Consider the following 112136-nt stretch of genomic DNA (forward strand, 5'->3'; position numbering starts at 1 on the left):
CCAACTGATCGCACACGCGGCGAAGACGCGCAATCTGCGCGCGGGCGCGATCGTCGGTTCGGGCACGATCTCCAACAAGGACGCGAAGCGCGGCTACTGCTGCATCGCCGAGAAGCGGTGTCTGGAAACCATCGAGCATGGCGCGCCGCAGACGGAATTCATGAAGTTCGGCGACAGCGTGAAGATCGAAATGTTCGACGAAGACGGCAAGTCGATCTTCAGCGCGATCGATCAGGCGGTCGTGCAGCCGGAGCACTGAACGGGTTTCGCCCGATGCGGTGTGCGCAAGCCACGCCTTACACTTTGCCGGGCTGCTTGCGTGCAGCAATAGAACGATCAAAAAAAGGAGACGTCGATGGCGGCAGGCAAGTGGAAAATTCTGGCGAGCGCGATGTTCACGCTCGCCGCGACGACAGCGGCGTTCGCGCAGCAGGCGCAACACGTGAAGATCGGCCTCGTGCTGTCGCTCACGGGCCCGGCCGCGTCGCTCGGCATTCCCGCGCGTGATACCGTCGCGCTCCTGCCGAAGGAAATGGGCGGCAAGCCGGTCGACTATATCGTGCTCGACGACGCGTCCGACACCACGCAAGCCGTGCAGACCACGAAGAAGCTCATCAGCGAGGATCAGGTCGATGCGATCATCGGCTCGTCGATCACGCCGAACTCGCTCGCGATGATCGATGTCGTAGCGCAAGGCCAGACGCCGATGATCTCGCTCGCGTCGTCGTCGAAGATCATCGAGCCGGTGGACGACAAGCGCCGCTGGGTCTTCAAGACGCCGCAAACCGACGCGATGATGGCTTCCGCCATCGCAGAGCACGCGAGCAATCACGGCGTGAAGACGCTCGCGTACATCGGTCAGGCGGACGCGCTCGGCGAGACGTTCTACGCCGAAGTCGCGAAGTTCGCGCGACTGCACAAGATCGAAGTGGTGGCCAACGAACGCTTCAACCGCACCGATCCGAGCGTGACCGGGCAGATCCTCAAGATTCTCGCGGCGAAGCCGGACGCGGTCGTGGTCGGCGCGGCCGGCACGCCCGCCGCCTTGCCGCCGAAAACGCTCGCGCAGCGCGGCTACAAGGGCAAGGTCTATCACAATCACGGCGTCGGCAATCGCGACTTCCTGCGCGTGTGCGGCGCGGATTGCAACGGCACGTTCCTGCCCGCGAGCCCGGTGCTCGTCGCCGCGCAGTTGCCCGACGATCATCCGGCCAAGCGCCTCGCGCTCGAATACATCAAACTGTACGAGGCGAAGCAGGGCGCGGGCACGGTGTCGGCGTTCGGCTCGTATGCCTGGGACGCGGGCATGCTGCTCAACCGCGCGGTGCCGATCGCAACGAAGGCGGGCGCGCCCGGCACGCCTGCGTTTCGCAGCGCGTTGCGCGATGCGCTCGAAGGCACGAAGAATTTCGCCGACACCAACGGGCAGGTCAACATGACGCCCAACGATCACATCGGCCTCGATCAGCGCGCGCGCGTGATGGTCGAGATCCGCGACGGCAAATGGATCTACCAGCCGCGCTAATCCTTCATCGACAAGATCATGAGCGATCTCTCCCTGTATGCGGGCTACAAGTCGCTGGCGTTGCGCCGCCATCCGCACGGCGTGCTCGAAGTGGTGATGCCGGGCGCGGGCGCGAACAAAAGCGGCCTGTCCACCGCCGACGCCAACATGCATCGCGAGCTCGCGGACATCTGGCGCGACATCGACCGCGACCCCGAGACGCGCGTCGCGCTGATCCGCGGCGAAGGCAAGGGCTTCTCGGCGGGCGGCGATCTCGCGCTCGTCGAGGAGATGGCGACCGACTTCGACGTGCGTGCGCGCGTGTGGCGCGAGGCGCGCGATCTCGTCTATAACGTGATCAACTGCGGCAAGCCGATCGTCTCCGCAATGCACGGCCCGGCCGTCGGCGCGGGGCTGGTCGCGGGTTTGCTGGCCGATATCTCGATCGCGTCGAAGTCGGCGCGCATCATCGACGGACATACGCGCCTAGGCGTCGCGGCGGGCGATCACGCGGCGATCGTCTGGCCGCTGCTGTGCGGCATGGCGAAGGCCAAGTACTATCTGCTGCTGTGCGAGCCGGTGAGCGGCGAGGAAGCTGAGCGCATCGGGCTGGTGTCGCTCGCCGTCGACGAGAGCGAGCTGATGCCCAAGGCGATCGAAGTGGCGAATCGCCTGGCGCAAGGCTCGCAGACCGCGATCCGCTGGACCAAGTACGCGCTCAACAACTGGCTGCGCTCGGCGGGGCCGACCTTCGATACGTCGCTCGCGCTGGAATTCATGGGTTTCGCGGGCCCGGATGTGCACGAGGGCGTGCGCTCGTTGCGCGAACGGCGCGCGCCGGATTTCCCGGGCGGTGCGCCGTTCTAGGCGACGCCGATCTCATACGCAAGAAAACAAGGAGAATCGAATGACCGATAACGCTGGCGGCACGCCGCCCTACACGATTCCCGGTTTTTCCGGATTCGGCCAGGCCGACATGATGGGCAAGATGTGGGAACTGATGCGCCTGAATCCGTTCGCCGCCGCGATGCCGGGGGGCGGGCAGGGCGTGGGTCCCTCCCTCACGATGATGTCCGACATGCTCGCTCCGCTCACGAACATCGAAGAGCTCGACAAGCGCGTGACCGACATGCGCGCTGTCGAACAGTGGCTCAAGCTCAATCTCAACATGCTGCAATCGGCAATTCAGGCGCTCGAAGTGCAGCGCGCGACGCTCGCGACGCTGCGCGCGTTCGGCGCGTACGCACAGACGTCGGTGGAAAGCGCGCATCAGGCGGCGACCGACAAGACGAAGGGCGCGTCCACGGGATGGCCGATGGGCGGCACCGCGAAGCAGGAAGCGCCCAAGGAGGAAGCGAGCGCCGCGGCGTCCACGGAAAGCGACGAAGCATCGGACAAACCGTCCGCGCCGCCGCCTGGTTTCGATCCGGCCGGCTGGTGGAACGTATTGCAATCGCAGTTCAATCAGCTTGCTCATCTTGCGATGCTGCAACCCGGCATGACCGGCCCGCTCGGCGCGACGGAGGATCAACCGTCTGGCGCTCCCGGCAACGCCCCCGAACAACCGGAGAACGGTGGCGAAGACAAGACCGAGGCTGCGGCGGCAAAGAAGGCGCCTGCCCGCAAGTCAGCGCCGCGCAAGAAAGCCGTCTGATTCACCGCCTCTGGATTTTCCGTCCTGAATCCTGCGCTCGGCGGCGCGTAACGTCTCGCCGAGCCTGCCAATTCCTTCGATGCGCACCGCGCCGTCGAACCGCGTCGTCTCCGCTTATTTGCCACCGCTGAAACGAATCTCAGCACCGATGCACGTTTCCATTCTGTCTATGATGAAACGTCGACGGTGCAATGAGCTTGTCCATAGTCCGGGCGGGCACGTAGCGTGCGCCAGCATTGACGGGTATATCGGGATAGATCTGTCCATGACAAACTCATCACAACAAGACTTTGACGTCGAACCGTCCGCCGATGACCCCGACGCGTCGGACCCCGCGCCACGTGGGGTTGCGGCATCAGGCGTCACGGGAATCGGCATCGGGGCGATTGCTCAGGAAATTGGTCTGACGAAGGACACGTTGCGTGTCTGGGAGCGTCGCTACGGCTTTCCGCAGCCGATGCGCTCGCCCGGCGGCGAGCGGCTATATCCGCAGGAACAGGTGACGAAGCTGCGGCTCGTCAAGCGTCTGCTCGACGCGGGCCATCGCCCGAGCAAGGTGCTCGCGCAGCCGGTCGATACGCTGCAGCATCTGGCCGAGAGCTCCGGCGTCGGACAGGATGCGCCCGACGCCGAGCTCGATCATCTGATTTCGCTGCTGCGCAAGGGCGCATACGAAGAGTTTCGCTTCTGGGTGCTGAAGCGCGCCACGCGCGACGGCCTTGAGCGCTTCGTGCTCGACGTCGCGGCGCCGCTGGCTGCGCGCGTCGGGAATGCCTGGGCGGCGGGCAGCTTGCAGGTCTACCACGAACATCTGTTCAGCGAGGCAATCCAGTCCACGATGCGCACGCTGATGCGTCCGCTCGGTGACGCATTGCGCGGCCGCGGCGGGCGTCCGCGCGTGCTGCTCACGACGCTTTCCGGCGAAGGCCACGGCCTCGGCATTCTGATGGCCGAGGCCATGTTCACGCTCTCCGAATGCGAGTGCATCCAGTTGGGGCTGCAAACGCCGCTGCACGATATCGTCGAAGCGGTGTCGGCGCATAACATCGACATCGTCGCACTGTCGTTCACGGCGGTGTTGCCGGCGCAGGCGATTGCGAACGGGTTGACCGACCTGCGCAATCTGCTCCCGTCGCACGTGCGCATCTGGGTCGGCGGCAGCAGTCCGGCGCTGCGCCGCAAGTGGAACGAAGGCGTGGTTCACGTCGCAGGGTTGGCCCCGATCGATGAAACCGTCGCGGAATGGCGTCAATCCGCCGTGCTATGATCGAAAACGCTCGCTACGGCGGGTTTCGGCGCGGAAGTTCGTAGTGGTGCGCATCGCATCACTGTCACGCGAACACGCCATACTGCGCGGCCGGCGCCGTCCGGCGGCAGGCTCGGGCGCCACTTGAACATACCTCAGGCACGGGTTTGGCTTCTCACCCACGGTAGAACAAGACGCACAACAGGCAACATTTGCACAGGAAGTGCAGTGTTTTCGCGGGACGCGACGCGTTGCCGCGGCGCCAAATTCGAGCCCTCGTTGTCGCAATTCGCCTTTGGCCGACCGAATCCCGCGTAAAATTGAAAGCTTGGTTGCTCGCATGCAAGGTATTCCCGCACGCGTGAGCCGAAGGTCAAATAGATATAACGTCGCATAAGTGGCATCAGGGGTGGACAATGAACACCATGCTTTATCCGGAACTTTATAAATCGCTGGAATCCGTCCGCTGGGACATGGAGAAGGACATTCCCTGGGACAAGTTCGATGCGTCCTTGCTCACCGATGAGCAGGCCAGGACCATCAAGATGAACGCGATTACCGAATGGTCCGCTCTTCCCGCAACCGAGATGTTTCTGCGTGACAACCACCATGACAGCGATTTCTCCGCTTTCATGAGCGTGTGGTTCTTCGAGGAGCAGAAGCATTCGCTCGTGCTGATGGAGTACCTGCGCCGCTTCAAGCCCGACATGGTGCCGACGGAAGAAGAACTGCACGCGGTGCGCTTCGAGTTCGATCCGGCGCCGCCGCTCGAAACGCTAATGCTTCACTTCTGCGGCGAAATTCGCCTGAACCACTGGTATCGCCGTGCCGCCGAGTGGCACACGGAGCCGGTCATCAAGCACATCTACGAAACCATTTCGCGCGACGAAGCCCGTCACGGCGGCGCGTATCTGCGCTATATGAAGAAGGCGCTCGCCAATGCGGGCGACACCGCGCGCGCGGCGTTCGCGAAGATCGGCGTGCTGATGGCGTCGGCGCGCCGCACCGAGAAGCCGCTGCATCCGACCAATCTGCACGTCAATCAGGCGCTTTTCCCGCGCGATACCGTGCAGTCGCGCCTGCCCGATCCGGAGTGGCTCGAGCGCTGGTTGGACGATCAGATCCGCTTCGACGACAGTTGGGAGAAAAAGGTCGTCGAACGCATCCTGCATAACCTGTCGATTCTTTTCGAGCGTTCGTTCGCGACCGCGCAGGAATTGAACCGCTATCGCAAGGAAGTGACGCAGCGTCTGCAATCCGCGCCGGGCGGAGCGGCCGAACAGCCGGCTTGACGCGTTCGGGCATCACGGACTAACGGCCCGCCGGGTTTGAACCGGCGGGCCGTTTCGCTTTCTTCGACACTTTCGAAGGAAAGCGCCGTGGCACAATGCGCGCTTTCAGCACATCGCAACGAGCGTCGCCATGCCCGCCATTTTCGAACGCAAGATCACCACGCGCGAAGCGCTCGCCGCGCACCGTCCCGCGTTGCTCGGCCCCGTCGTTTTTACCAACGGTGTTTTCGACATTCTTCATCGCGGGCACGTCACCTATCTCGCCGATGCAAAGGCGCTCGGCGCGACGCTGATCGTCGGCGTGAACAGCGATGCGTCCGTGCGTATGCTCGGCAAGGGCGACGATCGCCCGATCAATCGCGAAGACGATCGCATGGCGCTGCTCGCGTCGCTCGAGAGCGTCGACTGGGTCGTGAAGTTCGAAGAACCGACGCCGCTGCAACTGATCGACGCGCTACACCCCGACGTGCTTGTGAAGGGCGGCGACTACGACATGGACAAGCTGGCCGAATCCGCGCTCGTGCGCGGCTGGGGCGGCAAGGCGCTCGCCATCCCGTTCGAGCACGATCGATCGACGACGGCGCTACTCAAGAAGGTCCGCGAGCAGTCCTGATTCGCGCGCCGGATCATTGTCCGATCGGCGTGGATTGCACGTTCGCGGCCGGCGCCGGTCCCCCGACGCGTGGCTGTTCGAAGGCTTCATCGGGGCCGAGCGGACGCGTCGCGAGCGCTTCCGGATGCACCTGCTGCAACAGATGATGCGGCTCGCGCGCGCCCGCGGCGGGCAGCGGTCCGAACATGCCGCGCATGACGATGAACATCAGCAGGTTGGCGAGAATTAAGAGGGCGATCAGCCAGCGCAGCATTCCTGGGCTCCGTCCGTCAATCAAATGAGTGAATCAGGGTGAATGGCGCGCTGTCGCGTCGCGCGCGATGAGCGCGAGGCCGGACAGCACGAGAGAATCGTGTCGAGTATGGGGCACGTCGAGCGCGCCCGCGATTTCATTGGCCGCGCCGCCGCCGAGCACGAGACGGACCTCCGCTTGCCAGTCCGCTTTCAGGTCGCGCCACGCGCGTTCGATCAGGCTCGCCTGCGCAAGCAGGCACCCGGCCGAAAGGGCCGCAGCCGTGTCGATCGCGAAGTGACTGCGCGTCTGGTTCAACGCTTCACGCGCGGATGCGGGGTCGAGCGTTGGCAGTTGCGCGGTGTGGCTGCCAAGCGATTCCATCATCAGCGACCATCCGGGCGCGATCAGGCCGCCGGTGAACACACCGTCGGCGCGCAGCGCTTCGAGCGTGGTCGCGGTGCCGAAGGTCGCGACGAGCAGATGCTCGCCCGGATACGCAGCGCGCGCGGCGATCATGCCGGCCCAGCGATCACTGCCGAGGCGCGTCGGATCGGCGTAGTTGTTGATCACGCCACACTGCGCGGCACGCGCGCGTACGACGGTGCGCGTCAGCGTCGGCCAGCGGGCGTCGATCAGACGCTGGATGCGGTTGTGCACCGGCATGCCCGCGACGTTCGAGATCCACGCGCTTGCCGGCTCGGGCAGCGCGCCCCAGGCGTCGAGCGCGGTGTCGTCGGCGATGGTCGAATGATGGGCGTGCTCGAAGGCGCCGTTCGCGAGCGGCGCGCCGTCTTCATCGACGAGCGACCATTTGATGCGGCTGTTGCCCGCGTCGATGAGCAGATACCGCGCCGCATTTCCCGACGCTGTCACGGACGTTCCTTCGCGAGGCGCAGCGTCAGTTCGCCGGTCGCGACGGCGCGCGGGCCTTCGGGCGCGTCGATCAGCAACTGGCCGCTGTCGTCGACACCCGATGCGATTCCGCGCGTCACTTCCATGCCCTGATCGATGAGCGCCACTTCGCGGCCTGCCCAGGCGTGCGCGTCGATCCAGCGTTGGCGGAAAGGCCTGAAGCCTTCGGCCTCGAAACGCGGCAGTGCGGCGTCGAGCGCGTTGAGAAGCGCGGCGAGGGTATCGGTGAGATTGGCGTCGGGCCACGCGCGCGCGAGCGTGGCGGGCGTGGCCCCTTGCGCGGGTGACGCGGAGAGACGGTTCGCGTCGTCGACCTGTGCGGCGAGTTGCTCCGCGCCGTGCAGATTCATGCCGATGCCGATCACGACCGCCGTCGCGTCCGGCGTGTTCCACGCGGTTTCGATCAGAATGCCGGCGAGCTTGCCGTCGTCAAGCAGGACGTCATTCGGCCACTTCAACGCCGGACGCGCGGACGGCGAGAGCGGGAGGCGCGCGAGCGCATCGAGCACCGCCGTGCCGATGGCGAGACTCAGTCCCGACAGCCCTTCGATCGGCCGCTTCAGCACGCATCCGACCGACATCAGCAGCGCGTTGCCCGGCTCGGCGAGCCACGCACGGCCGCGCCGGCCCCGTCCGGCGGTTTGCGAATACGCGATGCGGACCACGGGCGTGCCGTCGCGCCGCGACGCGCGCAATTGCTCCATCAGGTCCGCGTTGGTCGACCCGGTTCCATCGACGATGTCGATGGTCCAGTCGCGAGCAGGCCGCTCGGCGAGTGCCGCGAGCCGGGAGCGGTCGATGCGCCAGGGCGCGTCGGGGGCGAAGGGAGTGGAGTTCATGGCGGGTATTGTAGCGGCGCGATGGGTGTTCTTTGCGCGTGAGCGGTGGTGGCGCTACGCCCGTGAAAACTTCGCTTCAATAGCCCTTGTCGCTCGGATATCGCCTCCGTGCATGCAGCACGTCGAGTACCGTGACACGGTCCGTCACGCGATATACCACCAAGTAGTTCGGGTGAACGACCATCTCCCTGGTGTTCGACACTCGGCCGCGGCGATAGATGTACGGAACGTCCGCCAATGCCCTCACCGCTTCCCTGACTAGCGAAAGTATATTTTCCGCTGCTTGCGGGTCACGCTCTTCGATGTATTCGTAGATTTCGCTGAGTTGCCTTCGTGCGCGCGGCCGCCAATCAACGAGCATTCCGTGCCTTTCGTTTTGCCGCCACTAGCGCATCCATTTCCGCGAACACCTGATCGTGCGGTATGGACGGAGCCGGATCTGCGAGTGAAGCTTCGACCTCGGCGCGGAACCAGGCGTTGTATTGTTCGGCTTCTTCGAGCGTATCAAACTCGGAAATGAGCGGATCGAGTCGTTTATCCATTGCAGTTGCACCAGAGTTGTTGAAACCATGATAGCGCAGCGACTTGACGGCGATGCAACCCGGAAATTCCGATCTTGCGCTGCCCTACCGTCCTCAGAGCACCATCCCCGCTCCCCGCAACGCACTTCGCTACAATGTCCTCTCCCCTTTAACCGCGTCTCATCGCGCCATCGCTCCTTGGACTTCGACACCCCGCCGCGCCTAAGAGTGGAAGCCGGTCAGCAGGGCAAGGTGGTCCGGCTCTCAGGCCAGTGGACCGCGCTGGCGCTCGCCCGCGACCGCGCGAAAAGCGGCGTGACGCGGCGGCTGCGCGCCATCGGGCGGGAGGCGATCGGTCAGTGGGATCTGCTGTCCGTCGAGCGGCTCGATCACGTCGGCGGACAGGCGCTCTGGCGCGTCTGGGGCCGCAGGATGCCCGCGACCATCGCGTTGTCCGACACGCAGCGCGAAATCTTCGAGCGCGTCGCGCTGCTCGATGCCGAGCGCGAAGAGCCCGAACCCGTCGATCGCGTCGATCCGGTCACGAGGCTCGGGTCGCTGATCTTCGCGTTCTTCGACCATCTCTATGACGGCCTCGCGATGTTCGGCGCGTTCATCCTCGATCTCATCGGGCTTGTCCGGCGTCCACAACGCATACCGTGGACGGAAATCTCCGCCAATATCTACAGCGCCGGCGCGCAGGCGCTCGCGATCACCGCGCTCGTCGCGTTCCTGATCGGCATCGTGCTCAGCTACCTGTCCGCGCAGCAGTTGCGCGTGTTCGGCGCGAATCAATACATCGTCAATATTCTCGGGCTCTCGGTGATTCGCGAGCTCGGGCCCGTGCTCTCCGCAATTCTGGTCGCAGGGCGTTCGGGTTCGGCGATCACCGCGCAGATCGGCGTGATGCGCGTCACCGAAGAACTCGACGCGATGCAGGTCATGGGCATTCCCCACAGCTTGCGGCTCGTGCTGCCGCGCGTGATCGCGCTCGGCATCGCGATGCCGCTGCTCGTCATGTGGACCAACATCATCGCGCTCTCGGGCGGCGCGCTCGCCGCGAAGCTCGTGCTGTCCATCGACATCAATTTCTTCATCCGTTCGCTGCCGTCCGTCGTGCCGATCGCGAATCTGTGGATCGGGCTCGGCAAGGGCGTCGTGTTCGGCATGCTGATCGCGCTCGCCGCCTGTCATTTCGGTTTCCGTATCAAGGCAAATTCGCAGAGTCTCGGCGAGGGCACGACGACTTCGGTCGTGACGTCGATCACCATCGTGATTCTCGCGGACGCAGTGTTCGCGATCCTGTTTCAAAACTCGGGGCTATGACCGACATGTCGACCACGCTCGCCACCGCCGTGCGTCACCAGCCGCCGCCCGTCATCGCGGAGCCGGTGATCGAAGTGCGCGATCTGACGAAGCGTTACGGCCGCACGGTCATCCACGAACATCTGAATCTGGACGTGCGGCGCGGCGAGATCGTCGCGTTGCTCGGCGGTTCCGGTTCCGGCAAGACCACGCTCGTGCGGCAGATTCTCGGGCTCGAGTTTCCGACGTCGGGCACCATTCGCGTGCTCGGCGAGGAATGGGCGCAGATGGACGAGGAAACCGCGAAGATGCTGCGCACGCGCTCCGGCATGATGTTCCAGCAGGGCGCGCTGTTCTCGTCGCTGACGGTGTACGACAACATCGCGCAGCCGTTTCGCGAACTCGGCAAGATTCCCGAGGATCTGATCCGCGAGTTCGTGATGCTGAAGCTCGAAATGGTCGGCCTGTCGTGCAAGCACGCGACCAAGATGCCGTCGGCGTTGTCGGGCGGCATGGTGAAGCGCGTGGGCATCGCGCGGGCGATCGCGCTCGAACCCGAACTGCTGTTTCTCGACGAACCCACCGCCGGCCTCGATCCGAAGGCGTCGGACGAGTTCGTCGATCTGATCGCCACATTGCATCGCGCGCTCGGGCTGACCGTCGTCATGGTCACGCACGATCTCGATACGATGGTCGCGCTCTCGACGCGCGTCGCGGTGCTCGCGGAGCGGCGCGTGCTCGTCGCGGCGCCGGTGGAGGAAGCGTGCGCGGTGGACCATCCGTTCATCCGCGAGTATTTTCTCGGGCGTCGCGGGCGCCGAGCGCTGCAGGCGCTGCCCGCCGAGCGTCGCGCAAAGCTGCCGCCAGCCGCGCTCGAAGACGCGCCGATCAGCGTCAACAAATAGCCGCATCGGGCGAAGCGCAAGCACGCGAAAGTCAAAGGAACCTGCCGATGGAAAACAAATCACATGCGTTCTGGACCGGGCTCTTCACGATCGTCCTCGTGCTGGCCATCGCGTTCGCCGTGTTCTTCTTCAATGTGGATCGCACCGTGCGCGTGCCTTACGATCTCATCGCGCGCACCAACGTCACCGGACTCTTCACGGACGCGGCCGTGCGTTATCGGGGCTTGGGCGTCGGCAAGGTGCAGTCGATCAGTTTCGACAGGTCCCATCCTGGGCAGATCCGCATCCGCATTCTCGTCGACAAGAACGCGCCGATGACGCATTCGACCTTCGCGACGCTCGGCTTTCAGGGCGTGACGGGCATCGCGTTCGTGCAGCTCGACGACACGGGCGCCGACACCGCGCCGCTTGCCTCATCGCCGCAGCACGTGGCCGAAGTGCCGATGCGCCCCGGTCTTTTCGAGCAGTTGCAGCAGCGCGGCGACGTGATCCTGAAGAAGTTCGAGCGCCTTTCGGAGGACGCCGACAAGTTCCTCTCCGACGACATGCGCAACCAGATCATGGACACGACGAAGAGCCTGCAAGGCGCGGCCGACGGCATCGCGACGCTCGCGAGCCAGGTTCAGCCCACAACCGCGCAGTTGCCGCAGACGCTGAAGCAGATCAACACCACGCTCGCCTCGACCAATCAGCTGATGCAGAACCTGAATCGTCCGGACGGCCCGCTCGTCGCCAATCTGAACGAGGCGGGCAAGGCCGCCGAGGAAGCGGGCGCGGCGCTTTCGGACATGAACGAATCGCTGCGGTTCATCACGGCGCGCGTCGGCTTCGAGGCGCTGCCGCGCTTCTATTCGTTTTCCGACGACGTGAGCGCAGCCGCGCGGTCGGTCGATCGCGCCGCCGACGCATTCAGCACCAATCCGCGCAGCGTGCTTTTCGGCGCGCCAAAACGGGAACCCGGGCCGGGCGAGCCGGGTTTCACGTGGCCCGCGAAATCAGCACACTGAGCCGCGCACTGAACGAGAAGAAGACATGGCAAAGATCGACTTGAGAGCAGCAACGGCGATGTTCGCGCTCGCCTTTATCACGATGCTCGCGGCGTGCGGATCGACGCCGACCGCGATGCCGAACGCGCGCTACGACCTCGGCACGCCGCCCGCCGCGAACGCATCGGCGAACGTCGCGCCGATGCCACCGGTGAAAGTGCTCGCGGTCGGCGCGCCGCGCAATCTCGAAACCGATTCGTTCGCATATCGGCTGAGTTATGTCGATGCGCAACGCACCGGCAGCTATTCGGACAGTCACTGGACGATGCCGCCCGCGCAACTGCTGACGCAGCGTCTCCGTGAGGCGCTCGCGGCGCGCGGCCCGATTCTCTCGGGCGCGGACCCGGTGCGCGCCGTGCCGCTGCTCGAAGTCGAGCTGACGAGCTTCGAGCAGGTCTTCGACGCGCCCGAAGAGAGCCACGGACTCGTCTCGGTGCGCGCGACGCTCACGCAGCAAGGCCGTGTCATCGGCCAGCGGAGTTTCGCCGCGAGCGCGAGCGCGCCGAGCGCCGACGCATCGGGCGGCGCGCGGGCGCTCGCGGCCGCATCGGACGATGTAATCGCGCAACTTTCCGCGTGGCTCGCCGCGCAACCGCTTTCCGCTTCGCGATGACCGTCCGCAGCTTCACCTTCCGCCGAGCACGGAGGCGCCCGCGCGGCTCATGACGATCAAGCAATGGCAGCGCCGCCCGTCGGCGTTTTCCCGGCAGGCGCTCGCCGCATACGCGGCGCTCGTCGTCTATGGATCGCTGTATCCGTTCTCGGGCTGGCGCTCGCTGGGCCTGAGCCCGCTCGCGTATCTCGCCGATCCGCTGCCGCAATACCTGACCGCCTTCGACGTCGTCACGAACGTGCTCGGCTACATGCCGCTCGGCGCGCTGATCGTGCTGGCGCTGTATCCGCGCGTTCGCGGCACGCTCGCCGTGTGCGCGGCGCTCGCTGGCGGCGCGTTGCTTTCCGGCACGATGGAAGCGATCCAGACGTATCTGCCGACGCGCGTCGCTTCGAATCTCGATCTCGCCGCCAATGCGCTCGGCGCGCTCGTCGGCGGCGTGCTGGTCGCGCCCGCGACGAGCGCGCTGCTCGATCGCGGCTTGCTGCGGCGCATTCGCTTCACCTGGTTCGAGCGCGATGCGGCGTATGTGATCGGCCTCACGGCGCTATGGCCGTTCGCGGCGATGTTCCCCGCGCCGTTTCTCTTCGGCGGCGGCGACCTGCCGCGCGTGCTGTGGGACGAACTCGACCCGGCGATGCAGGACGCGATTCTCGCGTGGACGCCCGCTTCATGGGACGTCGAAAGCTGGCCCGACCGGCTCGGCGCGCTTTTGCCGGACGACGCATGGGAAGCGCTCATCACGTCGACGAGTTTATTTGCCGCGCTCGTGCTCGCGACGCTCCTGACGCGCGCCCGCGCGCCGCGCCTCCGCCTGATGCTCGGCCTGATCGCGCTGACGCTCTTCGCGAAGGCAGGCGCGACATTCCTGCAGTCGCGCGCGGGCCTCACGTTCGATTGGGCGACGGACGGCGCGCTCGAAGGCATCGCGATCGCGACGCTGGCGGGCGCGCTGTCGGTGTCGCTGCCGCGGGGCTTGAGGGCGGCGCTCGCGGGCGGGGCGCTCGTCGTGTCGCTCGCGCTCGTCAATCTGCTGCCGGTGAATCCGTACTTCGACATCGTGCTCGCCGACTGGCGGCAAGGGCGCTATCTGCATTTCAACGGCCTCGCGCATTGGCTCACATGGGTGTGGCCGTATGCGGCGCTCGGCTGGCTCGCGTCGTCGGCGGAACGTGCGTTGCTGGCGCGGCGGCGCGCGCGCAGGGCGTCGGAGCGCTAGTTTTCGGCACCAAAGGGCGGGCACGAACATCGCTCGCTATAATCGACCGACACTCTCATCGCACCCGCTCATGGATTCCTTCTACAAGTACCACGTGTTCTTCTGCCTGAATCAGCGCGATGCCGACGCGCCGCGCCCGAGCTGCGCAAACTGCAACGCGCAGGCCATGCAGGAGCACGCGAAAAAACGCGTGAAGCAATTGGGACTCGCGGGGGAAGGCAAGGTGCGCATCAACAAGGCGGGCTGTCTGGACCGCTGCGAACTGGGGCCGGTCGTCGTGGTGTATCCGGAAGGCACGTGGTACACGTATGTCGATGAAACCGACATCGACGAAATCGTGGACTCGCATCTGGCCAACGGCAAAGTCGTCGAACGTCTTCTGATCGATCAACCCGCATAGAAGCACGCACAAGAGCAGGCATGAACGCGCAAACCGAAAAATTCCTCATCGACGGGCCGGTCGGCAAGATCGAATGCGCGCTCGATCGCACTGATTCCAATGGTCAGCCTGCGCGCGGCATCGCGCTCGTCGCGCATCCGCATCCGCTCTTCGGCGGCACGATGGACAACAAGGTTGCGCAGACGCTCGCGCGCACTTTCGTGCAACTGGGCTACACGACGTACCGCTCGAACTTTCGCGGCGTCGGGCAAACCTCCGGCGAACATGACAATGGCATCGGCGAGCAGGACGACCTGCTCGCGCTGATCGACCACATGCGCGCGCAGCCGGGTCAGGCCGATGCGCCGATCGTGCTCGCGGGCTTTTCGTTCGGCACGTTCGTGCTGTCGCACGTCTCGAAGCGCATGCTGGAAGCGGGCAAGGAAATCGAGCGCATGGTGCTGGTCGGCACGGCGGCGAGTCGCTGGGACGTCGCGCCGGTGCCCGACACCACGCTCGTGATTCACGGCGAAGTGGACGATACCGTGCCCATCCAATCCGTCTACGACTGGGCGCGGCCGCAGGAATTGCCGGTGGTCGTGATTCCGGGCGGCGAGCACTTCTTTCATCGCAAGCTGCATATCCTGAAGCGCGTGATCGTCGATGCGTGGCGTTGAGCGCCGCAAGGTGTTCGAAGGCCTTCGCGCGTGCATCGATTGCGATCGGTAAAAGCGGCTAAGCGCAACCTGAAAAACGTTAAAACGCGCTGTAAAGGCGCAGATTCAAGGGAAACCGCAAGCGGCCCGCGCGTATAATGGCGCAGATTTTTTACGCTGTTTCCGGCCGCGCGGTGCGCTCGTCCAAGCGTCTCGCGGTCTTCGGAACTCCGGCTTTCGAGAACCGTTTTCGCGTCCGTCTGTCGAACGAGCGCTTTTCTCCGCGGCGCCGCGCGTGCCGCTGTCCTGGCGAAAAGCCCGACCAACAGCGACGGTCTGCCTGTTCAACCCGTGCTTCGCCGATCTTCCGATCCTTATCGGCATCGTCGCAGCCTGCTTTTTCCGCCGATCGATCCTATGCGCTTTGTCCCTTCCGGCTTGTCTCTTCCGTCTGTTTCCGCTTCTGTTTCCGTTCGCGCAAAAACCGCTTTCGTTCTGCCCGCCCTGCTGGTGGCCGCGAGCGCGTTCGCGCAAGTGCCGCCGCCCGACGTGACCGCGCGATCGTGGGTGCTCGTCGATGCAACCAGCAATCAGGTGCTCGCGTCCGGCAATCCCGACGAGCGCGTCGAGCCGGCGTCGCTCACCAAGCTGATGACCGCGTATCTCGTCTTCGACGCGCTGAAGTCGAAGAAGATCAACATGGATCAGACCGTCATGCCGAGCGAAGCCGTGCGCCGCGTGCGCACGGACGAGTCGCGCATGTTCATCGAGGCGAACAAGCCGGTCACGGTGCACGATCTCGTGTACGGCATGATCGTGCAGTCGGGCAACGACGCGGCCATCGCGCTGGCGGAACTCGTCGGCGGCAGCGAAGGCAACTTCGTGCAACTGATGAACGCGGCGGCGAAGCGCATCGGCATGACGCATACCAATTTCGCCGATGTGAACGGCATGCCCGATCCGCAGCACTACACGACCGCGGGCGACCTCGCCGTGCTGTCGACGCGCCTCATCCGCGACTTCCCCGAGTACTACAGCATCTTCTCGGTGAAGGATTTCACGTACAACAAGATCAAGCAGCCGAACCGCAATCGCCTGCTGTGGCTCGATCCGACCGTCGATGGTCTCAAGACCGGCCACACGAAGGCCGCCGGCTATTGCCTGATCGCGACCGCGAAGCGTTCGCTCAACGGCGTGCCGGATGCGAGCCGCCGTCTCGTCGCCGTGATGATGGGCGAGCCGAAAGAGCACAACCGCGTGCAGGACAGCCTGAAGATGCTGAACTACGGCTACACGGCGTATGACGCGCTGCGCCTGTACAAGGCGAATCAGGTGATCGAATCGCCGCGCGTGTACAAGGGCGCGAGCGACAACGTGCAGGCCGGCGTCGCGACGGATCAGTACATCACCGTGCCGAAGGGTCTCGGCGACAAGGTCAAGCCGACCGTGACGCACAACGACCTGATCACCGCGCCGATCAAGAAGGGCCAGCAGATCGGCACCGTCAAGATGATTGCGGACGGCAAGGAAGTCGCGCAGTTCCCGCTCGTCGCGCTGCAGGACGTGCCGGAAGCGGGCATCTTCGGCCGCCTGTGGGATTCGGCGCTGCTGTGGTGGCAAAAGCGCAAGTAAGGAGCGAGCGATGAATCACGCCGAAGCATTCGATCCGGTCGTCTACCTGAACGGCGAGTGGGGGCCGCTTTCCGAAGCGCGCATTCCCGTGCTCGACCGCGGGTTCATTTTCGGTGACGGCGTGTATGAAGTCGTGCCGCTGTACGCGCAAGCCGATGGCGCGCGCCTGCCGTTTCGCCTCAGGCAGCATCTCGCGCGCCTGAATCGCAGTCTCGGCAAGATCCGCATCGACAATCCGTTCGATGATTCCGGTTGGCGCGGGCTGATCGATCGCGTGATCGAAGCGAACGCCGGCTCGGGCGATGCGCTCGTCTACATTCAGGTGACGCGCGGCGTCGCGAAGCGGCGCGGCCACGCGTTCCCGGCGGGCATCACGCCGACCGTGTTCGTCATGCTCGGCCAGCTCGTGTTTCCGAGCGCGGCGGATCGCGCGCGCGGCGCGGTCGCCGTGACCGCCGAAGACAAGCGCTGGCTGCATTGCGATATCAAATCCGTGTCGCTGCTCGGCAACGTTTTGATGGCGCAGCACGCCGCCGAAAACGACGCGCTCGAAACCATCCAGTTGCGCGACGGCTTGCTGACCGAAGGGTCGTCGTCGAACGTGTGGGTCGTGAAGGGCGGCACGCTGCTGGGCGCGCCGCGCGGACCGCGCATTCTGGAAGGCATCCGCTACGGATTGATCGAGGAGCTGGCGCACGAAGCGGGCATTGTCTTCGAGGAGCGCGATATCACCGAAGCCGAATTGCGTTCCGCCGATGAAATCATGATCAGCTCGGCGACCAAGGAAGTCATGCCGATCACGACGCTCGACGGCAAAAGCGTCGGCGACGGCAAACCCGGCCCGGTCTATGCTGCACTGTACGACGCCTATCAGCGGGCCAAAGCGCGCGAGTTCGCGGAGGAAGCCGCGCGTGCCAAATCAGGCACGAAGTGAAGGAGAAAGCCATGACCGACAAGCCACAATCCACCGATCCCACCGACAGCGCGAAGCACAGCGCCGACGAACTTTTCGACTTTCCCTGCGATTTCCCGATCAAGGTGATGGGCAAGTCGCATCCGGAATTTCACGACACGATCGTCAGCGTGCTCAAGGCGTTCGACCAGGATTTCGACGCGTCGCGCGTCGAGTCGCGGCCGTCGTCCGGCGGCAACTACACGGGACTCACGTGCACGGTGCGCGCGCAGAATCGCGCCCATCTCGACGATATCTATCGCGCGCTCACCGGCCATCCGATGGTCAAGGTAGTGCTTTGAGCTTGCCCGCGAGCGCATCGCACACCGCCGGCGTGCGCTCGTAGAGCAGCCTGAACTGCTCGGCTTCATCGAAAATCCAGTCCCTGAATGCCTGCACGCGCTTCGTCTGAAGAAGCGCCGTCGGGCACACGAAGTAGTATTTCCACGGGCTCGGGCCGTCGACATTGAAAAGCCGCACGAGCCGCCCGGCGCCGATTTCCTGCATCGCGAGCGAGCGCCGTACGAGCGCGATGCCTTGGCCGTCGATGGCCGCCTGCAGCAGATTCGACGAATCTTCATACAAGACGCCGCGTTTCGGCTCGGGCACATCCGTGAGACCGGCCGCGTCGAACCACGGGCGCCAGAGCTCGTCGTCGGAGCGCAAGAGCGGCAGCGTCGCGAGGTCACGCGGCGCGCGCGGCAACTCGCCGCCACGGAAATTCGGCGCACAGGCAGGAAAGAACACTTCGTCCATTAACTCCTCCGCGTGCAGGCCGGCGTACTTGCCGAAGCCGAAGCGGATCGCCACGTCCGCGTCGTCGCGATGGAAGTCGATCAGCGCGCTTGTCGTCAGCAATTCCAGATCGATGTCCGGATGCTGCTCGATGAACCTGCCGACGCGCGGCGTCAGCCAGCGTGCCGAAAACGACGGAATCGTCGACACGATCAGCCGCCGGTCGCGGTCGCCCGAACGGATGCGGCGCGTCGCTTCCGCCAGTGCGACAAGCGCCGCGCGCACTTCGCCGGCGTATTGCCTGCCGCGATCGGTCAGGCGCACGCGCTTGCCGTCGCGCGCGAACAGCGACACGCCGAGCTCTGCTTCCAGCGCGCGAATCTGATGACTGACCGCGCCGTGCGTGACGAAAAGCTCGTCGGCGGCGCGGGAGAAGCTCTCGTGACGGGCGGCGGCTTCGAAGGCGCGCAGCGCGTTCAGGGCGGGAAGCTGGCGGAGGTCCATGTGGATTGTCGGCGTTGTCGTTGTCAATACGGCTCACATAGCAGTGAAAATTGATCGTTTTGCCTGATGCCTTGCCACGCCTAGGATTGTAGTCATCGAAACGTTCCCAGGCGGAGTGGATCATGCGAGAAATATCAACAAGCGTCACCTTTGAAATCAAGCCCGGCGAAACCGTGCCGATGCGCATCGCACGCGGCACGAAGCTTTCGGTGAACGGCGGCCCCGTGTGGGCGACGCGCAGCAACGACATCGAGGATTACTGGCTCGTTCCCGGTGACACCCTCAAACTGCGCGAGCGCGAGCGGCTCTGGCTGTCCGTCGAGGGCGACCGTCCGGCGTATGTCGTCTTCACGATCCTGCCCCGTTGCGACGAACGCGCGATGCACTGGCTTTCGACGCGCATCGAGCGCCTCGCGCGGCGCTTCGGTTCGGGCTGGAGGACGGTCTGAGCGGGTTTGACGCCAACTATTCGAAATTGCCATCGAAGGCATGCGAATTCACCATCGGCGGGCATGGGGCTATTTCGGTAAACTACCGGCACCATGTCCGCCACACCGCTCGCAGCCCCACAAGAAATTCACGACGCGCCCGACACCGTGCTCAGTTCCGGTGACTATCCGGTCGCGTTGCGCTGGCGCGGCCTCGAGCCGTATGGCCAGAGTTTCGACGCGATGCGCGCTTTTACCGACGCCCGCACGCCCGACACGCCCGACGAAATCTGGCTCGTCGAGCATCCTCCCGTCTTCACGCTCGGCCTCGCCGGCGATCCGGCGCACCTTCTTCTCGCCGGAAGCGGCATTCCGCTCGTCAAAGTGGATCGCGGCGGACAGATCACGTATCACGGACCGGGGCAGATCGTCGCTTATCTGCTGATTGATTTGCGCCGTCGGAAGCTGATGGTGCGCGAGCTGGTGCGCCGCATCGAAGAGGCCGTGATCGAAACCCTCGCCGCGTATAATCTGGCGACCGATCGCAAGCCCGGCGCGCCTGGCATTTACGTGGCGCGGCATCCTCATGGCGCGAACGATCGTATGCAAGCGCATGAAGGCGCGAAGATCGCCGCGCTCGGACTCAAGATTCGCAACGGCTGCAGTTATCACGGCGTGAGCCTGAACGTGGACATGGACTTGCAGCCGTTCCTCGCTATCAACCCGTGCGGCTACGCGGGACTCGAAACGGTCGACATGGCGACGCTCGGCGTCGCGGCCGACTGGCGCGACGTAGCTCTCGTGCTGGCCGAACGGCTGGCACTTCAAATCGGCGGCCTTCCCGCAACTGCCGCTGCAACAACCGGATCGACCGAATGACTGACGCAACCGCAAACCTGGCCGGCGACGCCGCTGCTTCTTCCTCGTCGCCTTCTGCTTACGACGCCACTGCCAAGCAGAAGGCGCAAGCGAAGACGTCGCGCATTCCGATCAAGGTCATTCCGATCGAAAAGCTGAAAAAGCCGGAGTGGATTCGCGTGCGCACCGCGACGGGCAATTCGCGCTTCAACGAGATCAAGAAGATTCTGCGCGAGCACAGCCTGCATACGGTGTGCGAGGAGGCGAGCTGCCCGAACATCGGCGAATGTTTCGGCAAGGGCACCGCGACGTTCATGATCATGGGCGACAAGTGCACGCGCCGCTGCCCGTTCTGCGACGTCGGCCACGGCCGCCCCGATCCGCTCGATCCGGAAGAACCGATCAATCTCGCGCGCACCATCGGCGCGCTGAAGCTGAAGTACGTGGTGATCACGTCCGTCGATCGCGACGATCTGCGCGATGGCGGCGCGGCGCATTTCGTCGAATGTATCAAGCATGTGCGCGAGCATTCGCCGGAGACGCGCATCGAGATTCTGACGCCGGATTTCCGCGGCCGGCTGGATCGCGCGATCAATATCCTGACCGCCGCTCCGCCCGATGTGATGAACCACAACCTCGAAACGGTGCCGCGTCTTTACAAGGAAGCGCGACCGGGTTCGGATTATCACCATTCGCTGAAGCTGCTGAAGGACTTCAAGGCACTGCATCCGGAAGTCGCGACGAAGTCGGGCCTGATGGTCGGCCTTGGCGAGACAGAAGAGGAAATTCTTCAGGTGATGCGCGACCTGCGCGCCCACGACGTTGACATGCTGACGATCGGTCAGTATTTGCAGCCGTCGGAGCACCATTTGCCGGTGCGGGCTTATGTGCATCCGGATACGTTCAAGATGTACGAGGAAGAGGCGTACAAAATGGGCTTCACGCATGCGGCCGTCGGCGCGATGGTGCGGTCGAGCTATCACGCGGATGAGCAGGCGCATGGGGCGGGGGTGGTTTGATCTGCCGCTGGCGGTGGATTCGAGCAAAACCCACGGGCGACCGTGGGTTTTTTGTTGGCCGGATGCTATCGACCATTCGGGTAAGTCGTCCAAGTCGTGTTGCTTTCGAGGTGGTCTCGAGGAGAAGAGGGCAGTACTTTTTCATAGGGTCCCACCATGAGTGAGCAAGAGATGCGGTCCGAGTTGGTGCTATACGCAACCGAGGCAATGGTCGAATGAGCCAGGCGTCCATGAGCACAATGGTGGCGGAGTTGTACGAGAAATTCGACGCGACTCGACGCAAGCTAGAAGCACGCGACGCCGACGATGCAGATCTGCGTGAGCTCGAAGCAATCGATAAGCAACTGAGAAATCGGAACAAAGATTCGGTCTGACCGCTCACGTCCGTCCAGATCGCCAGACGCCACCATTCCGGATTTCCAGAAACTCAGATTCCACCTAATAGTTCACTCGTAGAATTTCAATCAAATCAACGACTTACAAATATCGAAACCTGGCATCGCCCTTGCGATAAAAGCGGCACGGCCACCGAGCCGCCCATAAAAGTTTAGGAGACAAGCCGATGACCCCTCTCGCATCCCAACGTCCCTGAATCCCGTCGACGAAGCGGCTATCGCTTACGCGGCGCGATTCTCTCGTGCGCCTCCCACAGAAGCATCGCGCACTGAAAAAGCGTCCACGCTCGCCGCTGGCACCCTTCCGCCAACTGCCTGTCATTGCCTGGAACCATCGTGAAAAAACCTCTCCATAAAGTCCTGTACGTGCAGGTGATCGTCGCCATCATCATCGGCATCGCGCTCGGGCACTTCTATCCGGCACTCGCCACCGACATGAAGCCGCTCGGCGACGCATTCATCAAACTCATCAAAATGGTGATCGGGCCGATCATCTTCTGTACCGTCGTGACCGGCATCGCGGGCATGGAGGACATGAAGAAGGTCGGGCGCGTCGGTGGCAAGGCGCTGCTCTACTTCGAAATCGTGTCGACGTTCGCGCTGGTCCTCGGCCTCGCCGCGACGCACATCCTGAAGCCCGGCGTCGGCTTCAACGTCGATCCGGCCACGCTCGATCACAAGGCCATCGATTCCTTCGCGACGAAGGCGCACGGTCAGAGCACGGTCGATTTCCTGATGCACCTCATCCCGGACACGCTCGTGTCGGCGTTCGCGCAAGGTGAAATCCTCCAGATCCTGCTGATCGCGCTGCTGTTCGGCTCGGTGCTCGCGCATATCGGCGAGCGCGGCAAGGTCGTGACGAACTTCATCGAAGGTCTGTCGAGCATCCTGTTCGGCATGGTCGGCATCATCACGAAGCTCGCCCCGATCGGCGCGTTCGGCGCGATGGCGTTCACCATCGGCAAGTACGGCATCGGCTCGCTCCTGCCGATGCTCAAGCTCATCGGCACGTTCTATCTGACGTCGATCGTGTTCGTCGTGTTCGTGCTCGGCGCGATCGCGCGCATGGTCGGGTTCTCGATCCTGAAGTTCGTCGCGTACATCAAGGAAGAGATGCTGATCGTGCTCGGCACGTCGTCGTCGGAAGCCGCGCTGCCGCAACTGATGCTCAAGCTCGAAAAGCTCGGCTGCTCGCGCTCCGTCGTGGGTCTCGTCGTGCCGACCGGCTATTCGTTCAACCTCGACGGCACCAACATCTACATGACGATGGCCGTGCTGTTCATCGCGCAGGCGACCAACACGGACCTCACGTGGGGCCAGCAGTTGACGCTGCTCGCTGTGACGATGCTCACGTCGAAGGGCGCGAGCGGCGTGACCGGCGCGGGCTTCATCACGCTCGCGGCGACGCTCGCCGTCGTGCCGACGATTCCGCTCGCGGGCATGGTGCTGATTCTCGGCATCGACCGATTCATGAGCGAGTGCCGCGCGCTGACGAACATCGTCGGCAACGGCGTGGCGACGGTCGTCGTGTCGGCGTGGGAAAAAGAGCTCGACCGCAGCAAGCTGAAAGCGGCGTTGTCCCGCGATGTCGACGTGACCGACCCCGAAGAAGCGAAGTCGGCCTAAGCACGTCCGGCAATCGGACGACGCGATCATGCAAGCGGCGAAGCCTCAGTCTGCGAGTGCTTCGCCGCAGCCGTCTGCGGCGTCCTCGAAGTCTTATCCCGAAGGCGCGTATGACACAATGACAGATCCTCATCTGCGGGAATCTGCTCACGTGACGCGCCGCATCCTCGTGTTCTTCGCGCTCTTCGCCGCGCTCGTGGCGTGCTGCGCGCTCACGTGGCAAATCGCCTGGCGAAGCGGCATCGACGAGCTCAGGCTCAATGCCGCCGCGCGCGTGGATCGCACGACGAACACGCTCAAGAGCACGCTGGACCGTTACGAATATCTGCCGTATCTGCTGTCGCGGCATCCGGTCGTGCAGGACGCGCTCGATCATCCCGATCCGGCCAACGTCGAACGCGCGAATCGCTATCTCGAAGACCTCAACGCGCGCGCGCATGCGACCGTCACGTATCTGATCCGCGCGAACGGCCTCTGCGTGGCCGCGAGCAACTGGAACGGCGCGGACAGTTTCGTCGGCGTCGACTATAACTTCAGGCCATATTTCGTCGATGCGATGAAAGGCGGCGTCGGCCGCTTCTTCGGCATCGGCACGATCTCGACGGAACCGGGCTATTACATCTCGCAGCCGGTGCATCGGGAAAATGAGCGCGACGGCACGAAAGAGATCATCGGCGTCGCGGTCGTCAAGCTCAATCTCGAATGGCTGCAAGGCGCCGATGCATCCGAGCCGCTCATCGTCACCGACGATCACGGCGTGATTTTTCTGTCGTCGGTGCCGGCGTGGAAATATCACACGGTGCGGCCGCTGCCGCAGAACATCGAAGCGTCCGTCTACGCGACGCGCCAGTACGCGCAGCAGGCGATCACGCCGCTGCCGATGACCATCGTGAAAACGCTCGAAGGCGGCGCGCAGATCGTGCGCGTCGGTGGCGGGCGGGACGGACGCCATGCGCCGGCCTATCTCGCGACGCATCGCTCGATCGGGGAACCCGAGTGGCAGCTGATCACGATGGCCGCGCTCGATCCCGTCGAAAGCGCCGCGCAGAACGCGGTCATCGTCACGGCGCTCGTGTTCGTTTCGCTGTGCCTGCTCGCGTTCTACTGGCGTATGCGGCGCACGCGCGTGCGCGACATGATCCGCAGCCGCGAATTGCTGCAGACCGCCTATGCGGAACTGAATCAGCGCGTCGCCGAGCGCACGGCGGACCTGTCGGAAGCGAACGCGCAACTCATCAGGGAAGTGAACGAGCGCACGCGCGCCGAACAGGATTTGCGCGCCGCGCACGACGAACTCATTCAGGCGAGCAAGCTCGCCGCGCTCGGCCAGATGGCGGCCGGCATCACCCACGAGCTGAATCAGCCGCTCGCCGCGCTGCGCAGTTTCTCCGACAACACGCGCGTGCTGATCGAGCGCGGCGATCAGGCGGCGGCGCGCGAGAATCTGGAAGCCATCGCGTCGCTGACCGAGCGCATGGGCAACATCACGAATCAGTTGAAGCTCTTCGTCACGAAGGCGCGGCCGAAGAACGCGCGCGCGGACATTGGGCGCGCGCTGCGCAACGTGTTCTCGATGCTGCGTCCGCGCATGAAGAACGTCGCGATCGATGTCGCGCCGGCACTCGCCGAGGGCGCCGCGCCGATCTTCGCGCGCTGCGAGGATCTGCGGCTGGAGCAGGTGTTCATCAATCTGATCGGCAATGCGCTCGATGCGGTCGCGTCGTGCGACAGGCCGCGTATCGTCGTCGAACTGGACGCGCGCGATGACGCGGTCGAGATCGTCGTGCGCGACAACGGTCCCGGCATTCCCGCCGACGCGCTGCCGCGCCTTTTCGAGCCGTTCTTCACGACGAAGGAAATGGGGCACGGCCTCGGTCTCGGGCTCGCGATTTCATCGGCGATCGCGCGCGATTATGGCGGCTCGCTCGTCGCGCGCAATCGCGTCGCACCGATCGTCGCGGACGGTCCCGAAGGCGGCACGCAAGCCGACGCCGACGGCTCGTACGGCGCAGAATTCATATTGACGCTGCGCCGCGCGTAACCCATCGCTGGAGTAACACATGAGCACCGGTTTGCAGGTGATCTTCATCGAAGACGACGAACTCGTGCGTCGCGCGAGCGTGCAGAGCCTTCAGCTCGCGGGCTTCGACGTGACGGGGCACGGAAGCGTCGAATCCGCCGCGCGCGCGATCGACCCGGGTTTCCCGGGCGTGATCGTGAGCGATATCCGCCTGCCCGGCGCGAGCGGCCTCGATCTGCTCGCGCAATGCCGCGAGCGCGCGCCTGAAGTGCCGGTCATTCTCGTCACCGGCCACGGCGATATCTCGATGGCCGTGCAGGCCATGCGGGACGGCGCGTACGACTTCATCGAAAAGCCGTTTGCCTCCGAGCGATTGATCGAAGCGGTGCGCCGCGCGCTGGAGCGCCGCTCGCTCGTGCTCGAAAATCAGGCGCTGCGGCGCGAACTCGCGGGGGCGGGACGCAGCCGCATCATCGGACGCAGCTCGGCGATCGAGCAGGTGCGGCGGCTGATCGCGAACGTCGCGCCGACGGACGCCTCCGTGCTCATCAACGGCGATACCGGCGCGGGCAAGGAACTGATCGCGCGCAGCTTGCACGAGATGTCGCCACGCCGCGACAAGCCGTTCATCGCGGTGAATTGCGGCGCGTTGCCCGAGCAGATGTTCGAATCGGAGATGTTCGGCTACGAGGCGGGCGCGTTCACTGGCGCGCAGAAAAAGCGCGTCGGCAGGCTGGAGGCGGCGTCGGGCGGCACGCTCTTTCTCGATGAAATCGAGAGCATGCCGCTGTCCTTGCAGGTGAAGCTGCTGCGCGTGCTGCAGGACGGCGTGCTGGAGCGGCTCGGCTCGAATCAGCCGGTGCGCGCGAATCTGCGCGTCGTCGCGGCCGCGAAGGGCGACATGAACGAGCACGTCGCCGACGGCACGTTCCGTCGCGACCTGCTGTATCGGCTGAACGTCGTGACGATCACGCTGCCGCCGCTCAACGAGCGTCGCGAGGATATCGTCCCGCTCTTCGAACACTTTCTGCTCGATGCCGCCGTGCGCTACGAGCGGCCCGCGCCGCTCATCACCGATCGTCAGCGCGCGGAACTGATGCAGCGCGACTGGCCCGGCAACGTGCGCGAGCTACGCAACGCGGCGGATCGCATGGTGCTCGGCATTCTGGATGACGGCGGCGCGGCGTTGCTCGATACCTCGACGCAATCGCTCAAGGAACGCGCCGAGCAGTTCGAGCGCGTGGTGATCGCGCAGGCGCTGGAGCAGTGCGGCGGCGCGGTCGCGGTGGCGGCGGACCGGTTGCAGCTCGGCAAGGCGACGCTGTACGAGAAGATCAAACGATATGGAATCGTCGTGAAGGGCGATTCCGACCGCTCATGAAAAACGCCCGCTGACGCGGGCGTTTCGTTTGTGCCGTGTCGGGCTCAGGCGGCCGAACCGAGCGCCTTGTCGAGCAGTTGATCCAGCTCCGCGAAGGTCGGCTCGCCGACATAGCGCTTCAGAATCTTGCCGTTCTTGTCGATGACGAAGGTCGTCGGCGTCAGTTGCACATTGCCGAACTGCTTCGCGGCGCTGCCGTCGTCCATCGCGACCTTGAACGGCAGGTTGCGCGTCTGCGCGTAGTTGCTCACGTACATCGGCGCGTCGTAGTTCATCGCGACCGCAACGAACTCAAGGCCGCGGCCCTTGAACTTGTTGTACGTGTCGATCATCTGCGGCATTTCCTTCATGCAGGTCTCGCAGCTCGTCGCCCAGAAGTTGACGAGATAGACCTTGCCCTTGAGATCGCCCGACGTCGAAATCTTTTGTCCCGAAAGCAGCGTGAACGTGGCGTCGGGCGCTTTCTGCTGGCCGCCGAAGGCGAAATACCCCGTACAGGCGATCACGCCCGCGACGAGTGCCATGACGATATAGCGCAGCGGGCTCTTGGCGCGCGGGGATGTGTCTTGCGTGGCTTGGGACATGTCGAACCTCGGAATGCTCTCCGGCTGAACGGAGACTGCCGCATATTTTAGCGCCAATTTCAGGATGGGTTCGTGACGCGCCGATAAGCCCGGCATCGCGGCGCGATAATGATGGTTTTCACGCATCCGCCTGTCATGAAACGAGCTTTCACCCTTTTTCGTCTGAAAAATATCGCGCGCGCCATGCTGTGTGCATCGGTCGCGTGCGGCGCGCTGCTCGCGTGCACGCCGTCATACGACTGGCGCACCGTAATGAATAACGACGATGGTTACGAAGTCACGCTGCCGGCCAAGCCGCGTTCGGACGAAAGGAAGATCGACATAGCCGGCCAGTCGATGACGATGCGCATGCAAACCGCCGAAGCCGGCGATGCCGTGTTCGCGGTCGGCACCGTCGTGCTCCCGAGCGCCGATCCGGCCTTGCAGCGCGCGACGCTCGACTATCTGCAGCAAGGCCTGGCGCGCAACGTCAACGCAAAGCCCGAAGCACGCGCGACGCAGTTCGACCTGGCGGCGGGCGGCCGTGTGGCGGGCAGCGAGATGAGCCTGAAAGGAGAGAGCGGCGCGAAACGCGAAGCCCGAACGATCCAGGCGCGCTTCGTCGCGCGGGGCACGCATGTCTATCAACTCGCGATCGTGTCAGACAAAGCGCCCCCTCAAGAGCAGGCGGATCAGTTCTTTACGTCCTTCAAACTCTTTTAGAGGAAGGCCTCGAATTCAGCGATTACTGACTTAAGAAACGCCTTAGGCCATTCTGAAGAAGCAAAGTTTCTTCGTAAGTTAACGCGCTAATTCACGGATTCGTATGGACTTTTTCCACTATCCACAATGTCTGTGGATAACTATGTGGAAAACAGTGTGCGGTAGCGTCCAAAAGCCCGTTTCATACGGTTTACGTTACTTTGCCTTCGTTCGCGGCAAGTTAAATAATTCAATAAAATCAATAATCTGTGAAATGAGTGCAAATCAGGGCGTTGGCTGGACGGAAAAGCGGCGCGGATCGCTTCAGTGTGCATAAGTCAAGTCTTGACAAGCTCGTTTCGCACAAGCAGGCCGCGGACCGGCCATCTGCTCAGGCTTCACGCGGTCGCGAGCGCTCTGCGGTACTGCACCGCTTCGGCAACGTGAGAGACGTCGGGCATCTCCGAGCCGGCGAGGTCCGCGATCGTGCGCACGACCTTCAGCACACGGTAGTACGCCCGGGCCGACCAGCCGAAGCGCTCGCCCGCCGCACGCAACAAAGCCTCGCCGGTCGGGTCGGGTCGGCAGACGTCGTCGGCTTCGCGGCCATTCAACTCGCGATTGATTTTGCCCTGACGTTGCGCCTGTATGTCGCGGGCGGCCGCGACGCGCGCCGCGACCACGGCGCTCGATTCGCCGCGCTCCGCGCCGCGCGCCGACAGTTCCGCGGGCGATAGCGCCGGCAGTTCGATCTGAATATCGATGCGGTCCATCAACGGCCCCGACAACTTGCGCAGATAACGGGCGGCGACGTCGGGCGAGCAACGACAGCGCCCGCCCGGATCGCCGCGCCAGCCGCACGGGCACGGATTCATCGCTGCAACGAGCTGGCACGCGGCGGGAAAGTCCGCCTGCTGCGCGGCGCGTGAAATCGTGATCTGCCCGACTTCGAGCGGCTCACGGAGGGTTTCGAGCACTTTGCGATCGAATTCCGGGAGCTCGTCCAGGAAGAGGACCCCGAGATGCGCGAGCGTGATCTCGCCGGGCTGCGGCGGATTACGCCCGCCGACGAGCGCCGCCGCGCTCGACGAATGATGCGGCGCGCGAAACGGCCTGCGCCGCCACTGCTCGGGCGTGAAGCCGACCGCGCTAGCGGAGAGGATCGCGGCGGAGGTGAGCGCTTCGTCGTCGTTCATCGGCGGAAGCAGTCCCGGCAGACGCGCGGCAAGCATCGACTTGCCTGCGCCGGGCGGGCCGACCATCAGCAAATGATGACCGCCGGCCGCCGCGACTTCGAGCGCGCGCCGCGCCGCCGGATGACCGATGACGTCCGCGAGATCGGCGGACGACGCGGCCATCGGCGGAAGTGTCACGGCTTCGATCGGCCGCAGGCGCGCATCGGGCACGCCGTTGAGATGAGCGCAAAGCGTCGGCAAGTCCGCCGCGCCGAAAACGTCGATGCCGGGCACGAGCGCCGCCTCCGCCGCGCTCGCAAGCGGCACGTAGATTTCCGGGACGCGTGCGCTGGCCTCACGCATCGATGCGTAGTGGCGCGCCGCGCCGCAGACCATCGCGAAGGCGCCGCGCATCGGGCGCAGCGCGCCGGTCAGCGACAGTTCTCCCGCAAACTCGCGATGCTCGAGCGATTCGGCCGGAATCTGCCCGCTCGCGGCCAGAATGCCGAGCGCGATCGGCAGATCGAAACGGCCGGATTCTTTCGGCAGATCGGCGGGCGCGAGATTGACGGTGATTCGGCGCACGGGAAAGTCGAAGCCGCAATTCTGCAGCGCGGCGCGCACGCGCTCGCGGCTTTCGCGAACTTCGAGATCGGGCAAACCGACGATGGAAAACGACGGCAACCCGTTGGCGAGATGGACTTCGACGACGACTTCGGGCGCGCGCCCAGGAGCGGGCGCGCGGCTGCGTACCACGGCAAGCGACATGATTTCACCTGAAACGGCGCTCCGATTGCGCCGGCAATAAAACTAGAAACTCACGGCTCGCTAGCCGAGGTGTGCGAAAGGGCGCTTCTGGCGCCTTCAGTCTTGCGCGGCGGAGCCTCCGCCAGCCGCGAGACGCTGCTCCAGTTGCGCGACGCGTTTTTCGAGTTCTTCAAGACGGGCGCGGGTGCGCACGAGCACCTGCGTCTGCGTGTCGAATTCCTCGCGCGTGACGAGATCGAGCTTCGAGAAGCCTTGCGACAGCATCGCCTTCATGTTCCGTTCGACATCTTTCGCGGGCGAGTTCTTGAACAGTTCGCTCATCTTCTGCTGCAAGTCGTTGAACACGTCGTTGGGCTGCTTCATCGTTTCTCCCTTCTTGCACAAATAAAGTGCATTCATTGTTAGGTCAGTGCCCCGAAATATCGAATGTTCGAAATTGGTGCGCGCCGCCTGGCGACAGCCGCGCACATCGAAGCACCTTTGAGGCGCCGCATTTTAGCGCTGCCGCGCCTTCGCGCTGTCCGCCCATGCCCTTTTTACGGGACCTCCAGACCACTCTAGCAACGAACCTACCCCGACGCCAGCACACGAGACGCACGTTGGCCGTTCGGCCGACCCTTCGAACGAAGGTTTGTGAAAAACGCGCAAACCCGCATGAATGCTCGCTTGGCATACGAGTTGCATAAATGGCGCGCGGCTTTTCAGCACGCTTCTCTGAGCGGCCCGGCAGGGCGGACGTGGCGGTAACACCCAGCGCATCCCGCTTTAGAAGGCATCGAAGGACCACACCATAGCGAGAGGGATATATGAAGCTCATTACCGCAATCATCAAGCCGTTCAAGCTGGACGAAGCGCGTGAAGCGCTGTCGGCCATCGGCGTCTCGGGCATCACGGTGACCGAGGTGAAAGGCTTCGGCCGGCAGAAAGGGCACACCGAGCTTTATCGGGGCGCGGAGTATGTCGTCGACTTCCTGCCGAAAGTGAAGATCGAAGCGGCCGTGTCGGACGACATCGTCGATCAGGCGATCGAAGCCGTCGAACGCGCCGCACGCACCGGGAAGATCGGCGACGGCAAGATTTTCGTCACCGCGATCGAGCAGGTCATCCGCATCCGCACCGGCGAGACCGGCGCCGACGCGCTCTAAGAAGAAACAGGCGACGAATTTTAGCGATAAGAGGAACCAGAAGAATGCGTAACTTTTTGATGTCACTGTGCATGGCGGGCGCGTTGATCGGCGCGAGTGCCGGCACCGCGCTCGCCCAGGATGCGTCCGCGCCAGCCGCGGCCTCGGCGCCTGCATCGTCGGAAACCGCCGCAAGCGCGCCCGCAAGCGCCAACACGGCGATGGCGTCGTCGGCGGAAGCCGCCGCGGCCGCTTCCGGTGCTTCGGACGCCGCGCCCGCCGCGCCGACCGAGCCGTTCATGGTCGATTCGTCGAAGATCAACTCCGGCGACACCGCGTGGATGCTGACCTCCGTCGCACTCGTGCTGTTCATGACGATTCCCGGTCTCGCGCTCTTCTACGCCGGCATGGTCCGCAAGAAGAACGTGCTCGCCACCGCGATGCAGAGCTTCGCGATCTGCTGCCTGATCACGATTCTCTGGACCGTCGTGGGCTACAGCATCTCGTTCACGCCGGGCGGCTCGTTCATCGGCGGCTTCTCGCGCGTGTTCCTGCACGGTGTGGCCTACATCAAGGGCGACAAGGCGACGACGCTCAGCGTGAGCCATCTCGCGTCGACGATTCCGGAGTCGGTCTACTTCGCGTTCCAGCTGACCTTCGCGATCATCACGCCGGCGCTGATCACCGGCGCGTTCGCCGACCGCATGAAGTTTTCGTCGATGCTCGTGTTCATGGCGCTGTGGTCGCTGCTCGTCTACTCGCCCATCGCGCACATGGTCTGGGAACCGAGCGGCTGGCTCGCATCGGCGGGCGTGCTCGACTTCGCGGGCGGCACGGTGGTTCACATCAACGCCGGTATCGCGGGCCTGATGTGCTGTCTCGTGCTCGGCAAGCGCGTCGGCTACGGCCGTGAAGTGATGGCGCCGCACAATCTCGTGCTCTCGCTGATCGGCGCATCCATGCTGTGGGTCGGCTGGTTCGGCTTCAACGCGGGTTCCGCGGTCGCCGCCGATGGCCGCGCCGGCTTCGCGATGCTCACGACGCAGATCGCCACCGCGTTCGCGGCGTTCGGCTGGATGTTCGCGGAGTGGATCACGAAGGGCAAGCCTTCGGTGCTCGGCATTATTTCGGGCGCGGTCGCGGGTCTGGTGGCGGTGACGCCGGCTTCGGGCTTCGTCGGCGTGACGGGCGCGATCGTGATCGGCATCGTCGCGGGCGTGATCTGCTTCTGGTCGGCGACGTGGCTCAAGCACAAGTTCAACTACGACGACTCGCTCGATGCGTTCGGCGTGCACGGCGTGGGCGGGGTCATCGGCGCATTGCTGACGGGCGTGTTCGCAGTGAAGGACATCGGCGGCTTCGATGGCAGCATCCTCGTGCAGGCGAAGGGCGTGGTCGTCACGCTGGTCTACGGCGGCGTCGTGAGCTTCATCCTGCTCAAGGTCATCGACATGACGATGGGCCTGCGCGTCACCGAAGAACAGGAACGCGAGGGTCTCGACGTCACGTTGCACGGCGAGCACGTCGAATAACGATTTCGCCGCAACCCGCGCGTCGCGAGAGGGCGCGGCGGTTCGGCCAAGCAACGAGCGCAGCGACTTTGCCCGCCTTCGAAGGCGGGCATTTTTTTGGCTGATGCGTTTTCGCGGATTTCGCCGGGCGCGGGACTGAAAGTATCGCGCGAATAGAGGGAATCGCACGCGAGCGCCGTGCGTCAAGGGCCGGGAAACCTTGTCGATTGGCGGTTCATCCCCAGTTAGGCAAAGCAATTGCTCTACAATCTTTCCCTCCCGGTGTCGACCAGAGTCGGCGCTGGCCCCACGCAAAGCTCGCGAGAAATTCATGGTTCCGCACTTAGTTACGGCGTTAAGTGGCCCGCTGCTCGACCTCGAGCGGAAAATTCTCGAGGCCATGCCTGCTATCGAGCGGTGGTTCCGGCTCGAATGGCAAGAGCACACGCCGCCGTTTTACTGTTCCGTCGACCTGCGCAACGCGGGGTTCAAGCTCGCGCCCGTCGACACCAATCTCTTCCCAGGCGCCTTCAACAATCTGCCGCAGGAAGTGCTGCCGCTCGCGGTGCAGGCGGCGATGGCGTCCATCGAGAAGATCTGCCCCGACGCGAAGAATCTGCTCGTCATTCCCGAGCGCCACACGCGCAACGCCTTCTATCTGGAAAACGTCGCGCGGCTCGCGCTGATCATGCGGCAGGCGGGGCTGCACGTGCGCTTCGGCACGCTCGACGAAAACATTCACGGCCCGGTGACCATCGCGCTCGCGGATGGACAAAAGATCGTGCTGGAGCCGCTCGAACGCACGCCGCGGCGTCTCGGACTCAAGAACTTCGATCCCTGCTCGATCCTGCTGAACAACGATCTGTCCGCCGGCATTCCGCCCGTGCTGGAAAATCTGCACGAGCAATATCTGCTGCCGCCGCTGCACGCGGGCTGGGCCGTGCGCCGCAAGTCGACGCATTTTGCCTGCTATGACGACGTCGCGAAGAAGTTCGCGAAGATGGTCGAGATCGATCCGTGGATGGTGAATCCGTACTTCGCGCACGTCGAAGGTGTCGATTACGAAGCGCGCACGGGGGAGGAAGCGCTCGCGGAAGCCATCGACGGCGTGCTCAAGAAGATCGCGAAGAAATATCGCGAGTACGGCATCAGCGAGCGTCCGTACGTCGTGATCAAGGCGGACGCCGGCACCTACGGCAAGGGCGTGATGACCGTGCACGACGCGAGCGAGGTCGCCGCGCTGACCAAGCGCGAGCGCACGAAGATGAACGACGCGAAGGAAGGCCTGCAAGTCCACGACGTGATCGTGCAGGAAGGCGTGCACACCTTCGAGCGCGTCGAGGATGCGGTCGCCGAGCCGGTGGTGTACATGATCGACCGGTATGTGGTCGGCGGGTTTTATCGCGTGCACGAGTCGCGCGAACGCGACCAGAATCTCAATGCGCCGGGCATGCATTTCGTGCCGCTCGGTTTCGAGCACACGGCGCTGCCCGACACGCACGCGAAGCCCGGCGCCGCGCCGCCGAACCGCTTCTACATGTATGGCGTGGTGGCGCGGCTCGGGCTGCTGGCGGCGTCGGTCGAGCTCGAAAAGACCGATCCTGAAGCCATTCAGGTGTGATCAGGTGTGAAAACGCGGCTTGCGGTAAGCTCGCAGGCCGCGCACCGAACTAGCAAACTGCCATGAACATCCTCTTTATCGCCGATCCGCTCGATCGCTTCAAGATCTACAAGGACACGACTTACGCGATGATGGCCGAGGCCGCGCGGCGCGGTCACGTGCTCTACGCGTGCGAGCCGCAGCATCTCGCGTGGACCGGCGCGAAGGTCGAGGCGAGCGTGCGGCGCTTCGCGATCGTCGGCGACGAGGCGAACAGCGACCGCAATCCGTGGTACGCGGCGGAGCAGGCCGAGCATCTGCCGCTCACGCATTTCGATGCCGTGCTGATGCGCAAGGACCCGCCGTTCGACCTGGAATACGTGAATGCCACCTGGCTGCTGGAGATCGCCGAGCGCGACGGCGCGCGCGTCTTCAACAAGCCGCAGGCAATCCGCGATCACTCGGAGAAGCTCGCCATCGCGGAATGGCCGCAGTTCGTCACGCCCACGCTCGTCACGCGCGACGCGGCGCGCCTGCGCGCTTTCCACGCCGAACACGGCGACGTCATCCTGAAGCCCCTCGACGGCATGGGCGGCATGGGCGTGTTCCGCGTGAAGGCGGACGGCATGAATCTCGGCTCGATCGTCGAGATGCTGTCGGAAGACGGCGCGCGCACGGTGATGGCGCAGAAGTTCATTCCCGAGATCAAGGACGGCGACAAGCGCATCCTCGTGATCGGCGGCCAGCCCGTGCCGTATTCGCTCGCGCGCATTCCGCAGGGCAGCGAAGTGCGCGGCAATCTCGCAGCGGGCGGCTTGGGCCGTGCGCAGCCGCTCTCGGCGCGCGATCGTGAAATCGCCGAAACGCTCGGGCCTGTGCTGCAGGCGCGCGGCCTGCTGCTGGCCGGGCTCGACGCCATCGGCGACTATCTGACCGAAGTCAACGTCACGAGCCCGACCTGTTTCCGCGAGATCATGGATCAGACCGGATTCGACGTCGCGGGCATGTTCATCGACGCGCTCGAACGCGCGGCCCACTGAGTCTGCCGACGCACGGAACGGCACCCGGCGTCGCGTCAGACTCACTTCTAAGGGACTGTTAGAATTGATGTCCCGGCGCACGGGGTTTGGGGGCGCAATCGTCTCTCGAGACTCGTCGGGTAACTGAGCCGCAGGACGGTTGATTTCCGCCCGGGCGGCATCCACGTTAGTTTTGTGTTCCGCGCCGCTCGCGCGCTTTCGAGCGGAATCGGGCGTTATCGTCTGATTTTTGTCGCTAAATCGTCGCTTGAGGCAACATCCTGACATGGCTGGCATCCTGATCATCGCGCACGCACCTTTCGCTACCGCACTACGCGAGTGCATCGCGCATATTTACGGCGGCTTGCCCGCGCGCATCGGCGTCATCGATGTGACGCCCGACTGCGATCCCGTCGAAGTCCGTGCCTTCGCGCGCTCCGAAATAGATCGCCTGAAGGAAGACAACGGCGCGATCGTGCTGACCGACGTCTTCGGCGCGACGCCCGCGAATATCGCCGCGAGCCTGCGCGATGCCGACGTGCGCGTGCTCGCCGGCTGCAACCTGCCGATGCTCGTGCGCGCCGTCTGCTACCGCGCGACGCCGCTCGACACGCTCACCGAAAAGATCCTTCAGGGCGGCTCGAAGGGCATTCAGGAACTGGATTCGTCCACGCCGCTCAATCCCTGCGCGCTCGCCACCAAAGCCGCCGGCTCGCCTGATCCCGCATGCTCGGCAAGCGCGGATCTCGTGAGCGCCAAGGCGGCCGCCAGCCACTGACGCCGCTCATTTCATTCATCTAGCGTTTCGGAGCATCATGCTGCAACAAGAAACAACAATCGTGAACAAGCTGGGGCTCCACGCACGCGCTTCGGCGAAGCTCACGCAACTGGCGGGCAATTTTCAATGCGAAATCTGGATGAGCCGCAACGGCCGCCGGATCAACGCGAAGAGCATCATGGGCGTGATGATGCTGGCGGCGGGCATCGGCAGTTCGGTGACGATCGAAACCGAAGGGTCCGACGAGGCCGAAGCCATGCAGGCAATGCTCGCGCTCATCGCCGATAAATTCGGGGAAGGGCAGTAAGCGCTTCGTCGCCGTATTGGGCCCGTGAAAAGCCGCGCATCGACGCGGCTTTTTTTCGCCTCCGATTTCGTTGACTTCGGGCAACCGTCCCGGCCCTGTCGTGACCGGGTGTTCAGGGACTCATCGAAGGATTCGAATTTATAATGGACGCGCGGTTGCGCCCGCCGAGGGGGCTCGAGAGACCGCGACAATCAAAACTAGAGGAGGTGCGCGTGTCCTTCACGCTGCATGGAATTCCCGTCTCGCGCGGCATCGCCATTGGGCGCGCGTATCTGATCGCGCCGGCGGCGCTCGACGTAGACCATTACCTGATCGAACCTGATCAGATCGACGCGGAAATCGCCCGGTTTCACGCGGCGCAGGCGGCCGTGCTCGCGGAACTCGAAGCGCTGCGCGAAGACCTGTCCGCCGATGCGCCCAGTGAAATGGGCGCGTTCATCAATGTCCATATGATGATCCTGAACGACGCCATGCTCGTTCAGGAAACCATCGATCTCATTCGTACGCGCCGCTACAACGTGGAGTGGGCGCTCACCGAACAGCTCGAAATTCTCGGCGGCTACTTCGACGAAATCGAGGACGAGTATCTGCGCGAACGCAAGGCCGACGTCGAGCAGGTCGTCGAGCGTTTGCTGAAGGCGCTTGCCGGCGCGCCGACGGCCGCATCGCTCGTCGTGCACACGGCGGCGAGCAACGGCCACAACGAGATGATCGTCGTCGCGCACGACATCGCGCCGGCGGACATGCTCCAGTTCAAGACGCAGGCGTTCAAGGGCTTCGTGACGGACTTAGGCGGGCGCACGTCGCACACGGCGATCGTGGCGCGCAGTCTCGGCATTCCGGCGTCCGTCGGCGTGCAGCAGGCGAGCGTGCTGATTCGTCAGAACGATCTCATCATCGTCGACGGCGATCATGGCATCGTGATCGTCGATCCGGCGCCGATCGTCCTCGAAGAATATTCATACCGCCAGAGCGAGAAGCTGCTCGAGCAGCGCAAGCTCCAGCGCCTGAAGTTCTCGCCGACGCAAACGCTCTGCGGCACGAAGATCGAGCTGTGCGCGAACATCGAGTTGCCGGACGACGCGCAGGTCGCCGTCGAAGCGGGCGCGATGGGCGTGGGCCTGTTCCGTACCGAATTCCTCTTCATGAATCACAAGGATCAGTTGCCGGAAGAAGAGGAGCAGTTCGAGGCGTACAAGCGCGCGGTCGAACTGATGAACGGCAAGCCGGTGACGATCCGCACGATCGACGTCGGCGCGGACAAGCCGCTCGATTCCATGACCGGCGGCGACGGCTACGAGACCGCGCCCAATCCGGCGCTCGGCCTGCGCGCGATTCGCTGGAGCCTGTCCGAGCCGCAGATGTTCATCACGCAGTTGCGCGCGATTCTGCGCGCGTCGGCGTTCGGCGCGACCAAGATCCTGATTCCGATGCTCGCGCACGCGCAGGAAATCGATCAGACGCTCGATCTGATCCGCGAGGCGAAGCGCCAGCTCGACGAAGAGGGCGTCGCCTACGATCGCCAGATTCAGGTCGGCGCGATGATCGAGATTCCCGCGGCGGCCATCGCGGTGCGGCTGTTCCTGAGCCGGCTCGATTTCCTGTCGATCGGCACGAACGATCTGATCCAGTACACGCTCGCGATAGATCGCGCCGATAACGCCGTCGCGCATCTGTACGATCCGCTGCATCCGGCTGTGCTGAATCTGATCGCGTTCACGCTGCGCGAGGCGAAGCGCGCGGGCGTGCCGGTGTCGGTGTGTGGGGAAATGGCGGGCGATCCCGCCGTCACGCGCCTCTTGCTCGGACTCGGGCTCACCGAGTTTTCGATGCATCCGAGCCAGTTGCTCGTCGTGAAGCAGGAGATTCTGCGTTCGAGCCTGAAGGCGCTAGAGAAGCCCGTCGCGGACGTGCTCGCCGCCTACGAACCCGCGGAGCTCGAAGCGGCGCTCGCCGCGTTGCAGAAGGCCTGATTCGGCTCGCTTCATTTCACGCCGCGCGCGCCGCAGACCGGGCAATCCGGCTGGCGCGCGATTCTCATCGTGTTCCATTCCATGCGCAGCGAGTCGAGCATCATCAGGCGACCGCCAAGTGTCTCGCCGAAGCCGCCGATCACGCGCAGCGCTTCCGCCGCCTGCATCGCGCCGATGATGCCAACGGTCGGCGCGAACACGCCCATCGTAGAGCAGGCGACTTCCTCGAACGGCTGATCCGGCGGAAACACGCACGCGTAGCAGGGCGAGTCCGGCGAACGGAAATCGAACGTGCTGATCTGCCCGTCGAAGCGCAAGGCCGCGCCCGACACGAGCGGTACGCCATGCGCGACGCACGCGGCGTTGATCGCGTGACGCGTCGCGAAGTTGTCGCTGCAATCGAGCACGACAGCCGCTTGCGGGACGTTTTCATCGAGCCACTTCGCGTCCGCGCGCGCATTGACCGCTTCGATGACGATATCCGGATTCAGCGCACTCAAGGTCTCGCGCGCCGATGTCACCTTGGGCGCACCGACCGACCGCGTCATGTGCACGATCTGCCGCTGCAGATTCGTGAGATCGACGGTATCGCCGTCGACCAGCGTGATCTTCCCGACGCCCGATGCCGCGAGATACATCGCGGCGGGCGCGCCGAGACCGCCCGCTCCGACGATGATCGCGTGGGCATCGAGAAAGCGCTGCTGCGCCTCGATGCCGATTTCATCGACGAGGATATGGCGGGAATAGCGAAGGAGTTGGTCGTCGTTCATCGCGAAGAGAAGCGCTTGCTGGAACGAAGCATTCTAAGCGCGTAAAAGACAAAAGGCTTCGCAGCGTCATGCTGCGAAGCCCTTGCAGGAACGACAGGCAGATTACTTCGTCTGCTGCGCGGTCGGCGCCGAAGCCGGTTGCGCGCCCGACGCCGGCGATGAGCCCGGCGTGGCCGGCAGCGCCGGCGGCGCGACGACCGGCGCGGACGCCGAACGCGCTGGCTTGTTTTGCGCGAGCTTGCGTTCGCTGTACGACTTCGACTCGACGACCTGCTTGCCTTCGAGCTTGTTCAGCCCCTGCTGCAACATGAAGTCGTCGGTGCTGCCGAATTCGACCGGCTTGCGCTCGCGATCCTTGCGGCGCTGCTCGGGCGTCTTCTTGTCGTTCTGCTCCTCGAGAATGCGCAGTTGTTCCAGGCGATCCGCTTCGCGCTGCTCCTGCTCCTTCTTCTCGTTCGGGTCCTGCGTGTTCGCGAGGTGATTCGAGTAATCGACTTCGCGCGTGACGAGCGCGTCGTCCGGATCGCCGTCCGCATATTGATCCACCGGAACGTCCGGGCGCACGCCCTGGTTCTGAATCGACTTGCCGCTCGGCGTGTAGTAATAGGCCGTGGTCAGGCGCAGGGCGCTCTCGGCGGTCATCGGGCGGACAGTCTGCACCGAGCCCTTGCCGAAGGTCGTCTTGCCGACGATCAGCGCGCGATGATGATCCTGCAGCGCGCCCGCGACGATCTCCGACGCCGACGCCGAGTAGGCGTTGGTCAGCACGACCATCGGCACCTTCTTGAAGATTTCCGGCACGCTCTTCAACGGGTCCGCATCGAAGGACGGCAGGCGGTAGTTGTCGTAGGTGTCGCGGAAGGTCTGCTTCGCGTCCGCGATTTGTCCATTGGTCGACACGACCACCGAGTTATCCGGCAGGAAGGCGCCCGCGACGCCGACCGCGCTCTGCAAGAGGCCGCCGCCGTTGTTGCGCAGGTCGAGCACCAGGCCTTTCAGGTTCGGCTGCTGGCGCGCGAGGTCCTGCAGCTTCGCGGCGAGGTCCGGCACCGTGCGCTCCTGGAAGCTCGTGATGCGGATGTAGCCGTAGCCCGGCTCCGGCACCTTCATCTTCACTGACTGCACGCGGATCAGGGCGCGCGTCACGGTGAGCGGGAACGTGCGGTCGTCGCTCTTGCGGAAGATCGTGAGCGTGACCTTTGTGCCCGGCTCGCCGCGCATCTGCTTCACGGCCTTGTCGAGCGTCATGCCGCGCACGGGCTTGTCGTTGATGCGCGTGATGAGGTCGCCCGGACGGATGCCGGCGCGGAACGCGGGCGTGTCTTCGATCGGCGAGATCACCTTGATGAGACCGTCTTCCGACGAGATTTCGATACCGAGGCCCGCGAAGCGGCCCTTGGTCTGCTCCTGCAGTTCTTCGTAATCGGTCTTGTCGAGATAGGACGAGTGCGGGTCGAGGCTCGACACCATGCCCTTGATGGCGGCGGTGAGGAGCTTTTTGTCGTCGACCGGTTCGACGTATTCGTGCTTGATTTGCCCGAAAACTTCGGCGAAGAGCCGCAATTGTTCGAGCGGCAGGGGCGTGGAGGCGGTTTGCTGGGCGGACGCGGAGATCTGCAGGGTTGCGAGTGCGCCGGCAGCAACGCCAACGGCGACCAGGCCGAAGTTTTTCAGGTTCTTTCGCATAGAAGGTGCGGTCGGAATCGGATGGGCTGCATCGTAAGTGTGACGGGCCAGTATACCTGCTCGTCTAGATTGACGACTTAAACGCAACTTAAATGCCTGATGCTTGGCGACCGGCAGCGTAGGGTTGCGCAGGTATCGCGAACAACCTGTCGAGACCGCCAGCACGCCGCCAGCCGCGCGCCATAGGCGACGAAAGCGCCCTATTCACGGCACCCTCGTCCGACCCGCGAGACGGGTGTCAGCCCGCTTTGCCCTGCTGGGCGACAGCCGCCTGCGCAGCGGCGATGGCTTCCGGATCGCCCAGATAGTAGTGCTTGATGGGCTTCAGGTTCTCGTCGAGTTCATAGACGAGCGGTACGCCGTTCGGGATGTTCAGCCCGACGATGTCCTGATCGGAAATATTGTCGAGATACTTCACGAGCGCGCGGATCGAGTTGCCATGGGCCGAGATCACGATCTGCTTGCCCGACTTGATGGCCGGCGCGATCGACTCGTTCCAGAACGGCAGCACGCGCGCGACCGTATCTTTCAGGCACTCGGTGAGCGGCAACTGCTCGCGCGGCACGTTCGCGTAGCGCGGATCGCCGTACGACGCGCGCTCGTCGTCCGGTGCCAGCGCGGGCGGCGGCGTGTCGTAGCTGCGGCGCCAGACGAGCACCTGATCGTCGCCGTATTTTTTGGCCGTCTCCGCCTTGTTCAGACCCGCGAGCGCGCCGTAGTGCCGCTCGTTCAGGCGCCACGAATGCACGACCGGGATATACATCTGGTCCATCTCGTCCTGCACGTGCCACAGCGTGCGGATCGCGCGCTTTAGCACCGACGTATAGGCGATGTCGAACTGGTAGCCCGCTTCCTTCAGCAGCACGCCGGCCTGGCGCGCCTCGCGGTTGCCCTGCTCGGTCAGGTCGACGTCGACCCAGCCGGTGAAGCGGTTTGACTTGTTCCACGTCGATTCGCCGTGGCGGACGAGCACTAGCTTGTACATGATGTCGGTCGGTCAGTTGGAAAAGCGGGTGCGCCGATCGCGCCCCGTCATCCTGCACGTGCGGGCGGGGCGCCGCCATCGGCCGGACGGCAGAGGCCATCGCGGGAAACGGTTATTTTATAATGCCCCGATTGCCCTGATTTCCCTTTCTTCCTTTTCTACTCAATTTCGGCGGCCCTCGACGTGAAGTTTTTCACTGATTACACGAATATCGCACTCATCGTCATCGCGCTGGTTTCCGGCGCGCTGCTCCTTTGGCCTGCCGTCATGCGGCGCGGACGCGGCGGCGTAAGCGCTGCCGAAGCCACCACGCTCATCAACCGGCGCAACGCCGTGGTCGTCGACCTGCGGCCCGCGGCGGAGTTCGCGAAGGGGCACCTGCCGTCGGCACGAAATATCGAATTGACGGAGCTTCAAGCAAAAATCGGCCAGATCGCAAAGAATAAGAGCAATCCGGTCGTGCTCGTTTGCCAAACCGGTCAGGAATCGCAGCGCGCGAGCCGCACCGTGTCCGAGGCGGGCTACGCCGAGGTCCACGTTTTGCAGGGCGGGGTAGACGCCTGGCAAAAAGCAGGCATGCCGGTGGTAAAACAAGGAGCAGTCAAGTGAAGAAAGTCATCATGTACAGCACGGTCGTGTGCCCGTATTGCCAGATGGCCGAACGTCTACTAAAGTCCCGCGGGGTCGAAGCGATCGAGAAGATCCTGATCGACCGTGAACCGGGCAGGCGCGAAGAGATGATGACGCGCACCGGCCGGCGCACCGTGCCGCAGGTTTATATCGGCGAGACGCACGTCGGCGGCTATGACGATCTGTCTGCACTCGACCGCAAAGGCGGGCTCGTGCCGCTGCTCGAATCTGCCTGAAGATACACTCGCGGCGCGCGCTCAATGTGTTCGCGCGCGCCGCATACCGAATCACCTGGGAAATCATTATGTCCGACGAGAACAATCAGCCGTTTTTCAATATCCAGCGCATTTACCTGAAGGACATGTCGCTCGAGCAGCCTAACTCGCCCGCCATCTTCCTCGAGCAGGAAATGCCGTCGGTGGAAGTCGAAGTCGATGTGAAAGCCGACCGCCTCGCCGAGAGCGTCTTCGAAGTGCTGGTTACGGGCACCGTCACGGCGAAGGTCACCGAGAAAGTCGCGTTCCTGATCGAAGCGAAGCAGGCAGGCATCTTCGATATCCGCAATATTCCGGCCGAGCAGATCGATCCGCTCGTCGGCATTGCGTGCCCGACCATCCTGTTCCCGTACCTGCGCTCGAATATCGCCGACGCGATCACGCGCGCCGGTTTCCCGCCGATCCACCTCGCGGAAATCAATTTCCAGGCGCTGTACGAGCAGCGCATCGCCCAGCTCGCGAGCGCGCAGGAAGGCGCGGCGAACGGCGCGACGCACTAACCTCCCCCTGAGTCTGCCGGACCGGAGCCGAGCATGAAAGTAGCCGTTCTCGGCGCCGGCGCGTGGGGCACCGCACTTGCGGGCCACCTCGCGACCCGGCACGACACGAAGCTCTGGGCGCGCGATGCCGCGCTCATCGAATTTCTCTCCCGCACGCACGAAAACACGCGCTATCTCGAAGGCGTGACGCTGCCGCCCGCGCTCGGTTTCGAGACGGATTTCGCCGTGGCGCTCGCGCATGCCTCGGCGGACGATGCGCTGTGCGTCGTCGCCACGCCAGTCGCCGGCTTGCGTGAACTGTGCCGTGCGATGCGGCAGGCCGGCATCGTGCCTGCGCATATCGTCTGGCTGTGCAAAGGCTTCGAGGCCGACACGCAAAGCCTCCCCAATGAAGTCGTCGCGGCCGAATTGCCGGCGCATCGCAGCAACGGAACGTTGTCCGGCCCGAGCTTCGCGCGCGAAGTGGGGCAGGGCTTGCCGGTTGCGCTGACGGTCGCGAGCGCGTCGTCGGAACTGGCCGCGCGCACGGTCGCGGCGTTCCATCACGGCGCGATGCGCATCTATACCGGCGACGACGTGATCGGCGTCGAAGTGGGCGGCGCGGTGAAAAACGTGCTCGCCATCGCAACGGGCATCTCCGATGGCCTCGGCCTCGGCCTGAACGCACGCGCCGCGCTCATCACGCGCGGGCTCGCGGAGATGTCGCGGCTGGGTGTCGCGCTCGGCGGCCGCGCGGAAACCTTCACCGGGCTGACCGGCCTGGGCGATCTCATCCTCACCGCGACGGGCGATCTGTCGCGCAACCGCACCGTCGGCATGCAGCTCGCGAGCGGACGCACGCTCAACGAGATTCTCGCGGCGCTCGGCCATGTCGCGGAAGGCGTGCGTTGCGCGCGCGCCGTGCTGGCCCTCGCGCAAGCGCGGGGCATCGACATGCCGATCACGCAGGCGGTATGCCGCGTGCTCTTCGATAACGTGACGCCGCGCGATGCGGTGCAAGCGCTTCTCAATCGGGACGCAAAAGCGGAGTAAGAGCAAATTACGCGGAGGTGCGTGTGCGATGGCCAAGCTCGAAGCGCTGAAAGCCGACATTACGACGCTCACTGTCGACGCCATCGTCAACGCGGCGAACAAGTCGCTGCTCGGTGGCGGCGGAGTCGACGGTGCGATCCATCGCAAGGCGGGCAAAGGCCTGCTGCGCGAATGCGAGACGCTCGGCGGGTGCGAGACCGGCGATGCGAAGATCACCGGCGGCCACGATCTCCCCGCGAAACACGTGATTCACGCGGTGGGGCCGCGCTGGAGCGGCGGCAAGAAGCACGAGCCCGAACTGCTCGCGAGTTGCTACCGGCGCTCGCTCGAACTCGCCGAAGAAGCGGGCTGCACGTCGATCGCGTTTCCCGCGATCAGTTGCGGCATCTATCACTTCCCCGTGGAGCAAGCCGTGCCGATCGCGGTGCGCACGGTCATCGAAACGCTGCCTTCCACGCCATCCATCGAGCGCGTCATTTTCGCGTGCTTTCAGGACGGCATGCTTGCGCGCTACCAAGCCGAGCTCGATGCGGCAAAGGCTCAAGCGCCGCCTTCGAAGCCCGCCTGACGCCACGCTTCGAACGTCACGATCGCCACCGTATTCGACAGATTCAGGCTGCGGTTGCCCGGCCGCATCGGCAGGCGCACGCGCTGTCCGGTCGGAAAGCGCTCCAGCAAGTCACTCGCGAGGCCGCGCGTCTCCGCGCCGAACACGAACCAGTCGCCGGGCTGGAACGCGTGATCGAAGAACGGCGTCGAGCCGCGCGTCGTGAACGCGAACATCCGCGCGGCGTCGGGCGTTTCTTTCGCGATGAAGGCATCCCAGTCCGCATGCACGTTCATTTCGGCGTACTCGTGATAATCGAGACCCGCGCGGCGCAACTTCGCATCGTCGAGCGGGAAGCCGAGCGGCTCGATCAGATGCAGCCGCGCGCCCGTGTTCGCGCACAGGCGGATAACGTTGCCGGTGTTCGGCGGAATTTCGGGTTCGACGAGTACGACGTTGAACATAAAGTGCTGTGGTTAAAGAGGGTTAATCCTTCGGTGTACGCAGCGCCACGAAATTGGTGACGCGCCGCGCGCCGGCAAGCTTGAGCTTTCGTGCAAGGGCATCAAGTGTCGCGCCGGAGGTCATCACGTCGTCGACGACGCCGATATGCTTGCCGCGCACATCGCCCGAAATCGAGAACGCGCTCGCGACATTGCGGCGGCGCGCATCCTGATCGAGCCGCGATTGCGCCGACGTATGCCTCACCCGCGCAACCATCGACGCATCGCTCTGCACGCCCATCGAGCGCGCGAGCGGGCGCGCGATCGCCCACGCCTGGTTATAGCCGCGCGCGACGATCCGCGCGCGCGAGAGCGGCACCGGCACGATCACGTCGGGCACGGGCAGATCGCTGTCTTCGAAGAGCGCATGCAAATTCCGCGCGAAGGCCTCGCCCGTGGCGAGCCGTGCGCGAAATTTCAGCTCGACGGCGAGCGTATCGAGCGGCGCGCGATAGTCGGCGAGCGCGAGCGTGTCGTTGAAAGCGGGCGGCGATTCAAGGCACGCGGCGCAATGCGCACGCGTGTCATCGCGATCGCGTCTCATGTCCGACGCGCCAAGCGGCAGCGCGCAGGTCGCACAGCGCAGGCGCGGCTCGTTCCAGTATTGCGCGTCGCAGCCTTCGCATAGCAACTCTTGCGACAAATTGCCGCATAAGGCGCACTGGCTCGGCAAAGCGACATCGGCGAGCCGTTGCATCGCTGATGCGAATCTACGTACGCGCGACGATATGGGCGGTCGGAACGGAAGACGAATACTGTCGGCATTCATGACGGCGAAGATCGGAAAAAATCACGGCTCAAGGCGCTAAACACGCGCAATCGTTGCGCCTCAGGAGGCGTTTATGCCTCGTATCAGCGCTTGGTATGGGTTGTTTTCGAGACGACCGAGTATACTTCGCACTCTCATCGAAAAGATCGACATGTCCCCGACATCCCCCGACACTAGCCGTCCGGCCTATGATCCGCGCCGTCTGCGCGCGATCTTCGACGGACGCGCCGCCGCCTTCGACGACGTCGCTTTCCTGCCGCGCGAAATCGCGCAGCGCATGCGCGAACGGCTCGAATACATCAAGGTCGCGCCGCTGCGCGTCCTCGATGCGGCGTGCGGCGTCGGGGCGGACCTGGGCGGTCTGCGGGAGCGCTTCGCCGAGGCATCGGTGATCGGCGTCGATATTTCGTCCGCGATGCTCGCGCGCGCCCGCGCCGCCGAATCCGTGGATACCGAGAGCGGCGCAGGCTGGCGCCGTTTTCTTCCGTCGACGCTCGCGAAGGCGTTCGGTGCGCGCGGTCCGCAACTCGCGCAGGCGGATTTCTCCGCGCTGCCGTTTGCCTCGGACGCGTTCGAATTGCTGTGGTCGAATCTCGCGCTGCACTGGCATGTGCGCCCCGACCTCGTTTTCCCCGAATGGCAGCGCGTGCTCAAGGTGAATGGCCTCTTGATGTTCAGCACGTTCGGCCCTGACACGCTGCGCGAACTCAGAGCCGCGTATCGCGAAGCCGAGCGCGCGCTTGGCCTTGCGCCCGTGCCGCACGCGATCGATTTCGTCGACATGCACGATCTCGGCGACATGCTCGTTGAAAGCGGCTTTGAAATTCCGGTCATGGACCAGGAAGTCCTGACGATCACATACAAATCACCCGAATCGCTTCTCGCCGACGTGACGCGCTGGGGCGCGTATCCGTCCGAGCGTGCATTCGAGGCGGGTCGCGCCGACGCGAAAGCCATGCGCGAAGCGGTTCATCGTGCACTGGAAGCGCTGCGCGGCGACGACGGCACCATTGCCCTGACCTTCGAGGTGATCTACGGCCACGCGTGGAAAGCGGTGCCGCGCATGACGGCCGAAGGACACGGCATCGTGCGGCTGGAAGATATCGGACGAGGCTCAAAACCGAAACGTTGATGGGGTAAAGAGCGCGGTTGTTATGTCTGAGATTTGCGCGAAAAAAGCGCGCAAAAAGGTGCGTCAAAAGGGCGCAGAAGCTTGTGCCGCTTGGCTTTGAGACGTTACGACCCTTGCTTGTGGATGCCACCCAAGACGCCTATAATGCGTCAGTTTGTCGCCCGGACTGACACAATTCTGGGTGAAATCCGAGCAAAAGTGTGTGATTGCGTGCGGATTGACGGAGACAGCGATGCAGGCCAGTCAAACGCTGACGGAGTCCGAGCCGGTAATCGGAGACTGGCTGATGAAGCGAAACTGCTCGGTGTCGCCGCGTCAGTTCGTGGGCGTTTACCTGTCGCTTGCCTTGTTTTCGCTGGCAATCGCAACGCCGCTGTTCCTGAACGGCGCCTGGCTGGTGCTGCCGTTCACCGGAGTCGAGTTGGCGGTCGTGGGCATCGCGTTCGTGATTTACGCACGCCATGCTGTCGACTACGAACGGATCCGGCTGTATCGAAACCGGTTGTTGATCGAACAGATGGACGCCGAAGTGCTGACGCAGTTCGAGTTCAACCCGCGCTGGGTGCGGGTCGAAGCGGGCGCGACACCGAGAGAGCCGCTCACGATCGTATCGCGCGGTCAATCGGTGAAAATCGGACAACACCTTGCCCAGCATCGTCGCGAGCAATTTGCAGCCGAGTTGCAGGCGTCATTGAGACGTCTTTGAGAGGAGCCGGCGCTCGCGCGATGTAACGGGGGGTCGAGGGTTTGAATGGAAAATTTGGGTAAGGATGCTATGAAAACAATCAAGCGAGCCCTCTCGGGCGTGCTGGCGGCAGGCGCACTGCTCAACGCCGGCGTGGCCCTGGCGGTCAGCGACGCTCCTGGCGGTCCTCGTGTGAACGAGATCAACTTCCAGCAGCCTGTGACGAAGATCGCCGAGGAGCTCTACGGCCTCCATATCTTCATGCTCATCATCTGTACCGTCATCTTCATCGGCGTGTTCGGGGTGATGTTCTATTCGCTCTTCAAGCATCGCAAGTCGAAGGGCTTCAAGCCGGCCAATTTCCACGAAAGCACCACGGTCGAAATCATCTGGACGATCGTGCCGTTCGTCATCGTCATTCTGATGGCGCTGCCGGCAACGAAAGCCGTGGTCGCGATGAAGGACACGAGCAACGCCGATCTCACCGTGAAGGTCACGGGTTATCAGTGGAAGTGGGGCTACGACTACGTGAAGGGTCCGGGTGAGGGCATCAGCTTACTGTCGACGCTCTCCACGCCGCGCAGCGAAACGAACGGCCAGAAGCCGATCTCGAATCTCTATCTGCAGGAAGTCGACAACCCGCTCGTCGTGCCGGTCGACAAGAAGATCCGCGTAATCACGACGGCGAACGACGTCGTGCACTCGTGGTACGTCCCGGCGTTCGGCGTGAAGCAGGACGCGATTCCGGGCTTCGTGCGCGACACGTGGTTCAAGGCCGAAAAGGTGGGCACGTACCGCGGCTTCTGTACGGAACTGTGCGGCAAGGAGCACGCGTACATGCCGGTCGTCGTCGAAGTGCTGTCGGCTGACGACTACGCGAAGTGGGTCGACGCGCAAAAGAAGAAGATGGCCGCAGGTCAGGACGATCCGCTCAAGACCTACACGAAGCAGGAGCTGATGGCGCGCGGCCAGCAGGTCTACACGTCGAACTGCGCGGTCTGCCACCAGCCGACCGGCAAGGGCGCGGGCCAGTTTCCGGCGCTCGACGGCTCGAAGATCGCAACCGGCTCGATTGCCGATCACCTGAACATCGTGCTGCACGGCAAGGGCGCGATGCCGCCGTGGCAGGGCATGCTGAACGACGTCGAGATCGCATCGGTCGTCACGTTCGAACGCAACAACTGGAGCAACCATACCGGCGACCTGCTCCAGCCGAAGCAAGTCATCGACGCCAAAGCGGGCAAGATGCCGCAAGGCGGCGGCACCTCGGCGGCGGCATCGGCGCCTGAAGCGGCGAGCGCCGCGCCCGTGGCCGCGGAAGCCAGGGCGCCGGCTGCATCGGGTGCGCAAGCGCCGCAAGGCGCGACGCAGACAGCGGCGCCGGCAGCCGGCCTCCCCGCCAGCATCTATTTCGAGACGGGCAAGGATTCGCTGCCCGCCGACGCCAGCAACGCCGTGCAAGCTGCGGCCGCTTACGTGAAGGCCCACCCGGACGCGAAGCTCGCGCTGTCGGGCTTCACGGACGCGACCGGCGGCGCCGGCCTGAACGCCGATCTCGCCAAGCGCCGCGCGCAAGCCGTGCGCGATGCGCTGAAGGCAGCAGGCGTTCCGGAAGATCACATCGTGTTGAAGAAGCCCGAGTCGGTCACGGGCGGCACGGATGCGAAGGAAGCACGCCGCGTAGAAATCAGTCCGGCTGCTTGACGTGACTCACGACCGCTCTTCCTTCGCACACGGGATGCAACGGAAGAGCAGGTGGGAAAGCCAAGTGCCCCGAGTATTCGCTTTAGGAGATGATTGTCATGTCTAGCATCGGACACGATGTAGGCGCAGGCCACGACCACGCGCACGACGACCATGCGCACCATGTGCCGCATGGCTGGCGCCGGTGGCTGCTCGCCACCAACCACAAGGACATCGGTACGCTGTACCTGCTGTTCTCCTTCATCATGTTCCTCTCCGGAGGCGTGATGGCGCTCGGCATTCGTGCCGAGCTGTTCGAGCCGGGCCTGCAGATCATGCGTCCCGAGTTCTTCAATCAGCTGACCACCATGCACGGCCTCATCATGGTGTTCGGCGCGATCATGCCGGCGTTCGTCGGCTTCGCGAACTGGATGGTGCCGCTGCAGATCGGCGCATCGGACATGGCGTTCGCGCGCATGAACAACTTCAGCTTCTGGCTGCTGCCGGCCGCCGCCGTGCTGCTCGTCGGCTCGTTCTTCGTGCCGGGCGGCGCAACCGCCGCGGGCTGGACGCTCTACGCACCGCTTTCCACGCAGATGGGCCCGGGCATGGACTTCGCGATTTTCGCGGTCCACATCATGGGTGCGTCGTCGATCATGGGCGGCATCAACATCGTCGTGACGATTTTGAACATGCGCGCGCCGGGCATGACGCTCATGAAGATGCCGATGTTCGCGTGGACATGGCTCATCACCGCGTATCTGCTGATCGCCGTGATGCCGGTTCTGGCCGGCGCGATCACGATGGTGCTCTTCGACCGTCACTTCGGCACGTCGTTCTTCAACGCGGCGGGCGGCGGCGATCCGGTCATGTACCAGCACATCTTCTGGTTCTTCGGTCACCCCGAGGTGTACATCATGATCTTGCCGGCGTTCGGGATCGTGTCGCAGGTGATTCCGGCGTTCTCGCGCAAACCGCTGTTCGGCTATAGCTCGATGGTGTACGCAACCGCATCGATCGCGATTCTGTCGTTCATGGTGTGGGCGCACCACATGTTCGCGACGGGCATGCCAGTGACGGGCCAGTTGTTCTTCATGTACGCGACCATGCTGATCGCGGTCCCAACGGGCGTGAAGGTGTTCAACTGGGTGGCGACGATGTGGCGCGGCGCGCTCTCCTTCGAAACCCCGATGTTGTTCGCGATCGGCTTCCTGTTCGTGTTCACGATGGGCGGCTTCACGGGCCTGATCCTGTCGATGGCCCCGCTCGATATCCAGATGCACGGCACTTATTACGTGGTGGCGCACTTCCACTACGTGCTGGTGGCGGGATCGCTCTTCGCGCTGTTCGCGGGCTGGTACTACTGGGCGCCGAAGTGGACCGGCTGGATGTACAACGAAATGCGCGGGAAGATCCACTTCTGGGCGTCGATGATCACGTTCAACGTCACGTTCTTCCCGATGCACTTCCTGGGTCTCGCGGGCATGCCGCGCCGCTATGCCGACTACCCGGCGCAGTTCACGGACTTCAACCAGGTCGCGACGATCGGCGCATTCGGCTTCGGTCTTTCGCAGGTGTACTTCCTGTTCGCGGTCGCGCTGCCGACGTATCGCGGCGGCGGCGAACTCGAGAAGGCCGGCGACAAGCCGTGGGATGGCGCGGAAGGTCTCGAATGGACCGTGCCGAGCCCGGCGCCGTTCCACACGTTCGAGAATCCGCCGACGGTCGAGTAATCGGATTGTCCGGTTCGCGGGGCTGTTGAGGGAACGCCCCGCGAACGAGAAAGCAAGGAAAGCATGGCCCCGGATCCACAAAAAAGACGCACGCCCGAAGAGATACGCGCGGGCAACAAGCGGCTCGGAATCATCATGATGTTGATTGCCGCCGTCTTCTTTCTGGGTATCGTCGTCAGGCAATACCTGTTGTCGCGAGGGTAGGAAAGCAACGTGTCGACTCCGCAGGAAAATTCGCATATCGACCGGTCCTTCAACCGGTCGATGCTGGTGAAGCTCTTCGTCGTGGCCGCCCTGATGTTCGGCTTCGGCTTCGCGCTGGTGCCGATGTATCGCGCGATCTGCGAGATCACCGGCATCAACAATCTCGTGCAGCGCGACGTCAGCGCGCGCGAGGCGAAGAACACGCAGGTCGACATGAGCCGCACGATTTCGATCGAATTCGACGCGAACGCGCGCGGCCCGCTGGAGTTCAAGCCGGAGCAGCACAGTCTCGATCTGCACCCCGGCGAAGTGACGACGGTGATGTACGAGGTGACCAACGAGCAGAACCGCACGGTGAAGGCGCAGGCCATCCCGAGCTACGCGCCGAAGCAGGCCACCGAGTATTTCAACAAGATCGAATGCTTCTGCTTCACGCAGCAGACGCTCGCACCGAAGGAAACGAAGCGCATGCCGGTCGTGTTCGTCGTCGATCCGAAGCTGCCGAAGGACGTGAAGACGATCACCTTGTCGTACACGTTCTTCGAACTGGATGCGCCTAAGCAGGCGGCGAACTGACGATGAACGAACCGCGCGGGAAGGGCGGCTTTCTCAAGCTCGTGAAAGCGGTGTTCTGGTCGTTTTTCGGCGTGCGCCGCCGGGCCGACCTCGAAAGCGATGCGGCGCAGCTCAATCCGCTGCATCTGATCGCGGCGGGCGTCATCGGCGCGGTGTTGTTCATCGTCGTGTTGCTGCTGGTCGTGCGCGCGGTAGTGGGATAGACGGAACGCTGGAAACATCAGCGTCGAAAGAAAACTCAAGCAACTGGATCGAAGTGGAGAATCAATAATGAGCGGTCAAAACGAGAGCCCGTACTATTTCGTGCCGCATCCGTCGCGGCATCCGGTCATGGCCGCGACCGGCCTGCTGGTGATGCTCGCATCGCTGGCCATGTGGGTGAACGGGCACACCTGGGGCCCGGCCGGCACGTTCATCGGCCTGCTGTTCGTGCTGTTCGTGCTGTGGCACTGGTTCGGCGACGCGATTTCCGAATCCGAAGGCGGAATGTACGGCAAGCGCGTCGACGTGTCGTACCGCTGGAGCATGAGCTGGTTCATCTTCTCCGAAGTGATGTTCTTCGGCGCGTTCTTCGGCGCGCTGTTCTATGCGCGCGCGATCGCGATGCATCAGCTCGGCAGCCTCGACTACAAGCTGATCTGGCCGGACTTCACCGCCGTGTGGCCGAACAACGGCCCCGCTGCGCTCGTCGGTCACTTCCGCGCGATGGTGCCGTGGCCGCTGCCGACCATCAATACGGCGCTCTTGTTGTCGTCCGGTGCGACGCTGACGGTGGCGCACCACGCGCTGCGCGAAGACCATCGCAAGAAGGCGATCATCTGGCTGGGCGCGACGGTTCTGCTCGGCATCATCTTCCTGTTCTGCCAGGGCTACGAATATTTCCACGCGTACAACGAGCTGAACCTCACGCTCAATTCCGGCGTGTACGGCTCGACGTTCTTCCTGCTGACCGGCTTCCACGGTTTCCACGTGTTCCTGGGCGGCACGATGCTGGCGGTCGTGATGTTCCGGCTGATCCGGGGGCACTTTACGGCGGAGCATCACTTCGCGTTCGAAGGCGCCGCGTGGTACTGGCACTTCGTCGACGTCGTGTGGCTGGGTCTGTACGTCGTCGTGTACTGGCTGTAAGCGGAATATCGAAGACGGGCGCGCGCTGCGCGTCCGCGATGCAAGACCGGCAACGCCGCCGGTCCGAGAGCAAAGAAGCAGTGACCAACACGCCGCCCTCGATGTCCCAAAGGGCGGCGTTGTCGTTTGAAGGGGCGATTGGCGAAGCGCAAGCGCGAAGGTGCCGCGGCGCGACAATTCGTCTCGTAGGGAAGAATCCGCGCGGCGGGTTATCGTCGGGCTCAGCGTCCGATGGGGATGCCCGACGATTGAATCCAGCCCATCCAGTGCGCGAACAGGATGAAGAGGAAGAGGGAAATGGACAGCCCGACGCGCATGGCGAGTGACCACACCATCCGCTTCGTCCTGCCCCGGTCGGTCATCATGAAATAGAGCGCCGACCCCAGGCTGCCGATGATCAGGATGAATGCAATAGCAACGATGATGTGCATGAAACCAGCCAGCGATTGTGCTCAGGAACCACGGTGAGCAGTATTAATTTGGATCATCTCATTATCTCACTCGACGCCATGCGCCGTGCGGCGCCTCCGCGGATGCCGCGCATATGAAGATTCGCTTCTGGCCCACGCTGCTGATTCTGATCGTCGTCGCGGTGACGGTGCGTCTCGGCTTCTGGCAGCGCGACCGCGCGCATCAGAAGGAGGCGCTCAACGCGCAGATCGCCGCGTTCGAGAACGCGCCCGCGCGTGAGGTCGGCATGGAGCCGTTGCCGCTCAAGTCGATCGAATTTCATCGCGTCGAGGCGCGCGGGGAGTTCATGCCGGAGCGCGTCGTGTATCTGGACAATCGTCCGTATAACGACCAGCCGGGCTTTTATGTCGTGATGCCGCTTAAACTCGAGGGCGGCGGCTACGTGCTCGTGAATCGCGGCTGGCTGCCGCGCAACCTGGCGGACCGCACGGGCATCGAGCGTTACGAGACGCCGAAGGGCGTCGTCGAGGTGAAGGGCATTGCGCGCGCGAATGCTTCGCAGGCGTACGAGTTGGGGCACGGCGGATCGGCGGCGCACGAGCGGATTCGCCAGAATGTCGACATCAAATCGTATGCGGCGGAAACCGGGCTCGCGCTCCAGCCGTTCGTGATCCAGCAGACGAACGACACCGGCGACAGACTCGTGCGCGACTGGCCCGCGCCGACGCTCGGCGTCGAGCGCAATTACGGCTACATGCTGCAGTGGTGGGGCATGGCCGCGGCCGCCGTCGCGTTCGGCTTGTACGCCGCGCGCCGCGCCGCGAAGAAAGGCGAAGCAAGCGACGGCGAAGCCGAGCACCACGCCTGAAATTTGACCGAACAGAGGCAGTTCTACCGATGCAATCACAACGCTCCACCGCCGGCGCAGACAAGACGCGCACCCGGCAACCCATGCCCTCGAAAGGTTCGTGGATCAGCGGCCGATGGATGCTGATCCTGCTCGCGCTCGTGTGCGCCGCGCCGGTGATCGCGTCGTACCTGATGTACTACGTGTTCAAGCCAGCGGGCGGCACGTCGAGCTATGGCACGCTGATCGATCCGCAGCGGCCGATTCCCGCGCAACTCGTCGTCACCGACGAAAAGGGGCAGAGCCTGCCGCTCAAGTCGCTCGAAGGCAAATGGCTGATGGTCATCGTCAACGGCAGCGACTGCGACGAGCAATGCGCGACGCGCCTTTACTTCATGCGTCAGGTGCGCGCGCTGCAATCGGGGGAGCGCGAGCGCGTCGTCAACGTCTGGCTGCGCACCGATGACAAGCCCGTTTCCGATGTCATCAAGACCGCCTATCCGCAGCCTGACACGCGCATGCTGGTCGCCGACGAGAAGTCGGTTGCCGCGTGGTTGCCCGTCGATGACGGCACGAAGCTCACGGATCACATCTTTCTCGTCGATCCGAACGGCAATCTGATGATGCGCTTCCCGAAGAACCCCGATCCGAAGAAGATCAACGCGGATGTGGCGAAGTTGCTGAAGTGGTCGCGAATCGGATAAACGCGGGTTGAGGTAAGCGAATATGTTTCTGCTGCAATTGGGTCTGATCGGCATTTGCGTCGCGCTGCTGCCGCTGTCGTATGTCTGGGTGAAGGCCGATGACGATAAATTTAGAAAGCTCGTCTGGCTGACGACCTTTCTGACGCTCGATCTCATCATGTTTGGCGGCTTCACGCGCCTGACCGATTCCGGCCTCGGCTGTCCCGACTGGCCAGGTTGTTATGGCACGTCGTCGCCGTTCATCGCGCATGCGCAGATCACGGCCGCGTATCAGGCGATGCCAACGGGCCCCGTCAGCATGGTGAAGGCGTGGATCGAAATGCTGCACCGCTATTTCGCGATGGCGATCGGCGTGCTGATCATCGCGCAGGTGATCATCGCGTGGACGGCGCGCATCAAGAAGCGCCCGCTGCACGTGTCGCCGTGGTGGCCGACGGGCATTCTGCTGCTCATCCTGTTGCAGGGCGCGTTCGGTGCGTGGACCGTCACGCTGAAGCTGCAACCCGTGATCGTCACGATTCACCTGCTGCTCGGGCTCGCGTTGCTCGGCGTGCTCGGCTGGCTCGCGGCGCGCATGACGCCGATTCCGGCGCTCGATTCCGCCGCCGCGCGCTGGATGCCCGCCGCGGCATTCGGCTTGCTGCTGCTCATCGTGCAGGTGGCGCTCGGCGGCTGGGTCAGCACGAACTACGCTGTGCTTGCGTGCACGGACTTCCCGCTGTGCAACGGCCAATGGATTCCGCCGATGAACTTCGAGCACGGCTTCCATCTGTGGCGCGCGCTCGGAATGACCGGCGATGGCGACGTGATCTCGCAGGACGCGCTCGTCGCGATCCACTGGACGCATCGCATGTTCGCGGTCGTCGTCGTGCTGTATCTGCTCTGGCTCGCCTCGCGGCTGCGACGATTCGAATCGCTGCGCAAGCCCGCGAATGGCGTATTGTTGATGATCGTGATCCAGTTCCTGACGGGCATGTCGAACATCGTGCTGCAATGGCCGCTGCCGGTCGCCGTGGCCCACAACGGCGGGGCTGCGATCCTGTTGCTGCTACTCGTTATGCTAAACTTTCGAATCTCTTCAAGCCGTCCCGGCCGCGCCGCAGTTCCCGCGCGCGACGTCGTTTCAGCGTGACTCCACATTCCCATGGATAGCACGACACTCCATTCCCACCTCGGCAGCCGCGTCTCGCAATATCTTGCGCTGACGAAACCGCGCGTCACGCAGCTCGCCGTGTTTTGCGCTGTCATCGGCATGTTTCTGTCCACGCCCGGCATGGTGCCGTGGGACAAGCTGGTCGGCGGCGCGGTCGGCATCTGGTTGCTGGCCGGCGCGGCTTTCGCGATCAACTGCCTCGTCGAACAGAAAGTCGATGCGAAGATGCGCCGCACCGCGTGGCGCCCGTCCGCGCGCGGGCAGATCACCACGACGCAGATTCTGATCTTCTCGGCGATATTGGGCGGCATCGGCATGTGGACGCTCTACACGTTCACGAATCCGCTCACGATGTGGCTCACCATCGCCACGTTCGTCGGCTATGCGGTCGTCTACACGCTGCTGCTCAAGCCTTACACGCCGCAGAACATCGTGATCGGCGGCGCGTCCGGCGCGATGCCGCCGGCGCTCGGCTGGGCGGCCGTCACGGGCACGGTGCCCGGCGACGCGTGGATTCTCGTGCTGATCATCTTCGTGTGGACGCCGCCGCATTTCTGGGCGCTCGCGCTCTATCGCCGCAAGGACTACGAGAACGCAGGCCTGCCCATGCTGCCGATCACGCACGGCGAGAAATACACGCTGCTCAACATCTTTCTGTACACGCTCGTCCTGTTCGCCGTCACGCTGATGCCGTATATCTCCGGCATGAGCGGCGTGGTGTATCTGGCGAGTGCGATCGCGCTCGGCGCGGTGTTCATCGGTTATGCGTGGAAGATGTACCGCGACTACTCGGACGCGCTCGCGCGCAAGACCTTCCGCTATTCGATCGTGTATCTGTCGCTGCTGTTCGGCGCGCTGCTCGTCGATCATTATGTGCGCACGGTGATTGGCGCATGACGGCTGCTCTTCGTCGCATCTTTGCGCTGTTGTTCGTGGCGGCTCTGGTCGCCGCGTGCGAGAAAGCACCCGATTTCAAGAATCTCGACATCACCGGCAACAAGCAGTTCGGCGCCGATTTTTCGCTGCCCGACACGCACGGCAAGACGCGCACGCTCGCGGACTTCAAGGGCCGTGCGGTCGTGCTGTTCTTCGGCTATACGCATTGTCCGGACGTCTGCCCGACGACGCTCGCCGAGCTTTCCCAAGCGATGCAGCAGCTCGGCGACAAATCGAAGGACGTGCAGGTGCTGATGGTCACCGTTGATCCCGCGCGCGACACGCCCGAACTGCTCGGTCAGTACGTGGCGGCGTTCAACCCGTCGTATATCGGATTGCGGCCGGCCAACGATGCACAGCTCGCGCAGATCGCGAAGGACTTTCGGGTGTACTACGCGAAGTCGCAGGGCAAGACGCCCGACGACTACACGATGGACCACACGGCTGCAAGCTACGTGTTCGACAAGGACGGCAAGCTGCGTCTCTTCGCACGCGACGGGCAGGGCGTCGATCCGTGGGTTCACGACCTGAAGCTGCTGGTCGACTGATCGAGGCAGCGGCCAACAAGGGCCGCTCTCCAATTTACTTATCCAGCGACGGCTCGGGCAGATTCAAACCCGGCGCGAGCCGCGTCGCCTTGAATTCGATGATGTCGTAGTGCGCGAGTCCCTGTCTCGCGAACGGATCTTCCGCGATGATCGCATCGAGCCGCTCGCGTTCGATGCCCGACGCCAGAATGACACCGCCTTCGCGCGGCACCTTCGGCCCCGCGACGACGAACACGCCCGCCGCGAAATAACGTTCGAGATAGACACGATGCGCGTCGAGCGCGTCATCGATTTCGGCGAGCGCGCCGGTATAGCGCAGATTGATCACATACATGGCGAGCGTGGCCTCCGGCGTGCGAAAAAGTGTGGCGTTCCGCCGATTTTATCCGCCCTTGCCGCGAGTGATATTCACATGAACATTCTGTATTTACCCTCGCACCGACGCTGTGCGAATATCCGTCGCCTTGGTTCGTATCACTGACCGAAGACGAAACTGGAATCCCGCGGCAAGAACGCATCGAAACAGGAACACCATGCAGCGCAGAAATTTGCTCAAAGCCATTGCCGCGGTCGCGGCGTCCGCCTCGTTGTTCACGAGCCTCGCCGCTCGCGCCGATGACAAGGTCATCAAGGTCGGCACCATCAGCGGCCCCGATGCGCAGATCTGGCAAGTCGTTCAGAAGGTCGCGAAGCGCGAAGGGTTGAACGTGAAGGTGATCGAGTTCAACGACTACGTTCAGCCGAACGCCGCGCTCGATGCCGGCGATCTCGACGCGAACAGCTTTCAGCATCAGCCGTATCTGGACAGCCAGATCAAGCAGCGCGGCTATAAGATCGTGAATGCCGGTCTCACTTACATCTCGCCGCTCGGCGTGTACTCGAAGAAGCTGAAGTCGTTGAAAGACTTGCCGCAAGGCGCGAAGGTCGCGGTGCCGAATGATCCGTCCAACGAGAATCGCGCGCTTCTGCTGCTGCAAAGCCAGGGCGTGATCAAGCTGAAGGCGGGCGCCGGCACGAACGGCAACAACGCGACGGCGCTCGACGTGGCGGACAATCCGAAGAAGGTCAAGCTCGTCGAGCTCGACGCCGCGCAATTGCCGCGCACGCTCGCCGATGTCGATGTTGCCGCGATCAACACGAACTTCGCGCTTGCGGCAGGCCTGCAGCCCACGAAGGATGCGATCGCGCTCGAGGACGTTCATAGCCCGTACGCGAACCTGATTGCCGTGCGCGCGAAGGACAAGGATCAGCCGTGGGTGAAGAAGCTGGTCGCGGCTTACCAGTCCGAAGACGTGCGTCAGTTTCTCAAGAGCGAGTTCAAGGGCTCGGTCGTGCCTTCGTTCTGAGAGAGCGATCTCGCACGGTAGCTTCAACGGCGCCCCTCGGGGCGCCGTTTTCAATGGTGCGGCAGTTCAGTCGACGCAAATCGGCTGCAGCTCTTTTTGCCACAGGATGCCCGGCCCGTCTTGCGTAGCGGTGAAACCGGTTCGCAGGAACAACGCGCAGAGATCTTCCTGAGATGCCTCGAGCCGGCAGGTCACCTGGTCATAACGCGCGCCGTGCGCGAAGTTCGTGCATGCCGCGACGAGCTGCCCGCCGAGTCCGCGCCGACGCGCGCCCGGCTCGACGAACAGCAGTTCGATGCGTGCCCGACGCTCGGATTCCGCCGTGAGTATGGCCGCGCCGACGCGTGTGGCATTGGTCTGTTCCGCGACCCAGCACGCGATGCGCGGCGTATTCACCTGCATCGCGAAGAGGAAGCCCGACACCAACTGCGCCGCATACGCCTCACTGAAGAGCTTCGGCTTGTCGCCGGAGTAGAGATGCGCATGGCGCTCGATCATCCAGCCGAAGTCGCCGCCGCGTGGCACGCGCAGCCTCGTTTCGCCGTCGGTGTGCACCGGTGAGAGCAGTCGCTCGACGTCCGCCATCGCAGTGCAAAGCTGATCGATCTCGGCGGCGGTCAGCCGCTTGAGCAGCGTGGCGGTTTCGGCGGAAACGTGAAGGTCGATCTCGTCGACCTGCGCTTTTGCCTCGGCCGTGATCCGCAACAGATGCGCGCGGCCGTCCGCCTCATTCTTTCGCCGTATGACCAGGCCGAGTTTCTGGAAGTTGTTGATCAACCTGCTCAGATAGCCCGTGTCCAGACCCAGATTGCGTGACAGGTCCGCTGCCGTGGCGGCGCGGCCGTGCGCCAGCTCGTGCAGGATCCGCACTTCAGTCAGCGAAAAGCAGCTTTTATGCAGCCGCTCGTGAAGCGCGCCCGTATGGCGTGCATAAAAACGGTTGAAGCGGCGTACCGCTTCGACGGCCCGGCCCGGATCAGAACTGCCCATCGCGTGAGTCTCTCAAAGTTTTGTTGAAATTTAATTTTGATTCCGAACTAATGCGTACATTGTGCCAAAGAAGCACGACCGTGCGAATACGAAAATGCCCGAAAAGTGGGTATGTTGGCAATCAAGGGAACCAGTTTGGCAACTGGATCGTCCATGCGGGTAATTCCCGATGGCGAAGGCTGTTGCATTGAGCGCATTAAAAGCGCGTCAACATATTGATTTTTATAGTAATTTGACGTTTGTTCTCAAGTCGCGTCTTAGAATTGACTGGTATTATGTTGGTTATATAATGGGCTCCAGTTTAGACGTGAGGGCGTTCTTTGGACCATCGCTGGGAGCCTTTGAGGCCTGACGCGCAAAGCGATACGCCGCTTTATCTTCAACTGGCCTCGCGTCTGGCTGCGGCGATTCATGCAGACAACTGGACGGCTGGCGAGGCGCTGCCTTCGGAGCGCACTTTGTCGCAGGGAGTCGGCGTATCGCGCATCACGGCGAGAAAGGCCATCGCGCTGCTCGTCGAGCAGGGGCTGATCCGGCGGGTGCGCGGCGCGGGCAATTTCATCACGCCGCGCGTCGAAGATCCGCTGTCCCGGCTGACCGGGTTCACCCGGAAGATGGAACAGCGCGGCTTCAGGCCCGACTCGATCTGGCTAGATCGCGGACTGCGCGCAGCGAATCGCGACGAAACCGTGCGTCTGGGTCTGCCACCGGGCGCGGCCGTTGCAAGCCTCAGACGTCTGCGGCGCGCTGACGGCATCGTGATGGCGGTCGAGCATTCCGCCTTGCCTGTCGCCGTCGTGCCGGACCCGCTGGCGATCGGCGCATCGCTTTATCGCTATCTGGAGGACAACGGGTCGTCGGTGGTAAGGGCGCTGCAACATTTCCGCGCGGTGAACGCGGGCGCGGACATCGCGCGGCTGATGGGCGTGGCGCCGCGCGCGGCGCTGCTCGTGATTACGCGCATCGGCTATTCGGCGGATCAGCGCGCGATCGAATTGACGGACACCTACTGCCGCGACGACTACTACGACTTCGTCGCAGAGCTGCATCGATAAGCGTCGGCACAGACGCGCTTCACGCAAAGAGCATCACGAGAGCGGAAAACAGAACCAGAGGACCCAAGGAAGCCGTTCGCATCTTTCGAACGAAAGCCTGCTCGCAGCACGGCGCGGACGGCGCTGAACCTCACCCAAGCATCGCGTACTTCCAGAGAACTTCATGCTGAAAGGAAACATACTCACGACCGACGGATGGATCCACGGAACCGTCCGCTTCGAGAACGGCCGCGTGACGGCGCTCGAAGGCCATATCGCCGATCCGCTCGCGAACGACGCGCCATACATCCTGCCCGGCTTCATCGATCTTCACGTGCACGGCGGCGGCGGGCGCGACATCATGGAGGGCGGCGACGCGGCGGACACCGTCGCGCGTCAGCACGCGCAGCACGGCACCACGAGCCTGCTCGCCACCACGATGACCGCGCCGCGCGACGAACTGATGCAAGTCGTCGCGGGCCTGGGCGAACAGGCGAAGCAACGCGCGGCGGGCGGCGCGCGCATGCTCGGCGTGCATCTGGAAGGCCCGTATATCAATCCGGGCAAGCTCGGCGCGCAACCGGACGCAGCCGCCGTCGCGGTGCGCGATGAAGTGCTGAAGTACCTCGAACTCGCGCCGATCCGCGTCGTCACGATCGCGCCGGAGATTTCCGGGCATCTGGACATCATCGCGGAGATGGCGGCGCGCGGCGTGCGCGTGCAGCTCGGTCATTCGCTCGGCACATACGACGACGCCGTCAACGCGCTCAAGCACGGCGCGCGCGGCTTCACGCATCTGTTCAACGCGATGTCGCCGCTGCATCACCGCGACCCCGGCATGGTCGGCGCCGCGCTGGCGCATGCCGAATACGCCGAACTCATCCCCGATCTGCTGCACGTGCATCCGGGCGCCATTCGCGCCGCGATGCGCGCGATCCCGCGTCTGTACGTCGTGACCGACAGCACGTCGGCGGCCGGCATGCCCGACGGCGAATATCGCCTCGGCAGCCAGCACGTCACCAAATGCATGGGCGGCGTGCGTCTCGCGGACGGCACGCTCGCCGGCAGCACCCTGACGATGGATCAGGCGCTGCGCAATCTCGTCTCGCTGGGCATTCCGCTCGCGGACGTCTCGAATCGTCTGTCGCGCTATCCCGCCGACTATCTCGGGCTCGAAGATCGCGGCCGCATCGCGCGCGGCGCATGGGCCGATCTCGTCGTGCTCGATCGGGACCACGCGCTGACCGCAACGTATGTCGAAGGAGAATCAATTGTCGAATATGCTTAACGAGGCACTGGAGTCCGCCGACGTCGTCGCGGCCCAGCTCGCCGATACCTCGCGCATCGAAGCGCTCGCGGACAAGCTCAAGGAGCAGCCGCGCAATGTCGCGCTGACGGTCGCGCGCGGCAGCTCCGACCACGCCGCCAGTTATTTCGCAAGCCTGACGATGAGCCGCATCGGCGTGCCGGTCGCCTCGCTGCCGATGTCGGTCGCGACGCTCCAGCAGGCGCCGTTGCGCGTGTCGGGCCAGCTCGCCGTCGCGTTTTCCCAATCGGGCAAGAGCCCCGATCTCGTCGGCACGATGCAGGCGTTGCGCGAAGCCGGCGCGTTCACGGTCGCGGCCGTCAACGTCACCGGATCGCCGCTCGAAAGCGCGTGCGAATACTTTCTACCGCTGCTTGCCGGGCCGGAACTGTCGGTGGCTGCGACCAAGAGCTATATCGCGATGCTGTCGCTGTCGGCCATCGTGATCGCGCACGTTCAGCGCGACGTCGAACTGCTCAACGCGCTGAAGTCGCTGCCGGATGCGCTGCGCGCCGCGGGCAAGCTCGACTGGACGCGCGCAGTGAGCGAACTGAAGGACGTCGACCGCATGATCGTGATCGGGCGCGGTCTCGGTCTCGCGATCGCGCAGGAAGCGGCGCTCAAGCTGAAGGAAACCTCGGGCATCCAGGCCGAAGCGTTCTCCAGCGCGGAAGTGCGTCACGGCCCGATGGAAATCATCGACAAGGACTATCCGCTCCTCGTGTTCGCGCCGCGCGGGCCGGAGCAGGCGGGCCTCGTCCAGCTTGCAGCAGACATGCGCGCACGCGGCGCGCGCGTGCTGCTCGCAGCGCCCGGGGATGTCGCGCAAGCGGAGTTGCCGCTCGTCGCGACCGATCATCCGGCGCTCGATCCGATCGCCGCAATCCTTTCGTTCTATGTGATGGCCGCGGGTCTGGCCGCCGCGCGCGGGCGCAATCCCGACGCGCCGCGCCACCTGAATAAGGTCACCGAAACCCATTGAGTGAGATAGCCGATGCGCCGTGCCGAGGAGTCCCTGTTGAATCATTCCATCGATAACCCGAACGACGTGGTGTTGCTCGCGCCGTTCACCGGCCCCATCGTGCCGCTCGCCGATGTGCCCGATCCCGTGTTCGCCGAAGGCATGTTCGGCGATGGCATCGGCATCGATCCGCTCGACAACGTGCTCGTTTCGCCCTGCGACGGCACCATCACGCATCTCGCGCGCACGCATCACGCGGTGACGCTGCGCACGAAGGAAGGTGCGGAGATTCTGGTGCATATCGGCATCGACACGGTCAAATTGGGCGGCGAAGGCTTCGCGCCGATGGTCGAGCAGGGTGCGACGGTGCGCGCCGGTCAGCCGCTGATCGAATTCAACGCCGATTACGTCGCGCAGCATGCGCCGAGCCTTGTCTCGGTGATCGCGATCGCGAACGGCGATGCCTTCGACGTCACCGAACGCGCCGGCCGCGGCGCGCTGAAAGCGGGCGCGCGACTGCTCGTTCTGCGCGCGAAGCACGGCGAAAAGGCGGAATCGGCGCGCAGCGGCGCGGTCGTGCTGGAAGAGGCTCGCCGCAGTCTCACATTGGCGCACGCGGGCGGTTTGCATGCGCGTCCGGCCGCGCGGGCGCGTGAAGCCGCGCGCGGTTTCGACGCGAAAGTCGAAGTGCGTTACGAAGGCAAGAAGGCGCCTGTGGAAAGCGTCGTCGGCCTGCTCGGTCTCGGTGCGGGCGAAGGTGCGACCATCGAACTGGTGGGCATCGGCTCGCAGGCGCAGGAAGCGGTCGAAGCGGTCGCCGTCGAATTGCTGCGCGCCGCGCACGGCGAAGTCGAAGAGACGCCCGCGCGCCAGAAGTCGCCGGCGCCGCTCGCGAAGGCGGCCGCATCGGGCGGGCCGCTGCCGCCGAACACGCTCGCCAGCGTGTGCGCGTCGCCGGGCATCGCGGTCGGCAAGCTCGTGCGCTGGGACGATCAGGAGATCGTGCCGCCCGAACAGGCGAGCGGATCATCGGCGGCGGAGAGCCGTGCGCTCGATAAAGCCATCGCGCAAGTCGACGCCGAACTCGGCGAAACCGTGCGCACGGCGTCGCAGCGCGGCGCGGTCGGCGAAGCGGGCATTTTCGCGGTTCATCGCGTGCTGCTAGAAGACCCGACGCTCGTCGATGCCGCGCGCGATCTGATCAGCCTCGGCAAGAGCGCGGGCTTCGCGTGGCGCGAGGCGATCCGCGCGCAGATCGCGCTGCTTTCGAACGTGCAGGACGATCTGCTCGCCGAGCGCGCGGCCGATCTGCGCGATATCGAAAAGCGCGTGCTTCGCGCGCTCGGTCTCACCAATACGGCGGCGCGCGAACTGCCGGCCGAAGCGGTGCTGGCCGCGACGGAATTCACGCCGTCGGATCTTTCGTCGATCGACCGCACGCGCGTCACCGCGCTCGTGATGGCGCGAGGCGGCGCGACCTCGCATGCGGCGATCATCGCGCGTCAGATCGGCATTCCGGCGCTCGTCGCGATCGGCGATGCGCTGCACGCGATTCCCGAGGGCACGCAAGTCGTCGTCGATGCCTCGGCGGGCCGCTTCGAGCATGCGCCGACGCAAGTCGACGTCGAGCGCGCGCGCGCCGAACGCGAGCGTCTCGCGAACGTGCGCGAGGCGAACCGCAAGCTGTCGCGGGAAGCGGCATCGACGAAAGATGGCCGCGCGATCGAAGTCGCCGCGAATATCGCGACGCTCGACGACGCGAAGGCCGCCGTCGAAAACGGCGCGGACGCGGTCGGCCTGTTGCGCACGGAACTGCTGTTCATCCATCGCCAGTCGGCGCCGACGGTCGACGAGCACGCGCAAAGCTATCAGGGCATCGTCGATGCGTTGCAGGGCCGCACCGCGATCATCCGCACGCTCGATGTCGGCGCGGACAAGGAAGTCGATTATCTGACGCTGCCGCCCGAGGAAAACCCCGCGCTCGGCCTGCGCGGCATCCGTCTCGCGCAAGTGCGTCCCGATCTGCTCGACGATCAATTGCGCGGCCTGCTCGCCGTGAAGCCGCTCGGCGCCGTGCGCATCCTGCTGCCGATGGTGACCGATTCCGGCGAGTTGCAGCGCCTTAGAAAGCGCATCGACGAACTGGCGCGTGAGGCCGGCCGCACCGAGCCGATCGAAGTCGGCGTGATGATCGAAGTGCCGTCGGCGGCATTGCTTGCCGATCAGCTCGCGAAGCACGCGGACTTTCTCTCGATCGGCACCAACGATCTCACGCAGTACACGCTCGCGATGGACCGCTGCCAGCCCGATCTCGCCGCGCAGTCCGACGGCCTGCATCCGGCCGTGCTGCGTCTCATCAAAGCGGCGGTGCAGGGCGCGGAGAAGCACGGCAAGTGGGTTGGCGTGTGCGGCGCGCTCGGTGGCGATCCGGTCGCGGCGCCGCTGCTCGTCGGCCTGGGCGTGACCGAGTTGTCGGTCGATCCGGTGTCGGTGCCCGGCATCAAGGCGCGCGTGCGCAATCTCGATTACCAGCTTTGCCGTCAGCGCGCCGAGGACTGCCTCGCGCTCGAATCGGCACAGGCAGTAAGAGCGGCAAGCCGCGAAATCTGGCCGCAGGACTAACCGTCCGTCCCGCAGCTGAGTTCGTGGAAACTTTTCAGCAAATCCCGAAGCAGTAACGACAAGACTTATATTTTTGGAGAACCCGATGGACGCCAATCCGTTTGCAAAGATGCAGCGCCTGGGCCGTGCCCTGATGCTGCCGATCGCCGTGCTACCGGTGGCCGGCCTGCTTTTGCGTCTCGGCCAGCCCGATGTCTTCAACATCAAGATGATCGCCGACGCAGGCGACGCGATCTTCACCAACCTGCCGCTGCTCTTCGCCATCGGCGTCGCGGTGGGCTTCGCGAAGGACAACAACGGTACGGCGGGCCTCGCCGGCGCGATCGGCTATCTCATCGAAGTGGCCGTGATGAAGGACATCAACGACAAGCTCAACATGGGCGTGCTGTCGGGGATCATCGCCGGTATGGTGGCCGGCTATCTGTATAACCGCTACAAGGACATCAAGCTGCCCGAATATCTGGCGTTCTTCGGCGGCAAGCGCTTCGTGCCGATCGTCACGGGCGTCGCGTGTCTGATACTCGGCATCGTATTCGGCTATGTCTGGCAGCCGGTGCAGGGCGCAATCGACACGGCCGGCAACTGGCTCACGACGGCGGGCGCACTCGGCACCTTCGTGTTCGGCGTGCTGAACCGCATCCTGCTCGTCACGGGCTTGCATCACATCATCAACTCGCTCGCGTGGTTCGTGTTCGGCTCGTACACGCCTGTCGGCGGCGGTGCGGTGGTGCATGGCGACCTGCATCGATTCTTCGCGGGCGATCCCACCGCAGGCGGCTTCATGACCGGCTTCTTCCCGATCATGATGTTCGGCCTTCCGGCTGCGTGTCTCGCGATGTTCCATGAAGCGCCGAAGGACCGCCGCGCGGTCGTCGGCGGCCTCCTGTTCTCTATGGCGCTGACCGCGTTCCTCACGGGCGTGACCGAGCCGATCGAATACAGCTTCATGTTCCTCGCTCCGGTTCTCTACGCGATCCACGCGGTGCTGACGGGCCTGTCGCTCGCGATCTGCTCGGCGCTCGGCATCCATCTGGGCTTCACCTTCTCGGCGGGCGCGATCGACTACGTGCTGAACTACGGCCTGTCGCAGCGCGGCTGGCTGGCGCTCGTGATCGGCGTGATTTACTTCGTCATCTATTACGGCCTGTTCCGCTTCTTCATCCGCAAGTTCAACATGGCGACGCCGGGCCGCGAGCCGGCCACGACCGACGCGCAAACCGATGCCGACACCACGGTCGACGGCGGCCTGATCCCGCCGCTTCCGGGCGCGGCGGCCGTGTCCGCGCCGAATACGCGCGCTTCGAAGTACATCGCGGCGCTCGGCGGCGCGTCCAATCTGACGCTCGTCGATGCCTGCACGACGCGTCTGCGCTTGTCTGTGGCGGATACGGAGAAAGTGTCGGAAGCGCAGTTGAAGAGCATCGGCGCGCGTGGCGTGCTCAAGCGCGGCGCGACCAACGTGCAGGTGATCATCGGGCCGGAAGCGGACCTGATCGCCGATGAAATCCGCACCGAGCTCGAGCATTCGTCGACGCGCGGCGCGACGCCGGCATCGTCCACGCCGGCGCAATCGGCGCCGTCGGCACAAGCTGCGGCGGCGGCAACGGGCGCCGATCAGACGCCCGGCCCGCTCGATCCGGACCCGTTCCGCTGGCTCGCTGTGTTCGGCGGCGCGACCAATGTCGTGTCACTTGATGCAGTCGCCGCGACGCGCCTGCGCGTGGTCGTGCGCGATCCGTCGTCGGTGGATAAGCAGCGTCTGTCTTCGCTGGACGTGGCGTGGGTTTCGGCCGATACGTTCCACATCGTCGTGGGCGCGGCGGCGCAGCGTTACGCCGCGCAACTGTCGACGCGACTGTCGGCCAACGGCGGCGGCGCCGCACCGATGCCGGCGTGATGCGGTAGTCGATGTTTCAAGCAAACGGCGCCCGCGGGCGCCGTTTGTCTTTGTGCGCAGAGCCAAAGAAAAAGCCCGCTGTCTCATCGACGGCGGGCTTCCCAATTTCTGCTACGGCGACGGCAGGATTACGCGTAGTCGTGCAGCGCCGAACGCATTTTCTTCATCGCGCTCGCCTCGATCTGGCGAATGCGCTCCGCCGAGACGCCGAACTCGTCGGCCAGTTCGTGCAGCGTCATGCCGCCCGAGCCGTCGTCCTGCACGTCGAGCCAGCGCGCCTTGATGATGCGGCGGCTGCGCTCATCCAGCGATTCGAGCGCGTCGGCAAGGCCGTCGCTTTGCAGCGTGTCGAACTGGCGCGCGGCGATGACGTTGGTCGGCTCGTTGTGCGAGTCGGCCAGATAGGCGATGGGCGCGAACGCTTCCTCGCCGTCTTCGACCTGACCTTCGAGCGCGATGTCGCCGCCCGACAAGCGCGTTTCCATCTCTGCGACTTCTTCGCGCTTCACGTTCAGTTCGCTGGCAAGACCCTCGATCTCGTCCGGCGTGAACGCCGAATGGCTGCTCTTATGGCTGCGCAGGTTGAAGAACAGCTTGCGCTGCGCCTTGGTCGTGGCGACCTTCACCATGCGCCAGTTGCGCAGGATGTACTCGTGAATCTCGGCCTTGATCCAGTGCATCGCATACGACACCAGGCGCACGTTTTGCTCCGGGTCGAAGCGCTTCACCGCCTTCATCAGACCGATGTTGCCTTCCTGGATCAGATCCGCGTGCGGCAGGCCATAGCCCAGATAGTTTCGTGCGATCGACACGACGAGGCGCAGGTGCGAAAGCACGAGCTGGCGCGCCGCGTTCAGATTGCCCTGTTCGCGGAATTCGGTGGCGTACTGACGTTCCTCTGCCTGCGACAGCATAGGAATGCGGTTCACTGCTTGTATGTATGAGTCGATGTTGCCAATCTGGCCGGTCAGCATCGACGATTGTGCGTACGTCAGCGCGCCTGCCGAAGATCCCTTGGCAGGTGCCGAGCTCAAAACATTCGGAAGGGTCATCGCATTGGTCACGCTCATAAGCTCCTTATCAATAATTCGCGTGCCGCTTAACGGCGGCGGAAGTCAGACATGATCTTAGCACTCTGGTTCATCGAGTGCTAAGTGTTAGAGCGAGGGGCAATGTGGGAGTTCCCACAAAAACTATCGTATTTGCGGGAGCGATAGGACAGACTGTTGCGTATCGATGGGAAATACGTACCGTTTAGGGGCTCGCTTTCGAATCGGTTACTGCTCTTGTGCGCTGCGGCGAAAGAAAATTCAACAAAATGCGGCATGCTGTTGCGATTCATGCAAATGTGTCAAAAGATCACTAGAATCGGCCAACAACATCCTTGATGAAACACGCCCGTCGTCGAGTAAATGGGGTGCTCATGCATAAAAACAAGCTTTCGTGGCATCGTCCGCTGTTGCGTTTGTCCGTTTGCGCGGCGCTCGGCATGGCGTCGGCGGCGGCGCATGCCGACCGGTTCGGCGTGCAGATCGGAGGCGGTGTATCCAACCGCGACTTCAAGAAAGCAGACCTCGGCCTGGTCTGGGACCCGAATCTGACGTGGTGGGAAATCGGCGGATTTCATTTCACGCTGCTCGGCGAAGGGCATGTGGCGTACTGGCACTCCACCCTCGACTACGCCACCAACCCGGATATCTGGGAATTCGGCGTCACGCCGATGCTGAGGTTCGTGAAGGGTTCAGGATACTTCCGGCCGTTCATCGAGATCGGCGTCGGCGTGCGGCTGCTTTCGCACGCGCGCATCACGCCGTTTTTCACCACATCGACGGCATTCCAGTTCTCGGACGTGGTGGGCGTCGGCATGATCTTCGGCGAGAAGCAGAGCTATCAGGCGGGCTTTCGCTACCAGCATCTGTCGAACGCGGGTATCAAAGACCCGAATCCTGGTATAAATTTCAGCCAGCTATATCTGCAATACAACTTCTGACGAGGCGCCGGCCCATCGGTTCCTCGACACAAGGGGAATCGACAGATGCCGGCAAAAACCATTGAGGCCATACGCGGCCTCGAGCGCGATCGCTTCCGTGCGATGGTCGAGGGCGATGGCGTGGCGCTAGACGCGCTGCTGGCCGAAAACGTCAGCTACGTGCACACGAACGGCAAGCGGGAGACGAAGCGTCAGTTCATCGACGCCATTACCGCGGGCCGGCGCCGCTATCGCCAGATCGAGATTCAGTCGCAGGACGTGCTGCCTGCCGGCCGCGACACGTGTCTGGTTTCGGGCCGCGCGCTGGTCGAAATGGAGTCGAAGAACGGCGCGCTGCTCTTTCCGATCGCCTACACCGCCGTCCACATCCAGACCGAGGGTCAGTGGCAACTGCTCGCGCTGCAGGCGACGCGCGTGGCGCTCGAATAGCCACGCGCGCCGCCCTCACGCTTCGAGGGCGGCCTCGTGCTGCCCCTGCCGCACGCTCTCCGCGATCCGTCCCGATCGATTCACTGCGCTCACGACCGCATCGGCGACCGCGAACGCCGGATTCGCATGCACCGCGACGCCGAAGCGCGTCGGGCCATGGCTGACCCGGCAGCCGACGAAAGCCGCCGTATCGCCGCTCGCCGTGACGGCCGTTTCGAACCAGTTGACGTTCGCATCGACATCGAGCGCCGCCGCGACCGTCCGCGCGTAAGCGTCGCCGCTTGTCGCGCTTCCCGCGGGAGAAACCGCGACGCGCCTTCCGGACACCGCGAGCGTCGACGCATCGACGCGCGATACCGGCCCACCCGCGTCGAAATATTCGCGCCTAAACAGCTCGCAGATCGCTTCGCCGCTGATTTCGGCGCCGGACGTATCGGTCACTTTCTGAACGGCGTGGCTGAATTCGATCTGCACGCGGCGCGGCGGCGTGAAGCCGAGGCCGCGTTCGAGCAGATACGTGGAGCCGCCCTTGCCGGACTGGCTGTTCACGCGGATGACCGCGTCGTAGCTGCGGCCGAGATCGGCCGGATCGATCGGCAAATAGGGTACTTCCCAAACGGTGCCGGGCATGCGTTGCGCGAAGCCCTTGCGGATCGCGTCCTGATGCGAGCCCGAAAACGCCGTGAACACGAGATCGCCCGCGTACGGATGGCGCGGATGCACCGGAATCTGATTGCAGCGCTCGACGACGCGGCGCACGGCGTCGATATCGGAGAAATCGAGGCCCGGGTCGATGCCCTGCGTGTAGAGATTCATCGCCAGCGTGACGAGATCGACGTTGCCGGTGCGCTCGCCGTTGCCGAAAAGACAGCCTTCGATGCGATCCGCGCCCGCGAGCACCGCCATTTCCGCCGCCGCGACCGCCGTGCCGCGATCGTTGTGCGGATGAACCGACAGCACGATGCTGTCGCGATAACCCATGTTGCGGTCCATCCACTCGACCTGGTCGGCGAATACGTTCGGCATCGCGGCTTCGACCGTCGCGGGCAGATTCACGATCATTTTGTGATCGGGCGTCGGACGCCACATCTGCGCAACGGCGTCGCAGACTTCGCGCGCGAACGGGAGTTCCGTCATGCTGAAAGTTTCGGGCGAGTATTGATAGATCCAGTGGGTGTCCGGCCGCGCCGCCGCGCATTCCTTGATGATGCGCGTGCCTTCGACCGCCAGCGCCTTCACGTCTTCCTTCGACTGATTGAACACGATCTTGCGGAACGACGGCGCGATCGCGTTATAGAGATGCACGATCACCTTGCTCGCGCCCTCGACGGCTTCGAACGTGCGCTCGATCAGTTCGCGGCGCGACTGCACGAGCACTTCGATGGTCACATCGTCCGGAATGCGCTTTTCGTCGATCAACTTGCGCACGAAATCGAAATCCGTCTGGGATGCCGACGGAAACCCCACCTCGATCTCCTTGAACCCGATTTTCACCAGCATCTCGAAGAACTCGAGCTTTGCCGCGATGCTCATCGGCTCGATGAGCGACTGGTTGCCGTCGCGCAGATCGGTGCTCATCCAGATGGGCGCCTTCTCGATCGTGCGGGTCGGCCAGCGGCGGCCATTCAGACGGACTTGCGGAAACGGGCGGTATTTCTCGGCGGGGTTCGGCATCATGATCGTCGATCTCTCTTCGGACGGTTTGCGTAGCGCCTGCGAGAGAGTCCGTGTCCGGCGGCTGGCCGGGCGTGGCGGAATGCACCGAAGACGAAGCCGCGCGCGCGTTCACACGAATCACCAGCGATGGTGACGCCTGCGACCAACGTGAACGTGCGCGAAGCAGCGTGCATGTGACCCTCGCGTTTCCGTTTCGCGGGATGCGCGAACGAAAAGCTGACGACTACAGGTGGTAAGAAAAGGAACTACAGGGGACTGCTGGAGGACCGCACTTGCTCGGAAGACCCGGCAACGCGCGGCGCTACGTCTGGCGACTTACGCTAGACGTAGCGATAGGGGCCGCGCTAGGCGGCCCGAAATAATTCGGAGGGAGGAGGGCTGGGTGAAGCTCATGCGTTCGACTTTAAACCAGCGTTGAATACCGTGTCAAATGGGGTTTGTCTGATCGGCAATCGGCTTGCGCACGGTTTCCGCGATGACCTCCGCCTGGCGAGCTACCGCGGGCGGCACCGGCACGTCGCCGCGCAGCACGCATTCGATCCAGCGCGCGGTGGTGGCGGCGTCGAGCGTTTCGGGTAGATCGATGTGCGGCGCGTGCGGTTGCGAGTGCTCCGGCGAGATCAGCGTTTCGACGCGGCCGTCGTGAAACCAGTCGACCTGGACCTGGCGGCGCGTGTCCGCGACGGCTTCGCCTTCGGTGCCGCGCGCGAGCAGCGCGCCGCCCGCCGCCGCGTCGGGATGCTCGGACAGAAGCGCCGTCAGGCTCTCGCGATACTCCGGATGCGTGTAGTTGACGAGCCTCAGACCCGGGTCCGCGAACGGCTGAAGAATCTTCACGAGCGTATGCGTCGAGTTGCGCACGCCCATGCGCCGCCGAAGCGCGAGCAGGCGCGCGAGCTTCGGCGCCAGCACGGTGATCGGCGCGAAGGCGAGACGGCGAGAGGCGAGGCTGTCTTCGATTTCATCGTGCGACGCCGCGTGCGCGATGCCGAGTTCCGTGAAGATTTCAGCACTCGTCACGCGGCCGGGATCTTCGATGACGCCGTGGACCAGCACCGGCACGCCTTCGCGCGCGAGCAGAAGCGACAGCAGCGGCACGAGGTTCGGCGTCTTGCGCGCGCCGTTATAGCTCGGAATGGACACGGGGCGCGCGTGCTCGCGTCCGTCCTGCACGTGCAGCGGCTCGAACGAGCGATGCGCGGCGGAAAGCATCGCGGCGAGTTCGGCCGACGTTTCGCCTTTCACGCGATAAGCGAGCAGCACCGCGCCGAGTTCGAGCTCGGGGACGCGGTCTTCGAGCATGGCTTCGTAGAGCGCGTAGGTGTCGTCGCGGGAGAGGGCGCGTGCGCCGTTCGGCCCGCGGCCGATTTCCTTGATGTAGCGTGCACAGGCGAAAGTGGGGGAAGCGGATTCGGTCATCGGAGAGGGGATGCGTGGATCGGGCGCTCATTTCCGTAACGGGAGCGATGCCGCCGCGCGTTTCAAGGAGCAGGAGGTTATTGAGTACCGCATTTGACGGGCGCTGGCAAGGTCCGGCGGCCGAACGTTTCGCGCGGATCTTGCCCTGCGCTTACGATCGAGCAGGCGCCGCGCATCGTCGCGAAGCTCGACGAAAGCTCGCAAAGCCGCGCCCCGCAAGCCTTGGAGGCTTCGCCACGATTTGCGCGCGCGCGTTAAACTCGCCTTTCTCGCCGGCCGTCCGCGCCAGCGCATTCGCCATCAATCTGGACATCAAAAGACAGCAACAGGAGAGCGGGATGAGTTACGTGTTTCCTCCGGCGCCGGCAGCAGCCGTGCCCATCGACGGTTCGAACGAGCAGTTTCCCGTGCGCCGCATCTATTGCGTCGGCCGCAACTACGAGGCGCATGCGCGCGAAATGGGCCACGATCCGGACCGCGAGCCGCCGTTCTTCTTCAGCAAGCCCGCGGATGCCGTGCTGTACGTCGCGCCGGGCTCGACGGGCGAATTCCCGTATCCGTCGCAGACGAAAAATCTGCACTTCGAGATGGAGCTCGTCGCCGCGATCGGCAAGCAAGGCAAGGACATTCCCGCCGATAAAGGGCTGGATTACGTCTACGGCTACGCGCTCGGCCTCGACATGACGCGCCGCGATCTGCAGGCCGAAGCGAAAAAGCTCGGCCGCCCGTGGGACACCGCGAAGGGTTTCGACCGCTCCGCGCCGATCGGTCCGATTCATCCCGTGTCGAAGGTCGGCCATCTGGAAAAGAGCGCGATCTGGCTCTCCGTCAACGGTGAGGAAAAGCAGCGCTCGGACATCTCGCAACTGATCTGGTCGGTCGGCGAGACGGTCGCTTATCTGTCGACGCTGTTCGAGCTCTTCCCCGGCGATCTGATCTTCACCGGCACGCCCGAGGGCGTCGGCGCGGTCGTGAAGGGCGATTTGCTGAACGGCGGGGTGGAAGGCATCGGCGAGTTTTCGGTGCGCGTCGTATGAAGCTCTATAGCTATTTCCGCAGCTCGGCGGCGTATCGCGTGCGCATTGCGCTGAATCTGAAGGGGCTCGACTACGAGTACGCGCCGATCCATCTGCTGCGCGACGGCGGCGAGCAGCTCAAGCCCGCCTATCGCGCGGTGAATCCGGACGGCATCGTGCCCGCGCTCGTCGATGGCGACGACGTGCTGACGCAGTCGCTCGCGATCATCGAATATCTGGAAGAGACGCATCCCGAACCCGCGCTCTTGCCAAAAAGTGCGTCCGATCGGGCGTTCGTGCGTTCGGTGGCGATGCAGGTCGCGTGCGAGATTCATCCGCTCGACAATCTGCGCGTGCTCAAGTACCTGAAGCACACGGTGAAAGTGCCCGACGAGACGAAGGATGCGTGGTACCGGCATTGGGTCGAGGCCGGCTTCGAATCGCTCGAAAAGCGCCTCGCCGCCGATAAGCGCGTGGGCGCGCTGACATTCGGCGACACGCCGACCGTGGCGGATCTGTGCATCGTGCCGCAGGTGTTCAACGCGCGGCGCTTCGGCATCGACGTGAGCCGTTATCCGACGATCGAGCGCATCGCCGATCACGCGGATCAGCTCGATGCGTTCCGGCGCGCAGCGCCTGCAGAGCAGCCGGACGCCGAATGACGGGAGATTTTGCGAGTTTTCTGTCGGGTGCGGGGCTGGGCGCGAGCCTGATCGTCGCGATTGGCGCGCAGAACGCGTTCGTGCTGCGGCAAGGCTTGAAGCGCCGGCACGTCGGCATCGTCGTGTCGATCTGCGCGCTCATTGATGTGCTGCTGATCGGACTCGGCGTCGGCGGAATGGGCGCGCTCATCGCGCGCGCGCCTTTTCTGCTCGACGTGATTCGCTGGGCGGGCGCGATCTTCGTGTTCCTGTACGGCTTGCGCGCGTTTCTCGCCGCGTGGCGCGGGCCGGGGCATCTGAACGCGTCCGACGGCGAATCGCAGACGGCGCTCGGCGCGGCGTCCACCGTGTTCGCGCTGTCGTTGCTCAATCCGCACGTCTATCTGGATACCGTCGTGCTGCTCGGGGGCATCGGTGCGCGGCGCGGCTGGCCCGGCAATGCGTGGTTCGCCGCGGGCGCGATGTGCTCGTCGATCGTCTGGTTCACCGTGCTCGGCTACGGCGCGCGCTTGCTGGAACCGTGGTTCGAGAAGGACGTGTCGTGGCGCGTGCTCGACGTGATCGTCGGCTGCGTGATGTGGTGGATTGCAGCTTCGCTCCTTTTCGCGCGATGAGAAAAGGCGTCCACGTTGGACGCCTTTTTTCAGGGTTAGCCGAGCAACGCGTCCGCGAACTCTTCCGCGCTGAACGGCTGCAAATCCTCGACTTTTTCGCCCACGCCGATGAAATACACCGGAATGGGCCGTTGCCGCGCAATCGCGGCGAGAATGCCGCCCTTCGCGGTGCCGTCGAGCTTTGTCACGACGAGACCGGTCAGGCCCAACGCATCGTCGAACGCCTTTACTTGTGCAAGGGCGTTCTGGCCCGTGTTCGCGTCGATGACGAGCAGCACTTCGTGCGGCGCGTCGGGCATCGCCTTCGCGATCACGCGGCGCACCTTGCGCAGCTCTTCCATCAGATGCAGTTGCGTCGGCAGGCGGCCGGCGGTGTCGGCCATCATCACGTCGATCTTGCGCGCGCGCGCCGCACCGACGGCGTCGTAGATGACCGCGGCGGCGTCGCCACTTTCCTGTGCGATCACGGTCACGTTGTTGCGCTCGCCCCAGACCGTCAGTTGTTCGCGCGCGGCGGCGCGGAAGGTGTCGCCGGCGGCGAGCAGCACCGACTGGTTGAAATGCTGCAAATGCTTCGCGAGCTTGCCGATGCTCGTCGTCTTGCCGACGCCGTTCACGCCCGCGATCATCATCACGAGCGGTTGCGCGCGCCCGAGCATCAGCGATTTCTCGAGCGGGCGCAGCAGATCGATCAGCAATTCGCGCAGTGCCGCCTTCACTTGCGATGCGTCGGTCAGGCGCTCCGCGCGCACTTTCTCGCGCAGCGATTCGAGCAGGAATTCGGTGGCGTCGACGCCGGCGTCCGACATCAGCAGCGCGGTTTCGAGCTCTTCATACAGGTCTTCGTCGATCTTCGCGCTGACGAAAATGCCGGTCAGGTTGTTGCTCGTCTTCGAAAGCCCATGACGCAGGCGCGAGAGCCACGACTTTTTCGCGGCCGCATCGAGCGCGGGCGGCGGCACGATTTCCTCGCTCGCCTGGTCCGTTTCGGGCGCGCGCAGCCATTGCGACGACGTCCGGCCTTGCCAGTATTCCTTCGATTCCTCCGTGCGAGGCGCAGCGGGGGCGGCGGGGGCGGCGGGCGTCTCGGACGCGACGGGCTTCGCGGCTTCGGGCGCAGCCGGTGCGGGTTCGGCTCGCGGCTGAGGCTTCGCTTCTTCCGCAGGCGCCTGTTCCGGCAGCGCGTTGGCGGCGAGCGCCTGCCGTTCCAGTTCGGCCTCGGAGATTTCTTCGTCCTCGGCCGCCTCGACGGATTCGTCCTGAGGCATGTCGAGCAGCTCGTCGGCCGGCTTTTTGAATCGTTTGAAGAAGCTGAACATGGATGTCTGGCGATGATGCGCGTGTGATCCAACGGCCCGTGCGCGCCTTCGAGTCGCTTCGCGCGAGGCCCGCGCAATGGGATAAGAGCCGCATATTTTATCAGGCGCCGCCGTCCGCGCCCGTGCGGCTCCCGGCATGGCGCGCGCGTGTGGTAACGTTGGCTTTCATTGCCCGCTCCGGCCGACTTTCAAGCAAAAACACCCGGTGTGCACGATTCCAACCATTCTTTTATGTCCCGCTCTTCCGCCACTCGAACCGCCTTGCCCAGCCACACGCCGACGCGCGGAGGCAAACCGCACACGATCCGCATCATCGGCGGAGACTGGAAGCGCACGCCGCTGCCCGTGCTCGATCTCCACGGGCTCAGGCCCACGCCGGATCGCGTGCGCGAGACGCTCTTCAACTGGCTCGGCCAGGATCTGACCGGACAACGCTGCCTCGACATGTTCGCCGGCAGCGGCGCGCTCGGTTTCGAGGCCGCGTCGCGCGGCGCCGCGCGCGTGCTGATGATCGAGCGGAGCGCGAAGGCCGCCGCGCAGATGCGGGCGAATCAGACGAAACTCGGCGCGCGCAACATCGAGGTCGCGGAAGCGGAGGCGCTGCGCCTCGCCGCCAGCCTTGCGCCCGGCTCGTTCGACGTGATCTTTCTCGATCCCCCTTTCGGTGATCAGGCGCTGCTGTTGCGCGCGCTGGAAATCGCGGCGCCGCTCGCCGCGTCCGATAGCGCGATTTACGTCGAATGCGGCGATCCGCTCAATGTGGCCGAGATCGACGCGCTGGCGGGCTGGGCGGTAGTGCGCGAAGGCAAGGCGGGCGCCGTTCGCTATCATTTGCTGCGCCGCGAAAATGAGGAATAATGCGCGTTCCTCATTTTGGCTCAGCCGAAAGAGGCAGGGGAGAGGCACAGTTGGTCGTCGCAGCCACGCGGCCCAATGTAAATAGAAGAGGAGAAAGCTCATGGTTGTCGCCGTGTATCCGGGTACGTTCGACCCGCTCACTCGCGGGCATGAAGACATCGTCCGGCGCGCATCGAGCATATTCGATCAGCTCGTCGTCGGAGTCGCGGACAGCCGCGCCAAGAAGCCGTTTTTCTCGCTGCGCGAGCGGCTCGATATCGCGCACGATGTACTCGGGCACTACCCAAACGTGCAGGTGAGCAGTTTCACAGGGCTGTTGAAGGATTTCGTGCGCAAGAACAACGCGCGCGTGATCGTGCGCGGCCTGCGCGCCGTGTCCGATTTCGAGTACGAATTCCAGATGGCCGGGATGAACCGCTATCTGCTGCCTGACGTCGAGACGATGTTCATGACGCCGTCCGATCAGTATCAGTTCATTTCGGGCACCATCGTGCGCGAGATCGCACAACTCGGCGGCGACGTGAGCAAGTTCGTTTTCCCGTCGGTGGAAAAGCGGTTGATCGACAAAGTGACCGACCTGACGCAGAAAGATCCCGCGGCGCCTTGAGTGTCGGGCCCGCGCCCTCGTTCATCCGAAGCGCGCGGGCGTCATGCCGGTTTCGACACCGGCGCAAGAGAGTGAAGCATGTCCCTGATCATTACCGACGAGTGCATCAACTGCGACGTTTGCGAGCCCGAGTGCCCGAACGACGCCATTTCGATGGGTCCCGAGATCTATGTGATCGACCCGAACAAATGCACCGAATGCGTCGGCCATTTCGATGAGCCGCAGTGCCAGCAAGTGTGCCCGGTCGAATGCATTCCGCGCGACCCCGCTCACGTCGAAACGCCCGAGCAGTTGATGGCCAAATATCACGCACTGATGGCGGCGAAGGGCTCTTCCTAGGCCAATATCTCGCCTAAAGCCGCGACGAGCGCGTCGCATTCGGACGGCGTGCCGATCGAAATGCGCAAATGCTGATCGATGCGCGGCAGCTTGAAGTGGCGCACGAAAATCTCTCTCGTCTTGAGCGCGGCCGCGAGCGTCGCGGCATCGTGCGCAGAATGTCGGGCGAACACGAAGTTGGCCGCGGACGGCACGACATCGAAGCCTGACGCTTGCAATTGCGCGATCAGCTTCTCCCGGCTCGATACCACTTTCGCGCAACTATCCTCGAACCACGCCTGATCCCCATACGACGCCAGCGCTGCAGCTTGCGCGAGGCGATCGAGCGGATACGAGTTGAAGCTGTCCTTCACGCGCGTGAGCGCTTCGATCAGCGCCGGATCGCCGAAGGCAAAGCCGACGCGCATGCCCGCCAGTGAACGCGCTTTCGAAGTCGTCTGCACGACGAGCAGATTCGGATACGTATCGATCAGATTCACGGCCGACTCGGCGCCGAAATCGACATACGCTTCATCAATGATGACCGGCGCGTCAGGATTGGCCTTCAGCAGAACCTCGATCTCCGAAAGCGGCAAAGCGCGACCCGTCGGCGCATTCGGATTCGGCAGCAGCACGCCGCCGCTCGGCGCGCGGTAATCGTCGACATCGATGGCGAAATCGGAATTCAAAGGCACCGTCTCGTACTCGACGCCGTACAACTGCGCGTACACCGGATAGAAGCTGTAGGTGATGTCCGGAAAACGGATCGGCTTGTCGTGCTTGAGCAGCGCCTGGAACGCGTGCGCGAGCACTTCGTCGGAACCGTTGCCTGCAAATACCTGCTCGACCCGCAGCCCGTGATGCTTCGCCACGGTTTCGCGAAGCGCGCGCGCGGTCGGATCGGGATACTTGCGCAATGACGCGCCATCTTCGCCGAGCTCGCGGCGAATCGCCTCGACCACGCGTGGCGACGGCGGATAAGGATTTTCGTTCGTGTTCAGCTTGACAGGATGCGCCAGCGCGGGTTGCTCGCCAGGAACATAAGGCGTCAGTCGATGGACGATATCGCTCCAGAAACGGCTCACTTTTTTCGACTCCAGATCAAGAGTTGCGGTGCAGGTTCATCACGGCGCGTTCGGTCTCGCCAGCAACGACGAAAGGCATCACAGCGAGCGCGCGCTCGATCGACTGATCGATCACATCCTGTTCCTCGCGGCGCGGCGGCTTGAGCACGAAGTTCGCGACATCCGGTTTCGCGCCGGCGCGCGCGCCTTCGGGTATCAGTTCGCGCGGATGCCCGATGCCGATGCGCAGCCGCCAGTATTGCTGCGACGATAGATGCGCGGAAATGTCCTTGAGCCCGTTATGCCCGCCGCTGCCGCCGCCGAGCTTCATCTTGACAGTGCCGGGCGGCAGGTCGAGCTCGTCATGCGCGACGAGAATCTCATCGGGAAGAATCTTGAAGAACTGCGCGAGCGCGACCACCGATTGTCCCGAACGGTTCATGAAGGTCTGCGGTTCGAGCAGATGGATTTCGTGACCGTGCAGGCGTCCTTTGCCGTAGAAGCCGTGGAAGCGGCGTTCTTCGCGCAGCGTCGCGCCGGCGTCGCGTGCGAACTGGTCGACGAACCAGAAGCCCGCGTTATGCCGCGTCGCGGTGTATTCGGCGCCCGGATTGCCCAGGCCGACGATCAGCTTGATCATTTCAGTTTCGTCTAGTGCGAAAAAAAACCCGCCGGGCTTGCGCTCCGGCGGGTCACGTCGACCGTTCCTGAGAACGAATCGAGAGGATAGCGTATTTCCGCGTGCTTATTTGCCAGCTTACTCGGCAGCCGGCGTTTCGCCTTCAGCAGCTTCGCCCACTTCCGACTGGACAGCGGCCGGAACGGTCGCCGATGCCACCACCGGGTTTTCCGCTTCGACCGAGATCGTCAGGCTCACGCCCTTCGGCAGTTGGATGTCCTTCGCGTGCATCGTCTGGCCGGCTTCGATCTTCGCGAGGTCGATTTCGAGGAACTCGGGCAGGTCTGCCGGCAGGCATTCCACTTCCAGTTCCGTCACGACGTGCGAGATCACCGCGCCCGACAGCTTCACGGCCGGGTTGCTTTCCTGGTTCATGAAGTGCAGCGGCACCTTGGTGTGCAGCTTCTTCTTCGCGTCGACGCGCTGGAAGTCCACGTGCAGCACGAGCTGCTTGAACGGGTGGTATTGCACGTCGCGCAGCAGAACCTGTTGCGACTTGCCGGCCACTTCCAGATCCAGAATCGACGAGTGGAAAACTTCTTTCTTCAGGGCGTGCCACAGGGCGTTGTGGTCGAGTTCGACCAGTTGAACGTCCGTTTCACCGCCATACACGATACCCGGGGTCTTGCCCGAGTTACGCAGGCGGCGGCTCGCACCCGTACCTTGCTTGCTACGCTCGAAAGCGACGACTTTCATATTTGACTCCTATATCTGCCCGCGACCAGGCAGGGAAACCGGGATCATCGAAAAAGTGTGATCCCAAAACAAACGATGCGAACCTTCGTCCGTTCGCATCGATCATGCAAAAACGCGAAGCCCGAGCTTCGCGTTTCTTGCTTAATGCTTTTAACCTTCGGCGAAGAGTGACATCACCGAGTCGCCGCGCCGGATTCGCGAGAACGTCTCCGCGAGCAGACCCGCGCTCGAGAGCGGACGGATCTTCGGGCACGCAAGCGATTCGGCGGACAGCGGAATGGTATCCGTGACGACGAGCTCGTCGAGCTCCGACGACGCGATGCGTTCCGCCGCGCCACCCGACAGCACCGGGTGCGTCGCATAGGCGAAAACCTGCTTTGCACCGCGCGCCTTCAGCACTTGCGCAGCCTTGCACAGCGTGCCGGCGGTATCGACCATGTCGTCCATGATCACGCAGGTGCGGTCCTCGACTTCGCCGATGACGTTCATCACCTCGGCGACATTCGCCTTCGGACGGCGTTTGTCGATGATCGCGAGGTCCGTGTTCAATTGCTTGGCGAGCGCACGCGCGCGCACCACGCCGCCGACGTCAGGCGACACGACCAGCAGATGATCATGGTTCTGCTTGCGCAGATCGCCGAGAAGGACTGGCGTGGCGTAGATGTTGTCGACGGGGATGTCGAAGAAACCTTGAATCTGGTCGGCGTGAAGGTCCATCGTGATGACGCGATCGACGCCGGCAATTTCCAGCATGTTCGCGACGACCTTCGCCGAGATGGCCACTCGCGCGGAACGCGGACGGCGGTCCTGGCGCGCATAGCCGAAGTAGGGGATAGCTGCGGTGATCCGGCCTGCGGATGCGCGCTTGAGCGCATCGACCATGATCATCAGTTCCATCAGGTTGTCGTTCGTGGGAGCGCAGGTGGACTGCAGAACGAATACGTCTTTTCCCCGAACGTTTTCCTGAATCTCGACCATGATCTCGCCGTCTGAGAAGCGGCTGACCATCGCTTTGCCGAGAGGAATTCCAAGGATTTTGACGACTTCCTGTGCAAGCGCGGGATTGGCGTTGCCAGTAAAAACCATCAGGCCGTCACTGCTCATCGTGCACCTGTCTGCGGCTGGAGGCGAGAGGAAAAACGCGAGAAAAGAAATGGCAGGGGAGGAAGGACTCGAACCCTCGCATGCCGGAATCAAAATCCGGTGCCTTGACCAACTTGGCGACTCCCCTACACAAACTTTGAGTTTCGCCGGAAGCGTAGGACATGCCCGGCAAAACAAAACCTATGACGCGAAAGCGAAGAGAGGATGAGAATCCAGACTTGCTGTTACTACGCTCTTCCAGCTTGCCGGCAGTTTGGCTTGCGCCATTTCCGCTTCGGCCTGGCTTCGGAACGCAGCAAACACGCTTGCTCCAGATCCGGTCATTCGCGCCGGTGCGAGATTGGAGAACCACTCGAGCACCTTTGCAACTTCCGCGTACTTTCCTGCAACTACAGCTTGCATGTCATTTTGACCGAAGCTGTCTGGCCAGTTTGCGTCTGACCTTTGCTGTGCAAGAAAGTCCATCATTGTGACGACTTTCGTATCCCGTGTCAAGCTTTTCTCGGAGAAAATCGCCGCGGTCGGGACGTGAGCATCGGGCGCAACCACGAGGAAAAAGCGTTTCGGCAGATCGACTGCCTCAAGCGCCTCGCCCACACCTTCTGCGAATGCATTTTGTCCGAAGACAAAAAACGGCACGTCCGCGCCGAGTTGCAGGCCGAGATTCTGCAGAATCTCACGCGAAAGATCAACACCCCAGAGACGATTCAGCGCTAGAAGTGTTGTTGCCGCGTCGGAACTGCCTCCGCCGAGGCCTGCGCCCATCGGCAGGAGCTTGTCGATCTCGATTTCCACGCCGAACTTCGTGCCCGTATGTTGCTGAAGCAGGCGCGCGGCACGCACGATGAGATCGTCGGCTTCGGGCACGCCCGGCACGTCCGTCTTGCGTGTGATGACGCCATCGCCGCGACGGGTGAAGTGCAGCCGGTCGCCCCAGTCGAGCAACTGGAAGACGGTCTGCAGCGAGTGATAGCCATCCGGACGGCGGCCGGTGATGTGCAGGAAAAGGTTCAGCTTCGCGGGCGCGAGGCAGTCACGGAGCGATTTGGTCGATGAGGCCATACGTGATGCTTTGAAACGAATGCGGCAAGGTTATTGATCGAGCACGAGCTTGATGTCGAGCGGCGGTTCGTTGCGCACGAGATTCACGCGCTTGACGCCCGTGGCAGGCGCATCGGCATAGGCGAGATAGTCGATCGTCCATCCGTCCTGCTTGATTTCCTTCGGGCGGCCATTGGACGATTCGGGATCGAGCGTAGTCTGCGCGCGTGAGCTCGGCGCGGCGGACGGCTGCAGCCAGTAGCGCAAGCCTTCCACCGGCAGCGCGAAACCGAGCGTGTTTTGCATGAGCTGCGATACGTTGTCGGCGCTCATCGGTTGCCGGTTGGGCAATTCGAGCGTCGCGAGCGACGGCGACGATGTAACGATGGCCATCGTCTGGCCGAGCGGATTGCGCAGTTGCAGCGTGACGGTATCGCCCGTTTCCTGCCAGTCGAAGTTGCCGTACGCGTTGCGCTGCACGCCGTTCTGGTCGTTGTACTGAACGGCGAAGCGTCCGTGATACGCGCGGCTCGTCTGCGTGGCGAGGGAGGTGCTTGCGTTCGTCGTCGTGGGTACGCGCGGCTGTACCGCGCAACCGGACAGGATCAGTGCAGCGAGCGCCGTGAAACCGAGCGCGCCACGCCGGAGCGACGCGCCGTTGAAGAACTCGAATGCCATCAAAGGTCGTTTACCTGGAGTCGTTTGAGCGTTTTGACGAGCGTGTCGTTATCCGGTTCGAGCTTTTGCGCCTGCCGCCAGGTGGCGCGCGCCTGATCCTGCTGCCCGGACTTCCACTGGACCTCGCCCAGATGCGCGCCGATTTCGGCATTCGGCTGAAGGGTATAAGCGTTCTTGAGAATCTTCTCCGCTTCGGCCGAATTGCCCTGACGGAAGCGCGCCCAGCCGAGGCTGTCCATGATGAACGCGTCGTTGGGCGCGAGCGACACGGCCTTTTCGATCAGCTTCACTGCTTCGTCGAGCCGTTGATTGCGATCGACGAGCGAATAGCCGAGCGCGTTGTACGCCTGCGGATTGTTCGGTTGCGTGCGCATGAGCGTGCGCAGTTGAGTCTCCATGACGTCGTAGTGGCCGTTCTTTTCCGCCGCCATCGCGTAGTCGTAGATGAGATCGGGATCGTCCGGGAACGCGGCCACGGCCTTCGCGAGATTCGCTTCGGCTTCCTTGTAGCGATGCGCCTCGAAGAGAATGGCCGAGTCGGTGCGCGCGAGCAGCGCCAGATCGCGCGGATCGGAGCTTTGCAGACTGCCGATCAGCGCGCGGGCGTCGTCGACCTTGCCTTGTTTCGCGAGCAGTTGTGCGCGCGTGATCTGAGCGGGCAGATACTGTTGGCTCGTACGCGGGATCTTGTCGAGCCACTGACTCGCGGCGGCATCGTTCTTCTGCTCGAGCGCGAGTTGCGCAAGATAGATGTACGCCTGGCCGGGGTCCGCACCCGGCGTGCTTTCCGCCGTCTTCGCGTAGAGATTCAGAAAATCCTGCGCCTTGTCGAACTGCTTCTTCTGGATGTTGATGAGCGCGAGCGCCATCAACGGCGTCAGGTCCTTCGGATCGTTCTTGCGCATGATCTCGAACTGCTTCTGCGCATCGTCGATCCTGTCGGCCGACAGATACAACTGCGCGAGCGCGAGCCGTGCATCATGCGATTTCGGATTCTTGTCGAGATACTTCTCGAACGAGGCGATGCCTTCCTTGCGCTCTTCCGGGCCCATGCGCGCGAGCGTCAGCGCGGCGGGAAGATAGTCCGGCTTGAGTTGCAGCGCCTTTTCGAGCGATGCCTTCGCGCCCGGCGGATCGTCGGCGATCAGTTGCTGGCGCGCGAGCGCGAGTTGCGTCTCGGGCCGGTCCAGATCGTTTTTCGTCAGATCTTTGAGCACGTTGAGCCCGCCGATGCGATTCGGTCCGCGCGCGAGCAACGACTGCAACGACAGGATGGCCTCGCCGCGCTGCTCGGGCGATACCTTCGCGAGCTCACTCTCGAGCGTGGGCTTCGCGTCTTCGGGCTTGCCCGCGACAATCAGCAGCGACGCGCTCAATTGCGCCGCGCGCTCCGAATGCGGCGCGAACTGCTGCCAGAGTTGCGCCGACGTGAGCGCATCGTTCGGGCTTTGCGCCGCTATCGCGATCTCGGTTGCACGTTGTGCGAAACGCGGATCGTGCGTGTCGCGGGCGAGCGCGAGATAGGTTTGGAATGCGGGCGCGGGCTGGCCGCGTTGCAACGCGACTTCGGCCGCCAGTACCTGAAACACGATCTGGCTGGACATCGAGACGTTCGGCAGATCCTGCTTCTCCGCGCCGCTTACCGGCGCGGTCAGCAGATCGGCCGCGCTTTGTGCGTCGGACTGCTCATCGGCGCTCGGAACGGGCGTCGCGTTCGGTTCCTGAGCATGCGCGGGCGCGCACGCCAGCGCGGCCATCGCGAGCGCAACGGCGCCGGCGATCCGCGACATTGGCACGGCGAACGAATGCGTCGAGCTGACCCGACGCTTCGCAAACAGCTTCATGACGAACGAGTTCATGGAAATCCAGACGATGTTTCGGTCGATTGTAACGCGGTCGCTAAAATACCGGCACACTCGCCCCAGCAAGACGCTCTCCAGAAAAATGCCCGAACTGCCGGAAGTCGAAGTCACCCGCCGGGGAATCGAACCCTATGTCGCCGGACGGCGCGTCGAGCACGTCGACGTGCGCACGCCCGCGCTGCGCTGGCCCATTCCGAAGCATCTTCCGAAGACGCTCGATCATCAGAAGATCGAGAAAGTCGAGCGACGCGGCAAGTATCTGCTGTTCGAAACCGCCGAGGGCTGGCTCATCGTTCATCTCGGCATGACCGGCACGCTGCGCGTCTTGCGTCACGTGCCGAAGCCGCCCGAGGCGGCAAAGCACGATCACGTCGATATCGTGTTCGACGAATTCATCCTGCGCTTTCGCGATCCGCGCCGCTTCGGCGCGATTCTCTGGCATCCGCGCGCGGACGGCGACGTGCTCGATCATCCGCTGCTCGCGAGCCTGGGCGTCGAGCCGTTCTCGCCGGAATTCTCCGGCGCGCTGCTGTTTCGCGAGACGCGCGGGCGCAAGGTGTCGGTGAAGCAGGCGCTGCTCGCGGGCGGGATCGTTGTGGGCGTGGGCAATATCTACGCGTCGGAGAGTCTTTTTCGGGCGGGCATCCGGCCGACGACCGCCGCCGGGCGCATCTCGCTCGTGCGCTACGACCTGCTCGCGGACGCGGTGCGCGTGACGCTCGCGGCCGCCATCGAAAAAGGCGGCAGCACGTTGCGTGACTTCGTCGGCAGCAATGGCGAATCGGGCTACTTCCAGCTCGACTATTTCGTCTATGATCGCGCGGGCCTGCCGTGCCACGTCTGCGGGACCGCTATCAAACAGATCGTTCAAGGGCAGCGTTCGACTTACTTCTGTCCGCGCTGCCAACGCTAAATTCCGATGCTCGCTCTTACAGATTTTTCGTCGCGCCTCATCGCGTGGCAACGCATTCACGGCCGCCACGACCTGCCGTGGCAGAACACGCGCGACGCGTACCGCATCTGGCTTTCGGAGATCATGCTGCAGCAGACGCAGGTCTCGACCGTCATCCCTTATTACGCGCGCTTTCTCGAACGCTTTCCCACGGTGACGGCGCTCGCCAATGCGCCGATCGACGATGTCATGGCGCTCTGGGCCGGGCTCGGCTACTACTCGCGCGCGCGCAATCTGCATCGATGTGCGCAGACCGTGGCGCACGAACATGGCGGCGCGTTCCCCCAGACCGTCGACGAACTTTCGTTGTTGCCCGGCATCGGGCGTTCGACGGCGGCGGCGATCGCGTCGTTTGCGTTCGGCGCGCGCGCGACCATTCTCGATGGCAATGTGAAGCGCGTGCTCGCGCGCGTATTCGGCGTCGAAGGCTTCCCAGGCGAAAAGAAAGTCGAAAACGCGATGTGGGCGCTCGCCGAATCGCTTCTTCCCGATGCCGCGAACAAGGAAGACGTCACCGCATACACGCAGGGCCTGATGGACCTCGGCGCGACGCTCTGCACGCGCGGCAAGCCGGATTGCGCGCGCTGTCCGTTCGCGTCGGATTGCGTGGCCAAAGTCGAAGGGCGTCAGCGCGAATTGCCCGCGGCGCGCCCGAAGAAAGCCGTGCCGACGCGCAAGACATGGATGCTCGTTCTGAAGGACGGCGATTCGATCCTGCTGCAGAAGCGTCCGTCGATCGGTATCTGGGGCGGTCTGTGGAGTCTGCCCGAAGCCGGGGACGAAGTCGCGCTCTTGGAAGTCGCGCGGAACCTCGGCGCCGACGTGCACCTGGAGCGTCTCGCGCCGCTATCGCACGCGTTCACGCACTTCAAGCTGGATATCGAGCCGCGCCTGGCCGAAGCGCGCTGCGCGCCGTGCGAGTTGATGGACACGGAAACGGTCTGGGCGCCGCTTTCCCGCATCGATGCCTACGGCGTGCCGGCTCCGGTGCGCAAGCTGATCGATGCTTTGAGCGGTTCGCTCATCTGAAGCTATAGCAACTGATGGTGCTGCATGTAGTGATGCACCACGTCGATGCGCGCGCCCGCGTCCATCAGTTCCATGAGCTTCTGGCGCGCGCGCATCGGGATCGGCAGGATTTCGGCGAGACGGTTCGACACCCACGTCGGATCGTCATATAGGAACGGCTCGACGAAAGGCAGGTTCTGCGGCTCGCGTTCCTTGATCGTGTCGACGATCCGCTCCAGCACTTCCGCACACGCGCCGAACTTGGCGAGCGCCTCGGCGCCTTGCAGCGGTTGATCGTCGCCCAGCAACTCCGCCGTGCCAACGAGCAGATTGCTCGGCTCCACGCGATGATCCGTCAGCCTGAAGCGCTCGGTGCCGCGCGCCTGGACGAGCAGGAGGCCGAAGGTATCGACATCGCATTCCGAGATTTCGGCGAGACAGCCGATGTTTTCCGGCACCGACGGATCGCCCGGCGACGCGACCTCGTGCCCGCTCTTCAGCAGGCACACGCCGAACGGCGTCTGCTCGCGCAGGCACTCGCGCGCCATGTCCAGATAGCGTGCCTCGAAAACTTTGAGCGGCAACAGGCCGCCCGGAAACAGCACGGTGTGAAGCGGAAACAACGGCAAGTCGGCCAAAACGGGATTCGCGGACATCGCGTCCCTCCTGAGTGGACCGCCGGCGCGGCGATCAGGTTCGCGTGTGAGGCGCGCTGTCACCCAGCCGGGATGGGCGCGTCACGATGCCGCACGATCACATTTGCCGTCTCGCAAAAGCGCGCGGCGAGCGCCTCCGCGATGAACACCGAGCGATGCTGGCCGCCGGTACAGCCGATCGCGACAGTGAGATAGCTGCGGTTGTCGTCGCGAAAACGCGGCAGCCATTTGCCGACGAACGCGCCGATGTCGTCGATCATCTCGCCGACCAGCGGTTGCGCAGTAAGAAAGTCGATGATCGGTTGATCGAGGCCCGTGAACGGGCGCAACTCACGGTCGTAATACGGATTGGGCAGCGCGCGCACGTCGAACACGAGGTCGGCGTCGAGCGGCACGCCGCGCTTGAAGCCGAACGATTCGAACATCAGCGTGAGATCGGCGGCGTCCGTCTCCACGAAGCGCTTGACCCAGGCCCGCAGCACGTTCGAACGCAAATTGCTCGTGTCGATCTGATGGCCGTATTCGGCGAGGCCCGCGACCAGTTCGCGCTCGCGCTCGATGGCTTCGGCAAGCGAGTTCAGCACGCCGACGTCGGCTTCGCGCATCGGCGGGCCGGAAAGCGGGTGGCGCCGGCGCGTCTCGGAGAAGCGCTGGATCAGCGACTGCGTGCTTGCGTTCAGGAACAGCACGCGCAGATCGTAGTCGTGCGAAAGCGTATTGATGATGGCCGGCACTTCGTCGAGCGAGAGGCTCGAGCGCGCGTCGATCGCGACGGCGAGCCGCGTCTGGCCTTCCTTCGCGAGATAGGCGGCGAGTTCAGGGAGAAAGCGCGGCGGCAGATTATCGACGCAGTAGTAGCCCCCGTCTTCCAGGGCGTTCAGCGCAACGGACTTGCCGGAACCGGAGATGCCGGTGATCAGGATGATACGCATGGGTTTTCGGGGTTCGCTTTCTCTTAGCTTAGCACCTGCGCTCGATTCGATTCGATCCGCGCAACGTCCTGCCAGACGCGTTCAGATCAGCTTGCCGGGAAACTGGCTGTCGGGGTCCTGCATGGCGAGGCGCTGACGATCCATGAAGTCGCGCAGGGTGTCGATGCCGCGCAACTGCAGAATCGTGTTGCGCACGGCGGCCTCGACCAGCACGGCCAGGTTGCGGCCCGCCGCGACCTGAATCGTCACTTTGCTGATCGGCAGGCCCAGCACGTCGACGGTCTGACTTTCGAGCGGCAGGCGCTGGAATTCGCCGTCCGGCCGGCGCACGAGCTGAACGATCAGCTTGAGCTTCATTTTCCGGCGCACGGCGGTTTCGCCGAAAATCGTCTTGATGTCGAGCAGGCCGAGGCCGCGCACTTCGAGCAGGTTTTGCAGCAGCGGCGGGCAGCGGCCCTCCACGAAGTCGGGGCCGAGGCGCACGAAATCCACGGCGTCATCCGCGACGAGGCCGTGACCGCGGCTGATGAGTTCCAGCCCGAGCTCGCTTTTGCCGAGACCCGAGTCGCCGGTCAGCAGCACGCCCATGCCGAGAATGTCGATGAAAACGCCATGCAGCGTCGCGCGCGGCGCGAGAATGCGCGACATATACGCACGCAGGCTGTCGATGACGGCGGCCGCGGACATGCGCGTTGTGAAGAGCGGCGTGGATGAGCGCGTGCAGCGCAGGACGAGTTCGGGCGGCGCGCCGACTTCGCCCGCAACGACCAGAAACGGCGGCTCGAGCGCGATCAGCTCGGCCATGTGGCGCGAGCGGTCTTCATCGGACTGGCGTTGGTAGTAGTTGATCTCGGCGTCGCCGAGCACCTGGATACGGTTCGGGTGAATCAGGTTCAGGTGGCCGACGAGATCGGCGCTCGATGTCGCGTTCGCGACCGTCTCGCTCGAAAAACCGCGTTCCCAGCCCTCGTGCCCGGTGAGCCAGCTGAGCTTCAGGGCGGCGGCGTTGTCGTCGAAAATGCTTTGGGCGTTGATGCTGGACGTATCCATGAGGCCGGAACTCCGTTGGAAGCCGGGAGCAGCCTTCGCGTGCAGACGAAGCGGGTTGCTTCGCTCTTTTCGCATGGCGCTGCGTTTGACCGATTGTGCCCCAGAAGCTTTGCGTAAGCGAGGCGCGCCGGGTGCCGGCGTGAACCTCGATCGCGAGTCGCTATGTTGGAGTGGCTATCACGGTTGCCATTGCGTGAGCACTTGATAAAGCGCATCACGATTTTCTTCCTTGTGCAGACGCTCGCGCGCCTCGCTGTCGGAGAGCAGTTGCGCGATCTCCGAGAGAATTTCCAGATGCTGTTGCGTCGCCTGTTCGGGCACGAGCAGGAAGATCAACAGGGAGACCGGCTGGCCGTCGGGCGATTCGAACGCGACCGGTTCGGCGAGGCGCACGAACGCGGCGACCGGTTGCTTCAGCCCCTTGATACGGCCGTGCGGAATGGCGACGCCCTCGCCGAGGCCGGTCGAGCCGAGGCGCTCACGAGCGAAGAGATTGTCAGTGACGGTGCTGCGAGCGATGCCGTTCTGGTTCTCAAAAATCAGGCCCGCTTGCTCGAATACGCGTTTCTTGCTGGTAACGGGCAGTCCGAGAACCACGTTCTCGATGGGAAGGAATTTGGCTAAACGATTCATGTTGGCAGGCAGATGCGTGGCCTGATAGCTCCTCATCGTGGCCGCTGTCTGAAAGCGCTCACGGCGATGGTGAAACGAAAATGCGCTGGCGGCGTTTTTCCTGCAGCGTGCGTGTCATAACCGAAATTAACCGGACCATTATAGAACAGCGCAAAGTCCGATGGTGCGCCGCGCCATTGCACCATTTTCGATCCAATGTGCAGCACAAAGCCCTGAAAATCAATGGCTTGTACCTTGCTACGGCCAAAATCCAACAAAAAAGCCGCCAGTCGGGGCGGCTTCGGTTGGGCGCGTGCCTGTGTGAACCGTTTTCGGATGGTCGAGGATTTCCTGGAATCGTGCCCGCCGTTTGTGGCGGCGGGGCATCGCTGTCATCCGTCGGTCAGGTTGCGAGCACGCGAGCCGAGTGCTCAGGGCGACGGCGCTTCCACTTCGTGCGGTTCGCCGCGGTACTTCACTGATTCGTGAGCGTGGCCCTGAATCTTGTCCTTGTGCTTGATGACTTGCCGGTCCAGCTTGTCGACCATCAGGTCGATCGCCGCGTACATATCAGCGTCACAACTCTCGATAAAAATGTCCTTGCCCTTGAGATGCAGGTTGATTTCTGCCTTCTGCCTCTTTTCCTTTTCCCTATGATTGTCGACCGAGAGGACAACGTTGCCGTCGATAACTTGATCGAAGTGACGGAGCACCCGTTCCAGCTTCGTGATCACGTACTCGCGCAACGCAGGCGTCAATTCGAGGTGGTGTCCGCTGATCTTCAGATTCATAGTTGCTCTCCAAGCTAGTGGCCGTGAGATCACGTCGGCTCGTCCGATACCGGTCGGCTGTGCCTCCCGTCAGCGCGTCGTGCTGGCGCGACTGAAAAACGGGGTGCATCGGCCGGCACGTCCGCGCTTTCGCAATGCGGCCGGTAAACGCCCACCGCAACACGCGATGGACTACAGAGACGGGTCATAGAGACTTGCGCAGATTCACTGCCGGGATCCTGAGGGCTTCGCGGTACTTGGCGACGGTGCGCCGCGCGACCACGAATCCTTGTTCCGCCAGCAGTTCGGCGATGCGGCTGTCTGAAAGAGGAGTTTTGGTGTCTTCCGCTCCTATCAGTTGCTTGATGAGTGCGCGAATCGCCGTGGACGATGCCGCGCCTCCTGTGTCGGTCGAAACGTGCGATCCAAAGAAGTACTTAAATTCAAGCGTCCCGAATGGGGTGAGCATGTACTTGCCTGTGGTCACACGTGAAACTGTCGACTCGTGTAATCCCAGCGTATCAGCAATCTCCCGCAAAACCAAGGGCCGCATGGCGATTTCGCCATGTGCAAAGAAGTTCTTCTGACGCTCCACGATTGCTTGCGCGACGCGCAAAATCGTCTCAAACCTCTGCTGAATATTCTTGATGAGCCAGCGTGCTTCCTGCAATTGTTGACGCAGTGAGCCGCTGCCGGGATCGCCGCGATTGTTGCGCAGGATGTTCGCGTACAAATGGTTAATGCGCAGCTTCGGCACGATCTCGGGATTAAGCTCGGCGGTCCATCCGCTCGCGGACTTTCTGACGAGGATGTCCGGCACCACGTAGTCCGCTTCGCTCTTGCCATATGCCGCGCCCGGAAACGGCTCCAGCGACTTGATCAGCAAATGCGCGTCCCGCAGGGCGTCGTCGCCGGCCTTCAACTGTTTGCGCAAACGCGTGAAATCGCGCGCCGCGAGCAATTCCAGATGATTCGTGACGATCTCGAGCGCCAGCGTGCGCGTGGGTGAGCCGTCGAGCCGCAGCAACTGCAGCTTGAGGCATTCCGATGCCGAGCGTCCGCCGACGCCGGGCGGATCGAAGCTCTGAAGCAACGCGAGTGCCGCGCTCAGTTCGTCGATGTCTACTTCGAGCTCTTCCGGCAGATCGGTCTGAACCTCATCGAGCGATGACGTCAGATAGCCGTCCTCGTCCAGCGATTCGATCAGGAAAATGACGAGCGCGCGATCCCGCTGATTCGCGGCGGTCATGCGCAACTGCGCGGTCAGATGGTCGCGCAGCGTCGTGGTCGATTCGTGGATTTGCAGCGGCGGGAGATCGTCGTCGTCGGAGGCGTTGTTCGCGCGACCGTAGTCTTCGAGATTCCATGAGCTGGAATCCTGGCCGCTGTCCGACCCCAGCCCGTTGTACTCGTCCACGCCCTGCGGCTCGCTTTCCGTACGCTCGGAACTCGACGTGGAGGACGTGGAGCCGTTGCTCATCATCGGCTCGGAGGGCGCGCTCTGCGCCGCCGGCGATGCGATCAGCGAGCCGTCTGCGGCGACGCGCAGCGGGCTCGAGATCCAGTCGTCGTCGTTCTCGAGGAGCGGATTCTGCGCGACCGCCATCGCGACTTCCTGCTGCAGTTCGAGCGTAGACAACTGCAGCAGCCGGATCGACTGCTGCAGTTGCGGGGTCAGCGCAAGATGCTGCGAGAGGCGGAGTTGGAGGCTGGCTTTCATGGCAAAGTTTTAATCATTGTAGAGAGTTTGCCACGCGCGCGAAACCTCGCGGGGATTCGAAAAAAGCCGTGCCGCCCGGGAAGGGCGGCACGCAAGTTTTGCTGGTTGCGGACTGGTGCGGCGCGCACTATGCGCGCCGCGCCGTCGAGCGGTCACATCCGGAAATGCTCGCCGAGATAGACGCGCCGTACGCTCTCGTTCTCGATGATCTCGCCCGGCGCGCCGGCCGCGAGCACGGAGCCGTCGCTGATGATGTACGCATGATCGCAGATACCGAGCGTCTCGCGCACGTTATGGTCGGTGATCAAGACGCCGATGTTGCGCTGCTTCAGAAACTTCACGATTTTCTGAATTTCCAGCACGGCGATTGGGTCGACGCCCGCAAACGGCTCGTCGAGCAGGATGAAGCTCGGATTGGTTGCGAGCGCGCGTGCGATTTCCACTCGACGGCGCTCGCCGCCCGACAGCGACAACGCCGGATTCTCGCGCAGATGCGCGATCTGCAATTCGTCGAGCAAGGCTTCTGCGCGCTGGGTTATGGCGTCTTTGGACAGGCGTTTTCCCGCTTGGTCCGTTTGCAGTTCCAGCACCGCGCGGATGTTCTGTTCGACAGTGAGCTTGCGGAACACCGACGCTTCCTGCGGCAGATACGACAAGCCGAGATGCGCGCGCTGGTGGATCGGCAGAAGGCTGATCGATTTGCCGTCGAGGTCGATCTCGCCGGCATCGAGCGGCACGAGGCCGACGATCATATAGAACGACGTGGTCTTGCCCGCGCCGTTGGGCCCGAGCAGTCCGACCACTTCGCCGCTCTTCACGTCGAGCGACACGTCTTTCACCACGGTGCGCGACCCGTAACGCTTCTTCAGATTGCGGACGACGAGCGAACTCGACTCGCCTTCCGGCTTGCGGTGGGGCATGGCGGGCGAATTCACTGCTGCGGCTGTCCTTGAATGGTGTTCGACGGAGAAAGCGTGGCGGGCGATCCGTTCAGCGGCGCGGCGCCGCCCGAACGCGGCGCGAGCATCGCGCGCACACGGCCGCCTGGATTGCCGGGACCGGCCTGGTCCTTGCCCGCGGTCGCCGTATAGAAATCCTTCTGGCCGTCGTAGGTGATCACGCTGCCGTGCACTTCGTCCTGCACCTTCGTCTGGCCTTGCAGGCGGCGCACGACGGCGCGCGTCGTGAGCTTGGTGAAGTCGTTCTTGCCGTCGTAGTCGATGCGCACTGCGTTGCCGTCGATGTACTCGTCCACGCCGTCACGCTTCTGGCGGAAGTACGAGAGATTATTGCCGGTCGACGTGCCCGTCGCGTACTGATAGCCCTGCGGATCCTGCGTGACTTCCACGCGATCCGCCTTGATGATGATCGTGCCCTTGGTCGCGACGACATGACCCGTGAAGATGTTCTTCTGGTTGAGGTCGTCGTAGGACATGTTGTCCGCTTCGATGTTGAGCGGCTTGTCGCGGTCGGCCTTCTCGGCGTGCGCGGGCAGCGCGACGAACGCGGCGGAGATGGCGAGCGCAGCAGCGAGCCCGGCCCGCGCGGCGTGCGTGGCGCGGCGCGCGGGCGTTGCGCACGCATGGCCGCCATCGGGACGAAGGTACCTTTCGTTCATGCAGTCAAAATTCGGATGGGAGTGCCGGGATTATTTGGACGAGCCGCCGTTGATATCCGTGGCGGCGATCGCGCCGCGCACGTTACCGAATAGCTTCATTACCCGGGTCACGTTGTTGTAGTTCATGCCAGCGGCTGTCATCACGGACGGGCCGCGCTGAAGTCTAACCGGTTTTTCCGTTTCGATGACATCGTCGTTGACCAGCACGCGAAAATGCTGGGAATCTGCCTGCATCTGCGGATCGCCGTAACCGGGCGCGCGCAGGATGCGTGCGTCGTCGTAGAGATCGACAATGGAAACGTCGCCGTTGACCGCGCCGCGCAGCGCCGTCGCCGTGACGGTCGGCTTTTGCGGCTGGAACATGCGGAGCGCGGGCAGCGTCAGGTCGCTGATTTCGTCGTCTTCGTAATGCACCATCGACTTCGCCGTCAGACGATATTGCGTCGAACCGGTGGCGTCGAGCTCCGAAACGGAAAAGTTGTTCGCGAAGTAATCGGGCGTGTGGCGCTTCTCGGGCGCCGGCGCCTGCTGGGCCGGCGGTAGCGTGGCCTGCAAAAGCCAGTAGGTGATGCCCGCAAGCGCCGCCATCGCGAGGAGCGGCAGGAGCGAGGAGAGGCGGCCGGGACGGTGCATGCGCTCAGCCTCCGAGCGCTGCGGCGAGCAGCGCGTCGTAGCGATGCTGCGCGCGCAGGATCGCGTCGCAGACTTCGCGCACCGCGCCGTGGCCACCGCGCGCTTCCGCGACCCAGTGCACGCGCTGGATCACTTCGGGGTGCGCGTTCGCGGGCGCGGCCGCGAAGGCGCAGCGGCGCATCACCGCGAGGTCGGGCCAGTCGTCGCCCATGTAGCCGCACTCATCGGCGGCGATGCCGGTCGCTTGCAGCAGTTCGGCGAGCGCGACGGTTTTATCCTCGACGCCCTGATACAGATGCGTGATACCGAGTTCGCGCGCCCGCGCCGCGACGATGCCGGACTGCCGCCCCGTGATGATCGCCGTCTGCACGCCGACGGACTGCAGCATCTTCACGCCGTGGCCGTCGAGCGAATTGAACGACTTCATCGAATCGCCCTCGGCGCCGAAGTAGAGGCTGCCGTCGGTGAAAACGCCGTCGACGTCGAACACCATCAGCTTGAGCCGGCTCGCGCGTTCGGCGGCGGTGGGAGGCTTTTGGGCCATCAGATTACCTTCTTGGAGAAGAGGTCGTGCATGTTCAGTGCGCCAATCAAAGTGGCATCGGCGTCCACGACCAGCATCTGATTGATGCGATGGCGCTCCATCAGTTCCACGGCTTCGACCGCTAGATGGTCCGGCGCGATCGTGCGCGGATTACGCGTCATGACTTCGCCGATCTTCAGTGCGCGGAAATCGCCATCGCGCTGTAAGATGCGGCGCAGGTCGCCGTCCGTGAAAATGCCGTGGACGCGGCGACTTTCGTCGATGACAGCCGTCATGCCCATGCGTTTGTCGGTGATCTGGAAGAGCGCGTCCGAAACGGTCGCGTTCAGCGACACGACCGGCACTTCGTCGCCCACGCGCATCACGTCGCGCACATAGGTCAGCAGGCGCCGGCCGAGCGCGCCGCCGGGATGCGAGCGCGCGAAGTCGTCGGGGCCGAAGCCGCGTGCGTCGAGCACGGCGACGGCGAGCGCGTCGCCCAGCGCCATCGCGGCGGTCGTGCTGGCCGTGGGCGCGAGATTCATCGGGCATGCTTCCTTTTCGACGCGCGCGTTCAGGTGCATGTCCGCCAGTTGCGCGAGACTCGATTCGGGACGGCCGGTGATAGCGATAAGCTTTGCCCCGAGCCGCTTGATGAGCGGCAAAATGGCGACGAGCTCTTCGGTTTCGCCCGAGTTGGACAGCGCGATGAAAATGTCGTCGGCGGTGACCATGCCGAGGTCGCCGTGGCTTGCTTCGGCCGGATGCACGAAGAACGCGGGCGTGCCCGTGCTCGCGAGCGTCGCTGCGAACTTGCGCGCGACATGGCCCGACTTTCCGATGCCCGACACCACCACGCGGCCACGGCAGCCGAGCAGCGTTTCGACCGCGTTCGTGAAGTTTTCGTCGAGTAGTTCTGAAAGCCCGCGAACGGCGTCGGCTTCGATCTGGATTACGTTGCGAGCCAGCGCCAGCGCCCGGTCGCCATTGATTTTCGCTATCATTCGCGGAGTATAGCAAAGGCGTTTCCGAGCCGCCCCCGTGGGGCTCCGCGCGCCGCCGCCTATCCGCCCCCCGCAAGCCCCGTCGTCAGGGGCCGTTTTCGAGATGCCGGAGCGCGCGAGCAAGCGCCTCGGAAAACTGACGAACGAGGACGCTAGACGGATGACTTCTCCGCTCGAAATGACGCTGTTGCTGCTGCTCTGCTCCGTGGCAGGCGTCGTCGTATTCCGCTATTTCAATCTGCCGCCGATGCTCGGCTATCTGGCGGTCGGCATCATCGTGGGTCCGCACGCTGCCGGCATCGCGCCGGACGCGGACCGCGCGCAGCATCTCGCCGAATTCGGCGTCGTTTTCCTGATGTTCTCCATCGGGCTTGAGTTCTCGCTGTCCAAGCTGCGCTCGATGCGGCGCATCGTGTTCGGGCTCGGCGCGAGCCAGGTCGCGGCGACCATCGGGCTCGCGATGCTGTTCGGCTGGATCGCGAGCATGTGGACGGAGATGTCGTGGCAGGCGAGTTTCGCGCTCGGCGGCGCCATGTCGATGTCGTCGACGGCCATCGTCAGCAAGCTGCTCGCGGAACGGCTGGAGCTCGAATCGGAGCACGGCCGCAACATCTTCGGCGTGCTGCTGTTCCAGGATCTCGCCGTCGTGCCGCTGCTCATCATCATCGCGGCGTTCGCGAACGGCAATTCGTCGCAACTCGCGATGTGGCTCGGCATCGCGGCCGTGAAGATCGTCGTCGCGTTGACGGTTCTGCTGTTCGTCGGTCAGAAATTCATGACGCGCTGGTTCGATCTGGTCGCGCGCCGCCGTTCGCAAGAACTGTTCATGCTGAACCTGTTGCTGGTGACGCTGGGCGCGGCGTTCATTACCGACAAGTTCGGCTTGTCGCTCGCGCTCGGCGCGTTCATCGCGGGCATGCTGATCGCCGAAACGCCGTACCGGCATCAGGTGGAAGAGGACATCAAGCCGTTTCGCGACGTGCTGCTCGGCCTCTTTTTCGTGACGACCGGCATGCTGCTGAATCCGCGCGTGATCTGGGAGCATCCGTTTCTGGTGCTCGGCTTTTTCGTCGTCCCGATTCTGCTCAAGGCCGTGATGATCACCGGTCTCGCGCGGCTCTTCGGCGCGACGCCGGGCGTCGCGATGCGCACCGGTCTCGGCCTCGCGCAGGCGGGCGAATTCGGCTTCGTGCTGCTGAATCTGATTCTGGATTCGCATCTGGTCAATTCGACGGTCCTTCAGGCGATTCTCTCCGCGATGCTGCTTTCGATGCTCGCCGCGCCGTTCATCATTCAGAACGCGGACCGGATCGTGCTGCGGCTGTCGTCGACCGAATGGATGCTGCAATCGCTGCAAATGACGAAGATCGCGACGCAAAGCCTAAAGCAGAGCGGCCACGTGATCATTTGCGGCTACGGCCGCGCCGGGCAGAATCTCGCGCGCATGCTGGAGCAGGAAGGCATTTCCTACGTCGCGCTCGACCTCGACCCGGATCGCGTGGCGGCAGCGGCGGCGGCGGGCGAATCGGTGGTGTTCGGCGATGCCGGGCGGCGCGAATCGCTGCTCGCGGCGGGCCTGCATCGCGCGGCGACGGTCGCGATCACGTATGCGAACACGCCATCCGCGATGCGCGTGCTGCACAACATCCACGAACTCGCGCCGACTTTGCCCGTGATCGTGCGCACCGTCGACGACGCCGATCTCGAAAAGCTCACCGCGGCGGGCGCGACGGAAGTGATTCCGGAAATCGTCGAAGGCAGTCTGATGCTCGCATCGCACACGCTGGTGCTGATGGGCGTGCCCATGCGCCGCGTGGTGCGGCGTGTCGAAGAGATGCGCGATGCGCGCTACAGCCTCCTGCGCGGCTATTTCCACGGCGCGGACGACGCCGACGACGACGATGGCCACGAGCAGGTGCGGCTACAATCCGTACCGATCGACGCAAATTCCGAAGCCGTCGGCCATTCGCTCGACGATCTCGGGCTCGTCGGCAATGGTGTAGAGGTGACCGCGATCCGGCGCCACGGCATCCGGGGCGTCGCACCGGACCCCGACACCAAGCTGCGCGCGAACGATATCGTCGTGCTACGCGGCCTGCCCGAAGTGTTGGCGCTCGCCGAGGAACGGCTCTCGCGCAACCGCCGGGCGGCATAATTTCCTCTTTTGTCACCAAGGCGAACGCGCGGCCTCAGGGCGCGGACTCCGGAGAAGTCATGTCCCTTACCCCTTCGAACGTTCAGCTCGACGCCGCCCGTTTCATAAAGGAGCGCGTGCGCACCGTCGAAAACTGGCCGCAGCCTGGCGTGCGGTTTCGCGACATCACGACGATCCTGCAAGATCGCCGCGCGCTGCGCATGCTGATCGACCTGTTCGTGCAGCGTTATATCGACGAGGACGTCGACGTGATCGCCGGCATGGATGCGCGCGGTTTCATCATCGGGCCGATTCTCGCGTATGAACTGAGCCTCGGTTTCGTGCCGATCCGCAAGAAGGGGAAGCTGCCCTACAGGACACTCTCGCAGTCCTACGACCTGGAATATGGCAGCGCGACCGTCGAGATCCACGAGGATGCGTGCAAGGCGGGCGATCGCGTGGTGATCGTCGACGATCTGGTCGCGACCGGCGGCACGATGATGGCCGGCAAGATCCTGCTGGAGCGGCTCGGCGCGCAAGTGGTCGAAGCGGCGGCGATCATCGATCTGCCGGATCTCGGCGGCTCGAAGCTGCTGCGCGACAACGGCGTGCCGCTCTATACCGTGTGCGAATTTGGTGGACATTGATATGCCGAATTTCCTGCTCTTTCTCGCCGCATCGGTCGCGATCACGGTCGCGCCCGGTCCCGACAACCTGCAAGTGCTCGCGCGCGGCATCTCTCAAGGGCGGCTGGCGGGCGTCGTCGCGGCGTGCGGCTTCGCGTTCGGCGTGATCTTTCATACGACGCTCGCGGCGCTCGGCATCGCTGCGCTGCTGAAGTCTTCGCCGCTCGCGTTTCAGGCCGTGAAGCTCGCGGGCGCGGCGTATCTCGTGTGGATCGGCATCAAGGCGCTGCGTAGCCACGGCCTGGCGACCGCGCACGCGCGCCCGAGCCAGCCGCTTACGACCGTGTTCCGCCAGAGCGTGATCGGCAACATGCTGAACCCGAAAGTCACGCTGTTCTTCATCGTGTTCCTGCCGCAGTTCGTCGATCCGCACGGCGCGCAAAGCGTCATGTTGCAGATGTTCGAACTCGGCGGCCTGTTCATGCTGCAGACGGTCGTCGTGTTTTCGCTGTTCGGCATCGGCGCGGGGATCATCGGCGTGTGGCTGAAGCGCCGTCCGCGCTTGGGCGTGTGGCTCGACCGGCTCGCGGGCGTGACGTTCATCGCGCTTGGCATTCGCGTCGCGCTGCGCGACTGATTCGTCATGACGCTGCCCGCCATCATCGCCGCGCGCCGCTTCCACTTTGCCGCGCATGCGCCGTTCTTCATCGCCGATGAGCGCGTCGGCTGGATTCGCCGTTCCGATGTCGACGCACTCCGGCGCTGGCCTTCGATCTTTTCGATCGACGATGAAAGCGTGCGTCTGAATCCGTCGCTGGACACCGTCGAAGCGCGCACCGAAGCGCTCCGCGAAGTGATCGCCACGCTCCACGCCGAAGGCAAGATCCCCGGCTGGCGCGACGAAACCTACGCGATCCGTAATCGCTTCGACGCGCCGCCGCTCGCGTTCATCGAGCGCGCGGCCTCGCGCTTTTTCGGCACGATGACCCACGCGGTGCATCTGAACGGCATCGTAAAATATCGAGATAAGGCGCCGCAGTTGTGGATCGCGCGCCGCAGCGACACGAAGGCGACCGATCCCGGCATGCTCGACAACGTCGTGGCGGGCGGCATCGGCTGGGGCTTCGCGCTCATGCCGACACTGGTGAAGGAGTGCTGGGAAGAGGCCGGCATGAGCGCCGAGCTCGCGTCCACGGCGACGCCCGGCGGCACGTTTCACGTGCTGCAGTCGCTTCCCGAAGGCACGCAGGCCGAACAGATCTTCGTCTATGACGTGTCCCTGCCGCCCGATTTCGCGCCGCGCAATCAGGATGGCGAAGTCGGCGAGCACCGTCTCGCGCGCATCGAGGATGTCGCGCGCTGGATCGAGGAGGGCGCGCTCACCGTCGACGCCAGCCTGGCAACGCTCGATTGCATGCTGCGCCATCAGTGGATCGATGAGGACGCGTGCGAAGGCATCGCCGCGCTTTTCGAGCCGCCGCAAACTTAAAAAGAACCGAACGAGGACAGGTCATGTCGACCGAACATAGTTTCTACCTGAAGTTGTCGTGCCCGGACCGCCCGGGAATCGTGCATGCCGTGTCGGGCTTCCTGTTCAACCTCGGCGCGAATATCCTCGACTCCGCGCAGTTCGGCGACAGTCGCACGGGCGAATTCTTCATGCGCGTGCATTTTCAGGAAGTCGGCGGCGATCCCGGTCTCGATGCGCTGCGCAAATCGTTCGCCGATCTCGCCGATGAATTCGGCATGCGCTGGGAGCTGCACGACGCATCGGTGAAGCCACGCGTCGTGATCATGGTGTCGAAGATCGGGCACTGCCTGAACGATCTGCTGTTCCGCTACCGCACCGGCCAGTTGCCGATCGAGATTCCGGCGATCATCTCGAATCACAAGGATTTTTATCAGCTCGCCGCGAGCTACGATATTCCGTTTCATCATCTGCCGCTGCTCAAGGCCACGCCGGAAGCGAAGGCCGCGCAAGAAGCGCGCGTGCTGGAAATCGTCGATCAGCATGACACCGATCTCGTCGTGCTCGCGCGCTACATGCAGATTCTGTCGGCGGACATGTGCGAGAAGCTCGCGGGCCGCGCGATCAACATTCATCACTCGTTCCTGCCGAGTTTCAAGGGCGCGAAGCCGTACTATCAGGCGTTCGATCGCGGCGTGAAGCTGATCGGCGCGACCGCGCATTACGTGACGTCGGATCTGGACGAAGGTCCGATCATCGAGCAGGAAGTGGAGCGCGTCGATCACAACATGACGCCGGATCAACTGACGGCGATCGGCCGCGATGTCGAATGCGTGACGCTCGCGCGCGCGGTGAAATGGCATGCGGAGCATCGCATTCTGCTGAACGGGCACAAGACGGTCGTGTTCCGTTGAGGTTTTCCTTCTGAAGCCGCACAAGCAAACGCCCGCGAAAGCGGGCGTTGTTATTTCTGGCTCTTGGCCGACGCTCAAACCAGCCGCAGATAAATCAGCTCTCGCTTGATATACGCGTAAAAGATCGGCGCCGCGATCACGCCGGGAATGCCGAACGCGGCTTCCATCGCGAGCATTGCGAGAAGCAGTTCCCACGCACGCGCTTCGATCTGTCCGCCGATAATGCGCGCGTTCAGAAAATACTCCAGCTTGTGAATGAGGATAAGAAACGCGAGCGACGCGACCGCCGTGCCGAACGACACCGAGAGAGAAATGCCGACGATGATCGTGTTGGAAATCAGATTCCCGATCACTGGCATCAGCCCGACGATGAACGTGATGAGCACGAGCGTTTTCGATAGCGGCAGCTTTTCGTGAAAGAGCGGCAGCGCGACGAGCAGATACAGCGCGGTGAAAACGGCGTTGATCGCGGAAATCTTGATCTGCGCGAAAACGATACGGCGAAACGCGTCCGAGAAGCGCGACGCGCGGGCGACGAGCGCGGTCGACAGCGGCAAGCGATGATGCGACTGCCTCGGCGCACTGACGGCAATGATCGCACCGATGATCATTCCGATGAGGATATGCCCGAAGCCGCGCGCCATCTCCTTGCCGCCTTGCTGAAGCATCTCGGCGTGCCTGTGCATCAGGTCGGTGGCTTTTTCCTTCATCTGGATGGAATCGACGGGCAGGTAATTCGCGACCCAGTCCGGCACGGAAAGGCGCGCGCTCGACGTGATGCTCATCAGCTGATCGAGCAGTTTCTGCATGCTCGGGAAATCGTGCTCGAAATGCTCGATGGTCGCGACGGTGGCGCCCGTGAGCCCGCCGACGATAATCGCGGAAATCAGCCCGACCGAAATAAGCCGCGCGCCCTTGCTGACGACGTGGCGCTCGATTACCGGCGCGATCATGTGCGTGAGCTGGTACACGAGCATTCCGGCCAGCATCCCGCCGAGCAGTTGCAACCTGAGCGTGAGATACAGCGCCAGCAGAGCGAGGAGATAGCTGCCGATCTCCACCGCGGACAGCTTCGGCGAGCTCATATCGCTCGTCAGCCTGACGTGGCGAGTGGGCAAGTCCCGTACTCGCGCCTCCTCGTTGGCCGCTTCGTTGCGCTTCGCCATGACTGCGTTCCTTTCCCCTGCTGCATACGACGGTTATTCGTGCCGCGGCGCGCGCGGCGCATTCGACAGTCCGGCTGGCGGCGCCCGACGCCCGGTGCACGAGGCCGGCGCCGTGGATCAGGCCGCCGATTTAGCTCGTTGCAACAAGGGTGCCAGATATCTGCCGGTAAAACTCGCCTTCGATTTCGCGACCTGCTCTGGCGTCCCCTGCGCGATGATCTGCCCGCCGCCCGCGCCGCCTTCCGGACCGAGGTCGATCACCCAGTCGGCGGTTTTGATCACGTCGAGATTATGCTCGATGATTACGACAGTATTACCCTGATCTCGCAGCCGATGAATCACTTCCAGCAAAAGTGCGATGTCGTGGAAGTGCAGACCGGTCGTCGGCTCGTCGAGGATATACAGCGTCCGACCGGTATCGCGTTTGCTCAGTTCCAGCGAAAGCTTGACGCGCTGGGCCTCTCCGCCCGACAGCGTGGTCGCGGACTGGCCTAGCCGGATGTACCCCAGGCCGACGTCGAGCAGCGTTTTCAGCTTGCGCGCGACCACCGGCACCGGCTTGAAAAACTCGTGCGCGGCCTCGACCGTCAGGTCCAGCACTTCGCTGATGTTCTTGCCCTTGTACTGCACTTCGAGCGTTTCGCGGTTGTAGCGCTTGCCGTGACACACGTCGCAGGGTACGTAGACATCCGGTAGAAAGTGCATTTCCACCTTCAGCACGCCGTCGCCCTGACAGGCTTCGCAGCGTCCACCCTTCACGTTGAACGAGAAGCGGCCGGGATCGTAACCACGCTCCTTCGCCGCCGGCACGCCGGCGAACAGTTCGCGGATCGGCGTGAAAAGCCCGGTGTAGGTGGCCGGATTCGAGCGCGGCGTGCGGCCGATCGGCGATTGATCGACGGCGATCACCTTGTCGAAGTGTTCCAGACCTTCGATCGACTCGTACGGCGCAGGCTCCGTCGCCGAGCCGTACAAATGCTGCGCGACCGCGTGCTGAAGCGTGTCGTTGATGAGCGTCGACTTGCCCGAGCCCGATACGCCCGTCACGCAGGTCAGCAGTCCGACCGGCAGATCCAGGGTGACGCGCTTCAGATTGTTGCCGTGCGCCTCGACGATGCGCAGCACGCGCTCGTCCGGCGCGTTGCGCTCGGCGGGGTAACTGATCGTGCGCTTGCCGGACAAATACTGGCCGGTGATCGAATTCGCGTCTTTTTGCACCTGGTTCGGCGTGCCCTGCGCGACGATCACGCCGCCGTGCTCGCCCGCGCCCGGCCCCATATCGACGACGTAATCCGCCATGCGGATCATGTCTTCGTCGTGCTCGACGACGATCACCGAATTGCCGATATCGCGCAGATGCTTGAGCGTGTCGATGAGGCGGTCGTTGTCGCGCTGGTGCAGCCCGATGGACGGCTCGTCCAGCACGTACATCACGCCCGTAAGCCCCGAGCCGATCTGCGACGCGAGGCGGATGCGCTGCGCCTCGCCGCCGGAAAGCGTTTCGGCGCTGCGTTCCAGCGACAGATAATCGAGCCCGACGTTGTTCAGAAACGAGAGCCGCGCGACGATTTCCTTGATCACCTTGTCGGCGATTTCGCCTTTCGCGCCTTCGAGTCGCAGCGTCTGGAAATAGCCGAGCGCATCCCGCAGCGGCCAGCCGCTGATTTCAAAGATGCCGCGCGCCTGTTCTTCCGCGCCGACTTTCACGAAACGCGCCTCGCGCCGCAGACGCGTGCCTTCGCATGCCGGGCATGGCTGATTGTTCTGATACTTCGCGAGTTCTTCACGCACGGCGGCCGAATCCGTTTCGCGATAGCGCCGCTCCAGATTCGGGATGATGCCTTCGAACGCATGCTCGCGCACCGATGCGCGTCCGCGCTCGTTGATGTACGAGAACGGAATCGACTGCTTGCCCGAGCCGTAAAGCAGGATCTTGCGCACCTTTTCAGGCAGGTCTTCGAACGGCGCGTCGATGTCGAATTCATAGAACGCCGCGAGACTTTGCAGCATCTGAAAATAGAACTGGTTGCGCCGGTCCCAACCTTTCACCGCGCCCGCCGCGAGCGACAGCGACGGATGCGCGACTACGCGCTTCGGATCGAAGAACGTGATCTGGCCAAGGCCGTCGCATTCGGGGCACGCGCCCATCGGATTGTTGAACGAGAACAGGCGCGGCTCCAGTTCCGGCAGCGAGTACGAGCAGATCGGACACGCGAACTTGGAGCTGAACAGCTTTTCGCGGTCAGTGTCCATTTCGAGCGCGATCGCGCGGCCATCGGCGAGGCGCAGCGCGGTTTCGAACGATTCCGCAAGACGTTGCTTCACGTCGGCGCGCATTTTCAGGCGGTCGATCACCACGTCGATCGTGTGCTTGTCGTTCTTTTTCAGCTTGGGCAGCGAATCGACCTCATAGATTTTCGCGACGCCTTCGTTCGCCGTGCCGCCGCCCGAGCGGATGCGGAACCGGATGAAACCCTGCGCCTGCATTTCCTCGAACAATTCGACGTGCTCGCCCTTGCGATCCGCGACGACGGGCGCGAGGATCATCAGCTTGGTCTCTTCGGGCAGCGCGAGCGCGGCGTCGACCATTTGCGAGACGCTTTGCGCCTCGAGCGGAATCAGATGATCCGGGCAATACGGCGTGCCGACGCGCGCGTACAAGAGACGCAGATAGTCGTGGATTTCCGTGACGGTGCCGACCGTGGAACGCGGATTATGCGAAGTCGCCTTCTGTTCGATGGAAATGGCCGGCGACAAACCCTCGATCAGATCGACGTCCGGTTTCTCCATCAACTGCAGAAACTGCCGTGCATACGCCGAAAGGCTTTCCACGTAACGGCGCTGGCCTTCCGCATACAGCGTGTCGAACGCGAGCGACGACTTGCCCGACCCGGACAGCCCCGTAATCACGATCAGCTTGTGGCGCGGCAAGTCGAGATTGACGTTCTTCAGATTGTGGGTGCGAGCCCCACGAATGCGAATTTCTTCCACGAGTTCGTTCCGGCGTTTTTTCGGATGCTTTCGGATGTTTTCAGCGGCTTTTTTCTCGCTCTGGCGGGGCGTGTCGGCTCTGCCGGGCGGAAAGAGAGAGGGCCAAACCTGCTACTATAACGACTTTTAAAGGGCGCAGCGCCCGAGCCCCAGGGCCGGATGCGCGTCGATCGGCCGGCGCGGGGACTTGCCGGCCGCCACGTGCGGCGCTTGGGCCGTGCGTTCCATATAGTGCCGTTTCGAGCAAGAACAAGGCGGCCGCGCCTGGCTGCGCCGCAGGCCAGGCCAGACGCGACCCTCATCCATTTCCCGTTTCTGATGTCCAATCCGTCTGCCACGTCCACACGTCTGAGCGCGCCGGAACTGCGCGCGACCGTGTCGCTCGCTGCCATCTTCGCGCTGCGCATGCTCGGGCTCTTCATGATCATGCCGGTGTTTTCGGTCTACGCGAAAACCATCCCCGGCGGCGACAACGTGCTGCTCGTCGGCATCGCGCTCGGCGCTTACGGCGTCACGCAGTCGATGCTCTATATCTTCTACGGCTGGGTTTCCGACAAGTTCGGGCGCAAGCCGGTCATCGCGTTCGGACTGGTTGTGTTCGCCCTTGGCAGCTTCGTCGCGGCGGTCGGACATTCGATGGCGTGGATCATCGCGGGCCGCGTCATTCAGGGGATGGGCGCGGTGTCGTCGGCGGTGATTGCGTTCATCGCCGATCTGACGCACGAGGAAAACCGCACGAAGGCGATGGCGATGGTCGGCGGCAGCATCGGCGTGTCGTTCGCGGTGGCGATCGTCGGCGCGCCGATCGTGTTCCATTGGGTCGGCATGAGCGGGCTTTTCACGGTAATCGGCGTGCTGTCCATCCTCGCGGTGGGCGTGGTGTTCTGGATCGTGCCCGATCCGCCCGCGCATCCGGTCCACGTCAAGGCGCCTTTCGCCGAGGTGCTGCACAACGTCGAATTGCTGCGCCTCAACTTCGGCGTGCTGGTGCTGCACGCCACGCAGACGGCGCTTTTCCTCGTCGTGCCGCGTATTCTCGTCGATGGCGGGCTGCCGGTCGCGTCGCACTGGAAAATCTACCTCCCCGTAATGGCGCTCGCGTTCGTCATGATGGTTCCGGCCATCATCGCAGCCGAAAAACGTGGAAAAATGAAGAGCGTCATGTTGAGTGCGATCGGGCTTATCCTGATCGGCCAGTTGTTATTGGGCGCCGCTCCCCATACGCTATGGTCCGTGGCCGCCATTCTGTTCGTGTACTTTCTCGGCTTCAACGTGCTGGAGGCGTCCCAGCCATCGCTGGTGTCGAAGCTCGCACCGGGCACGAGAAAGGGCGCGGCGGCGGGCGTCTACAACACGACGCAATCGATCGGCCTTGCGCTCGGCGGGGTGATCGGCGGCTGGCTGCTGAAGCTCGATGGCCCGAGCGCGGTCTTTTTCGCCTGTTCCGCGCTGGTGCTCGCCTGGCTCATCGTCGCGGCGAGCATGAAGCCGCCGCCGCGGAAGACCGAGCGCACGGCCTGAGAAAATCGTTGAATCATCGAATCGAACCGGCACGGCGCGGCCCAATCCACGTCTAAAAGACGGGGACCGGTCCAATCGCACCGTACGGTTGACAGTTTGCAAGGAATTTACCGGAGAAATCATGGCATCAGTCAACAAGGTCATTCTCGTGGGTAATCTGGGCGCCGACCCGGAAACCCGCTACCTCCCGAGCGGCGACGCCGTGGCCAATATTCGTCTAGCGACGACGGACCGTTACAAGGACAAGGCCTCCGGCGAATTCAAGGAACTCACCGAGTGGCATCGCGTGGCGTTTTTCGGCCGGCTCGCGGAGATCGTGAACGAATATCTGAAGAAGGGTTCGTCGGTTTATATCGAGGGGCGCATTCGCACGCGTAAATGGACCGACCAATCGGGCCAGGAACGCTATTCGACGGAAATCGTCGCTGATCAGATGCAGATGCTTGGCGGCCGCGGCGGCGCGGGTGGTGGTGGTGGCGATGAGGGCGGTTTTAGCCGTAGCGCCCCGATGGAGCGTTCCGGTGGCGGCGGCGGGCGTGCCCCGGCCGGCGGCGGACGCGCGAGCGGTGGGGGCGCAGGCGGCTCGAGCCGTCCGAGCGCTCCGGCGGGCGGCGGTTTCGACGACATGGACGACGATATTCCCTTCTGACGATCCGGCAACACTTCGCATATCGCCCCAATCGATGGGCCTCCGGCTTTTAAAGCCCGAGGCTCATTTTTCATTCCGGCAAGGCGCTTTCTGAATTCTCGCGCGCACTCTCCCTTTTTTTGCCGCGAAACATTAATCTCTCGGGGTGGCATGGATGATCTAGTTCGACCTCGATTCAGAGGTTTGAGAGTGCGCCGAAGGCTAATCGGATTTTTCCTATGGTCTGCGAAATATTCGCATTCTATTTTTGAATTAATATTCAAGAATTAAAAAGCGATATTTAATTGCTTGTCGTCATTGACTTAGGCGCGTTGGATGAGTTTGTTTATCGAGCTTCGCTAAACGCCGTTTGAGATATGAGTCAGGGTTTAGGAATGCAGAAGGACATTCCGCGTTTTTCGGCCCGCATTTCGACAAGCGAACCAAGACCAACAATCAACCGGGGGCCCTCTTGAAGCTTCGAATAATATTGGCTGACGATCATCCTTTTGTTCTCTTGGGGATGAAAGCGCTCTTTGCGGCCGACGACGGAATGGAAGTCGTCGGTGAAGCGAACAACGCGAGCAGTTTGCTCGCTGAACTCGCTACCACGCCGTGCGATGTGCTGGTCACGGATTTCGCCATGCCCGAAGCGGGCGTGGACGCAAATGACGGGCTTCGGCTCATCCGCCAGGTGCGTCAGGATTACGCGGATATCAGCATCGTGGTTCTGACCAGCGTAAGCAATGTCGCGATACTGCGTTCGATTCTGAACGCGGGCGCGATCAGCCTCGTCAACAAGGCGGAGCCGATCGAGCTCGTGGCGACGGCTGTGCGGCACGCGTGCGTCGGAAGGCGGTTCGTGAGCGCGTCGTTTGTCGCAGCGCTTGCGGAGGCTGGTACCGAGACCGAGTTTTCGTCGGAAGAGCCGCGTCTTTCGCCCAGAGAGATCGAGGTCGTCCGATTGTTTGCCAAAGGGCATTCGATTACGGAGATCGCGAGAGAGCTCGAGCGCGACGTCCGGACCATCAGTCGTCAGAAGCGCGATGCCATGAACAAGCTCGGGGTTCGGAATGATCCGGGACTGTTCGCATTTGTCCGCGCGCGCGGACTTGGCTGATTATTAGACTTTACGTATACAAATTCGGATGCGTCTTATGTGTCTCAATGATTCGGTATCCGATGCTTGCGTTTCACCCCTTTATGTTGATTTGAGTTCGCGGAAAGCAATGAGGTTGGAGTCGATGGAATTCGAGAACGAGGACCGTGTGTTCTCGCACGCCAAACGGATAAAAGTGGCCATAGCGGATGACCACCCGCTGGTCATCCTCGCAATCGAGAGGCTTGCCGGGCATTTTCCCAACGTCGAAGTCGTGAGTCGGAACACGAACTCCACACAACTCGACGAGTCGCTCGCGCGGCACGAATGCGACGTAGCCATCATCGATTTCTTCATGCCGGGCGGCCGCTATGGCGACGGAATCGAGTTGGTCCAGCACATCGCGAGGCAGTATCCGGAGGTTCGCATCGTCGTCCTGTCACGCAACGACGACGCAGCGCTCGTCAAGCAGGCGCTTGAAGCGGGGGCCCATGCATTCCTCAGCAAGGAGGACCGGCTCGACCTGATTTACGTCGCCATTGTTTCTGTCATCGCCAACGAGACCTATCTCGGACCCGCCGTACGCCGCCTGCTGGCCCTGGCGGATGCTGAAAGCCACGCGCGGTTCATTCGGCAGAGGCTCACGAATCGCGAACTGGAAGTCATCGAGCGCTATGCACGAGGGGCCAACGTCACCGAAATTGCGCGGGAACTCGGGCGCAGCGTGAAGACCATCAGCGCACAAAAATGCGCGGCGATGCGAAAGCTGGATCTGTCGACGGACACTGATTTGTATCGATTCATCGCAGACAGCAGTTTGATATAGATCGCCTCGAAGGCGCGACACGTAGTTTTCCGGAGCCGGCAACGAGACAACGTTCAATCGATTTATGACTGACGTGTGCCGGATAGTCTCCATATAACGCATAAGAAAATGAGAACGAAAACGCCGCTACGAGCGATCGTTGCCGACGACCATCCGGTTGTCGTTAAAGGAATACAAAGCTTTCTGGAGCGTGATGGCGCGGTCCGTGTCGTCGCCACTGCGCGGGACACATTGGAACTCGCCGACGCAGTCGATACCATACCGTGTGACTTCGTCTTTTCGGACATCGCCATGCGCGGCATCGACGGCGAAAACAGTTCCATCTCGTTTCTCAAGCGCTTGTCGTGGCAGGAACGCAGACCCAAAGTCATCGTGCTCACGATGCTTTCCCAGACACGAATGCTGGCGGGGCTTGTTCAAATCGGCGTGGACGGCGTCATCGACAAACGCGACGGACTCGAATGTCTGGGCGACGCGATTTCCAAAGTCGAGGCGGGAGGCTGCTTTCTTTCGCCGTGCGTCGAGGCGGCGGTGAGGAGCCTGCCGCTTACTTCGCCTGCGCGCGCGGGCGTGCTGAGCCGGCGCGAGTGGGAAGTGTTCCAGCTCTATGCCCAGGGGCTGCTGGTTCATGAGATCGCGGATCACTTCGGACGAAGCCGAAAAACGATCGCCACGCAGAAACGAAGCGGCATGCGCAAACTCGGACTCGAAAGCGAAACGGAACTTGTCAGCTATTTGCAGCAGGTCGGCTTGATCTGAACCTGTGTCTCCTAATGGCCCCGTTAAATTTCGGAGCAAATTGGGACGGTTCTGATTCGATCTCGATGCGTTGCGCCTCAGACTCAAGCGACTAGCCTTCGACAGGCAAGCACGAAGCGCGGATGCACATGGCATCCCGCGGTCTTGCTCAGCCGGCGAAGCAACTGTCGTTGCAAGCGTCGGCCCGCATTTTAGGGGTTCGAATTGAGATCACTGTTCGCGCGTTGCCTGCTTCTTCTCTGGCTTTTCGCGCCGCTTTATTGTCACGCCGCCGAGCCGGACACGCAGGCCAGCGCCGCGCTGCGAACCGTCGCGGCCAACACAGATACGAATAGCGCAACGGCCACATTCGAGCTTGACGATTCCGAGCGCGGCTATCTGCACACGCTGAAACCAATCGTCGTGGGCGTGATCGAGGGAGACGGGTCCACGGACGCGTCGCTCGAGTCGCCGCGAGTGGCGCTCGCGGAAATCGAGAAGTCGCTGGGCGTGACGTTCGATGCAAAAAGCTTCGACGATTGGGCCAAGGCGGCATCGGCACTTCAGCGTGGCGAGATCGACATGATCGTGGCGTCGAGCCCGCCGGGACGCCTGAATTACGCCATGCGCTCCGAATTACACCCACTCGACTCATTGATCAAGCGGGCGTATTCGCAAATCCCCGAATCGAACTCCCTCGTTGCCCAGAACGGTGATTCTGTTGCCACGGTCTGGAACATCACGGCCTTGCGCCTGCTGCCGGCCCTCATCGGCATTGCCGCGGTGCTGTTCGTAACGCTTCGCGCCTTCATCCGTCTGCAACAGGAAATGAACCGGCGTGTGGAGACCGAGCAGCGCCTCGGCACGCAGCTCAGTTTCCAGCAAACCATGATGGAGGTCGTGCCGTATCCG

General features: G+C 63.5%; 119 protein-coding genes and 1 tRNA gene (2 of these 120 cut by a window edge). 77 read left to right on the forward strand and 43 right to left on the reverse strand.

Annotation, left to right across the window (positions count from 1 at the left end; all coding sequences use genetic code 11):
* The 7 genes from AWB75_RS01605 to rfaE2 form a co-directional block, all read left to right on the forward strand.
* Positions 1-259, forward strand: partial view of a fumarylacetoacetate hydrolase family protein gene (locus tag AWB75_RS01605; protein WP_061122307.1) — the 3' end only. It extends 728 nt beyond the left edge of the window; 259 of the gene's 987 nt are visible here — the last part of the coding sequence; its start codon lies beyond the left edge, outside the window; its stop codon occupies positions 257-259.
* 132 nt (positions 260-391) lie between these two features.
* Positions 392-1525 carry an ABC transporter substrate-binding protein gene (locus AWB75_RS01610; protein ID WP_235011937.1) on the forward strand — a complete coding sequence of 378 codons (1134 nt, stop codon included), beginning with the start codon at positions 392-394 and terminating at the stop codon, positions 1523-1525.
* 18 nt (positions 1526-1543) lie between these two features.
* The gene (locus tag AWB75_RS01615) at positions 1544-2371 is read left to right on the forward strand and encodes an enoyl-CoA hydratase/isomerase family protein (RefSeq protein ID WP_061122309.1); all 828 of its coding nucleotides are present in this window, start codon (positions 1544-1546) and stop codon (positions 2369-2371) included.
* 40 nt (positions 2372-2411) lie between these two features.
* Entirely contained in the window at positions 2412-3158 is a 747-nt protein-coding gene (locus tag AWB75_RS01620; protein WP_061122310.1) for a PhaM family polyhydroxyalkanoate granule multifunctional regulatory protein, read from the forward strand.
* A 265-nt stretch (positions 3159-3423) separates the two neighbouring features.
* Positions 3424-4425 (forward strand): MerR family transcriptional regulator, encoded by a 1002-nt coding sequence (locus tag AWB75_RS01625; protein ID WP_061122311.1) that lies wholly within the window; start codon positions 3424-3426, stop codon positions 4423-4425.
* Between the two features lie 395 nt (positions 4426-4820).
* Positions 4821-5696, forward strand: coding sequence for a ferritin family protein (locus tag AWB75_RS01630; protein WP_061122312.1), 876 nt, complete (start codon positions 4821-4823; stop codon positions 5694-5696).
* A 130-nt stretch (positions 5697-5826) separates the two neighbouring features.
* Positions 5827-6309: a D-glycero-beta-D-manno-heptose 1-phosphate adenylyltransferase gene (gene rfaE2, locus AWB75_RS01635; protein ID WP_061122313.1), complete on the forward strand. Its 483-nt coding sequence runs from the start codon at positions 5827-5829 to the stop codon at positions 6307-6309.
* A gap of 13 nt (positions 6310-6322) precedes the next feature.
* Here the strand turns inward: rfaE2 and AWB75_RS01640 are convergent, their stop codons facing one another.
* The 5 genes from AWB75_RS01640 to relB all read right to left on the reverse strand — a co-directional run bounded on the left by AWB75_RS01640 (position 6323) and on the right by relB (position 8837).
* Complete coding sequence (locus AWB75_RS01640) at positions 6323-6562, reverse strand: hypothetical protein (protein ID WP_061122314.1); 240 nt, start codon at positions 6560-6562, stop codon at positions 6323-6325.
* A gap of 33 nt (positions 6563-6595) precedes the next feature.
* Positions 6596-7417 (reverse strand): type III pantothenate kinase, encoded by an 822-nt coding sequence (locus tag AWB75_RS01645; protein ID WP_061122315.1) that lies wholly within the window; start codon positions 7415-7417, stop codon positions 6596-6598.
* A complete protein-coding gene (locus AWB75_RS01650) occupies positions 7414-8295 on the reverse strand; it encodes a biotin--[acetyl-CoA-carboxylase] ligase (RefSeq protein WP_061122316.1) in 882 nt (293 codons plus the stop codon). Before AWB75_RS01650 ends, AWB75_RS01645 begins: the two co-directional genes overlap by 4 nt.
* Positions 8296-8371: 76 nt before the next feature.
* Entirely contained in the window at positions 8372-8656 is a 285-nt protein-coding gene (locus AWB75_RS01655) for a type II toxin-antitoxin system RelE/ParE family toxin (RefSeq protein ID WP_061122317.1), read from the reverse strand.
* A complete protein-coding gene (gene relB, locus AWB75_RS01660; RefSeq protein WP_061122318.1) occupies positions 8646-8837 on the reverse strand; it encodes a type II toxin-antitoxin system RelB family antitoxin in 192 nt (63 codons plus the stop codon). Before relB ends, AWB75_RS01655 begins: the two co-directional genes overlap by 11 nt.
* A 177-nt stretch (positions 8838-9014) precedes the next feature.
* Here relB and AWB75_RS01665 point away from each other — a divergent pair, with 177 nt between their 5' ends.
* The 10 genes from AWB75_RS01665 (at position 9015) to AWB75_RS01710 (ending at position 17825) form a co-directional block, all read left to right on the forward strand.
* The gene (locus AWB75_RS01665; protein ID WP_061122319.1) at positions 9015-10142 is read left to right on the forward strand and encodes an MlaE family ABC transporter permease; all 1128 of its coding nucleotides are present in this window, start codon (positions 9015-9017) and stop codon (positions 10140-10142) included.
* A 5-nt stretch (positions 10143-10147) separates the two neighbouring features.
* Positions 10148-11026 (forward strand): ABC transporter ATP-binding protein, encoded by an 879-nt coding sequence (locus AWB75_RS01670; protein ID WP_061122448.1) that lies wholly within the window; start codon positions 10148-10150, stop codon positions 11024-11026.
* Between the two features lie 47 nt (positions 11027-11073).
* Entirely contained in the window at positions 11074-12033 is a 960-nt protein-coding gene (locus AWB75_RS01675) for an MlaD family protein (RefSeq protein ID WP_061122320.1), read from the forward strand.
* 25 nt (positions 12034-12058) lie between these two features.
* Positions 12059-12685 (forward strand): ABC-type transport auxiliary lipoprotein family protein, encoded by a 627-nt coding sequence (locus AWB75_RS01680; protein WP_061122321.1) that lies wholly within the window; start codon positions 12059-12061, stop codon positions 12683-12685.
* A 49-nt stretch (positions 12686-12734) separates the two neighbouring features.
* On the forward strand, positions 12735-13904 hold the full coding sequence (locus AWB75_RS01685; RefSeq protein WP_061122322.1) for a VanZ family protein: 1170 nt from the start codon (positions 12735-12737) through the stop codon (positions 13902-13904).
* Between the two features lie 70 nt (positions 13905-13974).
* Positions 13975-14304: a (2Fe-2S) ferredoxin domain-containing protein gene (locus AWB75_RS01690; protein ID WP_061122323.1), complete on the forward strand. Its 330-nt coding sequence runs from the start codon at positions 13975-13977 to the stop codon at positions 14302-14304.
* A gap of 20 nt (positions 14305-14324) precedes the next feature.
* Positions 14325-14960, forward strand: coding sequence for an alpha/beta hydrolase (locus AWB75_RS01695; RefSeq protein ID WP_061122324.1), 636 nt, complete (start codon positions 14325-14327; stop codon positions 14958-14960).
* 396 nt (positions 14961-15356) lie between these two features.
* Positions 15357-16571, forward strand: a complete 1215-nt coding sequence (locus tag AWB75_RS01700; protein ID WP_061122325.1) for a D-alanyl-D-alanine carboxypeptidase family protein — start codon at positions 15357-15359, stop codon at positions 16569-16571.
* A 10-nt stretch (positions 16572-16581) separates the two neighbouring features.
* On the forward strand, positions 16582-17505 hold the full coding sequence (locus AWB75_RS01705) for a D-amino acid aminotransferase (RefSeq protein WP_061122326.1): 924 nt from the start codon (positions 16582-16584) through the stop codon (positions 17503-17505).
* 11 nt (positions 17506-17516) lie between these two features.
* Positions 17517-17825 (forward strand): DUF493 family protein, encoded by a 309-nt coding sequence (locus tag AWB75_RS01710; RefSeq protein WP_061122449.1) that lies wholly within the window; start codon positions 17517-17519, stop codon positions 17823-17825.
* Here the strand turns inward: AWB75_RS01710 and AWB75_RS01715 are convergent.
* Positions 17809-18762, reverse strand: a complete 954-nt coding sequence (locus AWB75_RS01715) for a transcriptional regulator GcvA (RefSeq protein WP_061122327.1) — start codon at positions 18760-18762, stop codon at positions 17809-17811. The genes AWB75_RS01710 and AWB75_RS01715 overlap by 17 nt on opposite strands.
* Positions 18763-18884: 122 nt before the next feature.
* On the opposite strand from AWB75_RS01715, the gene AWB75_RS01720 reads away from it, so the two are divergent.
* From AWB75_RS01720 to AWB75_RS01745, 7 genes are all read left to right on the forward strand, one after another.
* Positions 18885-19211, forward strand: a complete 327-nt coding sequence (locus tag AWB75_RS01720) for a DUF2917 domain-containing protein (RefSeq protein WP_061122328.1) — start codon at positions 18885-18887, stop codon at positions 19209-19211.
* Positions 19212-19304: 93 nt separating this feature from the next.
* Positions 19305-20069, forward strand: a complete 765-nt coding sequence (gene lipB / locus AWB75_RS01725) for a lipoyl(octanoyl) transferase LipB (RefSeq protein ID WP_061122329.1) — start codon at positions 19305-19307, stop codon at positions 20067-20069.
* The gene (gene lipA, locus AWB75_RS01730) at positions 20066-21067 is read left to right on the forward strand and encodes a lipoyl synthase (protein ID WP_061122330.1); all 1002 of its coding nucleotides are present in this window, start codon (positions 20066-20068) and stop codon (positions 21065-21067) included. Before lipB ends, lipA begins: the two co-directional genes overlap by 4 nt.
* Positions 21068-21282: 215 nt before the next feature.
* Positions 21283-21441, forward strand: coding sequence for a hypothetical protein (locus tag AWB75_RS37565; RefSeq protein ID WP_159462762.1), 159 nt, complete (start codon positions 21283-21285; stop codon positions 21439-21441).
* Between the two features lie 357 nt (positions 21442-21798).
* Positions 21799-23088 (forward strand): dicarboxylate/amino acid:cation symporter, encoded by a 1290-nt coding sequence (locus tag AWB75_RS01735; RefSeq protein WP_061122331.1) that lies wholly within the window; start codon positions 21799-21801, stop codon positions 23086-23088.
* A gap of 28 nt (positions 23089-23116) precedes the next feature.
* Positions 23117-25129: a sensor histidine kinase gene (locus AWB75_RS01740; protein WP_407642108.1), complete on the forward strand. Its 2013-nt coding sequence runs from the start codon at positions 23117-23119 to the stop codon at positions 25127-25129.
* Positions 25130-25148: 19 nt separating this feature from the next.
* A complete protein-coding gene (locus AWB75_RS01745; RefSeq protein WP_061122332.1) occupies positions 25149-26489 on the forward strand; it encodes a sigma-54-dependent transcriptional regulator in 1341 nt (446 codons plus the stop codon).
* Positions 26490-26533: 44 nt separating this feature from the next.
* Here the strand turns inward: AWB75_RS01745 and AWB75_RS01750 are convergent, their stop codons facing one another.
* Positions 26534-27073 (reverse strand): peroxiredoxin family protein, encoded by a 540-nt coding sequence (locus AWB75_RS01750; protein ID WP_061122451.1) that lies wholly within the window; start codon positions 27071-27073, stop codon positions 26534-26536.
* A 135-nt stretch (positions 27074-27208) separates the two neighbouring features.
* Here AWB75_RS01750 and AWB75_RS01755 point away from each other — a divergent pair, with 135 nt between their 5' ends.
* Positions 27209-27775 (forward strand): hypothetical protein, encoded by a 567-nt coding sequence (locus AWB75_RS01755; RefSeq protein WP_235011926.1) that lies wholly within the window; start codon positions 27209-27211, stop codon positions 27773-27775.
* A gap of 377 nt (positions 27776-28152) precedes the next feature.
* Here AWB75_RS01755 and AWB75_RS01760 read toward each other — a convergent pair whose 3' ends face one another.
* Both AWB75_RS01760 and AWB75_RS01765 read right to left on the reverse strand, forming a co-directional pair.
* Complete coding sequence (locus AWB75_RS01760) at positions 28153-29697, reverse strand: YifB family Mg chelatase-like AAA ATPase (RefSeq protein ID WP_061122334.1); 1545 nt, start codon at positions 29695-29697, stop codon at positions 28153-28155.
* A gap of 96 nt (positions 29698-29793) precedes the next feature.
* Complete coding sequence (locus AWB75_RS01765) at positions 29794-30060, reverse strand: accessory factor UbiK family protein (RefSeq protein ID WP_061122452.1); 267 nt, start codon at positions 30058-30060, stop codon at positions 29794-29796.
* Positions 30061-30503: 443 nt separating this feature from the next.
* On the opposite strand from AWB75_RS01765, the gene AWB75_RS01770 reads away from it, so the two are divergent.
* From AWB75_RS01770 to ptsP (AWB75_RS01800), 7 genes are all read left to right on the forward strand, one after another.
* Complete coding sequence (locus tag AWB75_RS01770) at positions 30504-30842, forward strand: P-II family nitrogen regulator (RefSeq protein WP_014190273.1); 339 nt, start codon at positions 30504-30506, stop codon at positions 30840-30842.
* Between the two features lie 44 nt (positions 30843-30886).
* Positions 30887-32353 (forward strand): ammonium transporter, encoded by a 1467-nt coding sequence (locus tag AWB75_RS01775; RefSeq protein ID WP_061122335.1) that lies wholly within the window; start codon positions 30887-30889, stop codon positions 32351-32353.
* 310 nt (positions 32354-32663) lie between these two features.
* Positions 32664-33953 (forward strand): glutamate--cysteine ligase, encoded by a 1290-nt coding sequence (gene gshA, locus AWB75_RS01780; RefSeq protein ID WP_061122336.1) that lies wholly within the window; start codon positions 32664-32666, stop codon positions 33951-33953.
* 62 nt (positions 33954-34015) lie between these two features.
* Positions 34016-34972 (forward strand): glutathione synthase, encoded by a 957-nt coding sequence (gene gshB, locus AWB75_RS01785; RefSeq protein WP_061122337.1) that lies wholly within the window; start codon positions 34016-34018, stop codon positions 34970-34972.
* A 265-nt stretch (positions 34973-35237) separates the two neighbouring features.
* A complete protein-coding gene (locus AWB75_RS01790; protein ID WP_061122338.1) occupies positions 35238-35729 on the forward strand; it encodes a PTS sugar transporter subunit IIA in 492 nt (163 codons plus the stop codon).
* 37 nt (positions 35730-35766) lie between these two features.
* Positions 35767-36036, forward strand: a complete 270-nt coding sequence (locus tag AWB75_RS01795; RefSeq protein WP_061122339.1) for an HPr family phosphocarrier protein — start codon at positions 35767-35769, stop codon at positions 36034-36036.
* Between the two features lie 212 nt (positions 36037-36248).
* The gene (ptsP, locus tag AWB75_RS01800; RefSeq protein WP_200822912.1) at positions 36249-38009 is read left to right on the forward strand and encodes a phosphoenolpyruvate--protein phosphotransferase; all 1761 of its coding nucleotides are present in this window, start codon (positions 36249-36251) and stop codon (positions 38007-38009) included.
* Positions 38010-38020: 11 nt separating this feature from the next.
* Here ptsP (AWB75_RS01800) and AWB75_RS01805 read toward each other — a convergent pair whose 3' ends face one another.
* From AWB75_RS01805 to gpmA, 3 genes are all read right to left on the reverse strand, one after another.
* A complete protein-coding gene (locus tag AWB75_RS01805; RefSeq protein WP_061122341.1) occupies positions 38021-38779 on the reverse strand; it encodes a HesA/MoeB/ThiF family protein in 759 nt (252 codons plus the stop codon).
* 102 nt (positions 38780-38881) lie between these two features.
* Entirely contained in the window at positions 38882-40465 is a 1584-nt protein-coding gene (locus AWB75_RS01810; RefSeq protein ID WP_061122342.1) for a S41 family peptidase, read from the reverse strand.
* A 238-nt stretch (positions 40466-40703) separates the two neighbouring features.
* Complete coding sequence (gene gpmA, locus AWB75_RS01815; protein ID WP_061122343.1) at positions 40704-41450, reverse strand: 2,3-diphosphoglycerate-dependent phosphoglycerate mutase; 747 nt, start codon at positions 41448-41450, stop codon at positions 40704-40706.
* 183 nt (positions 41451-41633) lie between these two features.
* Here gpmA and AWB75_RS01820 point away from each other — a divergent pair, with 183 nt between their 5' ends.
* The 5 genes from AWB75_RS01820 to AWB75_RS01840 all read left to right on the forward strand — a co-directional run bounded on the left by AWB75_RS01820 (position 41634) and on the right by AWB75_RS01840 (position 44455).
* On the forward strand, positions 41634-42059 hold the full coding sequence (locus AWB75_RS01820; protein WP_061122344.1) for a rhodanese-like domain-containing protein: 426 nt from the start codon (positions 41634-41636) through the stop codon (positions 42057-42059).
* Positions 42056-42316 (forward strand): glutaredoxin 3, encoded by a 261-nt coding sequence (grxC, locus tag AWB75_RS01825; protein WP_061122345.1) that lies wholly within the window; start codon positions 42056-42058, stop codon positions 42314-42316. The genes AWB75_RS01820 and grxC overlap by 4 nt, the downstream gene beginning before the upstream one ends.
* A 68-nt stretch (positions 42317-42384) precedes the next feature.
* The gene (secB, locus tag AWB75_RS01830; protein WP_061122346.1) at positions 42385-42855 is read left to right on the forward strand and encodes a protein-export chaperone SecB; all 471 of its coding nucleotides are present in this window, start codon (positions 42385-42387) and stop codon (positions 42853-42855) included.
* A gap of 33 nt (positions 42856-42888) precedes the next feature.
* Entirely contained in the window at positions 42889-43887 is a 999-nt protein-coding gene (locus tag AWB75_RS01835; protein WP_061122347.1) for an NAD(P)H-dependent glycerol-3-phosphate dehydrogenase, read from the forward strand.
* A gap of 28 nt (positions 43888-43915) precedes the next feature.
* A complete protein-coding gene (locus AWB75_RS01840; protein ID WP_061122348.1) occupies positions 43916-44455 on the forward strand; it encodes an O-acetyl-ADP-ribose deacetylase in 540 nt (179 codons plus the stop codon).
* Here AWB75_RS01840 and trmL read toward each other — a convergent pair.
* Together trmL and AWB75_RS01850 are read right to left on the reverse strand one after the other, a co-directional pair.
* Positions 44428-44898, reverse strand: a complete 471-nt coding sequence (gene trmL, locus AWB75_RS01845; protein ID WP_061122349.1) for a tRNA (uridine(34)/cytosine(34)/5-carboxymethylaminomethyluridine(34)-2'-O)-methyltransferase TrmL — start codon at positions 44896-44898, stop codon at positions 44428-44430. The genes AWB75_RS01840 and trmL overlap by 28 nt on opposite strands.
* A 22-nt stretch (positions 44899-44920) precedes the next feature.
* Positions 44921-45706, reverse strand: coding sequence for a phosphoribosyltransferase family protein (locus AWB75_RS01850; protein WP_061122350.1), 786 nt, complete (start codon positions 45704-45706; stop codon positions 44921-44923).
* A 151-nt stretch (positions 45707-45857) separates the two neighbouring features.
* Here AWB75_RS01850 and AWB75_RS01855 point away from each other — a divergent pair, with 151 nt between their 5' ends.
* The 8 genes from AWB75_RS01855 to AWB75_RS01890 all read left to right on the forward strand — a co-directional run bounded on the left by AWB75_RS01855 (position 45858) and on the right by AWB75_RS01890 (position 52847).
* On the forward strand, positions 45858-46838 hold the full coding sequence (locus AWB75_RS01855) for a methyltransferase domain-containing protein (RefSeq protein ID WP_061122351.1): 981 nt from the start codon (positions 45858-45860) through the stop codon (positions 46836-46838).
* Between the two features lie 232 nt (positions 46839-47070).
* Positions 47071-47544 (forward strand): DUF2244 domain-containing protein, encoded by a 474-nt coding sequence (locus AWB75_RS01860; protein ID WP_061122352.1) that lies wholly within the window; start codon positions 47071-47073, stop codon positions 47542-47544.
* A gap of 45 nt (positions 47545-47589) precedes the next feature.
* Positions 47590-49227, forward strand: coding sequence for a cytochrome c oxidase subunit II (gene coxB, locus AWB75_RS01865; protein ID WP_061122353.1), 1638 nt, complete (start codon positions 47590-47592; stop codon positions 49225-49227).
* A 98-nt stretch (positions 49228-49325) separates the two neighbouring features.
* A complete protein-coding gene (ctaD, locus tag AWB75_RS01870; protein ID WP_061122453.1) occupies positions 49326-50939 on the forward strand; it encodes a cytochrome c oxidase subunit I in 1614 nt (537 codons plus the stop codon).
* Positions 50940-51002: 63 nt separating this feature from the next.
* Positions 51003-51143, forward strand: coding sequence for a cytochrome oxidase small assembly protein (locus AWB75_RS38335; RefSeq protein WP_087038976.1), 141 nt, complete (start codon positions 51003-51005; stop codon positions 51141-51143).
* A 9-nt stretch (positions 51144-51152) separates the two neighbouring features.
* The gene (locus AWB75_RS01880) at positions 51153-51719 is read left to right on the forward strand and encodes a cytochrome c oxidase assembly protein (protein WP_087038977.1); all 567 of its coding nucleotides are present in this window, start codon (positions 51153-51155) and stop codon (positions 51717-51719) included.
* A 2-nt stretch (positions 51720-51721) separates the two neighbouring features.
* Positions 51722-51922 (forward strand): DUF2970 domain-containing protein, encoded by a 201-nt coding sequence (locus AWB75_RS01885; protein WP_061122355.1) that lies wholly within the window; start codon positions 51722-51724, stop codon positions 51920-51922.
* A 67-nt stretch (positions 51923-51989) separates the two neighbouring features.
* A complete protein-coding gene (locus AWB75_RS01890) occupies positions 51990-52847 on the forward strand; it encodes a cytochrome c oxidase subunit 3 (protein WP_061122356.1) in 858 nt (285 codons plus the stop codon).
* 221 nt (positions 52848-53068) lie between these two features.
* Here AWB75_RS01890 and AWB75_RS01895 read toward each other — a convergent pair whose 3' ends face one another.
* Positions 53069-53278, reverse strand: a complete 210-nt coding sequence (locus AWB75_RS01895; protein WP_061122357.1) for a twin transmembrane helix small protein — start codon at positions 53276-53278, stop codon at positions 53069-53071.
* A 113-nt stretch (positions 53279-53391) separates the two neighbouring features.
* Between AWB75_RS01895 and AWB75_RS01900 the strand changes: the two genes are divergently transcribed.
* The 5 genes from AWB75_RS01900 to AWB75_RS01920 are packed head-to-tail and all read left to right on the forward strand — an operon-like array spanning position 53392 to position 57446.
* Positions 53392-54126, forward strand: coding sequence for an SURF1 family protein (locus AWB75_RS01900; RefSeq protein WP_061122358.1), 735 nt, complete (start codon positions 53392-53394; stop codon positions 54124-54126).
* 29 nt (positions 54127-54155) lie between these two features.
* On the forward strand, positions 54156-54809 hold the full coding sequence (locus AWB75_RS01905) for an SCO family protein (protein WP_061122359.1): 654 nt from the start codon (positions 54156-54158) through the stop codon (positions 54807-54809).
* A 22-nt stretch (positions 54810-54831) separates the two neighbouring features.
* Entirely contained in the window at positions 54832-55941 is a 1110-nt protein-coding gene (locus AWB75_RS01910) for a COX15/CtaA family protein (protein WP_061122360.1), read from the forward strand.
* Positions 55942-55953: 12 nt separating this feature from the next.
* Complete coding sequence (cyoE, locus tag AWB75_RS01915) at positions 55954-56859, forward strand: heme o synthase (RefSeq protein ID WP_061122361.1); 906 nt, start codon at positions 55954-55956, stop codon at positions 56857-56859.
* The gene (locus AWB75_RS01920) at positions 56856-57446 is read left to right on the forward strand and encodes an SCO family protein (RefSeq protein ID WP_061122362.1); all 591 of its coding nucleotides are present in this window, start codon (positions 56856-56858) and stop codon (positions 57444-57446) included. Before cyoE ends, AWB75_RS01920 begins: the two co-directional genes overlap by 4 nt.
* A 34-nt stretch (positions 57447-57480) precedes the next feature.
* On the opposite strand, the gene AWB75_RS01925 is transcribed toward AWB75_RS01920, so the two are convergent.
* Complete coding sequence (locus tag AWB75_RS01925) at positions 57481-57780, reverse strand: YciI family protein (protein WP_061122363.1); 300 nt, start codon at positions 57778-57780, stop codon at positions 57481-57483.
* Between the two features lie 199 nt (positions 57781-57979).
* Between AWB75_RS01925 and AWB75_RS01930 the strand changes: the two genes are divergently transcribed.
* Positions 57980-58792 (forward strand): MetQ/NlpA family ABC transporter substrate-binding protein, encoded by an 813-nt coding sequence (locus AWB75_RS01930; protein ID WP_061122364.1) that lies wholly within the window; start codon positions 57980-57982, stop codon positions 58790-58792.
* Between the two features lie 66 nt (positions 58793-58858).
* Here the strand turns inward: AWB75_RS01930 and AWB75_RS01935 are convergent, their stop codons facing one another.
* The gene (locus tag AWB75_RS01935) at positions 58859-59782 is read right to left on the reverse strand and encodes a bifunctional helix-turn-helix transcriptional regulator/GNAT family N-acetyltransferase (RefSeq protein ID WP_061122365.1); all 924 of its coding nucleotides are present in this window, start codon (positions 59780-59782) and stop codon (positions 58859-58861) included.
* 320 nt (positions 59783-60102) lie between these two features.
* Between AWB75_RS01935 and AWB75_RS01940 the strand changes: the two genes are divergently transcribed.
* The 5 genes from AWB75_RS01940 to nagE all read left to right on the forward strand — a co-directional run bounded on the left by AWB75_RS01940 (position 60103) and on the right by nagE (position 67602).
* Positions 60103-60837 carry a GntR family transcriptional regulator gene (locus AWB75_RS01940; RefSeq protein ID WP_061122366.1) on the forward strand — a complete coding sequence of 245 codons (735 nt, stop codon included), beginning with the start codon at positions 60103-60105 and terminating at the stop codon, positions 60835-60837.
* Positions 60838-61000: 163 nt separating this feature from the next.
* Positions 61001-62104 (forward strand): N-acetylglucosamine-6-phosphate deacetylase, encoded by a 1104-nt coding sequence (gene nagA / locus AWB75_RS01945; protein ID WP_061122367.1) that lies wholly within the window; start codon positions 61001-61003, stop codon positions 62102-62104.
* Positions 62097-63104: an SIS domain-containing protein gene (locus tag AWB75_RS01950; protein ID WP_061122368.1), complete on the forward strand. Its 1008-nt coding sequence runs from the start codon at positions 62097-62099 to the stop codon at positions 63102-63104. Before nagA ends, AWB75_RS01950 begins: the two co-directional genes overlap by 8 nt.
* A 12-nt stretch (positions 63105-63116) precedes the next feature.
* A complete protein-coding gene (ptsP, locus tag AWB75_RS01955) occupies positions 63117-65705 on the forward strand; it encodes a phosphoenolpyruvate--protein phosphotransferase (RefSeq protein WP_061122369.1) in 2589 nt (862 codons plus the stop codon).
* 85 nt (positions 65706-65790) lie between these two features.
* Entirely contained in the window at positions 65791-67602 is a 1812-nt protein-coding gene (nagE, locus tag AWB75_RS01960; protein WP_061122370.1) for an N-acetylglucosamine-specific PTS transporter subunit IIBC, read from the forward strand.
* Positions 67603-67730: 128 nt separating this feature from the next.
* On the opposite strand, the gene rpoH is transcribed toward nagE, so the two are convergent.
* Entirely contained in the window at positions 67731-68666 is a 936-nt protein-coding gene (gene rpoH, locus AWB75_RS01965; protein WP_061122454.1) for an RNA polymerase sigma factor RpoH, read from the reverse strand.
* Positions 68667-69025: 359 nt separating this feature from the next.
* On the opposite strand from rpoH, the gene AWB75_RS01970 reads away from it, so the two are divergent.
* Complete coding sequence (locus AWB75_RS01970) at positions 69026-69592, forward strand: acyloxyacyl hydrolase (protein ID WP_061122371.1); 567 nt, start codon at positions 69026-69028, stop codon at positions 69590-69592.
* A 45-nt stretch (positions 69593-69637) separates the two neighbouring features.
* Positions 69638-70021, forward strand: coding sequence for a nuclear transport factor 2 family protein (locus tag AWB75_RS01975; RefSeq protein ID WP_061122372.1), 384 nt, complete (start codon positions 69638-69640; stop codon positions 70019-70021).
* A gap of 15 nt (positions 70022-70036) precedes the next feature.
* Here AWB75_RS01975 and leuA read toward each other — a convergent pair whose 3' ends face one another.
* A complete protein-coding gene (gene leuA / locus AWB75_RS01980) occupies positions 70037-71698 on the reverse strand; it encodes a 2-isopropylmalate synthase (RefSeq protein WP_061122373.1) in 1662 nt (553 codons plus the stop codon).
* A gap of 426 nt (positions 71699-72124) precedes the next feature.
* Positions 72125-73117, reverse strand: coding sequence for a DNA-binding protein YbiB (gene ybiB, locus AWB75_RS01990; protein ID WP_061122375.1), 993 nt, complete (start codon positions 73115-73117; stop codon positions 72125-72127).
* A gap of 338 nt (positions 73118-73455) precedes the next feature.
* Here ybiB and AWB75_RS01995 point away from each other — a divergent pair, with 338 nt between their 5' ends.
* The 3 genes from AWB75_RS01995 to AWB75_RS02005 are packed head-to-tail and all read left to right on the forward strand — an operon-like array spanning position 73456 to position 75409.
* On the forward strand, positions 73456-74154 hold the full coding sequence (locus tag AWB75_RS01995; RefSeq protein WP_061122376.1) for a fumarylacetoacetate hydrolase family protein: 699 nt from the start codon (positions 73456-73458) through the stop codon (positions 74152-74154).
* Positions 74151-74795 carry a maleylacetoacetate isomerase gene (gene maiA / locus AWB75_RS02000; protein WP_061122377.1) on the forward strand — a complete coding sequence of 215 codons (645 nt, stop codon included), beginning with the start codon at positions 74151-74153 and terminating at the stop codon, positions 74793-74795. Before AWB75_RS01995 ends, maiA begins: the two co-directional genes overlap by 4 nt.
* Entirely contained in the window at positions 74792-75409 is a 618-nt protein-coding gene (locus AWB75_RS02005) for a LysE/ArgO family amino acid transporter (protein ID WP_061122378.1), read from the forward strand. The genes maiA and AWB75_RS02005 overlap by 4 nt, the downstream gene beginning before the upstream one ends.
* 35 nt (positions 75410-75444) lie before the next feature.
* On the opposite strand, the gene ftsY is transcribed toward AWB75_RS02005, so the two are convergent.
* Positions 75445-76728 (reverse strand): signal recognition particle-docking protein FtsY, encoded by a 1284-nt coding sequence (gene ftsY, locus AWB75_RS02010; RefSeq protein ID WP_061122379.1) that lies wholly within the window; start codon positions 76726-76728, stop codon positions 75445-75447.
* Positions 76729-76959: 231 nt separating this feature from the next.
* On the opposite strand from ftsY, the gene rsmD reads away from it, so the two are divergent.
* The 3 genes from rsmD to AWB75_RS02025 all read left to right on the forward strand — a co-directional run bounded on the left by rsmD (position 76960) and on the right by AWB75_RS02025 (position 78532).
* Entirely contained in the window at positions 76960-77586 is a 627-nt protein-coding gene (gene rsmD, locus AWB75_RS02015; RefSeq protein WP_061122380.1) for a 16S rRNA (guanine(966)-N(2))-methyltransferase RsmD, read from the forward strand.
* A gap of 100 nt (positions 77587-77686) precedes the next feature.
* Entirely contained in the window at positions 77687-78193 is a 507-nt protein-coding gene (gene coaD / locus AWB75_RS02020) for a pantetheine-phosphate adenylyltransferase (protein ID WP_061122381.1), read from the forward strand.
* Positions 78194-78271: 78 nt separating this feature from the next.
* Positions 78272-78532, forward strand: coding sequence for a YfhL family 4Fe-4S dicluster ferredoxin (locus AWB75_RS02025; protein WP_061122382.1), 261 nt, complete (start codon positions 78272-78274; stop codon positions 78530-78532).
* Here the strand turns inward: AWB75_RS02025 and hisC are convergent.
* The 8 genes from hisC to AWB75_RS02065 form a co-directional block, all read right to left on the reverse strand.
* The gene (hisC, locus tag AWB75_RS02030; protein WP_061122383.1) at positions 78529-79596 is read right to left on the reverse strand and encodes a histidinol-phosphate transaminase; all 1068 of its coding nucleotides are present in this window, start codon (positions 79594-79596) and stop codon (positions 78529-78531) included. The two genes, AWB75_RS02025 and hisC, sit on opposite strands and share 4 nt — an antisense overlap.
* 16 nt (positions 79597-79612) lie before the next feature.
* Positions 79613-80215 carry an aminoacyl-tRNA hydrolase gene (gene pth / locus AWB75_RS02035; protein WP_061122384.1) on the reverse strand — a complete coding sequence of 201 codons (603 nt, stop codon included), beginning with the start codon at positions 80213-80215 and terminating at the stop codon, positions 79613-79615.
* A 117-nt stretch (positions 80216-80332) separates the two neighbouring features.
* On the reverse strand, positions 80333-80950 hold the full coding sequence (locus AWB75_RS02040) for a 50S ribosomal protein L25/general stress protein Ctc (protein ID WP_061122385.1): 618 nt from the start codon (positions 80948-80950) through the stop codon (positions 80333-80335).
* Positions 80951-81100: 150 nt separating this feature from the next.
* Positions 81101-82054 (reverse strand): ribose-phosphate pyrophosphokinase, encoded by a 954-nt coding sequence (locus AWB75_RS02045; RefSeq protein ID WP_061122386.1) that lies wholly within the window; start codon positions 82052-82054, stop codon positions 81101-81103.
* Positions 82055-82104: 50 nt separating this feature from the next.
* Positions 82105-82181, reverse strand: a tRNA-Gln gene (locus AWB75_RS02050).
* Positions 82182-82234: 53 nt separating this feature from the next.
* Positions 82235-83116: a 4-(cytidine 5'-diphospho)-2-C-methyl-D-erythritol kinase gene (gene ispE, locus AWB75_RS02055; protein ID WP_061122387.1), complete on the reverse strand. Its 882-nt coding sequence runs from the start codon at positions 83114-83116 to the stop codon at positions 82235-82237.
* 30 nt (positions 83117-83146) lie between these two features.
* Positions 83147-83773 carry a lipoprotein insertase outer membrane protein LolB gene (gene lolB, locus AWB75_RS02060; RefSeq protein WP_061122388.1) on the reverse strand — a complete coding sequence of 209 codons (627 nt, stop codon included), beginning with the start codon at positions 83771-83773 and terminating at the stop codon, positions 83147-83149.
* The gene (locus AWB75_RS02065; RefSeq protein ID WP_061122389.1) at positions 83773-85632 is read right to left on the reverse strand and encodes a tetratricopeptide repeat protein; all 1860 of its coding nucleotides are present in this window, start codon (positions 85630-85632) and stop codon (positions 83773-83775) included. The genes lolB and AWB75_RS02065 overlap by 1 nt, the downstream gene beginning before the upstream one ends.
* 85 nt (positions 85633-85717) lie before the next feature.
* On the opposite strand from AWB75_RS02065, the gene mutM reads away from it, so the two are divergent.
* Together mutM and mutY are read left to right on the forward strand one after the other, a co-directional pair.
* Positions 85718-86548 (forward strand): bifunctional DNA-formamidopyrimidine glycosylase/DNA-(apurinic or apyrimidinic site) lyase, encoded by an 831-nt coding sequence (gene mutM / locus AWB75_RS02070; protein WP_061122390.1) that lies wholly within the window; start codon positions 85718-85720, stop codon positions 86546-86548.
* A gap of 6 nt (positions 86549-86554) precedes the next feature.
* Entirely contained in the window at positions 86555-87616 is a 1062-nt protein-coding gene (gene mutY, locus AWB75_RS02075) for an A/G-specific adenine glycosylase (protein ID WP_061122391.1), read from the forward strand.
* A 2-nt stretch (positions 87617-87618) separates the two neighbouring features.
* On the opposite strand, the gene AWB75_RS02080 is transcribed toward mutY, so the two are convergent.
* The 12 genes from AWB75_RS02080 to kdsD form a co-directional block, all read right to left on the reverse strand.
* Positions 87619-88251, reverse strand: a complete 633-nt coding sequence (locus AWB75_RS02080; protein ID WP_061122392.1) for an LON peptidase substrate-binding domain-containing protein — start codon at positions 88249-88251, stop codon at positions 87619-87621.
* A 59-nt stretch (positions 88252-88310) separates the two neighbouring features.
* Positions 88311-89183 carry an RNase adapter RapZ gene (gene rapZ / locus AWB75_RS02085; RefSeq protein ID WP_061122393.1) on the reverse strand — a complete coding sequence of 291 codons (873 nt, stop codon included), beginning with the start codon at positions 89181-89183 and terminating at the stop codon, positions 88311-88313.
* Positions 89184-89264: 81 nt separating this feature from the next.
* Complete coding sequence (gene hprK, locus AWB75_RS02090; RefSeq protein WP_008351692.1) at positions 89265-90233, reverse strand: HPr(Ser) kinase/phosphatase; 969 nt, start codon at positions 90231-90233, stop codon at positions 89265-89267.
* A gap of 177 nt (positions 90234-90410) precedes the next feature.
* A complete protein-coding gene (ptsN, locus tag AWB75_RS02095; RefSeq protein WP_327218088.1) occupies positions 90411-90902 on the reverse strand; it encodes a PTS IIA-like nitrogen regulatory protein PtsN in 492 nt (163 codons plus the stop codon).
* Entirely contained in the window at positions 90899-91123 is a 225-nt protein-coding gene (locus AWB75_RS36870) for a hypothetical protein (protein WP_143746392.1), read from the reverse strand. The genes ptsN and AWB75_RS36870 overlap by 4 nt, the downstream gene beginning before the upstream one ends.
* A 153-nt stretch (positions 91124-91276) precedes the next feature.
* On the reverse strand, positions 91277-91636 hold the full coding sequence (gene hpf, locus AWB75_RS02100; protein ID WP_061122394.1) for a ribosome hibernation-promoting factor, HPF/YfiA family: 360 nt from the start codon (positions 91634-91636) through the stop codon (positions 91277-91279).
* 184 nt (positions 91637-91820) lie between these two features.
* Positions 91821-93335 carry an RNA polymerase factor sigma-54 gene (locus tag AWB75_RS02105; protein WP_061122395.1) on the reverse strand — a complete coding sequence of 505 codons (1515 nt, stop codon included), beginning with the start codon at positions 93333-93335 and terminating at the stop codon, positions 91821-91823.
* 152 nt (positions 93336-93487) lie between these two features.
* Positions 93488-94255 carry an LPS export ABC transporter ATP-binding protein gene (gene lptB, locus AWB75_RS02110; RefSeq protein ID WP_087086448.1) on the reverse strand — a complete coding sequence of 256 codons (768 nt, stop codon included), beginning with the start codon at positions 94253-94255 and terminating at the stop codon, positions 93488-93490.
* Positions 94256-94266: 11 nt separating this feature from the next.
* Positions 94267-94953, reverse strand: a complete 687-nt coding sequence (gene lptA / locus AWB75_RS02115; protein ID WP_061122397.1) for a lipopolysaccharide transport periplasmic protein LptA — start codon at positions 94951-94953, stop codon at positions 94267-94269.
* Positions 94954-94983: 30 nt separating this feature from the next.
* Positions 94984-95586, reverse strand: a complete 603-nt coding sequence (lptC, locus tag AWB75_RS02120) for an LPS export ABC transporter periplasmic protein LptC (protein ID WP_061122398.1) — start codon at positions 95584-95586, stop codon at positions 94984-94986.
* A 4-nt stretch (positions 95587-95590) separates the two neighbouring features.
* On the reverse strand, positions 95591-96130 hold the full coding sequence (locus AWB75_RS02125) for a KdsC family phosphatase (protein ID WP_061122399.1): 540 nt from the start codon (positions 96128-96130) through the stop codon (positions 95591-95593).
* Positions 96130-97113, reverse strand: a complete 984-nt coding sequence (kdsD, locus tag AWB75_RS02130; RefSeq protein WP_061122400.1) for an arabinose 5-phosphate isomerase KdsD — start codon at positions 97111-97113, stop codon at positions 96130-96132. The genes AWB75_RS02125 and kdsD overlap by 1 nt, the downstream gene beginning before the upstream one ends.
* Positions 97114-97273: 160 nt before the next feature.
* Between kdsD and AWB75_RS02135 the strand changes: the two genes are divergently transcribed.
* Genes AWB75_RS02135 through purU form a run of 5 tightly spaced genes read left to right on the forward strand, consistent with a single transcriptional unit; the run spans position 97274 to position 102255 of the window.
* Positions 97274-99268, forward strand: a complete 1995-nt coding sequence (locus AWB75_RS02135; RefSeq protein WP_061122456.1) for a cation:proton antiporter domain-containing protein — start codon at positions 97274-97276, stop codon at positions 99266-99268.
* 59 nt (positions 99269-99327) lie between these two features.
* Positions 99328-99894, forward strand: coding sequence for an adenine phosphoribosyltransferase (locus tag AWB75_RS02140; protein ID WP_061122401.1), 567 nt, complete (start codon positions 99328-99330; stop codon positions 99892-99894).
* Position 99895: 1 nt separating this feature from the next.
* On the forward strand, positions 99896-100510 hold the full coding sequence (locus tag AWB75_RS02145) for a LysE family translocator (RefSeq protein ID WP_061122402.1): 615 nt from the start codon (positions 99896-99898) through the stop codon (positions 100508-100510).
* 6 nt (positions 100511-100516) lie between these two features.
* A complete protein-coding gene (locus AWB75_RS02150; RefSeq protein WP_061122403.1) occupies positions 100517-101362 on the forward strand; it encodes an NUDIX hydrolase in 846 nt (281 codons plus the stop codon).
* 23 nt (positions 101363-101385) lie between these two features.
* Positions 101386-102255, forward strand: a complete 870-nt coding sequence (gene purU / locus AWB75_RS02155) for a formyltetrahydrofolate deformylase (protein ID WP_061122404.1) — start codon at positions 101386-101388, stop codon at positions 102253-102255.
* 74 nt (positions 102256-102329) lie between these two features.
* On the opposite strand, the gene AWB75_RS02160 is transcribed toward purU, so the two are convergent.
* Both AWB75_RS02160 and uvrA read right to left on the reverse strand, forming a co-directional pair.
* Positions 102330-103421 carry an AI-2E family transporter gene (locus AWB75_RS02160; protein WP_061122405.1) on the reverse strand — a complete coding sequence of 364 codons (1092 nt, stop codon included), beginning with the start codon at positions 103419-103421 and terminating at the stop codon, positions 102330-102332.
* A 117-nt stretch (positions 103422-103538) separates the two neighbouring features.
* Entirely contained in the window at positions 103539-106412 is a 2874-nt protein-coding gene (uvrA, locus tag AWB75_RS02165) for an excinuclease ABC subunit UvrA (RefSeq protein ID WP_061122406.1), read from the reverse strand.
* A gap of 318 nt (positions 106413-106730) precedes the next feature.
* On the opposite strand from uvrA, the gene AWB75_RS02170 reads away from it, so the two are divergent.
* The 6 genes from AWB75_RS02170 to AWB75_RS02195 form a co-directional block, all read left to right on the forward strand.
* Positions 106731-107933 carry an MFS transporter gene (locus tag AWB75_RS02170; RefSeq protein WP_061122407.1) on the forward strand — a complete coding sequence of 401 codons (1203 nt, stop codon included), beginning with the start codon at positions 106731-106733 and terminating at the stop codon, positions 107931-107933.
* Between the two features lie 121 nt (positions 107934-108054).
* The gene (locus tag AWB75_RS02175) at positions 108055-108582 is read left to right on the forward strand and encodes a single-stranded DNA-binding protein (protein WP_061122408.1); all 528 of its coding nucleotides are present in this window, start codon (positions 108055-108057) and stop codon (positions 108580-108582) included.
* Between the two features lie 349 nt (positions 108583-108931).
* A complete protein-coding gene (locus AWB75_RS02180) occupies positions 108932-109681 on the forward strand; it encodes a response regulator transcription factor (protein ID WP_235011928.1) in 750 nt (249 codons plus the stop codon).
* A 124-nt stretch (positions 109682-109805) separates the two neighbouring features.
* Positions 109806-110486, forward strand: coding sequence for a response regulator transcription factor (locus AWB75_RS02185; protein WP_061122458.1), 681 nt, complete (start codon positions 109806-109808; stop codon positions 110484-110486).
* Positions 110487-110561: 75 nt separating this feature from the next.
* Complete coding sequence (locus AWB75_RS02190; protein ID WP_327218097.1) at positions 110562-111245, forward strand: response regulator transcription factor; 684 nt, start codon at positions 110562-110564, stop codon at positions 111243-111245.
* Between the two features lie 204 nt (positions 111246-111449).
* Positions 111450-112136, forward strand: partial view of an ATP-binding protein gene (locus tag AWB75_RS02195; protein ID WP_061122410.1) — the start only. Its footprint extends 2655 nt past the window's final position; the window shows 687 of its 3342 coding nt (coding positions 1-687); the start codon lies at positions 111450-111452; its stop codon lies beyond the right edge, outside the window.

It is taken from the genome of Caballeronia catudaia, assembly GCF_001544755.2.
Lineage (GTDB): Bacteria > Pseudomonadota > Gammaproteobacteria > Burkholderiales > Burkholderiaceae > Caballeronia > Caballeronia catudaia.

Bases quoted from the DNA above. Each gene is read 5' to 3' on its own strand.
- lipB (WP_061122329.1), top strand. From the start codon at position 19,305: ATGTCCGCCACACCGCTCGCAGCCCCACAAGAAATTCACGACGCGCCC.
- gshA (WP_061122336.1), top strand. From the start codon at position 32,664: ATGGTTCCGCACTTAGTTACGGCGTTAAGTGGCCCGCTGCTCGACCTC.
- lipA (WP_061122330.1), top strand. From the start codon at position 20,066: ATGACTGACGCAACCGCAAACCTGGCCGGCGACGCCGCTGCTTCTTCC.
- AWB75_RS01750 (WP_061122451.1), bottom strand. From the start codon at position 27,073: ATGTCCCAAGCCACGCAAGACACATCCCCGCGCGCCAAGAGCCCGCTG.
- lptA (WP_061122397.1), bottom strand. From the start codon at position 94,953: ATGAACGAAAGGTACCTTCGTCCCGATGGCGGCCATGCGTGCGCAACG.
- AWB75_RS01775 (WP_061122335.1), top strand. From the start codon at position 30,887: ATGCGTAACTTTTTGATGTCACTGTGCATGGCGGGCGCGTTGATCGGC.
- AWB75_RS01700 (WP_061122325.1), top strand. From the start codon at position 15,357: ATGCGCTTTGTCCCTTCCGGCTTGTCTCTTCCGTCTGTTTCCGCTTCT.
- AWB75_RS01740 (WP_407642108.1), top strand. From the start codon at position 23,117: ATGCAAGCGGCGAAGCCTCAGTCTGCGAGTGCTTCGCCGCAGCCGTCT.
- AWB75_RS02040 (WP_061122385.1), bottom strand. From the start codon at position 80,950: ATGAAAGTCGTCGCTTTCGAGCGTAGCAAGCAAGGTACGGGTGCGAGC.
- lolB (WP_061122388.1), bottom strand. From the start codon at position 83,773: ATGGCATTCGAGTTCTTCAACGGCGCGTCGCTCCGGCGTGGCGCGCTC.
- AWB75_RS01895 (WP_061122357.1), bottom strand. From the start codon at position 53,278: ATGCACATCATCGTTGCTATTGCATTCATCCTGATCATCGGCAGCCTG.
- AWB75_RS01705 (WP_061122326.1), top strand. From the start codon at position 16,582: ATGAATCACGCCGAAGCATTCGATCCGGTCGTCTACCTGAACGGCGAG.
- AWB75_RS01610 (WP_235011937.1), top strand. From the start codon at position 392: ATGTTCACGCTCGCCGCGACGACAGCGGCGTTCGCGCAGCAGGCGCAA.
- rsmD (WP_061122380.1), top strand. From the start codon at position 76,960: ATGTCCCGCTCTTCCGCCACTCGAACCGCCTTGCCCAGCCACACGCCG.
- AWB75_RS01760 (WP_061122334.1), bottom strand. From the start codon at position 29,697: ATGTCGCTTGCCGTGGTACGCAGCCGCGCGCCCGCTCCTGGGCGCGCG.
- AWB75_RS01920 (WP_061122362.1), top strand. From the start codon at position 56,856: ATGACGGCTGCTCTTCGTCGCATCTTTGCGCTGTTGTTCGTGGCGGCT.
- AWB75_RS01850 (WP_061122350.1), bottom strand. From the start codon at position 45,706: ATGAATGCCGACAGTATTCGTCTTCCGTTCCGACCGCCCATATCGTCG.
- hprK (WP_008351692.1), bottom strand. From the start codon at position 90,233: ATGGATACGTCCAGCATCAACGCCCAAAGCATTTTCGACGACAACGCC.
- AWB75_RS01995 (WP_061122376.1), top strand. From the start codon at position 73,456: ATGAGTTACGTGTTTCCTCCGGCGCCGGCAGCAGCCGTGCCCATCGAC.
- nagA (WP_061122367.1), top strand. From the start codon at position 61,001: ATGCTGAAAGGAAACATACTCACGACCGACGGATGGATCCACGGAACC.
- AWB75_RS02025 (WP_061122382.1), top strand. From the start codon at position 78,272: ATGTCCCTGATCATTACCGACGAGTGCATCAACTGCGACGTTTGCGAG.
- ptsN (WP_327218088.1), bottom strand. From the start codon at position 90,902: ATGAGGAGCTATCAGGCCACGCATCTGCCTGCCAACATGAATCGTTTA.
- ftsY (WP_061122379.1), bottom strand. From the start codon at position 76,728: ATGTTCAGCTTCTTCAAACGATTCAAAAAGCCGGCCGACGAGCTGCTC.
- rfaE2 (WP_061122313.1), top strand. From the start codon at position 5,827: ATGCCCGCCATTTTCGAACGCAAGATCACCACGCGCGAAGCGCTCGCC.
- AWB75_RS01900 (WP_061122358.1), top strand. From the start codon at position 53,392: ATGAAGATTCGCTTCTGGCCCACGCTGCTGATTCTGATCGTCGTCGCG.
- leuA (WP_061122373.1), bottom strand. From the start codon at position 71,698: ATGATGCCGAACCCCGCCGAGAAATACCGCCCGTTTCCGCAAGTCCGT.
- gpmA (WP_061122343.1), bottom strand. From the start codon at position 41,450: ATGTACAAGCTAGTGCTCGTCCGCCACGGCGAATCGACGTGGAACAAG.
- AWB75_RS01715 (WP_061122327.1), bottom strand. From the start codon at position 18,762: ATGGACCTCCGCCAGCTTCCCGCCCTGAACGCGCTGCGCGCCTTCGAA.
- AWB75_RS01935 (WP_061122365.1), bottom strand. From the start codon at position 59,782: ATGGGCAGTTCTGATCCGGGCCGGGCCGTCGAAGCGGTACGCCGCTTC.
- AWB75_RS02125 (WP_061122399.1), bottom strand. From the start codon at position 96,130: ATGGCCCAAAAGCCTCCCACCGCCGCCGAACGCGCGAGCCGGCTCAAG.
- relB (WP_061122318.1), bottom strand. From the start codon at position 8,837: ATGGATAAACGACTCGATCCGCTCATTTCCGAGTTTGATACGCTCGAA.
- AWB75_RS01690 (WP_061122323.1), top strand. From the start codon at position 13,975: ATGGATTCCTTCTACAAGTACCACGTGTTCTTCTGCCTGAATCAGCGC.
- AWB75_RS01835 (WP_061122347.1), top strand. From the start codon at position 42,889: ATGAAAGTAGCCGTTCTCGGCGCCGGCGCGTGGGGCACCGCACTTGCG.
- AWB75_RS01930 (WP_061122364.1), top strand. From the start codon at position 57,980: ATGCAGCGCAGAAATTTGCTCAAAGCCATTGCCGCGGTCGCGGCGTCC.
- AWB75_RS01655 (WP_061122317.1), bottom strand. From the start codon at position 8,656: ATGCTCGTTGATTGGCGGCCGCGCGCACGAAGGCAACTCAGCGAAATC.
- ctaD (WP_061122453.1), top strand. From the start codon at position 49,326: ATGTCTAGCATCGGACACGATGTAGGCGCAGGCCACGACCACGCGCAC.
- AWB75_RS01970 (WP_061122371.1), top strand. From the start codon at position 69,026: ATGCATAAAAACAAGCTTTCGTGGCATCGTCCGCTGTTGCGTTTGTCC.
- AWB75_RS01790 (WP_061122338.1), top strand. From the start codon at position 35,238: ATGGCTGGCATCCTGATCATCGCGCACGCACCTTTCGCTACCGCACTA.
- AWB75_RS01950 (WP_061122368.1), top strand. From the start codon at position 62,097: ATGCTTAACGAGGCACTGGAGTCCGCCGACGTCGTCGCGGCCCAGCTC.
- AWB75_RS01810 (WP_061122342.1), bottom strand. From the start codon at position 40,465: ATGCGAAAGAACCTGAAAAACTTCGGCCTGGTCGCCGTTGGCGTTGCT.
- nagE (WP_061122370.1), top strand. From the start codon at position 65,791: ATGGACGCCAATCCGTTTGCAAAGATGCAGCGCCTGGGCCGTGCCCTG.
- coaD (WP_061122381.1), top strand. From the start codon at position 77,687: ATGGTTGTCGCCGTGTATCCGGGTACGTTCGACCCGCTCACTCGCGGG.
- mutM (WP_061122390.1), top strand. From the start codon at position 85,718: ATGCCCGAACTGCCGGAAGTCGAAGTCACCCGCCGGGGAATCGAACCC.
- AWB75_RS01765 (WP_061122452.1), bottom strand. From the start codon at position 30,060: ATGAAGCAGCCCAACGACGTGTTCAACGACTTGCAGCAGAAGATGAGC.
- AWB75_RS02080 (WP_061122392.1), bottom strand. From the start codon at position 88,251: ATGTCCGCGAATCCCGTTTTGGCCGACTTGCCGTTGTTTCCGCTTCAC.
- lptB (WP_087086448.1), bottom strand. From the start codon at position 94,255: ATGCCCCACCGCAAGCCGGAAGGCGAGTCGAGTTCGCTCGTCGTCCGC.
- AWB75_RS01615 (WP_061122309.1), top strand. From the start codon at position 1,544: ATGAGCGATCTCTCCCTGTATGCGGGCTACAAGTCGCTGGCGTTGCGC.
- AWB75_RS02105 (WP_061122395.1), bottom strand. From the start codon at position 93,335: ATGAAAGCCAGCCTCCAACTCCGCCTCTCGCAGCATCTTGCGCTGACC.
- hpf (WP_061122394.1), bottom strand. From the start codon at position 91,636: ATGAATCTGAAGATCAGCGGACACCACCTCGAATTGACGCCTGCGTTG.
- AWB75_RS02135 (WP_061122456.1), top strand. From the start codon at position 97,274: ATGACTTCTCCGCTCGAAATGACGCTGTTGCTGCTGCTCTGCTCCGTG.
- AWB75_RS01925 (WP_061122363.1), bottom strand. From the start codon at position 57,780: ATGTATGTGATCAATCTGCGCTATACCGGCGCGCTCGCCGAAATCGAT.
- AWB75_RS01695 (WP_061122324.1), top strand. From the start codon at position 14,325: ATGAACGCGCAAACCGAAAAATTCCTCATCGACGGGCCGGTCGGCAAG.
- secB (WP_061122346.1), top strand. From the start codon at position 42,385: ATGTCCGACGAGAACAATCAGCCGTTTTTCAATATCCAGCGCATTTAC.
- AWB75_RS01905 (WP_061122359.1), top strand. From the start codon at position 54,156: ATGCAATCACAACGCTCCACCGCCGGCGCAGACAAGACGCGCACCCGG.
- AWB75_RS01975 (WP_061122372.1), top strand. From the start codon at position 69,638: ATGCCGGCAAAAACCATTGAGGCCATACGCGGCCTCGAGCGCGATCGC.
- AWB75_RS38335 (WP_087038976.1), top strand. From the start codon at position 51,003: ATGGCCCCGGATCCACAAAAAAGACGCACGCCCGAAGAGATACGCGCG.
- AWB75_RS02145 (WP_061122402.1), top strand. From the start codon at position 99,896: ATGCCGAATTTCCTGCTCTTTCTCGCCGCATCGGTCGCGATCACGGTC.
- AWB75_RS01840 (WP_061122348.1), top strand. From the start codon at position 43,916: ATGGCCAAGCTCGAAGCGCTGAAAGCCGACATTACGACGCTCACTGTC.
- kdsD (WP_061122400.1), bottom strand. From the start codon at position 97,113: ATGATAGCGAAAATCAATGGCGACCGGGCGCTGGCGCTGGCTCGCAAC.
- AWB75_RS01680 (WP_061122321.1), top strand. From the start codon at position 12,059: ATGGCAAAGATCGACTTGAGAGCAGCAACGGCGATGTTCGCGCTCGCC.
- coxB (WP_061122353.1), top strand. From the start codon at position 47,590: ATGGAAAATTTGGGTAAGGATGCTATGAAAACAATCAAGCGAGCCCTC.
- AWB75_RS01720 (WP_061122328.1), top strand. From the start codon at position 18,885: ATGCGAGAAATATCAACAAGCGTCACCTTTGAAATCAAGCCCGGCGAA.
- AWB75_RS01675 (WP_061122320.1), top strand. From the start codon at position 11,074: ATGGAAAACAAATCACATGCGTTCTGGACCGGGCTCTTCACGATCGTC.
- ptsP (WP_061122369.1), top strand. From the start codon at position 63,117: ATGCGCCGTGCCGAGGAGTCCCTGTTGAATCATTCCATCGATAACCCG.
- AWB75_RS02175 (WP_061122408.1), top strand. From the start codon at position 108,055: ATGGCATCAGTCAACAAGGTCATTCTCGTGGGTAATCTGGGCGCCGAC.
- ispE (WP_061122387.1), bottom strand. From the start codon at position 83,116: ATGGCCTCATCGACCAAATCGCTCCGTGACTGCCTCGCGCCCGCGAAG.
- AWB75_RS01805 (WP_061122341.1), bottom strand. From the start codon at position 38,779: ATGAACGACGACCAACTCCTTCGCTATTCCCGCCATATCCTCGTCGAT.
- AWB75_RS01910 (WP_061122360.1), top strand. From the start codon at position 54,832: ATGTTTCTGCTGCAATTGGGTCTGATCGGCATTTGCGTCGCGCTGCTG.
- cyoE (WP_061122361.1), top strand. From the start codon at position 55,954: ATGGATAGCACGACACTCCATTCCCACCTCGGCAGCCGCGTCTCGCAA.
- mutY (WP_061122391.1), top strand. From the start codon at position 86,555: ATGCTCGCTCTTACAGATTTTTCGTCGCGCCTCATCGCGTGGCAACGC.
- AWB75_RS37565 (WP_159462762.1), top strand. From the start codon at position 21,283: ATGAGCCAGGCGTCCATGAGCACAATGGTGGCGGAGTTGTACGAGAAA.
- AWB75_RS02045 (WP_061122386.1), bottom strand. From the start codon at position 82,054: ATGAGCAGTGACGGCCTGATGGTTTTTACTGGCAACGCCAATCCCGCG.
- AWB75_RS01755 (WP_235011926.1), top strand. From the start codon at position 27,209: ATGAAACGAGCTTTCACCCTTTTTCGTCTGAAAAATATCGCGCGCGCC.
- AWB75_RS01640 (WP_061122314.1), bottom strand. From the start codon at position 6,562: ATGCTGCGCTGGCTGATCGCCCTCTTAATTCTCGCCAACCTGCTGATG.
- maiA (WP_061122377.1), top strand. From the start codon at position 74,151: ATGAAGCTCTATAGCTATTTCCGCAGCTCGGCGGCGTATCGCGTGCGC.
- AWB75_RS01890 (WP_061122356.1), top strand. From the start codon at position 51,990: ATGAGCGGTCAAAACGAGAGCCCGTACTATTTCGTGCCGCATCCGTCG.
- pth (WP_061122384.1), bottom strand. From the start codon at position 80,215: ATGATCAAGCTGATCGTCGGCCTGGGCAATCCGGGCGCCGAATACACC.
- rapZ (WP_061122393.1), bottom strand. From the start codon at position 89,183: ATGCGTATCATCCTGATCACCGGCATCTCCGGTTCCGGCAAGTCCGTT.
- AWB75_RS01770 (WP_014190273.1), top strand. From the start codon at position 30,504: ATGAAGCTCATTACCGCAATCATCAAGCCGTTCAAGCTGGACGAAGCG.
- ybiB (WP_061122375.1), bottom strand. From the start codon at position 73,117: ATGACCGAATCCGCTTCCCCCACTTTCGCCTGTGCACGCTACATCAAG.
- AWB75_RS01620 (WP_061122310.1), top strand. From the start codon at position 2,412: ATGACCGATAACGCTGGCGGCACGCCGCCCTACACGATTCCCGGTTTT.
- AWB75_RS02150 (WP_061122403.1), top strand. From the start codon at position 100,517: ATGACGCTGCCCGCCATCATCGCCGCGCGCCGCTTCCACTTTGCCGCG.
- AWB75_RS01860 (WP_061122352.1), top strand. From the start codon at position 47,071: ATGCAGGCCAGTCAAACGCTGACGGAGTCCGAGCCGGTAATCGGAGAC.
- trmL (WP_061122349.1), bottom strand. From the start codon at position 44,898: ATGTTCAACGTCGTACTCGTCGAACCCGAAATTCCGCCGAACACCGGC.
- AWB75_RS01650 (WP_061122316.1), bottom strand. From the start codon at position 8,295: ATGAACTCCACTCCCTTCGCCCCCGACGCGCCCTGGCGCATCGACCGC.
- AWB75_RS02160 (WP_061122405.1), bottom strand. From the start codon at position 103,421: ATGGCGAAGCGCAACGAAGCGGCCAACGAGGAGGCGCGAGTACGGGAC.
- AWB75_RS02185 (WP_061122458.1), top strand. From the start codon at position 109,806: ATGGAATTCGAGAACGAGGACCGTGTGTTCTCGCACGCCAAACGGATA.
- AWB75_RS01795 (WP_061122339.1), top strand. From the start codon at position 35,767: ATGCTGCAACAAGAAACAACAATCGTGAACAAGCTGGGGCTCCACGCA.
- AWB75_RS01745 (WP_061122332.1), top strand. From the start codon at position 25,149: ATGAGCACCGGTTTGCAGGTGATCTTCATCGAAGACGACGAACTCGTG.
- AWB75_RS02065 (WP_061122389.1), bottom strand. From the start codon at position 85,632: ATGAACTCGTTCGTCATGAAGCTGTTTGCGAAGCGTCGGGTCAGCTCG.
- AWB75_RS01630 (WP_061122312.1), top strand. From the start codon at position 4,821: ATGAACACCATGCTTTATCCGGAACTTTATAAATCGCTGGAATCCGTC.
- AWB75_RS01685 (WP_061122322.1), top strand. From the start codon at position 12,735: ATGACGATCAAGCAATGGCAGCGCCGCCCGTCGGCGTTTTCCCGGCAG.
- AWB75_RS02140 (WP_061122401.1), top strand. From the start codon at position 99,328: ATGTCCCTTACCCCTTCGAACGTTCAGCTCGACGCCGCCCGTTTCATA.
- AWB75_RS01710 (WP_061122449.1), top strand. From the start codon at position 17,517: ATGACCGACAAGCCACAATCCACCGATCCCACCGACAGCGCGAAGCAC.
- AWB75_RS01670 (WP_061122448.1), top strand. From the start codon at position 10,148: ATGTCGACCACGCTCGCCACCGCCGTGCGTCACCAGCCGCCGCCCGTC.
- AWB75_RS01625 (WP_061122311.1), top strand. From the start codon at position 3,424: ATGACAAACTCATCACAACAAGACTTTGACGTCGAACCGTCCGCCGAT.
- AWB75_RS01855 (WP_061122351.1), top strand. From the start codon at position 45,858: ATGTCCCCGACATCCCCCGACACTAGCCGTCCGGCCTATGATCCGCGC.
- purU (WP_061122404.1), top strand. From the start codon at position 101,386: ATGTCGACCGAACATAGTTTCTACCTGAAGTTGTCGTGCCCGGACCGC.
- lptC (WP_061122398.1), bottom strand. From the start codon at position 95,586: ATGCACCGTCCCGGCCGCCTCTCCTCGCTCCTGCCGCTCCTCGCGATG.
- AWB75_RS02170 (WP_061122407.1), top strand. From the start codon at position 106,731: ATGTCCAATCCGTCTGCCACGTCCACACGTCTGAGCGCGCCGGAACTG.
- AWB75_RS01885 (WP_061122355.1), top strand. From the start codon at position 51,722: ATGAACGAACCGCGCGGGAAGGGCGGCTTTCTCAAGCTCGTGAAAGCG.
- gshB (WP_061122337.1), top strand. From the start codon at position 34,016: ATGAACATCCTCTTTATCGCCGATCCGCTCGATCGCTTCAAGATCTAC.
- AWB75_RS02005 (WP_061122378.1), top strand. From the start codon at position 74,792: ATGACGGGAGATTTTGCGAGTTTTCTGTCGGGTGCGGGGCTGGGCGCG.